The sequence below is a fragment of the Brevibacillus centrosporus genome (genome assembly GCF_003710815.1).
Lineage (GTDB): Bacteria > Bacillota > Bacilli > Brevibacillales > Brevibacillaceae > Brevibacillus > Brevibacillus centrosporus.
Genome location: NZ_RHHP01000008.1, coordinates 57,672 through 173,014 on the forward strand (window position 1 = coordinate 57,672; position 115,343 = coordinate 173,014).

The following is a 115,343-nucleotide window of genomic DNA, read 5'->3' on the forward strand; positions in this document are numbered from 1 at the left end:
AGGTAATTCAGAAATCGAATATCCTTTTAAGTGAGCCAGCCATCCAAGTGTCAGTTGTCTAATATAGAACTCCGAAATTATTTTTGTTGAAACTAGCCATGGCCGATCATGAAGCAGAACTTTGTTGTCAGAATAAACGCTGATTATTTCGGAAAATATGCTTCTCAGCTTCTTCCCTAGCGGTTCTACTTTATATGAAAGCTTATAACCTCCATTTATACGCTCTTTATTAAAGAAATTACGCCAGCTTTCCGGCATTTTCATATAATAAATGGTTTCGTTATAAAACAATGATTCATCAATTTCCAGCATAAACAGCTCCATCATCTTCATTACAATGTACCTCCCGAATCATTTTATTTATTCCCTGGATAAAAGGACCATACAAGCTTTCAAACAAAGGATCGCTTTTGTGCTTCTGCATGATTGAACTCCAGCTATCCAACATGGACATTCCTTCTGGTTTTCCAGCCGGCTTAGCATCAAATTTTGAGTCACAGTAGAACACTCTAGCATTCTTACCGCCGCGCAATAATCGTCCGATCATTTGCCAAATCGGTATGAAAGTAAACCACGCCATGACTTCTCTTTCAGAATCACTCAGAATCGACCAAAAATCAGGCTTTTTGTACATCGTTTCGAACTTGGCACTACTGATTTGACGTAATTTGGACACAGCTTTTTCGTAATACATACTCTGTCCCTCTATTCGTTTCAAATAACTAGGCAAGTAAGCGTGGAGAATTTGAACCATGTATTTCATGTCGTTGGGCATAGGATAAGGTCGTACTAGGAAAAAGACCGATCCGAATAACGCCTCTCCTTGTTGATCTAATATGTTATAACCCCTACCTACTGACATGAGCGGAACAACCAATACTTCCGCCTTTTCTTTACGAAATGATTCAATCATTGATCTTGGAAATTGATCACTCTCATGGCTTTTTTCCCTTGATAGAATCTTATAGCGCCCTTCCCAACTATGATCGCCACGAAATACCCTTCCGACAGTTGCAACATCGTCATAGGAGTTAACTACCAAGAGGATTCTTCTTGCAGTCCCCCTGCTTTTCCAATGATTTAATTCGTATTGAAAGTCGGATTTAAGTTGCTGGACCATCTCATACAGATTGCTGTTTCTAGTCTCTTCATCTCGAATTCCTGATACCTCTAGAAATCCGTCTTGACGAACATTAAGTAATGGCTTGAAAGTCATACTAATTTCCGAAGGTAATCTTTCTGCTTTGAGAATCCATTTTGAGCGTATATTCAAGTGATAATGTGCAGAATCGGGTGCATGGCTTGTACCGGATAAAAAGATAACCGCCGGCCCTTGTTTCTGATCTGAATCCTCATAAACACGGTGCCAGTCATGCAGCAATAATCTGCCTACTCCAGTGTATTCAACTAATTTAAATGCTCCTGTCGAATCCCCATCTTTCAAGTCATATTTGTATCCTATCATTGTGCCTGTCATGGCTTCTTTCATGAATGGTTGATAATCTCTTTGCATCGTAAATAACGGAGAAAAATCTACAGACATTCCAAGCTTTGCTTGTATCATAGTGAAGGAAGTCAGAATGAATTTAATGCATTCTTCCGCTCTACATAAATAGATAAAGAACTCCAACTGAGCATAAAATAACTCTCGGTTTACCCGCGGCTGGATTGTTCCTTTAAGCAGCTTCCCTGTAATTTTGGTAAGCAGCTTTTGTTTCTCTTCGATATTTTCCGTTTCAATTAACTTGTCAACAATATTTGATAGGGTAGGATCTTGAAATGGTTCACTTGCATAATTCATCAGGCATTTTCGTATTTTCTTTTGTTCCTCTGCGTTATCGGAAATCTTATCGCTCAATGAATCTGCTAGCGCTGCTACTCTAATAAGATTACGGCTGATATTTTTACGCAATGTGTGAGAATAATCTAACTTGTTATATATCCTCCAGATCATGTGATCCAATTGACGAAGCTTATCCTTCCACTCATTCACTACAGGATCACCAGCAAACTGGTACTGTCCATTAGTCAGCTGATTGGATTCGTTAAACAACCGTTCGAAGATATCTTCTACATTTCCAAAAATATTATATTCCGATAAAAATGTCTCATCGAATTGCTTTTGCACTTCATCAGCTTCGTCTATGAATACAATATCCATCAAGTCGTACATTGCTTCATAAATTGTTCTCTCAAGAGGATCTATCATGGCCGGTATTCTTGTTTGGAGCACACTTGCAGACGTAGCCACCCAAACATCGGCTTCGGCAAGTCGAGAGAGATCGCAATAAACTCCGCAATGATTCGCCAACGGGCACTTCACTGATTTATTATCTTGCTTTAACCGAGTGCAGGGATAATGACTGTTCCGTTCGTAATTCTCAGATAGGGCCTTAATTACACAAACGTCAGATAGGTGTTTTAAATCTTGAAATTCATCCTTCGACCAATCACTAATTTCAAAAATCTCACTAGAATTTGCAAACAAGAAGTTCTCTTGATGCAACTTCCTAGATGACTTGCCAATGATCGGAGCGGCATTAATACCTAACTCACGGAGAACTCTGACACGCTCTATCACTTGAGAAACACTGCCTTCAATAAATCCTATTCGGGCACCTTCCTGCTTCACAAGTCGATAAGTTTCCATGAGCATGAAAGTTGATTTCCCGGCTCCTAATGCACCGCCAACATGCTGGTTTCCTTTATAAATAAACTCTTTAACCCGATCTAGTGACTCCAGCACAACTGACCTTGCTCTGTTTTCCCATGCCATAGATTTACCAACGATTCCATCCATTTCCCTTGCCAACGAAAGTCCATTAAACGGTAGCTCTAGACTTAGTTTCTTTTTCTCACGATTGGAGGGCAGCAAACGTTTTTCATTCTCAATTAAAGCTTCTGGAATGCTTCCAGAGAAGTTTTGAGCTATTCCTCCTCTTACAATTCTTGAATACTCGAATTTGCCCTGAATGGCAAATGGCATATCATTGATTTGTCTTGGGATTGGTTTATTCAGTATTTGTTCGTAAACAGTATGCCTATTGCTTAGAAATAGCGGAACAAGTTTGTTGGTCTTTCTCTCTTCGTTGATATCAAACAACCGATATTTCTTATCAATAGTTCGATAGGATTCAACTCGCCGGACGAGTATCTTCTTACTCCTTAACTCAGGAAATAAAATTCTAAGACGGGCTACAATATCCATACGCTCGATGTTATTTAAGATCGGTTCATCATAACCGACCAAAACCGACCAAGCTTGATCAATATCAAGTAGCGGGTCAATCAAAAGGCAGCCCGTAATAAATATTTCCATACTTATTATTGTTGATATTTCAGATTTTGGTAACTCCAATGAAAAAAATTCTTTACTTATTTCCTCGGTTAAATCCCAAAACGTTTTTCTCAAAAGAACACCTTCTTTAGCGTTTTTTCCACTTCATTTTCCATAATAATATTTATAAATTTCTTTGCTTCATCATTTAGAAGTGTAAACGCCCTCTTACTATAAAATGGAAATAAATCATTTCGATATTTAGGAATAACTACATAGACGCGTTGACCGTACTTCTCTATATATGCTTGTGATTTTTGGTTAAAGAAATTTGCTAGTGTGCTTGGGTCTTTGAAATCTTTTACATCAAGAAATATCTGGTTGTTATGAAGTGAGACTGCAAGGTCATATTCATCAATGTTAGGGTATAATTCTACTCCATACCCTTTCCGTTTTAAGAAATCAGCAAGTTTCGTTTCAGAGATCCCAGGCAACAGTACGTATCTCTGAATACCGGAAAGTAATCGATAGACACGTTCATTTTTGAAATCGAATTGGTCTACCACTTCAAAGTCAGCCAGTGAATGACATATATTTTCTTTGTTGCAACGCCATCGGTCATGTTTATACTCAAGTGTCCATCCACAATGCGGACATTTACGATAATTAACCAGGAGTGAAGTTACCTCTTCATAGCATTGTCGAACAAGTATACTTAGTTCACGATCACGAAACGATTCAGCGAATTGAGCAAGTTGAAATGATGATAATACAGCATTTTGGGGCTGCGACAAAAATGTACGGATTTGTGTATACTCTGTCTGCAATTTCCGACTTTCATCTCTACAGAATTGTAAGATGGCAAACATATTCCTCTGTTGTGCTTCTTCAGGAGATATATATGTATTTATGAAATCCTCCGCATCCGGAGTGATCCCAACGAATTCCTCAATCAAAGATGCTTCGCCTGGGTAGTATTCTACTAACCCCTGAATCCCCCATTCATTTGATGGTTTATGCAAAATTTGAAGTAGCCTATGCAAATCAGCAGGGACTTCACCTCCTGATCTTGCAGCTTCTTGTATAAACATAAGCATTCCCTTGTGAAGCTCATCCGGGATTTGCGCATAGTTATTAGGCCATTTCTGTAACCCGACGATAATGTAATAAAGCATATTTTGAATTTTATTCAATGGGCCACACTCCTCGAAAGTACTTAACAATAATTGTGACTTAACCTATTGACGCTAGTTTGTCACCGAACATATGTTCCGCGCACGGAAGTATATGTCCATGTTTTATCAAAAGCAGATAAAGAAGCTGCGAAAAAGATTGACCAACTTATTGCCTTTTCTAATTAAAAGGAAACTTAAGAACCCGAATGATTGGATATGCAATCGTTCGGGTTCTTAGTTTACCAATGACTAACAACTATTCTTTTTTACTGAGGAATTACGCTAAGACAGGCGATTTGTTGTTATATTTTAACGCAATTTTTCACCATTCTCACTTATGGCCGCTGTATTAGTCTTACACGCTAAAGTGTTAGAGTCATATTTCCCTTGCTTAAAGACTTGAATCACCTGTATCATTCTGTGCAGACAAAAAATAGTTCTGCTTTTTTCCCCGTCTCAACCGGCATTCTACCGTTGCCGGTCAAAATAAAGTCTTGGTACGGATCCATGATTTTCTCCATTTTTGACTCCATTTTTTCAACCAAAACATTATTTTTGTCATAATAGAGTTTTGGGGCAAAAGCAGGGAAGAGGGCTTGAAGTTATTGGATTTCTCCATTTTCCCTCCACTCTCTCCCCAGGCTGAAATCAAATGTTTATTTTGATTTTTGTCAGGTGTTTATTTTGAATGTCAAAGGTTTATTGCTTAGTTACAAATTGTCTTACGAGTAACGCCACCGACTCAACATGCCCCGTATGCGGGAACATATCCACCGGCTGCACTTCCACGACCTCATACATTTCCGCCAGCACCTTCAAATCCCTAGCCAGCGTTGACGGGTTACAGGAAACGTACACGACCTTCTGCGGCTTCATCTCCAAAATGGTCGTGAGCAGCGCCTCGTCGCAGCCTTTTCTAGGCGGGTCGACCACGATGACATCCGGCTTGATCCCTTTTTCCTTCCACGCTGGAATCACGACCTCGGCCGGGCCTGTCTCAAACGTAGCATTCTTCACGCCGTTCAGCTCCGCATTGCGGTTGGCGTCCTCGATCGCTTCCGGCACGATTTCTACGCCGTAGACGTGCTTGGACTTCTGCGCCAGAAACAGCGAAATGGTCCCGATCCCGCAGTACGCATCGATGACCGTCTCGGTACCAGTCGCTCCTACGTATTCGAGCGTCTTGTTGTACAAGACCTCGGTTTGCGCCGGGTTCACCTGATAGAACGAGCGCGCCGAGATAGCGAATTTGATAGCGCCGATATAATCGTAGATGACATCGCTGCCCCATAGCGTCACGGTCTTCTTCCCGAAAATGACGTTGGTCTTGTCCGGATTGACGTTTTGCACGATGCTGGCCACGCCGGTCACTTGAGTGCGGATCGCCTCTACCAGCTCTTCCACGCGCGGGATTGTCTCCTCGGTCGTTACGAGCACAACCATGACTTCTCCCGTTTTCACACCAACTTTTACCACGACATGGCGCAGCAATCCGCTGTGACGCACTTCGTCGTAGGGCGAAATGTTCAGCGAGGTGGCGATTTTCTTCACAGCAGCTACGGCTTCGTCATTGGCCTGATGCTGGATCAGGCACTCGTCCATGTCAATGATCGAGTGGGATTTCTCCGCGTAAAAGCCGCCTACGAGCGCGCCGTTTTCCTCGCCGATCGGTACCTGGGCTTTGTTGCGATAGCGCCATGGATCGGTCATGCCGAGTGTCGGGTGAACGGTGATCGCTCCATCTCCCTCTACGGAAAAGCCGCCAATGCGACGTAGATTGTCTTTGACGATCTGCTGCTTGTGACGCAGCTGCTCCTCATAGACGAGATGCTGCAAGGAACAGCCTCCGCAACGGTCGTAGACGGGACAGGGCGGCATCGATCTCGCTGTGCTAGCCTCCATGACACTCGCCAGCTTCGCGAATCCGAAATTTTTCTTCACATGATCGACGCGTGCGCGCACTTTCTCTCCCGCAAGTGCACCGTCTACAAAAAGCGTATATCCTTCAATCCGGCCTACACCGGCTCCTTCGTGATTCAGTCCGGTAATCTCCACTTCCACGGTTTGTCCCACACGCACAGGCACATTCAGCTCTGCTTTTGGTGCCTGCTGCGGTCCGCGCCGCTTCTTTGTCATCTTCGCCACAGTTTCTTTGCTCCTTTATTCGGCACTTGCCTGATTCCCATCGGGACAAACGCCAGGGATGCGTCGATGGCATCCCTGAAGTAGTTGCTATTCATTTTACTATCTTCCTACGGCACGAACAACTCGATATGGCCTGGCAATGCTTCCACCACGCAGGGGAGCTGTCCTCCGAGCTCACCATCCAGGTTGAGCTGCACGGTTTCCGTTCCTGGGGAGGTCGCCTTGATGTAGTCTGCCTGGAAATATAAAATGTTCGGGTCCTTCAAGTGCTCGCCGCGCACAGCCGACGTCGCCAAACGAATAAATTCGGCGATGTTCATCTTTTTCACTACGATGACGTCCAGCTTGCCGTCTGAGAGGTCCGCATCTGGGGCGAGCTTGTCGAAGCCGCCGACAGAATGGCTATTGGCAATGAGGAAAATCATGATCTCTTCGTCCAAAAGCACTTCTTTGCGGCTTTCCAGACGAACGCGGATCGGGTGCAGGGAGGGCAGCTTTTCCAGCCCTTTGACGTAATACGCCAACTGACCGATCATCGTTTTCAGCTTGCTCGGAACCTCGTACGTGAGATTCGTCAGCGAGCCTCCACCTGCGATATTGATAAAATAACGGTTATTGATCCGACCGAGGTCGATTTTCTTCTTCTTGCCTTTGGAGATAATCTCGCAAGCCCGGCTGATCGATTTGGGTATGCCGACAGCGCGGGCGAGGTCGTTGCTCGTACCACACGGAATGATTCCTAAGGACGGACGTGATTTCAGCTCGGCCATCCCGTTTACCACTTCATAGATCGTTCCATCTCCACCTGCAGCGATGATCAGGTCGTATCCCCTGGCAACAGCACGTGCTGCCGCCTCGGTCGCATCCCCTTCACCCTTCGTTGCATGGCAGGATGTCTCGTATCCGGCGGATTCCATATAATCAAGGATATCCGGCAATCTCCGACGCACGATCTCCCGGCCGGAGCTCGGATTGTAGATTAATCTGGCTCGTTTCAAGGCAGATCCCCTCTTCCTTCCCTCGCTCACGGATATTATCGTTTCTCTACCCATCATATCCTGTATAGCCATTTTTGGGAATCGCTATGCTGTCTTGGGCGTGATAAGATAGAAAAAGATGGGAATGAAATGGATGGGAGGGGACAGTCGTGCAGCAAATCATCGTAGGTGTAGACGTAGGTGGAACCGCGATTAAAATGGCCTTGATTACCCCGGATGGAGAGCTGGTGGCCAAGACGCAGGAGCCTACTCCCGTCGCACAAGGCGAAGACGGGGTTTTGCAAAAAATCGCAGAGATGGCTGATGCACTTCTCGCGCAGCACGAGTACAGTAAAGCACAGACCCTTGGAATCGGCGTGGGTGTCCCCGGTCCGATCGACGCAAAAAACGGTATCGTCATGCAAGCTGTCAATCTGCATTGGCGAAAGCCTGTCCCCCTCCGTGAGAAACTGAAAGCGCTGTCAGGTCTGCCTGTAGCTGTGGAAAATGACGCCAACATGGCTGCTTTGGGCGAGATGTGGCAAGGTGCCGGGCAAGGTGCGGAAGACCTCGTAGCCATTACGCTCGGAACAGGTGTGGGCGGCGGAATCATCGTCCACGGGAATGTCGTTCACGGCATCAATGGCGTCGGCGGCGAAATTGGGCATATCACCATGACACCAGGCGGCGGCTCGATCTGCAACTGCGGCAAGACCGGCTGTCTGGAGACCTATACCTCTGCTACTGCCATCATCCGCGAAGGCAAGCTGGCTGCCACGAACGGCACGAGTCCCGCACTGGCCGCGGCACTGGCACAGCACGGTGAGCTCAAGGCAAAAAACGTTCTCGATGCTGCCAAAGAGGGCGACACAGCCTCACTTGCCATCGTCGAGCAGGCCACCCTCTACCTTGGTCTAGCCCTGTCCCACCTGGCAATCTTGCTGAATCCCGCCAAGATCGTCATCGGTGGCGGTGTGGCGGCAGCTGGAGAGTTTCTCTTTTCACGAGTCCGTGAGTCTTTCGCCCGCTTCGTCCCCTTCACATACGTGGTAGAATCCACGCAGATTGTAGCCGCCACATTGGGCAACGATGCTGGTGTCTATGGTGCCGGCTGGCTCATCCGCTCCCAAATGACCGAATAAACCGCAGCTTCTGAAAATATAAAAGACGCTCCTGCGATGAACTGCACCCCATTTGTTAGACACATCTAACATTTAGAGGTGCAGTTCACGTTCGCTTGAGCGTCTTTTTTCTGCCGATGCCTAAGTCTATCTAGGAAACGGCTTCCACTTTTTCTGCTGCTTGTCCCTCCGCTTCTTCCTTCCCCGATACGATGAGAACTGCTCCCCCAAGCACGGCCGCGCCTCCCACCAGCTGAAGCCAGGTAAAGGATTCCCCTAACAGCAGGGCCGATGCGACAAAGGTCACGACGGGCTCAAATGTGCTGAGCACCGAGGCTTTGGTTGAGCTGATCAGCTGCAAGGCCCGGAAGAATGTGCTGATGGCGACCACTGTAGAAAAGACAACGATACCCGCCAAGGCAAACCACCCCTGCACGTCAAAGGACAGATCGATCCCGCCATCCTTTTGGGCGACCAAAAACGTGGAGAAGCAGGCAAACAGTGTGATGTAAGCAGAGGTCACATACGGAGACAACCCCTTTACCACCCGATTACCGACAATGATGTACACGGAGTAAAAGATCGCCGCGGCCAGCGCGAGGAATACGCCAAGTGGATGAATCTCCCCAAAGGAAAGCCCCAGTACCATCGCCAGCCCCACAAATGATATGGCCATCGCGATGATCGTTTTTTTGCGCAGCTTCTCCTTCTCTACGAAAAAGCTGAGGATCGCCACAAACGCCGGAAACGTATACAACAGCAGGGCTGCCATCGATGTCGGAATATACTGAACCGCAGAGAAAAAGCTGAGCGACTGCATCGTGTACAGAATGCCGCCCAGAAGAAACAGGCTTAGCAGTTGTTTTTTATTGACGCGTACGGACTCCTTCTTCCAGAGGATCAGGCCGAAGAAAATCGCTGAGGCAAACAAAAACCGCAAAAACAGCAAAGTCGAGACCGATACGCCTGCCCCGTAGGCAAATACGGCGAAAATCGTCATGACACCGAAGGCTGCTGCTGACACAAATACCAGAAGGACACCCAAATAAAGCGGATTCACTCGCACTCACCAGCTTTCAACATTCATACCAGCAACAGGGCAACTCGTTTTAATTTTTTACGACGGCTCCCTCCCTCCGGAATAATCGAGAGCTCCAGGCAATAATGACAACAACGTACAACAAAGAAGTGCCCAGTCCGACCAATCCGTGTACCGGATCGACTCTTCCGTAAAAGACTTCCTTGCAGAGAGCGACGCCATTGAAGACGGGCAGCACGTAATATAAAAAAGGAATATCCACCGGGTTCAGCGGCATCAGCATGTAGGAGGGCACCATCGCTACGAAGATGATTCCGCTCATATACGTCTGCCCTTCCTTAAAAGACTTCGCGATCGTGCTCAGAACCAGCTCCAAACCGGCAAACATCGCGGCAAGCAAAAGAATGGTCAGCACCAAAACCAACAGGGTGGCAGGCGAAAAAAAGCCTAGGGAAAACCCAGCCCCTTCCGTATCCAACGGTCCAAAGCTCAGCACCAGAGACACCGAGACCAAGGAAGCCAGAGCGCTCATCGTACTCATCACCATCACAGCCAGCAGCTTGGCGGTTAAAATATGATTGGCGGCAATCGGGGCCGTCATCAGCGACTCCAGCGTTCCCCGCTCTTTTTCTCCTGCGACCAGATCATTGGCGGCGGCAACTCCCCCAGAGGCCAGAGAAACAACAAGCATCAACGGAATGATACCGGCCAGCATGCCACCGGACAAGCGTTCCTCCGTGGCCACGTTTTGATACGTCGAAGCGATCGGCTCGATGGCCTTTGGAGAAAGCCCCGCATGCTGCAAGCGTTGGGCTACGATCTCCTGACTATACGCTTTCACCGTCTGCTCGATCACATCCCGCGCGTAGACGGATTTTTGATTGGTGGAGTCGTAGGCAACCGTCAGCGCCCCTGTTCTCCCCGCAGCAATCGTCTCGTCAAAGCCGGAAGGGATCGTCACAATAGCCCGCAGCATTCCCCCCTGCAGCGCCTGCTCTGCATTTTCCGGCTGCAGGATCCGTGCACCTGGTATTTTTTCTAGGGCAGCAGTCAGTCCGGATGTTCCATGAATCGCGATCGGTACGTAGGCACGCGCCTCTTTTTCGACATTGCTATAGGACATTCCCAGCAAAAAGAAAACGAACGGAATAATGACCAGAGGCACCAGAAAGGTTCCCAGCAATGTTTTGCGGTCGCGAAACAGGTCGAGAAGCTCCTTTTGAAACACCGTCCAGATGACACGTCTGCCCATCAGTTCTCGCTCCCTTCCACCACGGCCATGAAAATATCGTCCAGGTCATGAATCCCGTACTGCTCCCGCATGCTCTCCAGTGTGCCTGCAAAGCGCATGCTCCCTTTGTGAATCAAAGCCACTCGTTTGCACAGCTTGTTAATTTCCCCCATGTTGTGGCTCGAAAACAGAATCGTTTTTCCTTCCTCCTGCATACGGGCGACCATTCTGCGAAAATTGTTGGCGGCCGTAACATCGAGTCCCGTGGTCGGCTCATCCAGAAGAACTACATCGGGATCGTGTACGAGGGTACGTGCGATCGCCACCTTCTGCTTCATCCCCCGAGAAAAGGAGCCGACCCGCCTGTCGATGAATTCTTCCATATCCAGCATTCGGCTCAGGCTGTCGATCCTCTCCTGCAGCCTGGCCTGCTCCAGACCGTACAAGCTCCCGAAATACGCGATGTTTTCTCTTGCCGTCAACCGATTGTACAGCCCGACATCTCCCCCAAAGAGGATGCCGATCCTGCGCCGTACCTCGACCGGATCCCGCTGGACAGAGAAGCCGCTGATCTCGATATCTCCTGTAGTAGGCTGCAGAATCGTCGCCATCATGCGCATCGTCGTCGTTTTCCCTGCGCCGTTCTCCCCCAGAAGACCGTATACTTCCCCTGCCTCCACACGAAACGACACATCGCGAACGGCAGTAAAATCGCCAAAGCGTTTGCTGACTTGCTTGACTTCAATCATCCGCACTCCTCCTTCCCGATGCATGCGGAAACAGCCCTTGAAGCATTTCTCTCTAAAACTTTGCTTTCACGTAAAAAGCAGCACGCTTGCCATTTTCTCCGGTGAAAGTCACCTGAATGGCGCCCGTTTGCCCAATCAGCAGGCGAGGAATAGCGGCAGAGACCACAAACTTGCGCTGCCTGTCGTCTACTCGCGCCTTTTGGACCGTTCCCGGCGGCGAAAAGATCTGATCCCCCTGTTGTAAAACGTCATCGAGATCTGCCCTGTGCCGCCGTTTGCTTCCCCATCGAAAAGAATAGTAGGAAAGGACGTGGGCCCAGCCGAAACCTTGCTAAGCCGAAACAGCGGGTGGCTTAGCTGAAGCTCTGTTCCTTTTTGCCAGTGCTTGAGATAGACATCGTACTCTTGAGTGGCGAGCTGATGAAAAACCGGGGCGGTAGCTGTTGTTTGGTGTGGGGCAATGAACGGCTCTCCAGTGGCAGCCAGAGAAAGAGACAATAACAGAGAAAGCATGCTGATCAACTCCAATAATTGGATGCCTATAGCATGCCCTACCCCTGCTATGCCGTATGTGAAACTTCTTTACGCAATCGAGTGTACGATAATGCCCGGGTAACGTTCTTTCCATTTCGCGAGCGAGAAATCCTCAAACAGTGCTAGGAAGTCTTCCGTATTGTTGATGTAGTGTCGTTTTTCCGGAAGGTTCGGATATTTATCCGCAAACAAGAGGGCAACCAAATGAGTGACAGGGATCCCCTCCGCCTCTTGATCGTAAATACCGCGTTCAGCCAGGACCTTTACGAAGTAGCGGACATAGGTAACGGTCAATGTCGTTTGCTGTCCGTTTTCCTCCCAGGTGGCTATCGAGCGGTCAAACGTCTCTGCAGGAGAGCCTCCTTTGCTCGGTGGAACGTTTTCGCCCGAAATAGAAATCAGCTTCATATCTGTCCTTCCCCCTCTTCAATCATTCGTGTATGTTCATTATAGGGGAGAGTGGAAAACGTTACAAATAATCCCTTTCGAGAAGGCTAACAAAATTTTTTCTACTCCTTTGTCAGAAATCCCGCATCGCTTAAGTCTATGTATCAAGTCAACAAATTAGCGAGGAGTTTTACGATGGATGCCAAGATCTTGAATCGATATGAAGACCAGGAAGAGGACATGACAGCAGACGACGTTCTGGTGGAACGCGCGAAGGATGGAGACGGGGAGGCGTTTGGAGAGCTGGTCAGACGGCATCGTGCCAAGGTTTATGGATATGCTCGCTCGTATACCCAGGAGCCGTTTCTAGCCGAGGACATCGTGCAGGAAGCGCTGATTCGAGCTTTCTTACACCTGGGGAGCTTGATGGACAGTCGCCGCTTCTTGCCTTGGCTGCATCGGATCGTCCGCAACCAGGCTTACACGCGCCTGCAAAAAGGGCCGCAAAAGCGCGAGCAACCGTTCTCTGGCCTCATCGCAAGCTCTGCCGATCAAGAGAAGACAGACTGGGAGGACTTGGACAGCATCCTGCACCGTTTGGGACGCAGATGGTCACAGCCCGTTGATCCCGCGACCAATCCTGAGGAAATCATGGTCCGCAGAGAGCTGCTCCAAACGATCACCGGCTTGCTCCACTGTCTCAATCCACGGGAGAGAAAAATCGTCGAGTCTCATTTCTTCGATCACCTGTCTCCACTGGAAATCGCCAGACTGTTTCAGATCTCCCAAGCCAACGTGTACCAGGTCCTGTCGCGTTCACGCAAAAAGCTGATTCAGGAAAAAACTCGTGTCGTCGTTGACCAATACGTGCAATCACGAAAGGAAGCGGGAATTATGAAAAAGGTCGTATTGAACACACCGGAAGCATTCACTCTCCACACTTGGGTTACTTGCGTCATGGCTCTTCGAGGTATGCTGGAGGCGGCGAATCGAAAACTGTCTCTTCCAATGGTAATGGGATTGAGCGGCCACGCCTTTCGATTGACTGTAGTGCCTGAGCATGTACACATTGCAGGACCAACCATGTTTGAATTTGGTCCGGTGCTATCCCGCGGCCTTCGCAACCTCGGATTCACTTCTCGTTCCATCAGCGACTTCAAGCAGGCTACCGGAATCGAAATAAATGCCAACCTCGTCGAGCCTTCCCAGCTAGGCGCGAGTGCACGCGAAAAGAGACAGCTCTCTCAAGTGCTCCCGCAAGCGCTGGAGTTGATTCATCGCTCTGTGGATCGTGGTTACCCTGTATTGGCTTGGGATATGTTCATTCCCGAGTTCGCCCTGATCTACGGGTACGATGACGAGCAGAAGCTGCTTCATGCAGGCGATAACTGCGGCCACCAGGGGACGATTCCGTACGATCATTTGGGCCGCGGATTAATCGAGGACTTGTTTGTACTCACGTTGGATGAGTCGTTCGAAACAGACCAAAGGCAAATGCTGATCGGAGCGCTGCAAATGGCAATCTCGCATTATCGTGGTGAGGAGCCTGCGTTTGGAGCAACCCATGGACTTGACGCCTACGCCGATTGGCTGAACGCGTTTGAGAATCGTACCATCGAGCCAAACGGAAATGCTTACACGCTTGCCATCGCCCATGATGCTCGCTGCAATGCCTCTGCCTTTTGGAAGGAGATCGCGGAAACGTGGACTGACACAGCTTTTGATGCGATTCGTCCAGACTGCCTGCAAGCTGCTGATCAGTACGGAGCGATTGCCGACGAATTTGCCCAGCTCTGCCGCCTCTTCCCGTTTCCTGCTGGAGGGGAGCCAAATGAACCTCAGCAAAGTGCGCAGGCTATCGAGCTGCTGACGAGTATTGACGCGAAGGAGCGCCAGGCTTTGGTTTTGATGGAAACCATGCTGCACGCGCTGACTGCGTGATATCCGAGAAAAAGGCTGTCCTGTATGCTGGAATTCCAGCGGCAGGACAGCCTTTTTAGCTCAATCAATCCCCGGAAGAACAGCTTCCGTCCTCTATCGATTATTCTTTGCTGCTTCTTCCCAGTCGGCCAGCCACACCGCTAGGTCCGCACGCGTCAGAGCATCTTGCAGACGCAGGGAATTCCCGGCCTTCCAAAAGCTGCGCGCACTGTTGTCCTGGCCGAGCAGCTTATTGCCCAGCTCGTTTGCTTCCTGCAAGGTAATGGGACGATCGGGATTTAGCCTGTCCGATCCTGCCGCTGGCTGCACCAAGCCAAGGCCCATCGCTTCCCGTACAACCGGGGAAAGAGGATGGCTTTCCTTTACATCAGCGAAGTTCTGCACAGATTCCACTTCTTCCCCAAAGAAGTGCATCGATCCGTAAAAGCGATTCGCAATGAGCAGAATCCGTAGAAACTCCCCTCGGGTAACCAGCTGGTCCGGGTTCAATCTGCCCTCCGAAACAGGGAAGTATCCCCGCTCGACTGCTTGCACGAGTACCGCACGCTGCGGATGATCGGTGATATCACCAGGTAGTTTCGACTGCTTGTACGCAGTAAAGCTGACCCATTGTCCGGAGTGCGCATCCACTATACCCTCGTCACCCGTCATCCTGTACACGAGCTTCGGCTCCCGTCTCACCAGATAGCTTCCTTGCCGCCACTCTGGATGAGGCATGAAATAGGTGAGCTGAAACGTCTTCTTCTCCCCTTCCGTTTGCTTCGCCCGTTTCCTATCGATCCCGGACGTTTGCTTCTCCATATCCTCCAGCCCTTGGTAGGGAGGCAGGGAAATCAATCCTTTCACCTCTCCTGTCTGGGGATTCACCATGACCATGGTTTCCAGACTTTCTACCGGAACTCCCTGCTTCAGCCAGCCAAATACAAGATTGTAGCTGCCACCGTCCTGAAAGTGAAACGATTGGCTGTCCTCTGTCGGTGGAAGCGAGATCGGATAGAGGCTTCCCAGTCGATCGGGCAATAGCTGCTTGATGAAATCTGTCGCGATGGATTGCGCCTTTTCGTAGGAGATCCAACGCGGACTGGCTTGATCTGTGCCTTCTGCGTGGTCTTCTACTAGCGAAAAGGAAGTGACGTTTCCGTATGAATCCATCCCGATCGAGTATCGCTTCTCACCCTTTCCTCCCTCAGCAGGACGGACGTATAAGAATAAGCTGCTATTGATTTGGCTTCCTTCGCCAAACTCGTCCATGCTAACAAAGGTGGATGCTCCCGAGCTACCCTTCTCTGGCTGTGCGGAAAACATCGCTTTGGCGATTTGATCCGCCTTCTCTCTTATCTCATAGTCGGCTAGTTCTTTTTGTACGGAACCTGCTTGAACGGCTTTCCCCAGCGCTACGATCCGCTCAGGCTGGCTGACGATCTCCCCAAGCAGGTTCAACGCTTGACCCGTCTGTGCATCGATCAGAGCAGGATCCTTTTCCGTGTAATAGTAGGAGAGGTGCATTTCTTTTTGCTTCAAACCGTATGGTAAGAGCTTTTCCCCCGCATAAGCGTAACCAAGAGTCGGCTGTGCCGTCTCGTCCCAGCGCCCTCTTGCCTCTTCCTCTGAAAGCTGCGGAACTGGATCGGGCAGCGTGCCATCAAACCAGTTGCGTTTGTAATGCACAATCTCCCCTCGCAAATCGACGGTCACCTGCAAATCATTTTCAAGGAAAGGAATCCCCTTTTCCACACGCGTAAAGAAAAAGGAATAAGCACCCGCCCGTGGTGGATACGGATTCATTTCCTCATACAGATTTGGCCCCTCCGTATGCGATAGCTCCATTGGCGCAACAGCTTTCAAAAACTGCTGTGCCGCTTGCAGCGCTTCCTGCCGGGAGATCAGCTTGGCGTCTGCAGCCATTTGCTTATCCCTTTTCAGCTGCGAATAATTGAGCAGCTTGCCTGTGACAGCATCCACTGTGATCCATTTGTGCTCCGTCTCATCTTCCCCCTTGCTCCAATCGGCAGTCCATGCCGAACGGCCACTCTCAAAGGACTGTTGATGATCCGGAAACAAATCCGCCAGCTCGTATCCCTCCAGAGCGATTGGCAATGGTTTGGCAAATGCAACGGCTTGTGCTTTCGTGAGCTTTGCTGCCTGTTCGGAGGCTGCAAGCACAACATTTCCCCTGAGCCCGTCCATAGCAGGAGTAAGCGCATAAAAACACCCAAGTACCCCCGTCAGTATGGCCGCCGCCCTCAGCTTTGCAAATCTCATAGTCCCCCCTCATTTTATAATCATTTCCTTATTTTCACATTACTCATTATGCTAGAGAAAACGGGGATTGTCATCTTTGGGTCGTGCATGAGCAAAAAAAGCGCCCTCCCATTGAATCAGGAGAACGCTTTGGTAGTTGTCGGTCCAATCCTTACATTTCTTTCAATACTTCCGCAATCAGCTTGTTCACCATCGGCGGGTTCGCTTTGCCTTTGGTTTGCTTCATGACTTGACCAACGAAGAAAGCGGCTGCTTTTTCGTTACCGGACTTGTAGTCAGCAACAGCCTGCGGGTTGGAGTTGATCGCATCGACGACGATTTGACGCAGCGCGCCCTCGTCGCTGATTTGCACCAGGCCTTTTTCCTCTACGATCTTCTTCGGCTCTTTGCCTGTCTCGACCATTTCCTTGAAGACCGTTTTCGCGATCTTGGAGGAAATCGTGCCGTCTGCGATCAGCTTGATCATCTCACCCAGTCCTTGCGGCGTCATTTTCACGTCGGCAAAGACCAGATTGTTGGCGTTCAAGTGAGCCAGGAGATCCACCATCAGCCAGTTCGCTACTGCTTTTGGCTCCGCCCCTGTCTTGACTGTTTCGTCGAAGAAATCAGCCGTTTCCTTGGACATCGTGAGGACACCAGCGTCGTCCTTGGACAGTCCAAAGTCGTTGACGTAGCGCGCTTGGCGAGCATCCGGGAGCTCAGGAATCGTCGCGCGTACCGCTTCGATCCACTCTTCGGAAATTTGCATGCGCACGAGGTCAGGATCTGGAAAGTAGCGATAGTCATGCGCTTCTTCTTTGGAACGCATAGTCAATGTCTTCTTGTTTGCCTCATCCCAACGACGTGTTTCCTGTACGACTTTTCCACCGGAGGAAACCACTTCGGTCTGACGCATCACTTCATACTCCAAGCCCATTTGCACATTGCGGAAGGAGTTCATGTTTTTCAGCTCGGCCTTGGTCCCGAATTCCTCTTGACCATACGGACGGATCGACACGTTGGCATCGCAGCGCAGGGAGCCTTGCTCCATACGCACGTCAGAAACCTCGGTGTACTGAATGATCGCTTTTAGCTTTTCCAAATACGCACGCGCTTCTTCCGGTGTGCGGATATCTGGCTCGGATACGATCTCCACCAGCGGAACACCGACACGGTTGAAGTCTACCAAAGACTCTCCGCCGAAGTCACTGTGCGTCAGCTTCCCTGCATCCTCTTCCAGATGCAGACGAGTGATTCCGATGCGTTTAGTCTCGCCGTTTACTTCGATATCGATCCAGCCGTTGTAGCCGATCGGCTGGTCGAACTGGGAGATTTGGTACGCTTTTGGAGAATCCGGGTAAAAGTAGTTTTTGCGGTCAAACTTCGTCTCACGGGAGATTTCGCAGTTGAGCGCCAGCGCGGCTTTCATCGCGAATTCCACTGCCTGCTTATTGGTCACTGGCAGTACGCCTGGATGCCCCAAGCAAATCGGGCATGTATGGGTATTCGGCTCCGCACCGAATTCGGTTTTGCAGCCGCAGAAAATTTTACTGTTGGTGGACAGCTCGGCATGGACCTCCAAGCCGATGACGGTTTCGTACTTGCTCATGCTCTTACCCCCTCACCCATTCCGGCTTGCGCGTATGGAAGCCTACAGATTGTTCATAGGCATGTGCCACGCGCAGCACGGTGGATTCGTCAAACGCTTTGCCGATGATCTGCAAGCCGATCGGCAGACCTTTCCCGGAGAATCCGCATGGCACGCTGATCGCTGGCAAGCCCGCCAGGTTTACAGGCACGGTGCAGATGTCTTCCAGGTACATTTTGACCGGATCGTCCACGTTTTCCCCGATTTTGAACGCCGTAGATGGCGTAGTCGGATGCAAAATCACGTCAAAATCAGCAAAGATGCTGTTGTAGTCCTGGATGATCAGGGTGCGCACTTGCTGTGCTTTTTTGTAGTACGCATCGTAATAGCCGGACGACAGGGCATACGTACCGAGCATGATGCGCCGTTTTACCTCTGGACCGAAGCCTTGGCTGCGGGACTCTTTGTACAGCTCGATCAGGTTGGACGCATTGTCGGCACGCACACCGTAGCGTACGCCGTCAAAACGAGCCAGGTTGGACGATGCCTCTGAGGAAGACAGCAGGTAGTAAGCAGGCACCGCGTACTCGGTATGCGGCATGGATACCTCGCTCCAGGTCGCTCCCATGCTCTCCAGCTGCTTCAGCGCTGCCAGCACGGCATCGCGCACCTCTGGATCAATTCCTTCCCCGATCAGCTCTTTTGGCACACCAATGCGCAGCCCTTTTACATCTCCCGTCAAAGCAGACAGGAAATCAGGAACTTCTACATTGGCGGAAGTGGAATCGTACGGATCGTGGCCTGCGATCGCTTGCAGGACGTATGCGGAGTCTTCCACGTTTTTCGTTACAGGTCCGATCTGGTCGAGAGAAGAAGCAAAAGCCACGAGACCAAAACGCGATACACGGCCATAGGTCGGCTTCAGACCAACCACGCCGCAAAAAGCTGCTGGCTGACGAATGGAGCCGCCTGTGTCCGAACCGAGCGTAAAGTAAAAATGACGTGCAGCCATTGCTGCCGCCGAGCCACCGCTGGAGCCGCCTGGAACGTACTCGGTGTTCCATGGGTTTTTGGTTGGGTAGAAGCCGGAGTTTTCGTTGGAGCCGCCCATGGCAAACTCGTCCATGTTCAGCTTCGCCACGATGACAGCATCGGCATCCTTCACTTTTTTGGAAACAGTCCCGTCATGGACAGGATCAAAGTTGGCCAAAAATTTGCTGGCGCAGGTGGTGCGTACGTCTTTGGTGATGAGGTTGTCCTTCAAGCCTGCAGGCAGACCATACAGCATGCCCAGCTCCTCGCCACCTTTCGCGAGACGCTCGTCCAGCTGACGGGCATGAGCAAGAGCCCCTTCTTCATCAGCATGCAGAACGGATTTGATTTCGTCGTCGTGCTCCTTGATGCTGGCGATGGATGCCTGCACCAGATCCGTCACGGACAACTCCTTTGCGCGCAGGGCGCTATGTATTTCAGACAATCGCTTGTCGAACAGCGACACAGTAGGTTCCTCCCTTCACTTCTCCAGAAATTTACTCGAATACAGCCGGTACTTTGAACTGTCCTTCTTCGTGGTCCGGTGCGTTTTTCAGCACTTCCTCACGCGGCAGGGACGGACGATTGACGTCTTCACGCATCACGTTTTTCACATCTGTCGCATGGCTGGTAGGCGCTACATTGAACGTATCCAGTTCATTTAACTTCGCTGCGAATTCCAAAATCGCGTTGAGATCCTTTGTATAACGTTCTGCTTCATCTTCTGTCAGTTGCAAGCGAGCCAGGTTGGCTACGTGCTCCACTTCTTTGCGAGTAATGGCACTCATGTTTCCACCTCCGAATCGTATCCATAACTTTGATCTTACTTGAAAACAGCGGGTTCAGTCAATTTTCGACGGTTTCTTCTATGGTAAAAAAAGATTTACCGAAGTTGATTTCGTTCGGGCTGTTGGGGAGGGGCGGAAAAAGCAGAAAACGCTGCAGGTTAGTAGGGCCACCTGCTCGGGGGTCATTCCTGCACGGCTCCATTCCAAAAGCGGAACGGCGTCCAAAAGTAGCATCCTCAAGGCTGCGTCTCAGAGTTGGACGCTCAAGCTTGTTCCGCTTTTTCCACTCCGCCTCGGATGTGTCCCTAATACCTTTCGCTTTTTTCTGCTTTTTCCTGGTCAGCTCATCCTGTCGTTCGATCACTCAAAGATTTTTCAAAGCATAGCCTGTTGGCATTTGCATAGAAGCTCTTTTCAGCGATCATTAATCAGAAAAGCACTCCAAACCAACGAAAAAAGCCCAAGGGCTGAAATCATCAGCAGCCTTGGAGCTCTATTGGCACGCAATTCTTGACGTGAATCCTTTATTCAGCCTTCTCTGCCAGCAGCTGGCCCATGAGCAGGCTTTTGCCGATCTCGATTCCTTTTGCCCACTCCAGCTGGTTGGATTCGAGCAGCAGGATGACCGTAGAGCCAAACTCGAACCAGCCGAGCTCTTCCCCTTTTTGGTAATGCGGGGTGTCCATGATGGGCTCATTGGTTTGGCGGCCATGCTTGATATTGGTAGTCGCGGTATTGTAGGAGACCTTCACACTTCCGACGAAGAGGGCACCTACTTTGACCAGTGCCAAATCGCCCATGTCTTTTGTTTGAATGTACGTGACGAGCCGTTCATTACGTGCAAAAAGGCGATCCACATTTTCAATCCCCAGCTTGTTCACTGGATAGAGACGTCCCGGCAAATAGCTGTACCGGATCAAGTCTCCCTCGACTGGCATATGAATGCGATGGTAATCTCTCGGGCTTAAATAAATGGTGATGAATTTTCCTCCGTAGTAGCGCTTGGCCTCTTCTACGGAACCACCGAGCAGCTCGACGACATCGAACTGTTTTCCTTTCGCTTGAATCAATGTACCTTCGCAAATATCTCCCATTTGAGAAACGGTACCATCCACTGGGCTGACGATGACGTGTTCGCCTGGTGCTATTGGCCTTGCTTCCGGTTTCAGTCGGCGGCAGAAAAATTCCTTCAAGGTACGATATTGACTTACCGGCTTTTCGATCACGGTAGAATCGATGTGATAATGGCGGATATAGCGTTGAATCGCCAATCGGCTAAATCTTGATGCAGTTATTTTCCCCATCGTCCGAGACATCGCGTTTTGTGGCAACCGATGAATCAAGACAGGAAGCAGCTTTTTACGCATAGGACAACTCCTTGTTTTTCCGATAAAGATACTTCGATCGAATTCCCAACCAAGAAGCTGAAAAAAGGATATCCTTACTTTACCACCTCAGCCAATACTCAGTAAACCCCGCACTCCTACCATCGCCTCATCATTTTCTTTCGCAATCTTGCTATACTATAAGATGGTGGACAAGCCTACTTTCAGGAGAAAACAGACATGTCAAAGCTCGACATTGAAACATTAATCAGTCAATACGGGGATATCCTGACCAGCTTTTTTCATCATATGTCAGACATGTTCTTTCTTATGTCTGTAGAGGAGTCTGAAAGTGAGGGACTCCAGTTTCGCTATGTCTTGATGAACCCTGCTGCGATGCAAGTAGCCAAGCTGACCGAAGAGGCTTACGGGAAGCGAATAGAGGACGTCTATCCCGAGGGGAAGGCATCCATTTTGAACCGTATGTACAAAAAAGCCGTTTTGAGTGGAGCACCGATCCATTATACCAGCGAAGGGGAAGTGATCGGCGAGTCGATCCTTTCCCCTATCTATAATAAAGACGGCGTATGCACCCATGTGTTCTCCGTTACTCGTGACATTACGGAACGCAAACAGCTGGAATCCAAGCTGGAGCATATGGCGTATCACGATGTGCTGACCGGCTTGCCAAACCGTCGTCTGCTCTACATCCATCTGCACAATGCACTGGCTGCGGCAAAAACCAATAAGGATATGGTCGCCGTCCTCTTTCTGGACTGTGACCATTTCAAGCAAATCAACGACACTTGGGGCCACAATACAGGCGATCAGTTCCTGCAGCTGCTCGGGGCCAGACTGAGCTCCTGTGTACGGGAGGGAGACACGGTTGCCCGTCTGGGAGGCGATGAATTCGTCATCATCCTCACCTCCATCCAGAACCAGCAGCAGGTCGAAAAGGTTTCGAACCGGATCATCCGCGCACTTCAAGAGCCGTGGATACTGGAAGGACATACGTTTCGCAGCACGACCAGCATCGGGATCGCCCTCTATCCGACGACTTCCAGCGATGCCGATCAGCTCTTGACCCACGCCGATAAGGCCCTCTACTTGGCCAAGGCCTCCGGACGAAACCAGTTTCGTTTTTATCAAGCGGAGTAATCGAGTGACCGGCCCTCAGATCTTCTGAAAATAAAACAGAAACAGCGACAACGCCGAGAACAAAAAGCTGACCACATACAGGACCACAACGGTCTGTTTGGCAGTCAGACCATGAGACATCAGCCGATGATGGACGTGACGACGGTCTGCCTGATACATAGGCGACCCTGCAAGCAATCGGCTGATCATGACCTGCAAGGTATCGATGACTGGCAATCCCAAAGCGAGGACTGTCACCACAAGCGAGATGAGCGTAGCCCCTTTCATCGTTCCCTCGAGAGAAATGATTGCCAGTGCAAATCCCAGGAACATCGACCCCGCATCTCCCATGAAGATTTTGGCCGGATAGAAATTAAAGCGTAAGAAAGCCAATGCCGCCCCCGCCAGTGCCACTGCCAGCAGCGCCGTCAAATCCTGCCCCTTTACCATCGAGAGAAAGAACAACGTCACCGCTGAAAAAATAGTCGCTCCTGCCGCCAATCCGTCTACTCCATCCAAAAAGTTCACCATGTTGACCAATCCAACGATCCAAATCACCGTAGCAAGAAACGAGATCCACAACGGAAAGGTAACAAAAGCACCGTCGTCTCCCCCTAACCAGGTGAGACTGACGCCTCGAAAACGGATGTCGAAGAAAAATACCATCATTCCTACCGAAAGCTGTATCAATAATTTGGGTAACGCAGGAAAATCTTTTTGCTTGGCTTTATACGCATCATCGACCCATCCGATCGCCATTAATATGGCTCCGCCTACTGCCAAAACCGCAACCGTTTTTTGCACCCCTGCAAAAAAAGCTGACACGATGAGCATACCGACAAACATCGCGATTCCGCCCGATAACGGCATCGGTTGGCTATGACCTTTTCTTCCCCGAGGGATATCCAGCAGCTGCGTTTTCCACGCCAGCCAATGAGCCACCGGCATCAACAGATAGACGAGAAAAAAGGCGGATAATCCTGAAACTACATACGTAAACAGCGCTCTCACCTGCCCGCACGTCATTTTGTTAGTAGTGTGGACAAAAGGAGCGTAAAGAAAACTTCCCATTGCACAAGCCTGCTGGCGCAAAGAAAAAAGCCGCCCCAGTTCGAGGCGACTTTTGTAAAGACAAGTCTTACAGTTTTTCGGAAACCAGTTTTGCTTGAGTGAACAGCAAGAGGTAGTCTGGGCCACCTGCTTTGGAGTCTGTACCGGACATGTTGAAGCCGCCGAAAGGATGTACGCCTACCAAAGCGCCTGTGCACTTGCGGTTGAAGTACAGGTTACCTACGTGGAACTCTTCACGAGCGCGCTCCAGGTTTGCACGGTTGCGGCTGATGACAGAACCAGTCAAGCCGTACTCGGTGTTGTTCGCGATTTCCATCGCATGGTCAAAGTCGCTCGCTTTGCAGAATGCCACTACAGGTCCAAAGATTTCTTCCTGCATGATGCGTGCATCTGGAGCTACGTCTGCAAATACAGTTGGCATAATGAAGTAGCCGGAGTCTGGACCCTTTTCGCCACCTGCAACCAGTTTGCCTTCTGTTTTACCGATCTCGATGTATTCCAAAATTTTGTTGTACGCTTTATCATCAACGACTGGACCTGTGTAGAAATCGTTGCTGCGGATATCGCCTACAGTCAGGTTGTTCGTCAGTTCGACTACGCGGTTCAGCACTTGATCGTATACGTCTTGGTGTACGATCGCACGGGAGCACGCCGAGCATTTTTGACCGGAGAAGCCAAATGCAGATGCCACGATGGATTGAGCAGCCAGCTCGATATCGCAATCGCTGTCTACCACGATGGAGTCTTTACCACCCATTTCAGCAACCAGACGCTTCATCCATTTTTGTCCTGGACGATGTTTAGCAGCCAGCTCGTTGATACGCAGACCTACATCGCGGGAACCAGTAAAGCTGATGAAACGAGTTTGGATATGCTCAACGAGGTAGTCACCGATTTCGCTGCCGGAGCCCGGTACGAAGTTTACTACACCTGCAGGTACGCCAGCATCTTCGAGTACTTCCATGAATTTGGCTGCAATTACAGGCGTTGTGGAAGCAGGCTTCAGCACTACTGTGTTACCTGCAACCAGAGCTGCTGTCGTCATACCAACCATGATGGCGAGAGGGAAGTTCCATGGTGGGATTACGATCCCTACACCAAGTGGAACGTAGTACAGCTCATTATCTTCATCCGGGATGCGAGGAAGATCATGGCGCTGGGACAGCTTATCCATTTGGCGAGCATAGTACTCCATGAAGTCGATTGCTTCTGCAGTATCCGCATCCGCCTCTGGCCAGCTTTTTCCTGCTTCTTTTACGAGCCAAGCAGAGAACTCATGCTTACGACGGCGCAGGATTGCTGCTGCTTTAGTCAGGTAGCGGGAACGGGAAGTGCCAGGAACCTTTTTCCAGGTTTCGAATGTGCTTGCTGCTACTTGGATCGCTTTTTCAGCCAGTGCTTGGTCAGCCTGGGAAACAACACCCACTACTTGCTCTTTATTGGAAGGGTTGATGGAACGGGATTTCTTCTCGGTTTTGATACGCTCTCCGCCGATGATCAGATCATATTCACGGCCCAGCTCGCTTTCAACTTTTGCGAGCGCTTCTTCAAACGCCTTTTTATTTTCTGGTAAGCTAAAATTGGTAAACGCCTCGTTTTTGAATTCTACTTGCATTGTGACGCCTCCTTATCGAATTCTTCCATGTTTGGTTTCATTCTCTATACATATGCAAGGATCGTACCAACAAAACCGACTTCGCACACACTCGGATAGTGTTTGCATTTTTCTCGAAAAACAACAAGCGATGTCCACGAACAGACATAGACACTTTTGTATATCTCTGTACACTTTTGCACACATGTGTTAGAAAGGACGATAACCTCTTACACTACTGGTTCATGCGAGAAAAACGCGGGAAGTAAAAAAGGTGCCTAGAAACCACAAAGGCTCGCTGGAGAAGCAGGTTTCCAGGCGGAGCGACTCCGGAACCCTACTTAGCGGAACAACGAATTCACGGGTTCCAGAAGCGGTACCCCTGCGTTCCCTGCCTAGCGGCTACTACTTTGCCGCTTCCCCGTGAATCGTTGTGGAGCGGACAGTCTCATCTTCTACGTAGGGTGTAGGTCGGAGCAAAGAAACGGAAGCCTGCTTTTCCTCACCCCAGCTATGTTGATAAGCTCCTCTTTTTTCATCGTTATAAGTAAAAAAGACTCCTTCCCCATTTCGGTGAAAGAGTCCTTTGCTTTTTTACTGTCGGTATATGTGCATGTACGGCTCACCAGTGGCTGGTCGAATGTAGATCGCAAGCGGCTTGTTCATCGACTGGACATATAGATTGATATGCACGCTCTTGTCGAACAGCTGGTTGATGCTGCCTGCCGCAAATTGCGTAAACTGCAAGACCTCTGTGCGAGAGTCGTACTCCGCCGTAGCGGTGATCGTCAGCTCTGTCATTTTACCGCCCATGAATCTTCCGACACCCGTCATCCCCACATACTCGCCGAAATACGATTGCACCTGACGCATCAGCTTGTCGTACTGCAAAGACTGCTGGGCGTACTTGCTCTCTACGTCCGAGCTTGGGAATAAATAGAACTCCTCGTCAATCGGCTGCCATTTGGAGACCGATGCTTCATTGGCATTGACTGTCCCCGACATAATAAAATGCCCTGGCACCAGCGATGAGTTGGCTTCCGGTACTTGATACAGCAAGACCAGCATCGGCACCGTCGGGGTATTGACCCGGATCGACTGGACGATACGGGCAGCCAGCTGCTGACCCTTCGCCTGCAGCTCCTGCGTCGTGTACATTTTATCCTGTCCGGTCGCATCCTGATACTCAGGAGACAGGGACAGACCCAGGACCATTCCTTCCAATTGCCCCAAGTGATCCTTTTCCTTGCTGAGGTAATCATGCTCGAGTACGTGTACCAAGATCCCTTTTTTCTTTTGTCCGTTTGCCGCGCCTGCCTTCTCCTGCGCGATCCATTCCGTCACCTGCTCCTGTTTGATCTGCTGCCCTTCCTGGAACAGATATTCGGAGGTCGGGAACGTTTCACGGGCAAACTCCATCAGTCCCAGCTCAAGGTGGCTGAAATCGATCCGGTATTTGGTATCACTCAGCATACCGCGAGTCTGGTTTGGTTTATACGGCGGAATACTGCCGTAATAATCTTCGGAAACTTCTACCACCGGCGACAAGGATGGAGTTGCAGGCTCTGGTCCTGTTTCCTGGCCACGCGGCAGCAGCGAGCAACCCGTTGTGGCAATCACGAGAAGTAAAGCTGTCATCAGCTTGCATCCTGTCAAAAACTTCGCATTCATACGTTACTCCTTTTACTCCTAGAAAACTTGGCTAAGGTCTCGCCATAGTTGCAACTTGTACCGGATAGGACTTATCGTTCCTATCTGTGCTGTAAAGCAGGGCACCCTAGTTCCATTTGACCCATCGGTTATCGGAAAGCTTGTAAATCAGTGCAGATTCCCCTACTCCGACCCACTTTGTCTCTCCTTCTCCCGAAGAGATCATGATCAGCTTCTCCGGTGAGCGTGCATCCAGAAGACGCCACTCGCCTTTTATTTTTTCAAAAATGCCCTGCTCGGTTGCCACAGCCAAAATGCCCGTGCGCTTGTCGACAGATAGAGAGTAGATCTGCTGCGCTTGCGGAAGCACCTCTGTCTTCCATTCCCCGTCCTCATTATAGAGCAAGCTGAATTGCGCCGCTACATAGAGACGATTTTCCTCAGGGTTGAAATCCATAGCAAAAACTTCCTGGTCCATCGGCTGCCAGATGCTCCAGTTGTCTCCGCCGTCCGATGATTGGTAGATGCCCTCTCCGGAAACGAAAGCAAACAAGCGAATCTGGTCTCCCTCACGAATCCCTGCAAAGCTGCGGATATCGGCGGGAGAAGGCAAGCCAGACCCGATGGAGGTCCATTCCTTGCCGCCGTCGCTCGAATGCATCACACCCTGATTTCCTGCTGCGTAGATCTGATGTGGGTCTTTGGGATCGACAAACCAGCCGACAATGTCTTGATACTCGAGCTCAGTAGATAAAAGACTCCACAGCCCGCCAGGTGTCGAGCTGTACAGTCCTGAGTGAGTGCCTACCCAGATTCTTTCTGCGTCTGTCGTCATAGCCAGGTTATGTACCGTTTCCCCTTTTTCCAGCACATCCTGGTAGGTCAGGTCACCCTTTAGAGCCGCTGCCGTTACCGTGGGTGGTGGAGCTGGTTTGTTTTGCTCGCTGTCGTTGCAGCCAGACAAAAGTACCAAAACCATTGCTCCATATCCCCATCGTAGGAAGCCCTTCATGCTCTTCACGTCCCTTTCCTTGCTCTTCCGTCTGCCGTCGCCAAGGAATGATTGGCTAGCCGTTGCTTTCTAGGACCTGCAGGAAGCCTGCCTCGTCCATCACAGCCACACCCAGCTTCTCGGCTTTCTCCAGCTTGGAGCCAGCCTTATCACCTGCAATGACCAGATCGGTTTTTTTACTTACGCTGCCCGTTACTTTCCCGCCGAGGCGGGCAATTGCTTCTTCTGCTTCTTGACGCGACATTTGCGTCAGCGTACCGGTAAGCACAATCGTTTTTCCTGCAAATGGCAGATCAGCCCCGCTCTCAACACGCAAGCCTTTGTACTCCATATTGACTCCAGCCGCTTTCAATCGCTCGATGACGGCTTTGGCCTGTGGCTGCTCAAAGTAGTTGACCAGGCTAGCTGCCATCTTCGGACCGATTTCATCGATCTGGGTCAGATCCTCTTCACTAGCTTGCATAATCGCATCCATGGTTCCAAAATGCTCCGCGATGACTTTTGCCGCTTTGGCACCCACCAGTCGAATCCCCAAACCGAACAGGACTCGCTCCAGTGAGTTTTCCTTGCTCGCCTCGATCGCTGCGAGCAGATTGTCCACGGACTTCTCCCCCATGCGCTCCATGCCTAGCAATACATCGCGCTGCTGGTGCAGGTAATAGAGATCCGCCACACTGTGAATGATGCCGTCGTTGAAGAGCTGAGCTACTACTTTCTCGCCCAAGCCATCAATATTCATCGCGGTGCGGGAGACGAAGTGAATCATGCCCTCCCGAATCAGCGCCGGACACATCGGGTTGATGCAGCGCAGCGCTACCTCTTCCTCCAAACGGACCAGATCACTGCCGCATTCCGGGCAATGGGTCGGCATGCTAAACGGCTGCTCTGCCCCTGTACGGCGCTCTGGGAGAACTGCAATGATTTCCGGAATGATGTCTCCCGCTTTTTTCACGACGACGTGGTCGCCAATCATCAAGCCTTTTTCCCGAATGATGTCTTCGTTGTGCAGCGAAGCGCGTTTGACTGTCGTTCCCGCCAAGCTTACCGGCTTGAGCAGTGCAGTCGGCGTCACAGCACCGGTGCGCCCTACAGACACCTCAATGCCCTCAAGCACGGTGACTGCTTCTTCCGCAGGGAATTTGTAAGCGATGGCCCAACGCGGGCTTTTTGCCGTAAATCCAAGCTCCTGCTGCTGAGCGTAGCTGTCCACCTTGATGACCATGCCATCGATTTCGTATGGCAGACTCGGCCGTTTTTCCGTCCAGCTCGCGATAAACGTGATCAAGTCATCGATGTTGTCGAACACTCGACGCTCCGGGTTGACCGCGAAGCCCAATGTCTCCAGCAAATCCAGTCCTTCGCTGTGGGATTCGACGGATTCTCCCTGCAATTCACCGATGCCGTAGATGAACGTATCCAGCTGACGGGAAGCGGCAATCTTGGGATCGAGCTGGCGCAGGGAGCCTGCTGCCGAGTTGCGCGGATTGGCGAAAAGCGCTTCGCCTTTTTCTTCGCGCTCCTTGTTCAGCCGCTCAAAAGCGCCCTTGGACATGTACGCTTCCCCACGCACCTCCAGCGTCAATGGCCGGGTCAGACGCAGCGGAATGGAGCGAATCGTCCTGAGGTTTTGCGTAATGTCTTCACCCGTGGTGCCGTCCCCACGCGTCGCTCCCCGAACGAACTTCCCGTCTTCGTAGTGAAGCGAGACTGCAAGTCCGTCGATTTTGAGCTCACCTACATAGCGTACGGCCTGATTCCCGACTGCTTGGCGGACACGGCGGTCAAAATCCCGCAGGTCCTCTTCGTTAAAGGCGTTGCCGAGGCTTAGCATCGGTGTTCTATGTACCACTTTTTCAAAGAAAGGAAGAGGTTCTCCCCCTACTCGCTGGGTCGGAGAGTCCTCGGATGCCAGATCTGGAAAGCTGCTCTCCAGCTCTCGCAAGTCCCGCACCAATTGATCGTATTCCTGATCGGAAATCTCAGGCTGATCTAGTTCATGGTAAAGACGGTTGTGCCGCTCAATTCGTTTCGTTAATTCCGCAATTTTTGTTTCCGCCGTCAGTCGATCCATCTACTCCACCCTTTACTATACCGATTCCACTACATTAACCCCGTTCGATTGGAGCAAATTTGGCCAGCAGCTTCTTGATTCCGGTCGGGCTTGGGAACGCAATATCCAGCTCTTTGTCGTCTCCGGTTCCTTTTACTTTTACGACTGTCCCTGTGCCCCATTTGCCATGCTTGACCCTGTCGCCAACTTTCCAATCCACGCCAGCCGCAGCACCGTGGCCTGGGAGTTTGTCTCCCGCTTGGGCTGCCGCCGGACGAGCAAACGGCGAGCCTGCTGTCGCTGCAGAGCGCTGTGCCATGCCTACGCGAGGTGCACCTGTTTGGAAGCCTCCGCCACCAAAAGCAGAGCGTCCGGCTTCACGTTGACCGAAGCCTCCGCCCCCACCGCTGCCGTAGCCTCTATCTGCAACGGGACTGCCATCGAGCAGCTCTGCCGGAATCTCCTGCAAAAATCTAGAAGGCGCATTGACATTCGTCCGTCCGAAAAGAGTCCGCATCCGGGCGCAGGTCATAAACAGGCGCTCCTCCGCACGAGTGATTCCTACATACGCGAGGCGGCGCTCCTCCTCCATCTCGGACTCGTCAAAGAGCGAGCGGCTATGCGGGAAGACCCCTTCCTCCAAGCCCACGAGATAGACGACCGGAAACTCCAGACCCTTGGCACTGTGCAGCGTCATCAGAACGACCTGTCCTTCCGCAGAAACTTCCTCCTGCGCACCGTCATCGCCCAGCGAGTCGATGTCTGCCACCAGTGCGAGATCCGTCAGGAAGGCGAGCAGGCTTTTGTCTTCGTTCTTGCGCTCGAACTCTTGCGTAACGGAGAGAAACTCCTCGATGTTCTCCAGACGCGCCTGTGCTTCCAATGTTTTGTCTTCCTTCAGCATTTCGCGGTAACCCGAGCGCTTGAGCACTTCCTCCACCAGCTCTGTGACGCTCAGATAGTCTGTCATTTGCATCAGACTCGTAATGAGGTCGTTAAAGGACAGGATCGCATTGGTCGTGCGCGCAGGCAGCCCCATGTATCCTGCCTCCTGGATCGCCGTGAACAGCGACTGGCCATTTGCATTGGCGTAAGCTTGCAGCTTGTCTACCGTCGTATCCCCGATGTTGCGCTTCGGTACGTTGATCACGCGCTGCAGGCTGATGTCGTCATCCGGATTGGATATCAGGCGCAAGTAAGCAAGGATGTCCTTGATCTCTTTTCTGTCGTAGAACTTCGTACCGCCCACGATCGTATACGGAATGTTCGACTTGATGAACACTTCCTCCACCACACGGGACTGGGCGTTCGTCCGGTACAGGACGGCGAACTTGTCGTAGCTCTTATACTGCGCCATTTGTCTGCGGATCGAGTCCACGATAAAGTAAGCCTCGTCATGCTCGGAATCTCCCTGGAAGCAGCTGATTTTCTCACCGCTTACGTTTTCTGTCCACAGCTTCTTTTCCTTGCGCAGCTTGTTGTTCGCGATGACCTGGTTGGCTGCTTGCAGAATCGTTTTGGTAGAGCGATAGTTTTGCTCCAGTTTAATCATTTTCGCTTCGGGATAGTCTTTTTCAAAGTTTAAAATGATGGAAATATCTGCACCGCGCCATTTGTAAATACTTTGGTCGGCATCCCCTACGCAGCAAACGTTTCGATGCTTATCTGCCAGCATGGAAATCAACAAATACTGGGCACGGTTCGTATCCTGATACTCGTCGACGTGGATGTAGCGGAATTTTTTCTGGTAGAATTCCAGCACTTCCGGCACTTCTTTAAACAGCCGGACAGTCGTCATGATCAAATCGTCAAAGTCCAGAGACTGATTGTTTCTCAGCTTCTTCTGGTATGCCTCGTATACCTTGGCCGCCACCTGGGAGAACGGATCCCCGGCCAGACGTGTGAACGTCTCTGGATCGGTCAGCTCGTTCTTCGCCGTGCTGATCGCCGCCAAAATAGAGCGCGGCTCATACTGCTTCGGATCGATGTTGAGATCCTTCAAGCATTGCTTGACGACGGACAGCTGATCTGACGCATCCAGGATGGAGAAGCTACGGTTGATCCCCAAACGGTCAATATCTCTGCGCAGGATGCGTACGCACAGGGAGTGGAAGGTCGACAGCCAGGCATCCTGTGCCGCTGCCCCTCCGATGATGCTCGCTACGCGATTTTGCATTTCCCGTGCGGCTTTATTCGTAAATGTAATCGCCAAAATACTCCATGGCGCTACTTGCTTGACGCTGATGAGATAAGCGATGCGCTGAGTGAGCACCTTGGTCTTGCCACTACCCGCTCCGGCCAGAATCAATACGGGCCCTTCCGTGGTCAGAACAGCTTCCCGCTGCTCCGGATTTAAACCTGCTGTGATGCGATCAACAGAAGACATATGTATAAGTCCACCTTTCACGTTCCTAAAGACGAAAGCATATGTTCCTATTTTCTCACAGAATGGAGCCAAGTTCCAGTTTGTATACGGAATAGGAAACATCCTCCTCTTATTTTTGTCCGGATTGCCTACAGACAGCCTCTGGCAAGAGGGGCTCATACATCATCATCGCTCGATTTTCCGTTATCCATTCTTCCTGCAGCCACTCTCCGTCCAGTGCGTACACATGGCGGTAAAGTTGGTTGGCACGCTCATATCCTCCCCATAGGGATGGCTGCATGGTGTGTTCTTTTTCTACAATCTCATACTTTCGTGTCGGCGGCATGTCTGAACGCCATTCCCCCATCAAATGCGTATCCGTCACATAAACGTGGAGCTGAAAGGCATGGCTGGTCCGATTGGCGATCTGCAAATCGAGGTAGTTGTAAAAGCAGGTCGCTCCGCTGCCAAACGGCTGCGTGCGATTCGCATCCGGAAAAACATCGTAGCTGTGCCGATGCCGCTCCGTCACGGATAGTGGCGTGTGCAGGGTCATCCAATACAGCAGGTTGGATAACTGGCACAGTCCGCCCCCCACTCCTGCCATCACTCTTCCATGTGACAGCAGCATCCCGTCTAGATAGCCTTTTTGACGAGTCGGCTTGCCAATCAGCCGCCAGTAGGAAAACGTCTCCCCTGGCTGCACCACGATCCCGTTCAGACACTGCGCAGCGAGCCGCAAATTCGTGACTTTGTTGTGCTGCATCCACATCTCGACGTCCTGAAGCTTTCGCAGCAATATCGACTGGTGCTGAAAGTGGACATGCGGCAATAACTCAGTCTGACGTTTGCGCGCGTATTCCTTTTGCCCTAACAGCCATTGCACATGCCGCTTCCACCGATAGTAGCAAACGCCAGCAGCCAGTCTCCATCTGCTGCGATTCATCGGTTTCATCCCGTTCCCTCCCATACTTTTCTCATACAGGAGTAGACGAAAAAACATTCCATTTTGTTACAAATGCACCATCATCCGCAGATATTTTGACCCAGTAACAGACTAGGCTCGCCAAAGCTAAGTGGCGGAGCCGTAGCTACCCTTATGCTGAACAGGAATCTAGTAAACTTCTCTCTGTATAAAAAACCCCCGAACCAGTGGGGAGTGTTGACAAAAGGGTTGGGATTTTTGTCCCAACCCTTTTGTCATCGATTTTTTATCTTAATCTCCTTAATACATTCAAAGTTTTTGCCCAGTCCCCGACTAGGTTCTTGCTTTAATCATTCGTTTTATGTTTTATGTTTAAAGCCAACGCTGAGGAGAGGCAGTGTTCGAGTGTGTTTCGAATGCCTCTCTTGTACGTTTTGGCTAAATTGTGTGCGCGTTTCATGGTAATGTGAAAGAGGACCCTCTTTATTTTTCGAAACGGCCTTGACCCGGTAAAGCACTGACCCCGCAGCGAGCATTCCTTGCAGCCTTTTTGTTTTGGCAGCGTAATTTTTTTGTAGCCTTCCTTACCTCCATCTCCATACATAATTTCACAATTTGGTCGAACCCATCTTGAGAAACGGTGCTTTATTACTTTGTCAACACTCCCTTTAAGCCTATGTGCCTTTTTCTTCTACTTGCTACTTATTCAAATGAAGTGTTCAAAATTTTATCGTTTCATAAATATCTTATTGAGTATATTTTTTCAGATTTTCTTTCTTTAATTTATTGAAGTGTTCAACTTCATCCCCAAGATATTCTCTATCCTGTACGTCCTCGTAAGATCTAAATTTTTTGAGTTCCTTTAATGTACTAGTCTCATTTAAATCATACTTTCCTTGATACAAACCTAAAACAGAATAGTTTCCATCCTTTTTAGTTCTTAAATACAGTAGATATTTCCCTTTTTTATTCATCAAGTTATATCCTTCAATTGAATAAAAACCGTTCTCACTTATGTATGCTGGCTCGTAAACTCCTATTTCCTCTCCTTTAGAAACCTCTCCCTGGTGTACTTTCTTCACCTCAACACTTGTTAATGTATTCGTGTAAGTGTCTCCCTCTTCGTACCCCCAAACCTTGGTCTCACGTTTTCCAGAGAATTTTACTTCTGCAATAATGTCTGCAGCGTTCTCGAGTGCCTTTATATCCGTGAATGATGCATAAGAAGCATCACGTATGTAAACATCTTTTTCTATTGAATTTGTTTCGTTTGCCGCTTTAATACTTGTTGAAGTTGAAAAATAAAGTGAAGAACCTAGTATTAAAGCGATTGCACTAACTGTAAATAAAGTCTTTTTCATTTAACTTAACCTCCTTATAGCTTATTAATATTTATAGTCCAGATTATCTAAATCGAGTTGGGTAAACTCGTCGTAATCAAAGAATATTGGATTACCCCAAAAACTCGTTTCAACTGTTCTCATGACCGAATCAGCTTCTGGGTTGTGCTTTAAGGAGAAAACGTGCCCGGTCTCATGTAAAACTGTCCAATCTCTATTAGCAGCAGTCATACCATCGTTGTCCATTAATTCATAATTTAATTGAATCTTTGCCCTATCCCACTGATCTCCAAATTGGGCCTCTACATAATTATCACTTGAGTTAATTTTATATGGCGTCATTAATCCATACCAATCATCGGTATAGTCGTTAGCATAATATCTCAACTCTGCGTCACCTGAAGAATTTACTCTCCAAAAGTTAAAGTCAGAACCGATTTCATTATTCACTTGATTTTCAAAAACTAATCTTGCATTTGCAGTCTCGTCATCAAGGTTGTATGTATCGATTGTAGAACTCTCCCAATAATCAAAATCTTCTAGTACATTTTCTGAAAACCCCCCTAACCACAATGCATCCCTTCCGTGAAGATCTGCATAGGCAATGCTTGATATTGATGTCAGAGCTGTGAGTAGGGATAGAGTAACAACAATTTTATTCAATTTAATACCTCTATTTACAAAATATGTAATATTTTGTCATTCTAACAGAAATGAATATAATTGGAAATATATTCATTTGAATATTTTCGAAAGCTCAATTATTTTTTCAATAATTTCGGAATCACCTGAAGCTGAGTAGTATTTCTTATTAATTTCAATAATCAGATTGTTGTTTTGTGATGTATCCATCTTTTCAAGTGGAACGATAATTGTTGCATGATCATAAGAACCTATAAGATTCTTTGATTTATAGGGATCATACTCTTGAATTTCACCAGAAATTTTAATTGTAGGAAGTAGATCATCAAAAATTTCATCAATTTCTTTTTTTGTTGATGGCGTCCATTCAGCCACAGCTGAACTGCTCTGGAAATCAACTAAGTCATCTTCATTAACTAAGATCTTTATTTGTTCTTTATACTTGCTGTTATCAACCTCTGAACTGCACCCACTTATTAATAACAAAGAGATAAGATAAAAAGCTCTCATGTTAACCCTCCCAATAAACTTTTTTAAATTATAACCATAAAAAGTAAAAAATGGGTCTATTTTTAAACCCCCCAACCAATCCCAATTATCCTATTAGCAGAACTCAGAAACAAAAAATCTGCACTTATGCACTTACCCCTTTCAAGTAGACAGACATAAAAAAGCATAAGCAACGAGTGTGTTTTTGTACGCAACGGGAGCACACTGGTTTAGTTGCTTGCCATCCTTCTTCGGATGGTAGTTGCCTTCTTTAAGAAGTCGTTGACATTCGTGTAAAAAAAACACTTCGCCTCGCTTCCCAATGTCCGCTAACGTCTCTCCGTCAATCCCAGCCGAGCCCTTATTCGCTCGTACTCTCCGTCATGCCTCCCATAGGATGTCTAACCGGTAGACCTTGTCATACAGTGCGTGAAATCTACGCTTCTTAGCCTTTTGGCATTCACTGACTCGTACCTCCTCAAGGAACTTGAACAAAGCAGGGCTCCTTCCCTTTCACCAATTAGAAGATGCCTCTGGGCACGCCTCAAACCTAAGAAAACCTCTACCGTTGCCATCTCATGGAGGAGCGACGGCGTTTTAGCGGAAAGCTTTACCGAAGTAATGCCAGAAGCGGACGCTGAAGCACTTCGTCATGCGCTCCGGAAATGAAAAGCGTAAATGCTTATAATCTCCTATACGTTAAAAAAACCGTATAGATAAGTTCTACACGGTTCTTGGAAAACCCAATTCTTCATTACTTTGTCAACACTCTCAATGCAATCGGGGGTAATCTGTCTTATTTCTTTGCCAAGTATTTGCGGATGTCAAACGCAACAGCCGCTACGATAATCAACCCTTTAATAATCAGCTGCCAGTACGGATTCACACCGATAAACGTCAGACCGTAGTTAATGACACCAAAGATCAGGACACCTGCCAAGACACCTGGTACGGTACCAATCCCACCCGATGTCGAGACACCACCGACGACGCACGCCGCGATGGCATCCAGCTCGTACATGTTTCCGTAGTTGTTGGTGGCACCGCCCGTACGCGCCGACTCCAGCACGCCGCCCAAGCCGTAGAGACCGCCAGCGATTGCGTAGATAATCATCAGGTTCCAAGCAACGTTGATCCCGGAAACAGTCGCCGCCTGCATGTTGCCTCCGATGGCGTACATGTTCTTTCCGAGCCGTGTCTTGTTGAACACGACCCAGACGAAGAAGGCGACTACGATGGCGATAATGACGATGTACGGGACAGAATAGGGGCCGCTCGGGCCGATGAATCCTGTCCCCAAATGCCCGAAGTCCTGCCGCAGTCCTCCAATCGGCTGCGACTGGTTGGGTTCCATATCAAAGTAAATCGAGTTGACGCCGTAAACGATGACCATCGTACCCAAGGTGGCGATAAACGGCGGCACGCTGAAGCGTGATACGATGATCCCGTTGATCAGCCCAACAAGCAAGCCTGCTGCGATCGCGATCAAGATCGGAATCAGCAGCGGCAAATCAGGCAAGTCAGGGAAAAAGCGCCGCGGATAATCCTGTGATTGCAGCATGGAGGCCGAAATGACAGCCGTCAAGCCGACCACGCGACCTGCGGAAAGGTCTGTACCGCCTGTGATCAATACGAATGCCGCCCCCAAAGCGATGATCGCCCGGGTCGACGATTGCAGCAAAATATCCCGAAGTGTCGTAATTGAAAGGAAATTGGTATCGTAGACAGCGATTCCGGCGATCAGCACGACCAGAACGATGTAGATGGCATTTTGCGTTACGAAGCCTTGTATGCGCTTTTGAGTCAAACTGCTCATGTGAGATCCTCCCTCCCTGGTCAGCCCAAATGCATGGTAGCCAGTCGCATGATTTCTTCTTCTGTCGCATCTGCACCGGCAATGATACCGGAGAGTCGTCCATCGCACATGACCATGATCCGATCTGACATCCCGAGCAGCTCGGGCATTTCAGAGGAAATCATGATAATGCTTTTCCCTTGCCTTGCAAGATCTGCAATGATGGAATAGATTTCGTACTTGGCGCCGACGTCTACACCACGTGTAGGCTCATCGAGCAGCAAAATATCCGGTTCAGTCAAAAGCCACCTCGCCAGCAGTACCTTTTGCTGGTTGCCGCCCGACAGGTTTTTGATCAAAGTCTTCATGGAAGGCGTCTTCACCCTCAGCTTGTCGATGTTCTGACTGACATCCTCCCGGCGCTTGCGTTCGTTGAGCAGCAGGTAGCGGGTCTGGTAGTTGGCCAGATTGGCGATGACGGTGTTTTCCAGAACAGGCAGGACGGGAATGATCCCGGTTACCCTGCGTTCCTCGGTCAAAAGCGCCATTTTGTGCTTCTTCGCTTCTTTCGGAGACTTGATTCGCACCTCTTTGCCATGCAGATGCACCGTCCCCGAGCGGATGGACCGCAAGCCGAACAGTGCTTCGATCAACTCTGTCCGCTGTGCCCCCACGAGTCCCCCTACCCCTAGAATCTCGCCTTTGCGCAGCTCGAAGGAAACGTTTTGGAAAGATTCTGCAAAAGCAGACGTCAACCCCTCAACCTTCAGCACGACATCCCCTGGCGTATTGCTTTTCTGCGGGTATCTCTGGGTCAGATCGCGCCCTACCATTCTGGAGATAATCAGATCGGTCGTCAGCTCCGAGGCAAGCCACGTCCCGATCAGCTTGCCGTCGCGCATGATGGTCACGTCATCGGAGATTCTCAGGATTTCCTCCATCTTGTGAGAAATATAGATGATCGCGACTCCCCTGCTCTTCAGTTCATGGATGATGGTGAACAGCTGCTCCACTTCGTTTCCTGTCAAGGAAGACGTAGGTTCGTCCATCACGATGACTTTGGAATGATAGGAGACCGCCTTGGCGATTTCAAGTGATTGCACCTTGGAAACGGAGAGATTGCGCACGATTTCATGCGGGTGCAAATCCATTCCCAGATCCTCAAACAGCTTTTTGGTGTCGTTCACCATTTTTTTCTCTTCCACAAACGGAAAAGGACCAAGCTTTTTGACTGGAAACCGGCCCAGCCAGATATTCTCCATCACATTTCGAAAAGGAACGGGATGCAGCTCCTGATGGATCATGGAGATTCCCCGCAGCAAGGCATCCTTCGAGCTGCCCAGTGTCACACTCTCGCCGTTCAGTACAATTTCGCCGCCGTCCGGCTTGTATATTCCAAACAGGCATTTCATCAAGGTTGACTTGCCTGCCCCATTTTCCCCCATCAAGGCGTGCACCGTTCCTGGCCGTACACGCAGCGTAACGTCGTCGAGTGCCTTCACACCTGGGAACTCTTTCGATATATTTTTCATCTCGAGCAAATAAGCGTTTTGAGCCATGCCGATGCCTCCTCGCTGTGAAAGTCTACGTCATGAAGTATGCGTCTGGTGTGTTCCCCACCAGTATGTGTCTGGTGTGTTCCCCACCAGTATGTGTCTGGTGTGTTCCCCCACCAGTTTGAATCTGGTGTGTCCCCCACCCATGCAGGAAAAAAGGCAAGGGAGACAGATCGATTCTTCCATCAACCGACTCCCTCGCCTTATCCTCTTCCCCTGTCAGCCCACTGCCAGCAAGAGGCTTTTATTTCGCGTCCGCCATGTTTTCTTTCGTGATTTTTTTATAAGGAACCCAGACATATTTGCCGTCTGTGATGTCAAAGCCAGTGGTATCCTTGTTTGGCGTTTCTCCTTTTGCCAGAGCTGCCGCGATGTTCAGTGTCGCTTTTCCTTGGTTGTTTGCGTCGTTGAGCACCGTACCGAGCAGAGTGCCAGACTCCAGCTCTTTGAGCGCTGGCGCTGTCGCGTCTACCCCGACGACTGGCATGTATTTTCCGTTTGTAAAGTAACCCGCTGCCTTCAACGCTTCGATCGCACCCAGTGCCATGTCATCATTGTTGGCAAGCACGGCTTCGATCTTGTCGCCGGATGCAGCGAGGAATGCCGCCATTTTCTCCTGTCCTTTTACGCGATCCCACATCGCTGTATCCTCGGCCACTTTTTCCACCTTGATACCAGCGTCTTCGATAGCTTTGACGGAGAACTTCGTGCGCAGCTCGGCGTCCTGGTGACCCGGCTCGCCTTTGAGCATGACGTACTGCAGTACGCCGTCTTTGTTTTTATCCGCTTCCGGATGAGCCTTCCAGTAGTCGACGAGCAGCTGGCCGGAGATCGTACCGGACTCTTCTGCTTTCGCGCCTACGTAGTAGACTTTGTCCCACTTCTGCATATCCTCTGGCATCGGCTCGCGGTTGAAGAATACGACTGGGATGTTCGCTTGCTTGGCTTTGTCGATGATGACACCAGCCGCCGTACGGTCAACCGGGTTGATGGCGAGAGCGTTTACTTTTTTGTTGATGAACAAATCTACTTTGTCATTTTGCGTTGGCTGAGCATTTTGGCTATCAACGATGTCTACCTCTGCCTTGCCTTCAGCCGCTTTGGAAATCGCGTTGCGTACACCCGTCATGAACGTGTCGTCAAATTTGTAGATCGCCACACCGATTTTCGGGTTGGCTGCCGGTGCTGCTGCAGGAGCTGGTGCTGGCGTGGAAGACGCAGGTGCTGCGGCTGGTGCCGGCGTGCTGCCACCCCCTGATGCGGCGGGCTGCGAACCTCCAGAAGATTGGGAACAACCGACCACCGAAAGAGTGACCGCTGCAACCAGCGTAGTTGCCATTAGCTTTCTCATGAAAACTTCCCCCTTTATCCCCTATGTGTACATCTGATATATAAAAAATGTAAGCGTTTTCCATCGCGGTTACCATCGAAAATCCTACGCTTTTTTATCAAAATTCTCATCAGTTTTTCTTTGTTATTTGACGAAGGGGAACAGCAGCTTCTGATTTTCCGACCAAAACATGTTTTCCCGATCGATCACCTTGGTTCCGGTGTCTACCCTTCCCGGCACCTGCTTGCCCTCGCTCGCATCCAAAGCGTATTTGATGCCGAGATAGCCCATCGAAAACGGCTTCTGGATGATCGTCGCAGAGATGACGCCTTCCTGCAAATACTCCAGTACCTCCGGCGGGCTGTCGATCGCCACGATTTTGACTTCGGACTGCATGCCCATTTTCTCGATTTCCTCGGCAGCTCCGATGGCTGTATTGGCGTCCAGCGCAATCATTCCTTGGACACCTGGATTGTGATGAATCAGCTCGCGGGTCAGCTCTCCTACCAGCTTTTTGTCCAGCTGGACGTAGTCGACAGGCACGAGCTCTACCTGCCGATCCTGCTGCAGGACGTCACGGACGCCTACTTCTCTGCTCATGACATTCGCTGTACTTCTGCTTGTGCCGAGCAGAGCGATTTGCCCTTTCTTGCCGATCAGCTGGATCATCTTTTCGGCTGCCTTTTTGCCCATATCGTAGTTGTCCGTCCCGATATAGCTTTTTACCTTTTCCGCCTGGCCCTCGGTATCGAGTGTGAGGATCGGGACCCTCTCCCCGCTCAGCTTCATCGCCTCTTCCAGGACACGGTCTTCGCTCGGCGCGACCACGAGCGCGTCATACCCGTCGAGCGTCGCCTGCTGGACAAGCTCCATCTGGCTCTGCGAATCCTCTTCGTAGTCGGGCGCGTAAAAGTTGAGATTGAGGTCGTATTCCCTCGCCGCCATTTCCGCTCCCAGCTTCACCGTACGCCAGTAGTCACCATGCTTCATACGCACGATCAGAGCAATCGTCTTTTTCTTGTCCGGCCGCGGCGCATCCAGCCGAGATTCACAGGCGTACAAAACACCTACCGCCACCAAAAGCACCACAATGAATAACGCGTATCGTTTCATGGATCCCATATGGTCAACCCTCTTGTCCGTAGCCCTGCAAGCAGGGAATCCACACCTTGACCACGGTCCCTACCTCCAGCTCGCTCTCGATTTCTAGCCCGTACTCATCGCCAAAGGTTAAACGGATTCGCTCGTGAACGTTATGAATACCGACGCCCGATCCCCCCTCGCTCTTGTACGAGCCTGTCAGGACTTGCTCACGCACCACTGGCAACATCCCGAGGCCATTGTCCCTTACCTGAAGCAGGACTTTTCCCTCTGACAGCGAGGCGGATATGTGGATCTCGCCTGGGTCTGCCATGTGCTCAATGCCGTGGTAGATCGCATTCTCCACGATCGGCTGCAGCAGCAGCTTCACCGTTTTGCAGGCGAGCACCGCATCCTCGGCTTCGATCTCGTACTCAAATTTTTGCTTGTAACGCATTTTTTGAATGATCAGATAATGCCGAACATGCTCCAGCTCTTCCTGAACCGTAATCATATTCTTCCCTCTGCTTAAGCTGATACGGAACAGCTTGGACAGCGATGTGATCGTCGTAATCACGTCTTCGTTTTTCCCGATGCCGACCATCCGGACGACAGAATTGAGCGTATTGTAGAGAAAATGCGGGTGAATCTGCGCCTGCAGCACTTCCAGCTCGCTCTTGCGCTTGGCCTCCTGCTCCTGGATGATTTGGCTCATCAGCTCCCTGACCTTCGCCATCATCAGGTGAAAGCGCAAAGACAGCTGCTCGACCTCCTGGCTCCCTCGTATCGGTTCATTGACCGTAAAATCACCCTGCTCCACCCGCTCCATCGATCGCTCCAGCATCTTGATCGGCTTTGAGATTTTTGCCGAGATATAGGAGAGCACAAACAGCACCATCACGATGACAAAGATCAACAGCCAAATAATAAACCTGCTGATCTCGCTTTTCGTGGTGGCGATCTCATCCATGTAGGAGACTCCGATGATCTTCCAGCCGAGCTGATCGACCGTCTTGATGGTGATGAGGCGCTTGTCACCCTCTGCCTCGTCCACGTAGCTGCCGTACGAATACTTCAGCGGCAGCGAGCGGTTTTCGTTTTTGAGGCCCACGTAAATGAGCTGCTGCTGTGGATGGTAGACGATATTTCCGACCAGATCAATGATGTAGGCATACCCTCGCTTACCCAATCCGACTCGCTGGCAAAGCTCGTCGATTTCCTTGAAATTCACATCGACCAAGAGTACTGCCGGAATATCTCCCCGATCTCCTTTGATCGTGATTCCCCTACTCATGGATACGACCCATGTATACTCGCCTTTGAACAGATTTTGAATATGCGGCAAGGAAAAGGACAGATTGTTCGGATCATCGATGGCAGATTGAAACCAGCTCTGCTCCGTCAGCTTGCTGTTTTTGCGCATCGGCTTTGACGGCGTCCCCATCAAAAGCTCTCCCTTTCGGCTGAAAACGGCGATGGAAACAATATCCTTCCGTGTTTCCACGATAGCCTCCAGCTGCTCGTTCAGCTTTTCCGAGGTGATGCTCTGGCTTCGTCTGATCTTGTCGTCCACCAGCTCAAAAATCTGCGTCGTCCCGTTGAGGTAGCTGTCCAGATTGTATTTGACCTGCTCGAGAATTTGCTGGGTATTGAGGAACGCATTCTGTTCGGCGGTCTCCGAGAACTTGCTGTACAGCATCACTCCCACAAACAGCACGACGAGCACCGTGACGAGCGTAAAGGAGGTGGTAATGATAAACTGAATGCTCTTGGCCTTGATTGCGTCCACCACGCCAAACAGGAGCTTTTTCATCGCCTACTCCTCTTTGCCGCTGCTGTTGCGATATTCTTTGGCGGACAAGCCCACGTGCTTGCGGAAGCAAAAGCTGAAGTAGTTCGCGTCGCTGTAGCCGACCTGCTCCGCGATCTCAAACGTTTTCAAATCGGTTGTTCGCAGCAGCTCCTTTGCTCTTTCCATGCGCAGCTGCAACAGATAGGTCACAAACGTCGTTTTGGTTTCCCGCTTGAAAATACTGCTGAAGTAGCCCGGACTGATATGCAGATCCGCACACACCTTGTGGATGGAGATGTCTGGGGATTGGAAATTTCGATGGGTATAGGCAATCGCCTGATCGACGAGCCGCTTATAAGTATAATGCCGTCCGCTCGCGATGCTGCTCATGATTTTCTCACAAATGTCGATGACCCGATTTTTGGCTTCCTGCACATTGTTAAAGGTGGCGATCTCTGCAAGCAGATGCGAATGACCACCGAAAAGCTGATCCATATCCAGCTCCGCTCTCTGGGCTGTTTTCAAAATCGTGGTGATCATTTCCAGTAAATAGATGCGGTAGTCCTGAATAGAGATGTTGCCTTCCTCGACCTCGAAAAACAGCTCGTTTACGACGATATGCAGCTCTGGCAGCGTTCCCATTTTAATACAGCGGACCAGCTCGTGCTCTTTGCGCTCATCAAAACGCACGCTTTCTCTCGGCTGCTTTTCCACGTCATCGATAAAAATGAGGCGGTTGTTTCCGAGGATGCCTTTGTAGTCAAGGGCCACTGCGGCGTCTTGATAGGAATAGGAGAGCTGCGTCACATCGCGGATCACCGTTCCGATCCCAACCGTTACAGTCACGCTCAAATACTTCTCGACTGTTCGCCGGATTTCTTCGGCCAGCATCTGCATCTGATGCTCCAGTTGGTCCTCCGTTTCCGTTTCCTTGCGCAGCAGGAGCACGACCAGATCGTTGTGCAAAAAAACGAGGCATGCATAAGCTCCCAGCTTCACCTGCTCCTGGGCAATATTTTTCACGGCAAACAAAAGAATCTGCTGCTCGTCCTTTTTCTTCCGATCGAGGCAAAGGACCGACACGAGAAACTCACTTCCTTGCAGCTGAACACTGTACTCACTGGCTTTGGCGAAAATGTCTGCCCTCGTCAGCTGGCGGGTCAAAAGAGAGGACAAAAAAACTTCCCGCAATACCGGCAAGCTTTTTCGATAGCTCTCACGCAGCAATTGATTGTTTTCCCGGTGGGCAGCTTCCTCATCCATCCGGTTTTTCACCTTCAGCAGTGCATCGATCAGCTCGATCGCAGAAAAGGGTTTAAGCACGTATTCGTCAATGTGGAGCTTGACTGCCTTTTGGGCATATTCAAACTCGTCAAAGCCTGTGAGAATGATAATACGGGTCGCGGGAAACTGTCGACGTACGGCCTCTGCGAGCTGCAAACCGTCCATGAACGGCATCTTGATATCGGTCACGACTACATCCGGTCGCAGACGCTCCACCAAATCCAGCGCTTCTTTGCCATTCTCCGCTTTTGCCAGCACCTCGAAACCATGCTCGTGCCAATCAATTTCCTGACTGACCCCTTCTCTCACGTCTTCTTCGTCATCTACCAAGATTAATTTGTACATAGGCACCCCCCGCTGATTTACATGTACAACGGGGGGCGTGCGAACTCCTGCCTACCAGGTTTTATCGAGATCGTTTGCGTAGAACAGCAGCGCTTTTTTGTAGGCGAAAATGGTCGGATCACTCGTCGTCTCCGCAAGGTTTTGCAAAAGCAGTGTCATCGCCTCGTGATGCCTGCCGAGGTTGTAGTACGCCATAGACAGAAATACGGGAAAGGAACGATCGTCCGGGAACTGCTGCATGCCTTTGGCTAGCGTCTCTGCTGCCTCTTCATAGCGCCCCAGTGTGCGGTAGGTGCTGCCCAGCCCAAGCAGGGCACCTGCCAGATCGTCCTCGGGGGAAAGTCCCCGCTCAATCGCCTTTTTGTAGTACGGGACGGCTTCTTTCTCCAGCCCAGCGGAATCGTGGCACCAAGCGCATTGATACTGGGCGACCGGGTTTTCCGACTCTGTTTGAACCAGCTCTTTGGCAAGCGCAAGCGCTTCGTCCAGCTTGCCTTCTTTTCGCAGCGTCGTAATTTGCTCGATGGCAAGGTTCATCCGTGACCTCCTTTGCTAAGTAAAAAGTCAGTCGTGTCTCTTTCCCCAATCATATCAGCACGAACCGCCTTTTTCGCCCCGCAAATTAGAAAACTTGGCTCCGCCAAGCTTTGCGGTGGAGCCTTAGCTGCACTTATACTGGCTAAGAATCTTATAAATCTTACTGTACAAAAAAAGAGACCCTGGAAAAGGTCTCTACTCACGGCTCTACCCTTTTACCGCCGCGACGGTGCTTAAGGCTGCCTGCAAATCCTCATAAATCACATTTCCGACAACGATCGTATCCGCAATCGCAGCCATTTCAGCCGCTTGCTCCGGTGTACGAATTCCTCCGCCATAGAAGAGATGCGCTTCATCGGCACCTGCACGGCAAGCTCGAACAATCGACGTATCTCCATAGGCACCGCTATACTCGACGTACACGATGGGAAGCCTGCAGATCTTCGTCGCTACCTGCGCATAAGCTTTGGCCTCTGCGGTACTCTCGATGGAGCGAGCTTTCGTCAGGTGGGCTACACCCGCATCCGGGTTGGCGATCAGATAGCCCTCCGTAATGATGTCATCCCAATGAATGTAGGAGCCGTACGTTTTTAGACCAGACACATGAGGCGTAAAGATCCACTCCGGGTCACCCGCATTGATGACAAGCGGAATCAAATACGAATCAAAGCCCGGTACAACGGCATCGAGGGAAGAAATCTCCAGAACAGCTGGAACTGCATAGCGGCGAATGCGGGACATGAGCTCGAGCGTATTGTCAAAGGTGACACCGTACGTGCCGCCGACGATAATCCCATCTGTGCCCGACTCGCAGATCGCCTCCAAAGCTTCCTCGTCGATGGATTTGTCCGGGTCTAATTTAAACGTATGGCGCCAGCCACGATAGTCAATCAACGATGCCTGCCTCCTACTCTATTTGCCGATCCGCTCCAGCGCCATCTGATACCCGTCATTGCCGTAGTTCAAGCAGCGCTTCACACGGGAAATGGTAGCAGTGCTGGCACCCGTCTCTCCCTCGATCTGGTTGTAGGTAAATCCTTTACGCAGCATGCGAGCTACTTCCAGACGCTGAGCGAGTGACTGCATTTCGTTTACCGTGCAAAGGTCGTCAAAAAATTGATAGCATTCTTCGATCGTTTCCAAGGACAAAACCGCTTCAAACAGCTGCTCAATACCCTTGCCCTTCAGTTTTTCCAATTGCATATTATTCACCCCGTTATCTGATCCGTTTCCGGTTTCCCACTTTACAATTTTTAAGCACTAAAGCCTTTTTATCATTATCTTAGAAGAAACCGGCGTGGTCTGCAACCCTTATCTTCCTACTGGAACTTCAAGGATTGCGCCAGCCCGGGGGATGTAGGCAAAATTTCTACCCAGGTATTCCCTGGCAAAAGAGGAAGCTCCTCGGTGAGAGCCGCATCTGCATAAGCGCGAATTACGCCGCCCGAGCGTTTCCATTTGATCTTTTTCGCCCTACCTTGCTGGAGCAGATAACCGTCTCCTGGTCCTACGACATCGACTTGACGTCTGCCTTCGCTGTCCAGCACACGGTGCTTGGTGGAAATCACCAGCAGGTTGGTCACCGCGATCTGTTTGTTGTCCGTAAGATCTACATGCGGTTTGCCCGCTGTGAATCGCATATATTTCTTTTCCTTTTCGTCATAGACAAAGCCCGCTTTGTTCAGGGAGTGAAAGGTCAGATCCACCTTAGTCGCAGGTTCGCCCTCTGTAATAACGGCATCCTGCGGCAGAAACGTAAAATGGGGAAGCTCTGCTGTCGCCCTCATATTTTTATCCTGCATGGCCTGCTCTAGCAGCTCCGGCTTGGTGTACAGATTGTGCGGAGCTTTACGGAAGCTCTCTCTCCAGAAATAGCGGCTGTTTTGAATCTCGTCGAGGTGGCTGTAATCAGAGCGTGCGAGCGCAGTCAGCGCCTCCTGACTTCCTCCGGCGTGGACGAGCATCGCGTCGAAACCGATTCCGATTTGGATAAAATAGGGACGTATACTTCTGACGGGACCGATCACCTCGGGCTTCTGGCTTTGGAAAATGGAAAGAAAACGAGTCATTTCACCTTCCGCCAGCACTTCGTAAACGATGTCTGCCTTGCTGATACCGCTTTGCGGACGGGCAGGAGGAGCGTTGTTGATCATCACCATGAGCGGCCTTTTGTTGTTTAAGTCCTCCTGGCTCCCAAGACCTGTGAGAGGTGCCGTATATGGGTATTGCGGCGGCTGTTCGACTGGCGGAGGGGTTTGGACGGTCGGAGCGGGTGGCTCTGGAGCCGGTTTGGGCTGTGTTTCAACGGGTTGACCGGTACAAGCCGTGAGCAGGAGTAGGGATAGCAGCACGAGAGACGTTTGCATGCGCTGTTTCATGTGGTCGCTCCTTTCCAGATGTCTGGGATAGCTTTCCTAAATGCTTTCGCGAGGGCGACAGGGAATCCTGCTTCCACACGTTTTCCACGATTCTCTTACGGGACTGCCACACAACCCCATTTTTCCTATGCTACAATACACTTAAAGTTATCAATAACAGATGCAAAGCGAGGGCGAACATGATGAATACCCCTTACCTCGTCTATCTGGTGGACGATGAAACCAATCTCTTAGAATTGCTGCAATCCTATTTAGCCAGCGCGGGCTTCCAAGTCAAAGCGTTTTCCAGCGGGAATGATGTACTCCCATATCTCGACGAGTCACAGCAGCAGCCCCACCTCTGGATTTTGGATATTATGATGCCGGACATCGATGGCTACGAGCTGCTCAGACTGATCCGCGAGAAGTCAAATGTTCCGATCATCTTCATCTCAGCACGTGATCAGGACGTCGATAAAATCATCGGGCTCGAGCTGGGCAGCGACGATTATTTAGCCAAGCCGTTTCTCCCGCGAGAGCTGGTAATCCGTGCGAAAAAGCTGCTGCAGCGGACCTACGAAAAGCCAGGCAGTGCAGCTGCACAGCCCCAGACCTTTCAGGATTGGGTAAATGTGGGTCCTTATATGATCTCAGAAAAAGGACGCCAAGTAAAAGAGAACGACGAACTGATCGATCTGACGACCAAGGAATTCGAGCTGATCGTCTACCTGCTCCACAACCAGGGGCTTGCTTTGAACCGCGAGCAGATCCTCACCTCGATCTGGGGGGAGGACTATATCGGCTCCGACCGTGCCGTAGACGATCTGGTGAAACGCATCCGTAAAAAAATGCCGAAGTTCCCCTTGGAGACGGTCTATGGATTCGGCTATCGGATGACGCGTATATGAGGAAATTCCGTCTGAAAGACCTGCCGCTCTCCCGGCAGATTCTCATTTTGTTCATGATCCTGACCAGCGTGCTGGGCATTGGACTTGGGGTAGGCTATCCGCTCGCGGTGAAGCAATACCTGGTTTCCAATACCTACGCGCTGCTTGAGGACGAGTTTTACACGCTGTCTGAGCATATTACCTTCAATGAAAACAACGAGCTGCTTCCCGTTCCCGCGGCAGCCCCCTACTTTTTGCAGCTGCTTTTGTCTCGCTACGAGTACTCGTTTGACATGATCGTGTACGCCGAAAACGGGAAAGAGCTGGGCAGCCGCAGTACGGAGCGGATTCCTTTCAGCGACAGCCGGGAGCTGTTCGCCCGGGCTGCTGCTCATCCGAACAGCCAGCTACAGCACGGAACGTTGGAGCGTGGCGATGAAAACTATTTGTTCGTCAGCAAACGGATGGACTATCACGGCTTCCCGTACTACATGGTGCTGTTTTCCAAGGAACAGGAGCTCAACCAGATCAACTCGATCCTGACCCGCCAGTTTTTGCTGGTTTTTAGCCTGCTGCTGTTGGTCAGCTGGCTGTTGGCGATTTGGTTCAGCGGCTATTTGAGCAAACCGCTGCGAAGTCTGGAAGAGCTGTGCAAAAAAATCGCACGCCGCCAGTTTGATATCTCCCTCACGATGGACCGTGGCGATGAGATCGGACAGCTGGCTCGTTCATTCGATTCGATGAAAAATCAATTGAAGGAGTACGACGAGTCCCAAGGCTATTTCATCCAAAACATTTCCCATGAGCTGAAAACCCCGATCATGGCGATCCAAGGCTACACCCAAGGCCTCTTGGAAGGCGTGTTCACAGGCCCTCAAGCTGAGAAGGGGCTTGCGATCATCATGGAAGAGAGCAAGCGTCTGGAAAAGGTCGTGGGGCAACTCTTGTACTTAACGAAGATCGAGTCTTTCTCGCAGATGGTACAGATCGATAAGGTCGATCTGGCAGAAATGATGCACCTCTTGAAGCAAAGACTCTCTGTCCTCAATCAAAATGTCGAGTGGGAGCTGAACCTGCCCTCGGAGCTGATAGTCGAGGCTGATGGAGAACAGCTGAGCACAGCCTTTGTGAACATCATGGAAAATCAGTTGCGATATGCGAAAAGCCGCCTGATGATCACCGGCAGAATGATTGGTCAAAATGCCGTCATCAGTATCGCCAACGACGGCCCACCCATCGAGGAGGCGTTGCTTCCCAACCTGTTCCAGCGTTTCCGAAAAGGAAAATCTGGCAAGCACGGTCTGGGTCTGGCAATCGCCCGCGCTGTGTTCGAAGCGCATAAAGGAACGATCGTCGCACGCAACGATCCGGATGGTCCTTGCTTCTCCATGACGATCCCCATTGATTTCAAAGGGTAGCAAAATTAGGCTCCGCCAAGCTTTGCGGTGGAGCCTTAGTACCCAAAGGGCACAAATCTTGCTATCTCACTTCGTTCGAAGTCTCGCTATGTTGCACTTATACTGGCTAAGAATCTTATAAATTCTTACTGTACGAGAAATCCCCTTCCCATTCGGTAGGGGATTTTCATTTAGTCTTTTGGAGAAATCAGCTGCTTGCCGATCACATTTGCTGACACCGGCTTTTTGCCCACCTCACGTGCCCAGATGGACAACTGCCCCAGATGATGAATTTGATGAGCAATCACGTGGCGAACGACTTCTCCCCAAGCGTCTGTGACCATGCTTCCACCAGCTCTTGGATCGCAAAAGGGCCTGCTTTCCATGCTGTCCTCCCACGCCATAACAAACTCCTCTACTTCTGGACGGTAATTTGCATCCAGCATGCGAACTTTTGCCAAGCTTCGGAACTGCATAAAGTCGTCCTGGATATCGGGCTTTCCCTGCAAGACACGAATCCAGCTACACTCGACGTCGATGATATGATACAGCGTATAGAGAATAGATCCCGCTCCCCCGATCCTCTCTCGAAGTAGCTCTTCCTCCGGCACGTCCTCGCACCATTGATACCATTGTTCCCGTACCATCCAGTTGTATTGAAAAAAGGTTTTCATCGGTTTTTCCTCCTTTTTACTACCACAGAAATGTGACGAATGCATACCGTTCTACAGTCGTAAACCCGAGCCGCTCATAGACGCGAATCGCCGCTTCATTATCGGCAAAGACAAACAGATACACATTCGGTGATTTTTGCAGGCCGATCCGACAAATGTCCGAAGTGATTTGCATGCCTAGCCCTCTTTTGCGATACTCCGCTGACGTTCCGATATTGCCGATTTCGACGAAGTCATCCTCATAGACATGGAAGCCGGCCATGGCGGTCAGTTCACCCGATTGGGAGGATAGCGCGATGTGCGGCATTTCCCTCACTTCCTCGGCTCGAAAGCTCAGCATGCCCACCTTATTCGCCAGCTGTTCCACTGCTCCTCCTCTATCCTCCTCCACCAGGAAAGACTCACCTCGGGGCAAAAGCCTGTCGGCAGAGGTCAGCTTCATCAGCAGCATGGTTTTACACTCAAGTGCATGTGGGATCTCCAAACGAGCAACGCACGATTCCACAGCCGTGAGAACCCCTTCCCGCTGCTCGCCTTCTCCCACTTTGAGCCTTTTGCGAAATTGTTCCAGCATTCCTTTCACCGAATACGAGCCTGTTTCTTCTATTAGACAAAACGTGAAAGCGTGAAAGGGCATCCCCTGCAAGTACGCGCCTGCCGCCCTCCACCCCTTTTCATTTGCTTCTGCCAGACAAAGAGTCCGGTTCGCTCTCAGCCGTAAGTTGCCATAGAATATGTATGATTTTTCCAGATCTAATCGTTGCAATAATTCGATTTCTTCCGTAAGATTGAGAGATTTAAACAAAAAACACTCCACCTTTCGATTCCCTATTGACGTTATTACGTTTTCACGGTTAACATGATAAAAATTCTCTAATAAAAAGAATTCATAGGAGGAGAGAGTAGTGGCTTATTATTACACAGAACCATCTCGGACGTTCAACGAGTTTTTGTTGCTTCCTAACCTCACCACAAAGGAATGCACGCCTCAAAACGTTGACCTATCCACCCCCATCACCAAATTTAAAAAGGGCGAAAAGCCAGCCATTTCACTAAACATACCGTTCTCATCTGCAGTCATGCAAGCTGTATCCGACCATCACATGGCGGTGGCTTTGGCTCAATGTGGCGGTATTTCATTTATTTTCGGCTCCCAGTCGATTGAAAGCCAAGCGACTATGGTACGCAAAGCAAAAGCGTACAAGGCAGGCTTCGTTGTCAGCCGCTCCAATCTGACTCCAAGCCATACGCTTAAAGATATCCTGGAGCTAAAAGAGCAAACCGGTCACTCCACAGTAGCCATCACAGAAGATGGTTCGGCAAAAGGCAAGCTGCTCGGGATCGTAACGGGCCGCGATTATCGGATCAGCCGCGACTCGCTGGATAAGCCAGTCAGCGAAATCATGACGCCATTCTCCTCCTTGATCGTCGGCAAATCGGGTCTGTCCCTCTCGGAAGCAAACGACCTGATCTGGGAACACAAGCTGAACTGTCTGCCAATCGTAGACGAGAACCAAAACCTGGACTTCCTCGTATTCCGCAAAGACTACGATTCGCGCAAAAACAACCCGCTTTCTCTTCTCGACGCAAACAAGAGCTACATCGTCGGAGCCGGGATCAATACGAAGGACTACAAAGAACGGGTACCTGCTTTGGTGGAAGCAGGAGTGGATGTCCTCGTAATCGACTCTTCCGATGGCTTTAGCGAGTGGCAGAAAGATACGGTTCAATATGTAAAAGAAAACTTCGACAACGTCTACATCGGTGCAGGTAACGTCGTCGATAAAGAAGGCTTCCGCTATCTGGTAGAAGCTGGCGCGGACTTTATCAAGGTCGGGATCGGTGGTGGTTCCATTTGTATCACTCGTGAGCAAAAAGGAATTGGCCGCGGTCAAGCATCCGCAGTGATCGAAGTGGCAGCAGCTCGTGACGAGTATTTCAAAGAGACCGGCATTTACGTACCGATTTGCTCCGATGGCGGTATCGTTCACGACTATCACGTGACGCTCGCTCTGGCAATGGGTGCAGACTTTGTCATGCTGGGCCGCTACTTCGCACGCTTTGACGAGTCTCCAACCAAAAAAGTGAAGATCGGAAACAACTTCGTAAAAGAATATTGGGGGGAAGGCTCCAACCGTGCCCGCAACTGGCAGCGTTACGACACCGGCGGCAAGCAAAGCCTGGTGTTTGAAGAAGGCGTAGACTCCTATGTTCCTTACGCGGGCAGCCTGCGTGAAAACATGGACCGCACTCTCCACAAAATCAAATCGACCATGTGCAACTGTGGTTCGCTCTCCATCACTGAGCTGCAGCAAAAAGCACGCATTACGCTCGTATCGGCAACCAGTCTCGTCGAGGGCGGCGCACATGACGTCATCCTGAAAGAAAGCAGCATGGCTGCAGAATAAGGCATAAGAAAAGCGATCCCGCACTGAGGATCGCTTTTTTCCTTTCACGAATCAGGACAGTCGATAGACGGCAAATGGCTCCCCACGGCGATACGGCTCACTTAGCTGGTCCAGCTGGGCAAGAGCCGCTTCATCCAGCTTGATGGAGGTGCTCAGCGCATTATCCACTAGCTGTTCTACACGTGATGCTCCTACGATCACAGACGACACAACGGGCTGGTGCATCAGCCACGCTAGCGAAATCGCGCTCGCAGAATGTCCCAGCTCTTGAGCAAGGCCGTTTACGCGCTGTCCGAAGGCGATTTTATCCTCGTTCAAGAAGCGGGTAAAGCGTGGTTCCTTTTCCGCACGCGAGCCTTCAGGGGCTTTTTCTGTCGATGTGTATTTTCCTGTCAGGATGCCGCCTGCCAAAGGAAAATACGGAATGATCCCGACCCCTTGATCCAGGCAAGCAGGTACGAGCTCAATCTCCGGCGTACGATCGGCCAGGGAATAGCTGACCTGTGTGGACACAAATCGGTTCAGTCCCTTATTTTCACTGATCCCTAAAGCTTTGACCAGCTCCCATGCTGCGTAATTGGACGCTCCGATATAGCGCACCTTGCCTGAGCGAACCATGTCGTCTAGCGCACGTAGCGTCTCCTCCAGAGGTGTTTCTGGATCAAAGGTATGAATCTGGTACAAATCCACGTAATCCGTCCGCAAACGTCGCAAGCTGTTCTCCAGCTCCATCTGCAAATGGTACCGGGATGAACCCCTCTGGTTAGGACCTTCTCCCCGTACCAGTCCCGCTTTGGTCGCGAGGACCACCTCGTGCCGTCTTCCCTCCAGCGCTGCTCCGATGATTCGCTCTGATTCCGTATTCGTGTAAATATTCGCTGTATCGATGAACGTAATACCAGACTCAATCGCCTGGTGGAGAATTCGTGTGGAGGTAGCTTCGTCTGCTCTTCCTCCAAAAGAATTCGTTCCGAGCCCCAATGCCGAAACCTTCAAGCCGCTGTTGCCGAGACGACGATATTGCAATCGTTTCACCCTCTTTTCTTCTCTCACAAATTGTAGGTAGGTTCTTCTGTTATCCTTCCATAAACGCTAGCTGTCTCCCTGCACAAATCGCGTACTTTTTGGAAAACATACCCTTAGACGTGAACATTTCACATTACAAAACTATTACGTTTACGTTAATGTTATCGTTGTTGTTTGAGACTCGTGATAAGACTTAATGCGAATGGAGGGAACGCGTTGTACAAAATCGATGAAGTCGCACAAAAAACCAAATTGACCAAGAGGGCCCTCCGTTATTACGAAGAACTGGGACTGGTTTCTCCATCGGGGAGAACCGAGGGCGGCTATCGCATGTATACGGATGCGGACGTCGAGCAGATTCTTCACATCATCGACATGCGTGATTTGCTCGGAGCTTCCTTGGCCGAAATAAAGGAAATGGTCGAGCTCGGCCGACTGTATGAGGAGCAAAGAGAATTTTACAATAAGCATTACAAAAACCGCGATCTGGATGGGCCTGAGCTGCTCGAACGGATCGAGATGCTGCAAAAGCTGGAGGATACCCTCACTCCTCAGCGCGATTTTTTACAAACCAAAATCGCACGGATGCAAGAGCTGCTCGCAGACTTCGATAACAAGCTCGAGAGGATTGTCAGCAAGCGAACCGAGCTGACTGAGGAATTCAAGGGGGTGAATAACTGTTAATCAAAACCATAAACATCTTTGTATATAAATACCGATAGTCTACAATATGTTTAGGTGGTGATAAACATGTTTTCTATCGGAAAGTTCGCCAAGATGATAGGTGTAACGCCAAAAACTTTGAGGGAATGGGACAAAAGCGGAAAGTTTGTTCCTGCCCTCGTCAAAGAAAATGGATATCGCTATTACACAGAAGAGCAGCTTTATGCTTACTTAAGAAAGCCTGCGATCCAACAAGAACGTATCACAATCGGGTATTGCAGGGTATCTAGCGGCAAGCAAAAGGGCGATTTAGAGCGCCAGATCGAGAACGTAAAGGCGTTCATGACTGCCAGGGGCTACTCATTCGATGTCATTACCGACATCGGAAGTGGCATCAACTATGAAAGGCGAGGTCTGCTTTCCCTTGTCGATCTAGTCATTCAAGGGAAAGTCGAGCGAGTGGTCATTCTGTACAAAGATAGGTTGGTTCCATTCGGTTTTGAATGGTTGTCCCACCTTTTTAAACGTTTTGGCACCGAGATCGAAATCATAGACAACGCAGAAAAAACAGAGGAGCAAGAATTGGTTGAGGATTTAGTTCAGATCGTCATGGTGTTCAGTCACAGGTTGCAAGGTAAGCGTGCGTACAAGGCGCGGAAGTTGGTAAAGGAGCTGCTGGCTGATGATCTTAGCGAATAAGGTCAGGTTGAAGCCAACTCCCGAACAAGAAAGCCAACTGTGGAAGTCAGCAGATACTGCGCGCTGGGCTTACAACTGGACACTGGCTAGACAGGAAGAAAGCTACCGAAATGGTAAAAAATTCATTCCGGACAGATCGCTACGCAAGGAACTGACGCAACTCAAACAAACAGCTGAGTATTCGTGGCTGTATGACGTGTCCAACAATGTGACAAAGCAAGCGGTCAAAGATGCCTGTGACGCATACAAACAGTATTTCAAAAAACTATCTGACAAGCCGTGTTTCAAAAGTCGTAAACGTTCCAAACCAACGTTCTACAACGATAACGTAAAACTGAAAGCAGCCGAATACCTACCAGACGCTGCAAAGCATATCAATCCCAGAGTGTCGTTCGACGGAAAGTATTGGTATCTGTCGGTAGGTGTCGAGAGAGAAGACGAAAAAACCAACTGGACTGGGGAAGTTATCGGTGTAGACGTAGGTGTAAAGGAACTAGCTGTATGTTCAAATGGAATGGTATTCCACAACGTTAACAAAACAAAAGTTGTAAAGAAAACCGAGAAACGCTTGCGCAGGTTGCAGCGTAAAGTTTCTCGTCAATATGAAATGAACAAGGAGGGAAGCCGTTTTGTCAAAACATGCAACATTGTAAAGGTCGAAAATCGCATACGTTTGCTTCATCGGAGACTAACGAATATCCGCAAAAATCACATTCACCAAGCCACTGCTGCTATCGCGAAAACCAAGCCTAGCGCGGTTGTTATGGAAACGTTGAATATAAAAGGCATGATGAAGAACCGACACTTGTCAAAAGCTGTAGCGCAACAAAAATTGTACGAGTTAAAAAGACAGTTACAGTACAAATGTGAGAAATACGGCATCCGATTCACAGAAGCAGACAAGTGGTTTCCATCATCGAAGACCTGTTCTGATTGCGGTCAATTCAAAAAAGATTTGAAGCTATCCGATCGAATATTCAAATGTGATTGTGGGCTAAAGATGGACAGAGATGTAAACGCTGCTCTCAATTTAGCCAAACTGGCAAACTAACACCAAAACGTTACTGCTGGTATGTAGGATTCGTTGTATCCGAATTTACGCCTGTGGAGTGTTACACCAAATGTGAGTAGCTACGGCAAAAGCAGACACGTTGAAGCAGGAAGCAAACAAAAGATGTGTAGACTTTTACAGTCTTTTGGCAACGGAAACAACTAAGATGTCTTCAGATGCCCATTCACTCCGTACCATTTTCAAGCAGACCAAATCTGCTTATGCCGTTGCTTTTGCCTGCGTCGTCGCGTTCATGGGGATCGGTCTCGTCGACCCGATCCTCCCGGCTATTGCCAGCAAGCTGAACGCCACACCCAGTCAGGTTTCTCTCTTGTTCACCAGCTACATGCTGATGACCGGGATTACCATGCTGGCTACCGGTTGGCTGTCCAGCCGTATCGGTCCTAAACGCACCATGCTGTTCGGATTGCTCGCGATCATCCTCTTCTCCTTTTTAGGCGGGATGGCGAATTCCGTAAACGGGATTGTGTGGTTCCGCGCAGGCTGGGGATTCGGGAATGCCTTTTTTATTTCCACGGCGCTCGCGGTTATTGTCAGCGTAGCCAGCGGTGGTACTGCTTCTGCCATCGTTCTGTATGAGGCCGCTATTGGTCTTGGGATGTCAGTCGGTCCTTTGCTGGGTGGTCTGCTCGGCGGAATCAGCTGGCGCGGTCCATTTTTTGGTGTAGCCGTCCTGATGGCAATTGCTTTTTTGGCCGTATTTGTTTTGCTGAAGGACATACCCAAGCCTGCGAAACGCACCTCGCTGCTGGATCCGTTCCGTGCGCTGCGCTACCCTGGTCTCTTTACCATGGCTGTCACTGCCCTTTTATATAACTTCGGTTTCTTTACCCTGCTCGCCTATTCCCCATTTGTTTTGAATATGGACGAGCATAGCTTGGGACTCGTCTTCTTTTTCTGGGGTGTCCTCTTGGCGATCACTTCTGTGATTGTCGCTCCGAAATTGCAGGATCGCTTTGGATCGGTACCGACTCTGTTTGGAATGCTTTTGCTGCTGGCTATTGACCTTGCCTACATGGGCTTCGGCGTCACTTCCCCGACAGCCCTGGTCATCGCGATCGTCATTCATCAACACCGTCCTGACCGCTTCCGTCATGGACGTAGCCCCTGTGGAAAGGGCTGTCGCTTCTTCTGCCTACAGCTTTGTGCGATTCGTAGGCGGTGCCATTGCTCCCTGGCTTGCCGGCAAGCTTTCAGAGGTATTTACCGCCAGCATTCCCTTTTACGCTGGTGCGATTGCTGTCCTGATTAGTATGCTCGCCCTCTTTATTGGGCGCCGTCATCTGGCTGAACTCAAATAAAGGCCATACAAAAGGCACCTGCCTCGATGTGACTGTCAGTCGCTCACATCCTGCAGGTGCCTTTTTCTCTATTTATTCTCTCTCTATACTTCTTCGATCAAACGCGCCAGCAGCGCAGCGCGGACCGCTATTTCACCCAGTTCGATCCATTCATCCGGCGAGTGAGCCAATCCTCCCTTGGAGCCGAGACCATCCAGAGTGGGGGAGCCGCATGCAGCAGCGAAGTTCCCGTCACTTACCCCGCCTGTCCCCGCTTCCTCGAGAGCGAGCCCTAATTCGTTTTGACCAATGGTTTTGGCCAACTCAAACAAAGCTCCGGTCTCTTCCGTTCTCTCCATCGGAGGACGCCTGATGCCTCCTGTGACGTGCACGCTCGTTCCCGCAAGAGTCGGCTTAAGCTCGCGAATCACCCGTTCGATCCGCTTGGCCTCCTCCATGGAAACGATGCGCACATCGACTTGTGCCTCTGCGTAATCAGCGACCACATTCGATCCGATCCCGCCGCTGACCGTGCCGACATTGATCGTCGTTCCCAGGTCATAATCGGTTAACGAATGCAGGTACTGAATCTGACGAGACATTTCTTCAATAGCGGAAATTCCTTTCTGATGATCGACCCCGGCATGAGCGGACACCCCGTGAACCTGTACGGTAAAATGAGCGCTGCCCTTGCGCCAGGTCTTCAAGGCTCCGATCGGCTCGGTCGGCGGCTCCAGCACAAAGCTGGCGATCGACTTCGACGCCTCCTCCTCGACCAATGCACGAGAAGTGGGACTCCCGATTTCTTCGTCGCTGTTTAACAGCAGAACGATTTTTGTATCCTTTGGCAAACGGTCAAGCTGGACCAGGGCCCTCATCGCAAACATCGCTTGCAATACGCCTGCCTTCATGTCGTAAACGCCAGGACCGTATGCTTTTCCATCCTGAATGGTGAAAGGCCGGCGAGCGGCTTCCCCTTTTAGCCACACGGTATCGTAGTGACCGATGATCAGCACTTGTCGATCTCCGCTGCCCAATGTACAACGGACTTGATCTCCGTAGAGCAAGTTCGGTATCAGCTCCGCTGCACCACCGGTCAAGCGCTGGAATTGCAGGGCGAACCATCCCGCCATCCGATCACCCAACACTTTATCCCGCGATGGGGAATCCATGTTGACCGCTTCTTCGAGCAGCTTCAGAAAGGTTGTCATGTTGTCTTCTATATACGTGTGAATTGACATAGTGCCTCTTCTTCCTTAGTGGGATTGAGAATTGAGTCCGAATAGGCGCTCCAGTCCGTACACCTTTTCCAGCAGGATGATAAACACCAGACTCAGCAAAATGACAACGGACGAGATGGAAGCCACCAGCGGGTCCAAAGTCTCCTGCATGTAAGTGAAAATCGCCAGCGGCAGTGTCGTCGTGTCCGGTGCCACCAAAAACAGCGATACCGTCACGTTATCAAACGACGTCAGGAACGAGAAAATCATTCCAGACACAATCGCAGGTCTCAAGAGCGGCAAGGTAATATCCCAGAACACCCGAAGCGGATGCGCCCCCAGCATGTACCCTGCTTTCTCCAGTGTGTAGTCAAACGAGCTTAGCCCTGTCAATACGAGCCGCACCACATACGGAATGGAAATCAGGATGTGAGCGAGCAAGAGCCCGGTAAACGTTCCGGCAATCCCGATTCTCGTAAAGAACAGCAGTGCCGAGATCCCGATGATAAGCGATGGGACTGTCAGGGGGGAGAGCATCAACGCATTGAGCACGCCGCTCCCACGAAACTTGTATTTGGACAAGGCAAATGCCGCAAGCGTCCCCAAAAAGGTCGCCAAGACAGCCGTGATCGCTGCCAGCTTGAGGCTCGTCCAAAGCGAGTCAATAAACTCCGGTCTGTCCAAAATCATCTTGTACCACTGCCAGGAAAAGCCCTCCGGCGGAAAAGCCAGGTAGCCTGCAGCCGTAAACGAGCTTGGAATGATGACCAGAAACGGCAGATTGACCAGAACCAGCACCAAAAAGGTAATAAGCCCAAGTATGTTTATCTTTTTCATGACGCAAACACCTCTTTGTACCTCTTGGTTTCAATCAGCTTGGTGTACAGGGTAACGAGAACGATCGTGCTGCCGAGCAGCAGGAAGGCAAGCGCTGCCCCCAACGGCCAGTTTAGCGTCGCCATGATTTGCTCATAAGCGATGACTGGCATGACCTTTACCGAGGTTCCCCCCATCAGCGCAGGTGTGACGAAAGCACTCATCGACAAGCTGAAAACCAGCGTCGTTCCTGCAATGATTCCAGGCAGGGACAGCGGCAGCGTCACGCTGAAAAACGTACGGACGCGCGAAGCACCGAGAATCGATGCCGCTTTGTTCAACGATGGGTCGATCGCGTACATGCTCGTCGCAAGTGCCAGCACCATGTAGGCGATAAACGAGTCGGTCAGACCGATCACCACGCCCAGCTCATTGTACAAAAGCCGCAGCGGCTGCTCGATGATTCCCAGAGCGATCAAGGACTCGTTAACCCAGCCCTTTTCCCCCAGCACGACCACCCAGCCGAAGTTGCGGATGACCACACTGATCAGATGCGGGGCCAGGATCAGCATCGTTACGATCCCGCGCATTTTACCAGTCGCCTGCGCCATGTACATCGCCACCGGGTAGCCGAGCACCAGTGTGGCGAGTACGGTCCAAATACTGACGCGAATCGTCCGCCACAGGATTTGCACATAAAACGGATCCTGCACAAACAAGGCATAATTTTTTAGCGAAAAGGCTTCGTTTTCATCCTGAAAGCTGAGCAAGAGCATCAGGAGCATGGGAATCAGGAAGACTCCTAAAAGGACAATCATGGCTGGAGCCGTAAGCAGTGTAATCGAGAGACGCTTGCTCATCCGTCATCCCCTCTCTGCCGGCATGACCAGCACGTCTTCCGGATTCCATTGGCAAAATACCTGTGTACCTGGCTCACGTTCTGCAGATCGGTCGCTCATCTGCACTTTCACCGACAAGGTATGCCCGCCAGCACGCACCTCGCATTCGGTGTACGACCCGAGGAACGATGCCAGCTGCAGCTGTCCTTCCACCTGGTTGATCCCCGGCCCTGCCGTATCCGTAAGCAAGATTTTCTCCGGTCGTACGAAGACAACCACCTTCTGACCATGGGCAAACGGTCGCTCCTGTTTGCCTGCATGGATCGTCATTCCTTCTTTGGTGCGAAGGGTGAGCCTCTCTCCTTCGACACCGCTTACCTCGCCTTCCATTCGGTTTGTTTTTCCGATAAACGTATGGACGAACTCCGAAGCCGGCTGATTGTAAATCTCCAGAGGGGTACCGATCTGCTCCACGAAGCCGTGATTCAAAACCACGATGCGGTCAGACAAGGACAGCGCTTCCTCCTGATCATGCGTAACAAAAATCGTCGTCACGCCGATCTCCTGATGCAGACGCTTCAGCTCGTCGCGAAGTTCCTCGCGCAGCTTGGCGTCCAGGTTGCTGAGCGGCTCATCCAGCAGTAACAGAGATGGCTCGATAACCAGAGCTCGGGCGATCGCAATCCGCTGGCGCTGACCACCGGAAAGCTGTTTCGGGTAGCGGTCTGCGACGTTCGGCAGCTTCACCAGCTCCAGCACACGTTTTACCCGCTCCTGCATTTCGGCCTTTCCGACTTTTCTCAGCTTCAAGCCATAGGCGATGTTCTCTGCTACCGTCATGTGCGGGAAGAGGGAGTAGGTCTGGAACACCATCCCCAGCTCCCGTTTGTATGGAGGCACGCCGTTCATGCGCTGTCCCTTGATCAAGAGATCACCGCCATCCGGGTCGAGAAAACCCGCGATCATATTCAGGGTCGTGGTTTTACCGCAACCAGATGGACCGAGGAAAGAAACAAACTCGCCTTGCTCCACCTGCAGGTTGAAGTCTTGAACCACGACATTGTTTTGAAATTTTTTCATGATGCCGCGTAGTTCGACGTCAATCACCTTGGTCACGAAAGACACCTACTTTCCTGTGTTGGGTGCGATCTCTTTGTTGAAGCGATCCAGCCAGTTGGATGTTTCTTTGCTGAGCACCTCGTAGTCGAAGTTCACTACCTTGGAGCGGTCAAATTCCAGTGTTTTCGCTACATCGTCCGGAAGCTTCACTGGAGTTGCCGGGTTGTAGTACAGCTTGGTTGCATACGCGGTTTGAACTTCATCAGTCAGCAGGAAGTCGATGAACGCTTTGGCTGCTTGCGGATGCTTTGCTCCTTTAACCATGGTCGCTACGTTTGGCACGATGTTTCCGCCCTCTTCTGGGAAGACGAATTCAACCGGCAGCCCTGTTCCTTTTTGCGTCAGGCTGCGTGCCATCGTCCATGTGGTGTACGCTGCGCTCTTGTTTTGCAGGTTTTGCTGCAGCTGTGCGGCACTTTTTGCAAAAGTCGGCATGTAACCCGCGATGGTCGCCATCTTTTGGAAGCCAGGCTCGATGTTCTTTTCCGACCCACCGTTGGCATAAGCCAGCATGATCATCGTCGAGCGTCCGAAGTTGCTCGCTACATCTGTCATTGTGATATTGCCCTTCACTTCCGGCTTCGTCAGGTCGTTCCAGGACGTCGGTACTGGCAGGTTCTTTTCTTTCACCAGCTCGGTGTTATAGGTGATTCCCATCGGTGTGAAGTTGACCACGACTCCGCTGTCATCCTTGATCTTCAGGTCTGCCGGCACGTTCTTCATATTCGGAATGTCGGTCGCAGACACAGTCTCCCACAGGCCTTCCTGACGGCCTTTTTCCTGCTCGCCGCCCTCTACGATTGTCAGGTCAATTTGCGGAGAGTTCTTTTGCGCTTTGACTTTCGCTACGATCTCCGTGGAAACACCGGAAACGTACGTCAGCTTCACATTCGGGTATTTTTCATTGAACTTTTTGAAGAACTCGTCCTTCATCAGCTTTTCAACCGTCGCGCCGTTACCTGCTACGACCAAGGTATCTTCCAGCTGTACCTGCGCGGAAGCTCCTTCTTTTGAACCAGATGGCTGTGCTGGCGCTGCGGCTTGCGGCGCTGGCGAGCCACATCCCGCGAGCAGAGATCCTGTCAGTGCAAAAATAGAGAGTACAGATAATGCCTTTTTCTTCACAGTGTTCAACCCCCGATTTTTTCTAAGTTGTTCACGAATAGAGAACGATGTTTGCTATTCAAGAACGATAGTAGTATACTACCATACAAGAAACTGACTATTCAAGGTAGTCCAATAAAAAAAACCATTGGCTCAATTCTTGGAGTAAGCGTTTTCGTTTCATGGTAGAATAAAACCAATGAGCTTCTAAGGAGACGGTTTCATGGATCAAGTGCTCTCATCAGTCCGCAATAGCTGCCGGCTGTTAAAAATTTTTCTGGATTCACCGAAAGAGATTGGTGTTACCGAGCTAAGCAAAATGCTTGAAATGTCCAAGGGGGCGGTTCACAAGCTGCTTTCCACCTTGGAATCCGAAGGCTTTATACGCCAAAATGAAAAAACCAAGCAGTACACGCTTGGCTACACCCTTCTGGAGCTTGGGACCAAAGTCTTGAAGAACCACGACATCGTCGATTTTTCGATGCCGTATCTGAACCGCCTCGTTTCCCGCACGAACGAGCTGGTCGTCCTGTGTGTAAAGGATGCGCGTGACGCGATCTACGTGGCAAAAGTGGACTCGCCCCATCCGATTCGCTTTACAGTCGAATCGTTCCGGCGCTTCCCGCTGTACTCTACGACTGCTGCACGTGTGCTGCTCGCCTACCAGCCAGCCGAGTTCCAAGAGGATATTCTCGAGGAAGCGACGCTCAAGATGTACACCCCGCACTCCTATACCTCGATCGAATCGATCAAGGACGATCTGCTGGTGATCAAAGCGCGTGGGTACGAAATAAGCTCCAACCGCCGCAACAACGGTGTAACGGGGATCGCCGCACCGATCTTCGATACATCTGGTCAGGTAACCGCTTCGATCAGTGTCATCGGCCCTTCGGATCGTGTGCTCCCGCAGCAAGAGGACATCCTGCATGAAACACTGGCAACCGTCCAGGAAATGTCCGCCCATCTCGGATATCGTTCTTGAAGACATTCGTAGTAAAAATGAAAAAGAGGCAGCCTCGAACATTTCCCGTCCCAAGCTGCCTCTTTTCACTTACATCCATTGAACCAGCTGACGCCAGAGCGCAATTACAACGACACCTGCCAGCAAAGCCCACACAATCTGCTTTTTCCAAAGGCCTACCGACAGCGAGACGATTCCCGCCACGAGATACTCCGGGCTCCATGTCCCTTTTGGCGCGTGAAACAAGATCGGCGGAATAGTCATAGAGCTGAACACCCCTACGGGCACCATCGCCAAACCGCGTTTCAGCCACGCGGGGATTTCCCAACGCGAGCTGATCAAAAGCATCGGAAAGCGTGTCAAGTAGGTGATCAAGGCCATCCCTACGATATACAAGAGCACGTTACGCTCATCGCTCACCACTCACCGCCCCAATCGCCACGGCCGTCAAGGTTCCGGCAATGATGGCAACAGTCGCGCCACCCAGCCAGTAGCCGACACATGCCACGACGGCTGCGCATCCCGCCACTTTGACATGAAAGGTCGACACCAGATTGACAGCCAGAAACCCGAGAAAGGTCGCCACAAAAGCAAAGTCCAGTCCGTACGCCTCGGTCTGTGTAAACACGGTACCAAACCAGGCTCCCGCAAATGTGCTGATATTCCAAATCAAGTAATCCGCCGCACTCGCTCCTGCGAAATAAGAAAGGCTCGGTTTGGCTCCGTTCGCCAAGTAAGTCGCTTTCAGGGCATAGGTCTCGTCGTTGAGCCAGCCTCCCATCAGTGCCAGCTTCCACGGCGATGTCCCCCGAAATTTTGGGCCTAGCGAGAGCCCGTACAGCAGATGTCTTGCATTCAGCAAAAGAGTCGATACCAAAATCGGCCATCCAACGATCCCTTGTGAAATCAAGCCAACGGCCGCAAATTGCGACGATCCTGCATTGACCAGCAAGGAAAACAGCATGGCTTCGGTCACCCCAAGACCCGCTTGCCTCGCCAGAATGCCGAATACCAAGCCATCGACGATTCCTGCTGCCGCGACAGGAAAGATCTGCTTCATTCCCTTTACAAATAGGGAGGATGACAAGCTGCGTGCCTCTCCCTTTTCTTCGTACCCTGTCTCGATATTCTCCCTTATCCCTTCTTTATCAAATAGGGCTGCCACACGCCTGCCAAGAGCCGAATCCCTGCCTCGATGTCCTCAATCGATTGCCCGCCAAAGCCAAACTGGAAGGAAGGCAGACTGTTTTCTAGCGGCTTGATCCATTTGTGACAAGCCGGGTGTACGCGAATTCCTGCTTTTTCGGCGATGTCAGACAGCTCTTTGGAACTGTACACACTCTGAACCTCCACGGTGACCGACATCCCAGCATCCTGGCCCGTGATCCGAATGGATGGCCCCATCTCTTCTTGCAAGACACGCAGCAGCGCTTCATGCTTTTTGCGGTACAGCGTCCTCATCTTTCGGATGTGTCTCACCCAATCGCCGTGCTTCATAAAGAGCGCCAATGTCTCTTGATGAATGCGCGACGCGGTCTGATCAAATTCGATCAATCTCTCATGGAAAATCGGCAGCAGCGAATTGGGAAGAACCATGTAGCTGATACGTATGGTCGGCAGCAATGCTTTGGAAAACGTTCCTAAATAAATGACTCGTCCCCCTGTATCCAGCCCTTGCAGGGAAGGAATCGGCCTTCCGCTGTAGCGAAATTCGCCATCGTAGTCATCCTCCATGATGTAGCCCCCGGTCCGGTCTGCCCATTGCAGAAGCCTAAGCCGCTTGGCATACGGCATCACGATCCCTGTCGGATCCTGATGGGAGGGCGTGATGTAAACCAGCCTTGCCCCGCTTTTCTCCAATAACTCCACATCGATGCCATCCTCCTCCAATGAAATCGGCAGGACATCAAAGCCTAGTTGCTGAAAAACCGCACGAACACCGTTATATCCGGGATTCTCCATCGCGACAGCTTGTCCGTGAAGACCAAACATAAGGCCGAGCAGCGTGATCATGACCTGCGTCCCTGCTCCAAGCACGACCTGTTCGGCTGTGGCCTGCACACCACGGGCTTGTCCGAGATAGCGGGCGATTTCTTCGCGCAGCGCCAGCTCTCCCTGACGATCCCCATAATAGAGCACACTGTGGTTTTCCCGCTGCATGCATTGATTCGCATACCGCCGCCACAACTCAAACGGGAAATGCTCTGCATCGACCTGTGCCTGATGAAAATCATAGCGTATGGCAGCGTGCTCCCCGCGTACCGTTGTTAAGGGAACAGGCTCCTCCGTCTGCACAGGCTGACGGCTGCTCTGGCGCCCGGCAGACACAGAGCCATCCCACCCCACATCCACCACGTAAAAACCGCTCCGCTCCCGGCTTTCCAAATAGCCTTCCGCGAGCAGCTGATGATAGGCAGTTTCCACGGTTGTCTTGCTCACGCGCAAATGATGGCTGAGTACCCTCACCGAGGGAAGTCTCGTTCCGGACGGCAACCGCCTGGACTGAATTTCTCCACAAAAATATCGATACAGCTGCAAATACAGCGCTTCGCTTCCTTCTACCAAATGAGGACTGATATCCAGCACAGCTCCCCCTCCTCTTTCCCCAGACTGACCCTTCTATCATTTGTAAAATGGCAAAAGTAAAGAATGCCAATAGTGAATAAATTCATCATAGCAGAAACAAAGAACAGATGGATCGACAAATCAAGAAAAAGAAAAAAGACGCAGAACAAGGCTCTACATCCCTTTTACCTGGCTTGGCAGGTTTTTACATGCTATTCGTCAGCTTTCCTTCTCCCCATAAAAATGGCAGGCTACCACATGGCCCTTTGCCGCTTCTGCTCTCGTCAAGGCTTCCGTTTTGCATACGCCCATCACATACGGGCACCTCGTATGAAAGATGCATCCGGACGGCGGATACATGGGTGACGGGATTTCTCCACGCAGGATGATCCGCTCCTTCTTTTTATACGGATTGGGGAGCGGAACGGCTGACAGCAGCGCTTGCGTATACGGATGAAGCGGATTGGCGAACAGGCTGTCTGTCGGAGCATACTCGACCATCTGCCCCAAATACATCAAGCCAATGCGATCTGAATGCCCCTCCGTGGGATCGGTAAGCCGCAGGATGGTTCGTCCCATCGTACTTTTGCCGCAGCCGGATTCTCCTACCACGCCAAGGGTTGCATGGAAAACTTTATTCGCTAAGAGAGCGGTTACTCCTTTACAGACGGCAAAAACTCGACGCGAAGCAGCGCTGCTCTGAGGATCCATGGATTTTCGAGCAGCGCTACCTTCATCCGTCCACCTTACACACTCGTTCGCGAGGCGCATCCTATTCGTATTCCCGTATTTCCACTCCTGACCCTCCTCATTTGTCCAAGCAAACGGGATGCCTTGTTCATATCCTGAGAGCAGTCCGAAAATAAAGGGGGGAAAGATCATGGGATTGTTCGGTGGAGATGATTTCGCCTTGATTTTGGTGCTCTTTATTTTGCTGGTAATCGTAGCTTGTGAATGCTAATTCATTCTTAGAAACAGCAGCCCAGTAAAGAGGGAGACGGTGCTCTTCCTCTTTTTGCTGTCGGGAAAGAATCTAATGAACTTATTGTTGATTAATGATCATGCTGTTAACTATAATGTTTGGTACATACACCACGCCTAGGGAAAGGGGAGGTTCTATGTCTGAACAGAGCGTTGATCCACGGATCGTCCGTACAAAGAAAATGTTAAAAGAAGCACTCGCTGAGCTGATCGAGGAAAAAGGCTTCGATGCCATTACAGTCAAAGATTTGACGACAAGGGCCGGCCTGAATAGAGGGACCTTCTATCTCAACTACGTCGATAAATACGACTTGCTCGAGAAGTCCGAAGAGGAAGCACTTCAAGGACTCAGTGAAATTACCAGGCATGCCAATCCTTCAGAGGTAAGGCAATACCTCGCGAGGAAGGAAGTCTATCCCCCATTGATACGCGTGTTTGAGTACTTGAGCGAGCACAAAGCCTTTTTCAAGGCGATCCTTGGCCCAAAAGGGAATCCCACCTTCCAGAAAAAGCTGCGGGATTTTATGGAAACGAATTTCTATGAAAAGCTGATCCCCCTACATACCCATGATGCCGCGAAAGTCGTTCCCATCGATTATTTGATTTCCTATTTCACTTCTGCCAATCTCGGAGTCATCCAGCATTGGTTTGAGTCTGGCATGAAATACACACCGCGAGAGATGGCCACCATGATGGCTTCCCTCTCACTCAACGGCCCGACCGGACTGCTTTTTTCCACAATCGCGCACCCTGCGAAAGAGCCTCCTGATCATCCATAGGCGCCGGTCGGACAAGGCTGCATTTTCTCCCGAACAAAAGAAAGGGCAGTCTTTTTTCCTTTTTCCAAAAACTTGCTGAACACCTGCGTATCCCGCTGTTGATTTATGAACAGAACAAGCCCATGTTGATTATTGAACTCCTTTTTCCAGTGGATATAATGGAAATGCACTCCATGATTATTAATGAACAAGGTGTTGCTTTTCTATCTATTCGATCCAAAGGAGAGGAAAATCGGTGGCGAATAAAAAGCGAATCATCCCTTACCTCCTCGTGCTCGCCGCCCTCGGTACAGGCGGAACACTCATGGCCATGAACGGCACCGACACAGTGACGATGGCATCCACCGAAAAAAACACCCTGTTGACCGCAGACACGGTGAATGCAGCTTTTCAAGGAGTGGGCGGCAAGATCACGTCCATCTCTGTCGTAGAAGAGCAGCCCGTCAAAAAGGGCGACATCCTCATGAAGCTCGATACGGCAGACATCGACCTGCAAATCCGCAAAGTACGCGCAGATATGGAGCAGCAGGATGTACGGATTAAGCAAGCAAAGGAAGCTCTCCAAAACGGGTATGCCAAAATTAGCACGCAGGAAGAACAGGCACGCATCGGAATTGCAGCCGCTCAAGCTTCCGAAAGCTTATTGAATCAAGGAACGCGCGCCGAGGATCTCGAACGGCAGAAGCTCGCTTTGGAAGCAGCCCGCCAAGCATTGGATTTAGCGACTGTCAATTACGAGCGGACCAAAGCCCTCTTCGATAGCGGTGCTGTCTCTTCGGCTGCTCTCGATACGGCGAGCAATCAGCTACAGTCGACGCAAAACAGCGTAGCCCAGCAGCAAGCACTCCTGGAAAAGCTGCAGTCCGGCGCAACCAGCCAAGAGCGCCAGCAAGCACGCCTCCAGACCGAGAAAGCCAAAACCTCCATGACACAAACCTCGCAAGCCCGGCTCGATCTGCAAAACAGCGCCTACAACATCGATCTGCTCGTCGCACAAAAGGAAGCATACGCCATTCAACTGCAAACGCTAGAGCTGCAAAAGCAGCGCATGGTCCTTCCTTCTCCTGCTGATGGCAAAGTAACACGCATCGTTCCCAAAGTCGGCGAGATCGTTGCGGCGGGAGCCCCTGTCGTCGTCGTGGAATCCGATCAGCTTTACTACAATCTGTATGTAGACGAATCCCAGATCCATCACTATCAAGTCAACGGCCAAGTCGTTGGGCGTATTGTCGCCTTGAATCAGGATATCAGTGGAAAAGTACGCTACATAACTTCTGCTCCCCAATACGCCAGCATGCGCATGAGCCGGGAGAAGGGCCAATCGGATGTAAGCTCCTTCCTGGTTCGCGTCGATGTGCCACGCTCCCCGTCGCTACTGCCAGGAATGACCGTGGAGGTGAATACGGGTGCGAACCATCCTTGATGAGTGGACACACATCCTCCGCGGCAAATTCGTCATCCTGATCCTGATTGTCCCGCTCGTGGTTGCCGCGGTATTTGGTTACATTTTTCAAAATGGCACCGTGAACGAAGCTTCTTTAGCGGTCGTCGATCAGGATCACAGCCTATACAGCCGCCAGCTGTTGAGCAAGCTCGATGCCTCTCAATATCTTCAGGTTAACGGTGTCTTTGACAACTACATCGAGGCAGACCAGCTCCTCTACAACGAAAAGTATTCCGGCGTCCTTTACCTTCCCGCGGGACTGGAGGCTGCCTATCTGCAAGGAAAGCCGATCAACGTCGGCCTGTATCTCGATATGACATTGACCGCCAGCGCCAGCAGCATACGAACGGGAGTAAGCGAGGTCATCGGGATGGAAAACGGCACGAAAACCGGTCCGTCTCCACTCACTCTGGAACAGCGCTCTCTCTATAATCCGACCAGTCAAACCGTCATGAGCTCTGTCATGATGTTCGTCAATGTCGTCCTGCTCGTTCTGCTCGGCATCAACACCATCACGATCGTTCCACGCTTGCGGGAACAGGGCAAGCTGGAAGAGGAGCTGAAACACCCGGTAGGCATTGTTTTACGTGTCGTTCCTTACGCTCTATTAGGCTGCATCTCCTGCTACTTGGTCATCGGAGTCCTGAAACAAGTGGGCGGCCTGCGCTTTGAGGCACATGTGCTGCAAATCTTCCTGCCCTTCTTTTTGTACACCCTATGCACCTGCCTCTTGGCTATGCTGATCGGCTGGACAGCTCCTGTCCCTGCGAAGGCCGCCGGACGCATCGTGATGCTCATCATGCCTTCCTTTTTGCTCAGCGGTGGTCAGGTGCCCGTCGCCTTGCTTCCTGAACTGCTTCAATGGGTAAACAAAGCGATTCCGCTATCCCTTCATTTCCAGATTTTACGCGGTCTCGGCTATAAAGGCGGCGACATCCGCTACTTTATCCCCGAGCTCGGCCATTACTTGATCCTGATCAGCGTCATTCTGCTTGGCATCTTCCTCCTGGTGGTAAAGGAGTGGAACAGACAGTCCAGTGAGCAAGCCGAGACTTCCTCGCCCATTGCAGAACCTGCCGGAAATAGCTGAGTGCCCTTATCCGCAAAAAAGCCTCGTGTCCACTCTCGGAACACGAGGCTTTCTCTGTTTTCATCTCTCGTTACGCCAAGTACGCCTCGCGAACCTGCGGATTTGCCAGCAGAGTCTGCGCATCGTCCTTCAAAATAATCTCACCCGTCTGGATCACATAGCCGCGATGGGCTACGGACAAGGCCTGATTCGCGTTTTGTTCTACCAAGAGGATCGTCATGCCCTCTTTGTTCAGCTCGGTAACGATGTCAAAAATCTGCTCAACCAGAATGGGCGCCAATCCCATCGACGGCTCATCCAGCATCAAGATTTTTGGTTTCATCATCAAACCGCGAGCGATCGCCAGCATCTGCTGCTCCCCGCCGGACATCGTTCCGCCCTTTTGATTGATCCGCTCTTTCAGACGAGGGAAGTACGCAAAAGCGCGCTCCACTCCTTCGTCGATCACCTTTTTGTCTGTGACGGAGAATGCCCCCATCTCCAGATTTTCCCGTACTGTCAGCTTAGGAAAAATGCGACGTCCTTCCGGGACATGCGCGATTCCCATCAGAGCAACATCGTGGGTACGCTGTGCTGTAATATCCTTGCCATCAAAAATGATTTTGCCTTCACGGGCACGCGTCTGGCCGCAGATCGTCTTCAGTGTGGTCGATTTCCCCGCACCGTTCGAACCAATCAACGTCACGACTTCACCCTGTTCAACTGAAATGGTCAAGCCCTTCAACGCGTGGATTCCGCCGTAATAGGTGTGAATGTTATGCAATTCCAACAATGCCATACTCGTTTCCTCCTCCTACGACACTTCCGACGCGCTTTTTCCGAGATACGCCTCGATCACATTCGGGTTGTTGCGGATTTGCTCCGGTGTTCCCTCGGCGATTTTGCGTCCGTAGTCCAACACGTGAATATATTCGCTAAGGCCCATGACCAGCTTCATATCGTGCTCAATCAGGATGATCGTCAGGTCCAGTTCGCGCTTCAAACGGCGAATGAACTCGGTCATCTCTACCGTCTCGCGGGGGTTCATCCCGGCTGCTGGCTCATCCAGCAAAATGATGCTCGGGTTGGTTGCCATCGCGCGGGCAATCTCCAGACGCCGTTGGAGACCGTATGGCAGGCTGCCTGCTGCCTCATTGGCAACATGCGCGATTCCGACGTACTCCATCAGCTGATACGCTTCTACGCGAGCCTTTTCTTCCTCTTCCCGCACACGCTTCGTATTGAACAAGATTCCAAGCAGCCCAGCGGACAACCGGCTGTGCACACCGACCATGACGTTTTCCAATGCCGTCATTTCCTTGAACAGACGAATGTTTTGAAACGTCCTCGTAATTCCGCGGCTTGCGATTTGGTCTGGGCGAAGTCCCTTGATGCTTTTTCCGTTCAGCAGGATTTCGCCTTCATCGGGCTCGTAAAAGCCTGTGATCATGTTAAAAAAGGTCGTTTTGCCGGCACCGTTCGGGCCGATAACAGCCGTAATGCTACCTGTTTCAATCGAAATCGAAACGTCCTGGTTGGCAACCAGTCCACCAAAGCGCTTCGTCAAGTTTTTCGCTTCTAACAATGCCATGTTATTCCCTCCTTGTCCCTACGACTGTTTGCCCGAAGAAATTTGGGAAATCTTGCTGAGAATCCCTAGCTTCACTTGGCCAAACTTGCTCGCTTTGATTGCATCCAGATCGTTTTTCTTCCGTTTCGCCGGGATCAGACCGTTCGGACGATACAAGGCCACGAGAATCAACATGATCCCAAAGACGAGACGCTGGAACTTGGATGGGTCCAACTGGTTCGGCAAATTGATGATGCCTGCCTGCTGCAGCGAATGCAGGAAGTTGGAGAATTCCTTCAAGAGCTGTACTTGCAAGATGGTTACGAAAGCTGCCCCCAGTACGACACCTGGGATGCTGCCGCTGCCACCCAGAATGACCATCACGAGAATTCCGATCGACTCCATCAGCGTAAAGGATGTAGGGTCGATAAAGGTTTGCTTCGCTGCGAAGATGACACCGACGACACCTGCAAAGGATGCCCCTGTCGCAAAGGCAGCGAGCTTCGTGTTCAAAAGAGAAATCCCCATAGATTGGGCTGCCAGTTCGTCTTCGCGAACCGCAATCCATGCACGCCCCAGACGGGAATGCTCAAAGCGGATATTAGCCAGTACGATAAAGGCAATGACGAACAATACGATAAAGTAAAAGTAGAACGGCGTACCCATCTTGAAGCCGAACAGCTCCGGTGACGGAATTGGCGTGATCCCTTGAGGACCATTCGTGATGTTGATCGGTTTGTCCAGGTTATTGAAAATAATCCGAATAATCTCCCCAAAGCCCAGTGTAACGATAGCCAGATAGTCACCTTTTACACGGAGTACGGGCAAACCGAGCAAGACCCCAAATACGGCTGCGACAATCAAGCCGACAATCAGGAACGGCCAGAACCACTCCCCTGACAGCGGGAACAGGTTGCCTGCAATGAACTCATTGGCTTGCGAAGTAGAGAAGATCGCGTAAGCATAGGCACCTGCGGCAAAGAACGCCACATAGCCCAGGTCAAGCAAACCAGCAAAGCCTACTACGATGTTCAGACCGAGCGCCATCGCCACGTAGATCCCTACCTGCGAAGCTACCTCCATGTAGTAGCGGTTGTCACCCGCGACCAACGGAATGACGATCAGCAGCACCAAGGCACCGATCACCATTTTGATTGCTTTGGATGTATTCGTGTAATAAACCAGAACGATCGAGGAGAGAATCCCCAGGAATGCGATAACGGACTTATCCAGGAAGTGCAGGGATGCTGCAAATGCCGCGATCCAAATCAGCGTGACGAAAAGTGGTATGCCTTTGAATGATTTCCATTTCATGTTTGCCATCCTGATCACCTACACTTTCTCTTTCACAGCTTCGCCAAACAGCCCTTCCGGCTTGAAGAGAAGCACGAGGATTAGAATACTGAATGCAAACACGTCTTTGTACTCGGCACCAAAAGCCCCGTTCGTCAATGGTCCCATGTACGCTCCCGAGAGAGACTCCAGCAAGCCGAGCAGCACTCCCCCTACCATGGCACCGCGAAGATTACCGATACCACCCAAGACCGCTGCAGTAAATGCCTTCAAACCAAGAATGAAGCCAATATACGGGTCGATCGTTCCGTAGTTTTGGGCAAACAGAACACCTGTCGCTCCCCCAAGACCCGAGCCGATCAAGAATGTCAGCATGATAACCTTGTCTACATTTATAGTCATCAGCGATGCCGTGCTTCTATCCTGTGCTACGGCGCGCATGGCGATTCCCCACTTTGTTTTGTTCACAAACAGAGTCAAAGCCACCATCATTACAATCGCAATTACAATTACAACCAAGCCTTTTGCCGGTATCGTGGCGATGCCACCCAAAGAGATCGGAGTAGTGAAAAGAGTAGGAGTGTTCAGATAAAACTCGTTACGAGCCAACGCTTCTGTAAAACGAACCAGGTCCTGCAGCAAAAACGATACGCCAATAGCAGAAATCAATGGAACCAGACGAGGAGCTCCCCGAAGTGGTCGATAAGCCACTCTCTCAATTAGAACACCCAGTGCCCCTGTAACAGCCGTAGCAATCACTAAGGTAATAAATAAGGCAACAAACGGATTCATACCTTCAAGTGCTCCCAGTGCGTCCGTGATCAGCAATACCTCTGTCCCCACGAAAGCACCCACCATGAAAATTTCCCCATGAGCAAAGTTGATAAATTCCAAAATACCGTAAACCATGGTGTAACCAAGTGCTACAACAGCGTACATGAAGCCAAGCGTTAAACCGTCAACCAGCACCTGAGGCAAAATGTTGAGCAGCATGCTTTTCCATCCCTCATTTCTTCGTAAACTGTAGAAATTTTCTGCATTCAATATGGCAAGTGACGAATGCCCATAAAATTTGTCGAGGTCTGCCCAAACGGTGCGACCCGGTGTCAGAGGATGGCAACTCTCTCTGGATCAGGTAGTTCTCCCACACAGCACATCCTTTTTAAGTAAAATAAGGGGCGCACATCATGTGTCGCCCCTTATTTCGATGAGGCTGAAGGTCTACGATGTCAGGTGCTTACTGTGCCTTACCTACAAAGTTGGATTTTTCTTTGTCGTACTTATAAATAAATACGTCAGCGTTGGTGTTGTCACCTTTGTCGTCAAAGGTAACTTTTGTAAATTGACCTTGGAAATCTTTTGTTTTGTGCACGGAATCGAGGACTTGCTCACGAGTAGGCTTATTGCCGCCATTCGCTTTGATTGCTTCCAGCACACCGTTCAGGATGACGTTCATGGAGTCATAGCCGTAAACGGAATAGGTTTCAAGAGGTTTGTTCGTGGTTTTTTTGTACTCGTCTGCCCACTTCTTGCCCTCTTCGGTTTGCGTCACGTCACCGGCAACAGACGTGAATACTACACCTTCAACGGCAGGACCAGCGATTTTAATCATATCAGAAGAGTCCAAGCCATCGCCACCCATAAAATATCCCTTGTAGCCTTTTTCACGGGCTTGTTTTATTAAGATACCACCTTCTGGATACAATCCGCCAAAAAAGATGATATCTGGGTTTTTCGCCGTTACTTGGTTCAGTACCGCACTGTAATCTTTTTCGCCTTGTGTGATTCCTTCGTAGCCGAGCAGCTGCACGCCATCTTTTTCAAATTGCATTTTCACTTGATCGCCCAGACCTTGGCCGTAAGCAGTCTTGTCATGGATGATGAATGCTGTTTTTACGCCCAACGTGTTTTTCGCGTACATCGCAGCTTTTGGTCCTTGTGCGTCATCACGCGCACAAATGCGGTGTACGGTTTTCTTTCCTTCTTCCGTCAGCTTGACCGCGGTATTCGCGGGAGACACCATGACCAGCTTGCCTTCTTCGTACTTCACGGACGAAGGAATGGCAACACCGGAGTTCAAGTGCCCAACTACACCGTATACATCAGGGTCGGAAATCAGCATTTCCGCATTCGATACCCCGATTTTCGGGTCAGCCTGGTCATCCTGAGGGAAAAGCTGGATGTCAAAGCCCAATGCCTTGAATTCTTCCTTCCGCTTGTTCAGAGCGTACTCTGCACCCGTCTTGATTGCGTCCCCCAGGGAGGACTGGTTCCCGGAGAGAGGGGTTTGCGTTGCAATTTTGATGACTCCACCATTTGCAGGAGCTGCTGTACCACCACTACTTCCGGAAGTGCTTGGCTGTGTCTGTGCCGGCGGTGTGCTGTTGCCGCCGCTTGCATTGTTTCCTCCTGCTGAGCTGTTACCACCTGCGCAACCTGTCAACGCAACGCTTGCTACCAATACCGCAGATAGAATGCTGATGTGAGAGCGCTTTTTCATGCGGAATTGAATCCCCCTTTAATATTTCTTTATTTTTGGTTTTTCCCAGCCCAGCTCTTTCCTTTACCAGGTTGCGACTTTGTAAGCACTTCTTCTAATAGGTATAAAGATAGATATGGCCTGGTTCTTCTTTATTGTAAAATAAATCAAAAAATTTACAAGAGAAAAAATATAATTTTAAGATACATGGTTAACCAATACATACTCATCGATTTTGGAATCGGATTGAACTTAAAATGGTATATCATTGCTTTGACGTGGCAAAGCATTAACTTACGAATAAAAAAATTCCACTCAAGGGAGTGGAATTGATGGAATCACGATTCGACTGCTTTTGACATCGACTATGCCGTCTGCTGTCAAACGCGCGTACGGCAAGTGGGTCGCGGTGAAAAATAACAGGGAGTAGATTGGATCGAAATGCCTATACCCTTTTTCCTGCAGCAGCTCTGTAAACGCCACTGCCATATCTATAACCTCTGGCATAGGGGCGTCTGAAAACTTCCCTGCCAAAGGCAGCGGGCATTCGCAGGCGGTTGCTCCTCGATCTATGAGCACAATCCCCCCGCCCATTTCCCGGACTCGTTTTAGCGCTGCCGCCATGGCAATCGGATCGCGCCCGATGACGATCCATTCGCCTGATGCCGTATAGCTGCTCGCCAGTCCCTCTAGATCCCGTCCGTATCCCCGCAGCACCGCAGCGCTCCGCCTTTGTCCAACAGGGTCAATAAGAACGAGAAAGGCAAGATCCGGATCATCCTGGATGGAAACATCTCCGTGCTCGTCTGTGGGCAGTTCTTCCATTTCCAAACGCGTGATGACAGCATTGAGCATTTGGATAACAGGCGCTTTGCCCTCTGTCGGCTGCAGACGGAACCACTCTGTGCTAGTCTGCTTCTCTAAAGGGTCAAATGCCGGGAACGAGCAGTCTTGCCACCTTTGCTCGACAGTCGGCACGAGAATCTCACCGCCTTCTGCCGCTCGTACCCCATTGGCAAAGACGACGGCAGGTGTCGGATCATGTTTATCCGATAAAAGCAGCATATCGGCGATTCTTCCCGGTGCAATACCGCCTATTTCAGCGTCGAGCCCGTAGTAAACGGCCGGATTCAGCGTTGCCATGACGTACGCTTCTTCCGCTGGCATGCCCGCTTCGATCGCCACCCGAATCGTTCCGTCCATCAATCCGTTTCGATGCATCGGAGGCGTGCTGCCGTCTGAAGTCAGCATCATTCGCGAGGACCACGGAAGTCCCAACTCGAGCCATCCTTTGACTAGATCAGGCAAGTCCGGGCGAATCGAGGAGTGCCGCAGCGTTGCATACATCCCGAGCTGCAGGCGAGACAAAAGGTCTTGTGCCGTGATCCCCTCGTGACAAGCAGTGATGCCTGCGGCTCCCGCTGTATTCAGCGTCTCCACCGAGGCACCCGGATGATGGCCCTCCATGCGTTTGCCCAAGTCGCGTGCGTGCTTGAGTCCAAACAGGATTTTCTCGTCCTCCCCCAGAACCCCTTGCCAGTCTGTCAACTCTCCGCCTTGCACAACAAGCGGGTGCTCCAGCATCCGTGTCAGGCCTTCCCGTGTAAACTTCCGATGTTCTTTTCCTGTCTGCGGGTCTAGTCTCGCCCAATAGTATTGCTTCACAGGATGAACAGAGAGCGATTCCATGATCGACGACACCTGGCTAAAGGGCAGGTTCATCAGCATCAGCGTATCGGAAACCAGTGTAGTCGTCCCTCTTTGCAGCGCAAAATCAGCGAGTGTATACGGGTTGTACCATTGAAAAGGGTGGGCGTGCGGCTCGAAGTATCCCGGCACCAGGTATTGCCCGCTTGCATCCACAATTTGCGTATGCTCATCGACCAGCGGCTCTTTTTCCCCTACATAAGCGATTCGATCACCGGAAGTGACTACATGGACGTTTTGCCACGATTTTGTATAGACATTCAAAACTTGCGCACCACGAATCCATATTGTGGCCGGCGAAAGCCTTCTGCTGACGCGGATCAGTTGCAAATGGGCCTCTGCAGATATCGGTCTTACACGCATTTTCTCTCTCCTCCTCGTCTTTTTCTCCACCAACTGAATGCTCATTCATTACGACCACTTACTCCTTCGCCGCTAAAAGACAGGAGTCCTGCTCGCCTCCTAGCAACAATTTCCGGGGGTGTATCCCTTCCGAACAACAAAAACTAGCCCTAGAAAAAAGGATTCGCATAGGAGGCAGATTGCGATGCATAAGAACGTCGGAACAACAGACGCCATCATCCGAATTACCGGAGGACTCTTGGGACTGGCTTACGGCATAGGCAAAATGAGCCGACGCCCCTACAATGCCCCTTGGCTTCTCATGGCTTTTTCCGCAATGAAAGTGGCTGAGGGTGTGACCAGACATTGCATGATGTACCGCGCTCTGGGCATTAGCACTGGCTCGGAAAAAGGAATGCGGGGAATGCAGGACATGATCGCCCAAGCGAAAGGCAAAGGCTTTCAAATGGTGATGGGTCAGGTAGCTCGTACCTTGAACGCCCGAAAGAATGTAGAGACGAAGGCAAGCAGCACAGAGAACAGCAAAGCGAGCTCTGCTCCTTCTATGAAACAAAATCATGATGGTTCCAATGGCCCTCACCTGTCCCCTGAGGATGAGCTTATGGAAAAAGCAGCGAGGGAATTCGTATCGTTTCGCTCAGAGGACAAGGAATCCAAGGCTACATCAGCCTCCGCTTCGAACACGTCCTCCTCTACAGAATCGACAACCGAGAAAAGTCAATCCGAACACTACAGTCACGACGAGCATCGATATCCAACCTATTCCTAGGAGGAGAAGGGCATGCTGAACGGACCTCCGCTTTACGAATGGCTTTCCCACAACCTGTTTGTCATCGCTGCCATAGTCGGGGTAATCGCTGTGATGGGCTATTTCGTCTATGCGAGCTCCAAAAGAAAAGGAAGATACCGCCAATAATTTTTGGCGGTACTTTTTCTTTGCAAAATTACTTGTTTAGCATATAATTGTCACAGCAAGTATTTTTAATGAAAGAAGGATCTACCCTTGAACGACTACTGGCAGGATGAATCCATTGGTTTTCTGATGGGCAAGACGTATCGGAAAATCGTCATGCATGTCACCACCTATCTGCGGGAATTTGATTTGACGCCGGAGCAGTTTTCTGTTCTTTTTTGCTTGAGCAAGCAAGAGGGCATCAATCAAAAAGAGCTGGCAATCCGCACCACCAAGGACCAGCCTACCATTACACGAATTCTTGACGCCTTGGCAAAAAAAGGCTTCATCGAGAAAAAGCTCAGCGAGACGGATCGGCGTGCTTATTTGCTCATGCTCTCTGACAAAGGACGGGAATGGATTGAGCTCGCGACACCTGCTGAAGCAAAGGCCATTTCGGAGGTAGTCGACGGGATGAGCGAAGAGGAGCTGCAGATACTAAGGCAAGCCTTGATCCGAATTGCTGAGAACGTAAACAGACATACAAAAGAATAGGAGTGTCATCTGTGGGAGAACAGCGAGAGAAACTGTGGTCTAAGGATTTTATCCTGATCACACTGAGTAACTTCTTTTTATTTCTGATCATTCAAATGCAGTTACCTACCTTTCCTACTTACGCAAAGGAAACTTACTTAGCTAATGACTTTACGGCAGGTTTAACTGCCAGCTTTTTCGCTTTAGGGGCAGTCGTCGCCAGGGTATTTACGGGCGAGTGGTTGAAGAGTAAAAGCAGTAAGAGGATTCTGATCGTTGGCTTGTGTATAGTCGGTCTTACAACCGCCGGGTATTATTGGACCAGCTCCATGACTCTTCTGCTCATCATGCGCGCCCTGTTTGGTTTCGGATTCGGGATCAGCAGTACTACTCTCCCAACGGTCGTGACGAATGCGATCCCTTCCAAACGGTTAGGAGAAGGGATGGGCTACTACGGTCTGTCGCAAAGCCTTGCGCAAGCTTTGGGTCCGATGATCGGACTTGGCGTTCTGTCCGCGTTTGGTTTTGGGTCCATGCTGTCCTTTGGCGTGGCTGCTATCGTGTTGATTTTCCCGATCGTCTCCATTATTCGCGCTTATAGACAGCCTACTTTGGGCGCACATGCGCAGGAAAAGGGACTGAAACGGTTTTACGACAGAAAAATTCTGCTGCCCGCTTTCCTGAATTTTTGCATGTCCGTCACATACGGCGGGTTGGTTAGCTTTCTCGCCCTTTATGGCAGAGAAGCAAATATCGAGCACATCAGCTGGTTTTTCCTCTGCAACGCGGTCGCAATCGTCCTCGTTCGCCCCATTTCTGGCAAGCTTTTTGATAAAAAGGGGCATATCGCCGTCTTTCCTCCGGGAGCCATCTTCATTATTCTCGGCTTGATCGGTCTATCCTATGTAAAGAGCGATGTGATCCTCATTATCTCCGCCCTCTTGTACGGTGCTGGCTATGGATGCATCCAGCCGTCTACCCAAGCCTGGATGGTAAAAGAAGTGAAGCCGGAGCAACGCGGTATGGCCAATGGCTTCTTTTTAAACTCCATCGACTGCGGGATCGCTGTCGGCTCCATCCTGCTCGGCACCATCGCTGCACAAACCAGCTACGCGATGATGTACCGTTTGTCGGCGCTTTTAATGGTGTTGTTTTTGATCGTTTATTTTCTGGCGAGACTGTCTGCTGTCAAGCAGCGCAAACGTGCCTCTGTCCCTGTCAGCGTAAGCCAGAACATCGAAGCATAGTCTCATTTAGCGAATACGACAGCAGCCCAGGCGCGAAAATGCCTGGGCTGCTGCTTTTGTTATCGGCTGTTATTTTGATGACGCATTGCTTTTGCGGCAATGTCTGTCCGATACTGCGCTCCCTCAAACGAGATGGCCTGCACCGTTTCATAGGCGGCTGCGCGCGCTTTCTCCAGATCTTCTCCCGTTGCGGTCACACCCAACACGCGTCCGCCACTGGTGACGATGCCCTCTTCGGCAGCCTTCGTTCCTGCATGGAAAACGGTAACGTTCTCTCCTGTGCGATCCAAGCCTTCAATCAGCTGACCTTTTGGATAGTCCCCCGGATAACCCGGAGCTGCCATCACAACACATACAGCGCTGCCTTTTTTCCACTTCACATCAACGGCATCCAGCTCACCCTTGATGGTAGCGACTACGATCTCCAGCAGGTCTGTCTCGAGCAAAGGCAGTATCACCTGCGTCTCGGGATCTCCAAAGCGCGCGTTGAATTCCACCACTTTCGGACCTTGCTCCGTAATCATTAAGCCGGTGTAGAGAATGCCTTTGAACGGAATTCCGTCTTGCGCCATTCCTTTTGCCATCGGTTTGACGATCGTCTCCACGATCTGGTCAACCAGCTCCTCAGACATTTGCGGAACCGGAGCGTACGTCCCCATGCCCCCTGTGTTCGGGCCGCGGTCATCGTTGAAAATTCGCTTGTGATCCTGAGAAGTGATCATCGGCTTGACAGTTTCTCCGTCGACGAAGGACAGCAAGGAAAGCTCCTCGCCAAACATGCACTCCTCGACGACCACACGCGTGCCTGCTTCCCCGAAAATACTCTCCTCCATGATCTGGCGAAGGGCTTCCTCTGCCTCTTCCAGCGTTTCGGCTACGACGACGCCTTTTCCGGCTGCCAGGCCATCGGCTTTGATGACGATTGGTGCACCTTGCTCACGCACGTAGGCGATTGCCGATTCGTAGTCAATAAAAGATTCATACGCCGAGGTCGGGATGTTGTAGCGCATCATCAGGCGTTTGGCAAACGATTTGCTGCCTTCGATCATAGCCGCTCTGCCATTTGGACCAAAGATCGGCAGGTTGCGTTCCTCGAAAAAGTCTACGATGCCTCCCAAGAGAGGATCTTCTGGGCCGACAACCGTCAAGTCGATCCCTTCGTCTTTGACAAACTGGGCCAGTGCCGCGAAGTCATTGACACCAATCGGTACATTTTGAGCGATTTGCGCAGTCCCGCCATTTCCCGGCGCGCAATACACCTTTTTCACCTGCGGGCTTTGCAGCAGCTTCCATGCAATCGTGTGCTCACGACCGCCACTGCCGATTACCAGAACATTCATCGTATTTCCTCCTGTGCTAGAGGTCATGCGCTCTATTAGTGTTTGAAGTGACGAGTACCTGTGAAGATCATGGCAATCCCAAAGCGATTGCAAGCGTCGATAGACTCTTGGTCACGTACCGAGCCGCCTGGCTGAATAATCGCTGTAATCCCGGCTGCTGCCGCTGCTTCAACCGTATCAGACATCGGGAAGAAGGCATCAGAAGCCAATACAGAGCCTATTGCCAGATCGTTGGCCTGCTCGATTGCGATCTTTGCGGAGCCGACGCGGTTCATTTGACCTGCCCCTACACCGACAGTCATGTTGTCTTTCGCCAGCAAAATGGCGTTGGACTTCACATGCTTGACTACTTTCCAAGCAAATTTCAGCTGTTCCATCTCTTCCGCAGTTGGCTCGCGATCCGTCACGACACGAACTTCGGATTCCTCCAGCTGTTTCAGATCGTAATCCTGAACCAAGGCGCCGCCAGCAACAGGTGCTACGCGGAAATGGTTCGCTTTTACCGAAGCCTCGTTCAAGGTAGGGATGCGCAGGAGACGCAGGTTCTTTTTCTCGGTCAATACAGCCAGCGCTTCTTCTGTAAAGTCTGGTGCGAGGATGATTTCCAGGAAGATCTCTTTCATTGCAAGTGCCGTGTCACGGTCAATCGTGCGGTTAGCTGCGACGATACCGCCAAAGATCGAAACGGCATCTGCTTCGTATGCTTTCTGATAAGCTTCGCGAATGGTTGTCCCGATTCCTACTCCACATGGGTTGGAATGCTTGATCGCTACAACAGCCGGCTCCGAAAACTCACGGACAATCGCAAGTGCTGCATCTGCGTCGTTAATATTATTGTAAGAAAGCTCTTTGCCATGCAGCTGCTCCGCGTAGGCGATACTTGCAGTGCCCGCCAGCGGCTCGCGGTAAAAGGCTGCACGTTGGTGCGGATTTTCGCCGTAGCGCAGGTCTTGTGCCTTCTCATAGGTCACTGTGAAGCTCTCTGGCAAGAGCTCTCCCACCTGATCGCTCAAGTAACGGGAAATGAGGGCATCGTACGCTGCTGTGTGACGGAAAACTTTCGCAGCCAGTTTGCGGCGAGTCTCAAGCGTCGTGTCCTGGTTCGCTTCAATCTCGGATGCCACTGTCTCGTAATCAGCCGCATCGACGACGACACTGACAAACGCGTGGTTTTTCGCAGCGGAACGCAGCATAGTCGGTCCGCCAATATCAATATTTTCAATTGCCTCTTCAAATGTAACATCTGGCTTGGCAATGGTTTCTTTAAATGGATACAGGTTCACGACAACCAGATCAATGGTCTCGATCGCAAGTTCTTTCAACTGCTTTTGATGAGCTTCATTGTCGCGCACAGCCAGAAGACCGCTATGGATATTCGGATGCAGCGTTTTGACGCGGCCGTCCAGAATTTCTGGAAACCCGGTTACTTCGGAAATGCCGATGACAGGAACACCCGCTTCCTTCAAGAGAGAAGCTGTACCTCCGGTTGAAATGATCTCTACTCCGGCAGCAGCCAGACGACGAGCAAACGGTATCAATCCTGTCTTGTCAGAAACGCTGATCAACGCTTTTTTCACACTCACGGATAGAACCTCCTGGACTTTTGGATAGTTTACCTCAGAAAACCACTACGAGGCTGTTCTTCGATGCTTGGTTGCGTATTTTTCAAACAAAACACGAACATTCCATTCCTATTAAAACATAAATGTACGTTTTCATCAAGGTTTTCGTCAGGCAAAACAAATGCAGCCGCCTGTGCTTGTTCTGCACTCGCGACTGCTTTTTTCTATCCATATGCACCTATTTACCGGTTTTTCTTTTTCTTGGCCGACAACTTTTTCACACGTTGCGCGAGTGAAAGCGGCTTGCCTCTTCCTGCTGCCAGCTTCGGTTTTTTGACCTTGCTCCGCTTCCCTTTGACGTCCTTGCGCATCAGGCTTCCCAGCTCATCCATCGTCAGGGATTTTCCGCTTTTCATCCGTTCCTTCACTTTTTCCTTTGTTTCTTCCGGAACATTCAGCCCCATATCGGACAGCTCACTCATGACCGCGTCTATGTCCTGGGAGCCGCCTTTCGGGAATTTTTCGGCAAGCTTCATAATGTCGGCCAGTGTCCATTCCCGCCCTGTCTTCTTGCTTAGCTTGCCCAGCAAATCGGCAACAAAATCTCCGCTCAAATGGGCCCCTCCTCGATTACGGCTTTGCTCTTCTATTCACCATATGTCGAGAGACTCCATTTGGTTTGCTATCTCCACGCTTGTCATGGTTTCACGAAAACGAAAAAAGCGCTTGTTCCAAGAACGTAAGCGCCTTTCCTACCTATTGAATTACACCAGCTGGACATGGCGTCCTTCCAGCTTCACTCGTCCTTCTACCAACCAGCCGATCACGTCTACCAAAAGACCATGCTCGACCTCATGGATGCGCGCCGCCAATGTTTCCGCTGTATCGTTTTCCTGCACGGCTACGGGAATCTGTGCGATGATCGGCCCGGTATCCAGTCCGGCGTCCACCACATGTACCGTTACCCCCGTAATCTTTACCCCGTATGCCAGTGCCTGACCAACCGCATCCTTGCCCGTAAATGCTGGCAAAAGGGACGGATGCAGGTTGATAATGCGGCCTTCATAGGCAGCAAGCAGCGTCTCTCCGACCAAGCGCATGTAACCAGCCAGGACGACGAGAGAAACACCGCGCTTTTGCAGCTCTGCCACGATCTCGGTCTCAAATGCCGTTTTATCCGCATACGCTTTTGGCTGAAACACAAACGCCTCAATACCGAGACGCTCTGCGCGCTCCAACACTTTTGCTCCCGGCTTGTCGCAGATGAGCAGCGAGACCTCCACACCCTTCAGTCGTCCGCTTTGTACGGCTTGCACGATCGCTTCAAAGTTCGAGCCGCTGCCCGAGGCGAAAATGGCTACCTTTTTCACCATTCCACCCCGTTGTATACGACCTTGCGTTCACCCGCCTGAATATTTCCAATCAGGTATGGCTTTTCTCCGAGCTCCTGCAGTTTTTCGATCACTGGGACAGCATCCTCTTGTTTGACAACCAGCATCATGCCAATCCCCATATTAAACGTTTTGTACATGTCCGGATAGGAAATGCCGCCCGCTTCCTGAACGAGAGAGAAGATCGGCAGTACAGGCCAGGAACCGACATCGATCACAGCTTGCGTACCTTCTGGAAGGACACGCGGGATGTTTTCGGTGAAGCCGCCGCCTGTAATATGCGCCAGCGCTTTGACTTCAAACGATTCCAGGACGGAGAGAACCTGCTTCACGTAAATGCGGGTAGGGGTCAACAGCTCTTCGCCCAGCTTTTTCCCCAGCACATCTACATGATCGTGCAAGGACATGCCTTTGTCCGCCAGAAGCACCTTGCGCACGAGAGAAAAACCGTTGCTGTGCACGCCGCTGGACGCCAGGCCAATCAACACATCACCTGCTGCGACAGTAGAACCGGTGATCATCTTGCTCTCGTCTACAACACCTACGGTAAAGCCAGCGATATCATACTCGCCTTCCGCATACATGCCCGGCATTTCCGCCGTTTCCCCACCGATCAGGGAACAGCCTGCCTGGGAGCAGCCATCTGCAATCCCTTTAACGATCGCTTCGATCTTTTCCGGAATCACTTTATCGACAGCCAGGTAGTCGAGGAAAAAGAGCGGCTCTGCCCCTTGCACAACCACGTCGTTCACGCACATTGCTACAGCGTCAATGCCAATGGTATCGTGCTTATCCATCGCAAATGCCAGCTTCAGCTTTGTGCCGACACCGTCTGTACCCGATACGAGTACCGGCTTTTCGTATTTCTTTGTATCCATGCGGAACAGCGCACCGAAGCCGCCCAAATCGGTCAGCACCTCGGGACGGAATGTCCGTTTTACGTGTTTTTTCATGCGCTCGACAGCTTCGTTCCCCGCGTCGATATCTACGCCTGCTTGTTTGTATGCTTCACTCATCGTTTCTCCCCCTTGGACGAGGTGCTAGCCTGCCTTAGCACTTGAGCGCTGGCAACGCTTCTTCAAAATCGATTTCAGTCGGGTATTGTCCGGTAAAGCAAGCGAGACAATGGCCTCTATTCGGAGCCGAGTCTTCGCGGCCGATCGCTTCGAGCATTCCTTCTACAGACAGGAACGAAAGCGAATCTGCCTCGATAGCCAGGCGGATTTCCTCAACGGATTTGGTAGCCGCGATCAACTCTTCACGAGACGAGGTGTCAATGCCGTAGAAGCACGGATTCATGACAGGCGGAGAGCTGATGCGTACATGGACTTCTTTTGCACCTGCTTCACGCAGCATACGGACGATGCGGTTGCTCGTAGTACCACGAACGATGGAATCGTCAATCATCACGACGCGTTTGCCTTCCACTACCTTGCGTACAGCAGACAGCTTCAGATGAACCGCGCGTTCACGCAGCTCCTGGCTCGGTTGAATAAACGTACGGCCTACATAGCGATTTTTGATCAAACCGATCTCATAAGGAATACCTGTCGCTTCCGCAAAGCCGATAGCAGCGGAAGTACTTGAATCGGGTACCCCGATGATGACATCTGCATCAATGGAAGCTTCTTTGGCAAGCTGCTTGCCGAGGCGTTTGCGCGCCATGTGCACGTTGATCCCGTCGATATCGCTGTCGGGACGTGCGAAGTAAATGTATTCAAAGATGCACATCGAGCGCTGTGTCTTTTCAGTGTGCGAGGTTTCTACAATGCCGTTTTCATCCACGATAATGAGCTCGCCTGGTTGAACATCGCGCCAGTACTCGGCACCGATGATGTCAAACGCACAGGTTTCAGAAGCGACACAGATGGCGTCTCCCAATCGACCAAGAGACAGCGGGCGCAGCCCGTTTGGATCGAGAGCGATCACCAGCTGATTTTGGTTCATGACACACAGCGCATAGGCACCTTTAATGTGCTGCAGGGCATCTTTTACCGCGCCCGGAAGATCAGGACGCTCCGAGCGTGCAATCAGATGGGCGATGACTTCTGTGTCACTGGTTGTTTGGAAAATGGAGCCTTTTGCTTCCAGCTCTTTGCGGAGTACAGCCGCATTCACTAGGTTTCCGTTGTGCGCGACGGCCATGCTGCCCTGTGCGTAGCGGAAAAAGAGCGGCTGCGCGTTTTCGATTTTGCTGGAGCCTGCTGTGGTATAGCGTGTGTGTCCAATAGCGATGTGACCTTTGAACTTCTCCAGATCGCCTTTGCCAAACGCTTCCGATACGAGGCCCATTCCACGGTGCTTATACCACTTCTCGCCGTCGGAGGCGCAGATACCTGCGCTCTCCTGACCGCGATGCTGCAGAGCATGCAGCCCCAAGTAAGTCAGCTGGGGAGCTTCCTTGTGGTTGTAGATGCCAAAGACGCCGCATTCTTCATTCAGTTCGTCCCAGATTACCCGATCAAACATGGAATCGCATCCTTCCAGGCTGCTTTCACCTCTTGAATCGAAGCGTTGACCGCTTCTGTACCGTTCACGTTGATCACCAGTTTATCTCCGCCTGTCGTTCCGATTTGCTTCGCTGGCACACCATGCTGCGCTGCCAAAGCAAGCAGAGCCTGCGCCTTGCCCTCGGATGTACTGAGCAAGATACGGGATTGCGACTCACTAAACAAGAGAACGTCTGGACGCAGTTCGGATTCCAGAGACACCTTCGCACCGAAGCCCTCTCCGAAGCAGGATTCTGCCAGGGCTACACCCAGACCGCCTTCAGACAGGTCGTGAGCAGACTTGACGAGGCCTTGACGGATCGCAGCCAGCGTCGCCTTTTGAACAGCTGCTTCTTTCGCCAGATCGATTTGCGGCGGACGGCCCGAGATAGCGCCTGTCGCCAGCTTTTGATATTCGGAGCCGCCCAGCTCCGCGAATGTCTCACCCAACAGGATGATCGCGTCGCCTTCGTGCTTGAAGTTTTGCGTAGTGATGTGATCCACATCCGTGATTAAACCAACCATACCGACAGTAGGAGTCGGGTAGATCGCGTCGCCGCTGCGCTCGTTGTAGAAGGATACGTTCCCGCCGATGACAGGAGAATCCAGCGCTACGCACGCTTCGCTCATCCCTTCGCACGCTTGTTCAAACTGCCAGAACACCTCAGGCTTTTCCGGGCTGCCGAAGTTCAGGCAGTCTGTGATCGCCAGTGGCTCTGCACCGGAGCAAACGACGTTACGAGCCGATTCGGCTACCGCAATCGCACCGCCTACTTTTGGATCGAGGTACACATAGCGTCCGTTGCAATCCGTGCTCATCGCCAGCGCCTTGCGCGTGCCGCGAACCATCACGACCGCTGCGTCAGAGCCAGGCTTGACTGCGGTGTTTGCACGTACGATGTGATCGTACTGCTCATACACCCACGATTTGTTCGCTACAGTAGGCTGAGCGAGCAAGCTTTTCAGCGTTTCGTTCAGGTCAGCAGGCTGGCTGATAGCCGCTACTGCATCCACATTGGCGTTTGCTTCATAGTAAGCAGGTACTGCCGATGGACGGTGGTACACAGGCGCTTCATCTGCCAGGCTGTTTACAGGTACTTCAGCAACGACCTCGCCTTTTTGCAGCAGGCGCAGCATGCTGTCTTCCGTTACTTTACCCACGACCGCAGATGCCAAGCCCCATTTATCGAAAATCGCAATCGCTTCTGCTTCCTTGCCTTTTTCTACGACAACGAGCATGCGCTCTTGGGATTCGGAGAGCATCATTTCGTAAGCAGACATGCCTGCTTCACGCTGTGGAACGAGGTCCAGGTTCATTTCGATACCGTTGCCCGCTTTGGAGGCCATCTCGGAGCTGGAGCTGGTAAGACCCGCTGCACCCATGTCCTGAATCCCTACGACGATCCCAGTGTCGATCAGCTCCAGGCATGCTTCGAGCAACAGCTTTTCCATGAACGGGTCGCCCACTTGTACAGCTGGACGCTTTTTCTCCGATTCTTCGGTGAGCTCTTCGGAAGCAAAGGTCGCTCCGTGAATACCGTCGCGTCCCGTGCTGGAGCCTACGTAGATGACGGGGTTGCCAATACCGGAAGCCACACCCTTTTGAATCTTGTCATGGTCGATGAGGCCGACGCACATCGCGTTTACCAGCGGGTTGCCTTCATAGGTCGGGTCGAAGTTCACTTCGCCGCCTACTGTTGGGATCCCGATGCAGTTGCCGTAGCCAGCGATACCAGCAACCACGTGTTCAAACAAATATTTCACGCGAGGAGTTTTCAGCTCCCCGAAACGAAGCGAGTTCAATACCGCAATCGGACGAGCACCCATGGAGAACACGTCACGGATAATACCGCCCACCCCTGTCGCTGCACCTTGGTAAGGCTCGATCGCAGATGGGTGGTTATGGCTTTCGATTTTGAATACAACCGCTTGCTTGTCGCCGATGTCTACGATACCGGCACCTTCCCCTGGACCTTGCAGAACGCGTGGACCCTTGGTAGGGAAACGGCGCAAGACAGGCTTGGAGTTTTTGTAAGAGCAGTGCTCCGACCACATAACGCTGTAAAGACCAGTCTCTGTCCAGTTCGGCTTGCGGCCGATGATGTCTACAACGCGTTGGTATTCTTCATCCGTCAGACCAATCTCGCGGTAGAGCTTCTGATCGGCAATTTGTTCGGCTGTCGGTTCTTTATGCGTGAGTTGTGACACTGCTTTTTTCCCTCCACGTCTTCAGGATCGAGGTAAACATACGGCGTCCGTCATCGGAAGTCATCCAAGTGTGGACAGCACGCTCTGGGTGAGGCATCATACCGAGCACGTTGCCACGCTCGTTGCAAATGCCCGCGATATCTTCAAGAGAGCCATTCGGGTTTTCACCGTGATAGCGGAAGACGATCTGGCCATTGGCTTTGAGCTTTGCCAGTGTCTCTTCATCACAGTAGTAGTTTCCTTCGCCATGAGCGATTGGAATATGAATTTCTTCCCCAACCGCATAGTCGCGGGTAAACGGGGTATCGTTGTTTTCCACGCGCAGCGCAGACAGCTTGCAGCGGAACTTGAGGGAACGGTTGCGCAGAAGAGCTCCTGGCAACAGTCCGACTTCGGTCAGGATCTGGAAACCGTTGCAGATCCCCATAACCAGCTTGCCTTCCTCTGCTGCTTTCACTACTTGTTCCATGACCGGCGAAAAGCGGGCGACGGCGCCACAGCGCAGGTAATCTCCATAGGAGAAGCCGCCTGGCAACAGGATCGCGTCATATTGAGAAAGCTCTGTATCCGAGTGCCATACGTAATCTACCGGCACTCCCATGACGTCTTCAACCGCGTTGTACAAATCGATGTCGGCATTGGAGCCGGGAAAGACGATAACCGCTACTCGCATGACGTTAGCCCTCCACGATCTCAAAGCGATAGTCTTCAACCACCGTATTGGCCAGAAGCTTTTCAGCCATTTCACGAACGCGCTCTTCTGCTTGTGCACGATCGTTCGTACCCAGCTCAAGCTCCATGTACTTACCGATGCGTACGTTGTTCACTTCATCAAAACCAAGGGAATGCAGGGCACCTTTCACTGCGTGGCCTTGCGGGTCCAAAACGCTCTCGCGCAAAGTTACGTATACGATTGCTTTAAACATGTACGTCTCCTCCCAGTCTCTTCAGCATTTCCTGATAAGCTTCTTCTACGTTGCCCAAATCACGACGGAAGCGGTCTTTATCCAGCTTTTCGTTTGTTTCGGAGTCCCAGAACCGGCATGTATCCGGCGATATTTCATCGGCGAGGAGAATCTCTCCGTCCGCTGTTTTCCCAAATTCCAATTTAAAATCGACAAGTGTAATATTGCGCTCCCGCAAGTATGGACGCAGCACTTCATTAACTGCGAGACCCATTTTCTCCAGAGTCGCTTGATCGCTTTCGCTCGCGATCCCCAACACTTTGATGTGAGAGGCATTCACCAGCGGATCTCCCAATGCGTCGTCTTTGTAGTAAAACTCGACAACAGGCTGCGGAAGAGGGGTTCCTTCCTCCATACCCAGCCGCTTCGCCAGAGAACCTGCTGCGATATTGCGGACGACTACTTCCAAAGGGATGATTTCCACTTTGCGAACGACTTGCTCAGTGGCTGACAACAGACGAACAAAATGGTTGTCGATCCCACGCTCTTTTAGCATCGTAAAAAAGATTGCCGTAATCCGGTTGTTGAGCTCGCCTTTGCCCGTGATTTGCGCTCTTTTTTCTCCGTTAAATGCTGTTGCGTCGTCTTTATACTCCACCCAGTATTGATCAGGCGTCGATGTCCGATAAATACGTTTCGCCTTACCTTCGTAGAGTTGTTCCTGTTTTTCCACTGTAGGAGCCACCTTCCCAGCTAAAAAGGTTGAGTTACTGTTAATTCACGAACGATTCAACTACATTAAAACACAATCATACGCATTTATCAACGAAAAATGCGTGAACTACGTTCGACAATAGTTCGGAAATTGCTAGTAAATCAGGTGAACACCCTATGTAAATATTCGTTTACAAACCCTCCATACCAGCTTTACATTTTCTCCTTACAATAGATGGATGAGTAGGTCATTTTGACTAGGAGAAACATCTGTGAAAGTCAACGCAATCATTGCAGCTTTGATCGCACCATTTTATCGTCTACATCGCCATACTCGATTACGCACCAAGATGATCGTTCCATTGCTCGGGATTTTGCTCATCTCTTCTTCTGTGATCGGTTTCACCTTCTATATGAGGGACTAAACGTCAGCAATACCTCGTAAAAGCAGGGGAAATTCATCCCATTGATAACGTAACCAGTGGGCCAATCGATATTCCTCAGGATGTGGCTCGCCAAATGATGACGGAACGTTTTGGCGTCATGCATGTCAACGTAAACGGCACCGTACATACGCTTGCTTTTACTCATTCCCCGGATGAAAATTTCATCTACGTCATCGATATTCTCCAGGATGAGTATCTGGGTCCCTTGCATCAAACCACTCGGCTGATCTCGTCTACCGTGGCGATCAGCCTGCTGGTATCCGCCCTTTTATCCTGGTTCATTACCAAGGGGATTACCGCCCCTTTTCAAAGCATGATAAAAGGCATACAGCAAGTAAGCCTCGGCGATCTCAACGGTTGCAGCTACTTCCGCCTATCACCATATGAAAAATGACATGGACGAGCTGTTCAGCCAAATCGGAGCTATGCTGCATGCAGGGAGTCAAATGGAACAAGTGACTCAGACCGGGTATCAGCACATCGACGATCTGAACGCCTTGATAACTCGCTTTGCCACTACTTATACCGGTTTGGACCAGCGAATGACGGGCCTGCGCGACCAATCCAACTCCATCGGCAGAGCGGTAATGCTGATCCAATCGATCGCGAAGCAGACCAAGCTTCTCGCCATGAATGCCGCGATCGAGGCAGCCCGAGCAGGCGCCTCTGGCCGTGGATTCGCGGTTGTAGCCGACGAGGTCACCAAGCTCGCTACCGAATCCGAACAGGCGACAATCGAAATCACTAAAATGATGGAGGGCGTCCAAAAAGAAACGCTCCAGGTCACAGAGGAACGAGCCAAGCGCGGGAACAGCTCCAGCAAAGCCTGAAAAAGCTGTCAGAAGCAGAAGCGGCCTTTACCCAGCTGCGCACTGCTGTGGGCCGGACTTCTGGAGAGCTTCAAGCAGCCAACACGCGACTGGACGGCATATCCTCTGGCCTGCAGGAAGTAGATCATACCCTTACTACCTTTGTGGCTATCTCCCAGGAGACTTCGAGCAGTACAGAAGAAATGGGAGCCGCTTCCCGCGATCAGACTGCCTCCATTGATAAACCGCGACAGCTGGCAAAGCATTTGCTGCTGCTATCCGAACGCCTGCGCGATATCAGTGAAACATTCAAGATCGCTTGATGCCCAACGCCGCATGAATGCCAAAAGGAGCCCTAAAAATGGGCTCCTTTTCTAAGCATGTGATAAACTGTTTTTGGTGCAACCTATACGGAAAGAAGGAAGGTATTCAGATGTTTCCCTTTGAGGTATCGTTTCCTACCCACATTTACTTTGGCCTTGGTGAGTTGAAGCGTTTGGGCGAGGCTGCAAAGAGTTTGGGCAAAAAGGCGTTGCTCGTCACCGGCGGCAATGCTGCAAAGCGCACGGGGCTATTGGACCGGGTACATGCGCTATTGCAGGAAGCGGATGTAGACAGCATCCTGTTTGACAAGATCGAACCAAACCCACGGACGGCTACTGTCGATGCCGGAGCAGCCCTCGCTCGACAAAACGGATGCGACTTCATTCTCGCAGTCGGTGGCGGCTCTGTCATGGACGCGTCCAAGGCGATTGCTGCTGCAGCCCGCTCTGGACGTCCGATCTACGACTATATGCGCGGCGCGGCAACCCAAGCGGCACGGGGAAAGAGCTCGTCCCCGTCCAGGACGCTTTGCCCATCCTGACTGTCCCGACTGTAGCAGCTACAGGCTCGGAAGCCAATAACATCAGTGTTCTGACACATTGGGATACTCATGAGAAATCGTCCATTAACGGTCCTGCTCTCTATCCGAGGATTGCCATATTGGATCCCTCTATTACGTACACCGTTCCTGCTCGCGTCACAGCAGAAGCGTGCGCGGACATTTTCTCGCATCTGTTTGAAAGCTATTTGATCAGCGCAGCGGGCACCCATGTGCAGGACGGATTATCAGAGACACTGATCAGACTTGTAGTCGAGCATTCCCTCACCGCCATCGAGCAGCCAGACAATGCAGAAGCTCGTTCCACCCTGCTCTGGGTAAGCACGCTAGGGATCAGCCCGTTTGCCAATGCCGGTCGAAATGCAGGTATGCCCTTGCACGGCGTGGAGCATCCACTGAGTGGCATCTACGATATGGCACACGGTCGGGGACTTGCGATCCTATCTCTTCCTTATTTTAAGCAGGTGATTCTCGCAGACCGCCCAGAGCGTCTGGCACGCATGGGACGCCACTGCTTCGGCGTCACTGCAGAGGATGAGCTGGCAGCAGCTGAGGCCACGATTGACGCTGTCCAGCATTGGTATGAGCGCATGGGAATTACCGAGCGTCTGTCTGATTTCGGGGTGACACGAGATGCCTTGAAGCGGATGGCTGACGAGGCTGTAACCATCGGTGGACGAGGCGTAGGATACTTGCCCAGCTCCCGCAGGCTGAACGCGGAGGACATCGTAAAGATCTACGAAGCGTGCTTATAAGCTTTTGCATATACACTGGCAAGCAATCGTGAATTTTGCGATAATACTTTTAGTAAAATAATTTTTATTATGGAGGTTGCGAAAATGGCAGATCCACGGATTAATGAACTCGCAAGCCGTCTTGTCCGCTACTCGCTCAATCTGCAAAAAGGGGAAAAGGTCCTGATCGAAAACACAGGCCTGCAGCCCGAACTGGTACGTGCTCTTGTTCGTGAAGCTTTTGCGGTAGGCGCTTTGCCTCTGGTAACCCTGAAGGATCAGGAAGTAAACCGCGCCCTCTACCAGGGAACAAGCGAAGAGCATATGGCATTGATGGCAAAATACGAATACGACCGGATGAAAGACATGGATGCGTACATCGCCGTGCGCGCCTATGACAACATCAATGAATATGCCGATGTTTCCGAAGATAAAATGGGCATCTATTCCCGCGTTCTCTATCAGCCTGTACATACAAACGAGCGGGTACCAAACAAACGCTGGGTCGTCCTGCGCTATCCGAACAAGTCGATGGCACAGCTGTCCAGCATGAGCTTGGAAGGCTTCGAAGACTTTTATTTCTCCGTCTGCAATCTGGACTACGCAAAAATGTCCAATGCCATGACGCCGCTCAAGGAACTGATGGAACGCACCGACCGCGTCCGCATCGTTGGACCGAAAACCGACCTGCGCTTCTCCATCAAAGGCATCAATGCCATCAAATGCGATGGCAAACGCAACATTCCTGATGGAGAAGTATATACCGCACCTGTACGCGATTCTGTAGAAGGCACCATCTTCTACAACGCTGCGACCAACTACAACGGCATTTCCTTCACCGATGTGCAGTTCACCTTTAAAGAAGGAAAGATCGTGGAAGCCACCAGCTCCAACACCAAGGCCTTAAACGACATCCTCGACACAGACGAAGGTGCACGCTACATCGGAGAATTCGCGATCGGCTTCAACCCGCACATCCTGCATCCGATGCTCGATATCCTGTTCGATGAGAAAATCGCCGGCAGCTTCCACTTCACGCCAGGCAATGCGTATACCGTGGCAGACAACGGCAACCGTTCCTCCGTTCACTGGGATCTGGTGCAAATCCAGCGTCCCGAATACGGCGGCGGCGAAATCTGGTTCGATGACGTCCTGATCCGCAAAGACGGCCGTTTTGTCCTGCCAGAGCTGGAAGGCTTGAATCCGGAAAATCTGGTGTAATCCACGAATGACATCAAGGACAGTCTCCATCGTCATAAACAAGCGATAGAGGCTGTCCGTGCCTGACAACAGCTTTTAGAAAACAAAGCCAGCGATTCTCGGTCCCACCGAAACAGCTGGCTTTTTCGTTTTCCTAGGAAGTAAGCTCTTTTTCCTTGCCTTCTCCGAACATACCAGCGAGCTTCTGATAGGTCGGCGGAAACTCGGCCTGGTAACGCAGAAACGATGGTATCGGATACCGTACGCCACCTTTTTGCGTCCCGGCTAGTCCCTCTACCAGCTCCTGTGCGTCGCGGAAATGGAAGCTGAACGCCATCTCATGGTCCTGTGTCTGCGCAAACAGCCTGTCGCCGTAACAGGGAACAATCACTTGCGGCTCTCCTGTCTGCAGCGGTTTGATCGCGATATCGGCACAGTCAGCGCGACTGGAAAAGGTTGACGGAATAGAGCCGCCACGCTTGTAAAGCATGCCGGCTACCAGTCGCATCACCTGCGCCGAGTTTCCGTATATGACGACTACATCCGGGTCTATTTCCGCCCTCTCCAGCGGATAGGACACATAGTATCCGGTCTCTTGTGCGGAGAGCTTGGGTACATCCTGCTCGCTTTTTGCTCCTGTCTCCAAGGAGTCGGTGTACATGCCACAGGCAAGATTTCCTTCCGAGTAAAACGGCAGCTGCTCTTCGTAGCCAAAAGCTACTTGAGCGATCGGACAGGACAGATCCGCGCCGTTCATCGCGATGCTCCATCCATAACGGCGAGAAAATCCAACTGCTTGGCAGATGGTGATTTGGTAGCCCAGGTCTCGCGTCGGCCGCTTCGCCTTCCGTGGAAGGTTCGCTTCCTCCTTCACCAAGGAAACACCTACCGGAAATGTTTCCGTTCTCACATAGGTTTGAATGGCGTCACTTAGCTCTTTTGCATTCATGCCCGTTCCCCCCTTACGTTAATAGATGTACTCCGAATATTTCGTCTTTTCACTCGACAATTCCTTTGTTTCCCACAAATACGCAGGTCATGCAAAGCTTACAACTTCGTAAGGTACTGGAAAGGAAAATCGATTTCGGGCTGGCTCAAACCCTGCTACTATAGAACGTGACTTCAAGGAACATACGGAGGATCCGAATGAAAACGTCTATGAGGATCATGCTTCTGCTGGTTGTCGTTTTAAGCGGCTGTACCCCTATCGCTTCCCCCGAGCAAGTACAGGGCTTAACCAAAGAAGAGGCCGCTCAGATCGCATCTGCTGCTGTCAGACAATACTATCGTGTCGACGTCGACACCATGGATCGGGATATCACGCTGGAGGACCCAGCCAAGCTGGTGGAATCGACGACTGGCGAACCTATTTTTAGAGGCATTCCCGTCCACGTTGTTCTAAAGCGTGACCCAGCCCCAGGCGAAATCACTGCCTACCACGCCATCATCGACCCGAATTCCAAACAGGCACTGTCCGTCTCCATCGATGTCGCCGAGCCCGATGACAAACCGTCTCCTGCAAGCAAGGAAACCGATCTGGAGCAGGCTGCGGCTGAGTTTATCCGCAATCAAAAGCTGCTCACCCCTACAGCCTTTCAGCTGGTCAAATCATCCTTTGCCAACCCGGATGATCTGAAGCGATATTTTTACTACACCGATGGACTCAAGGCGATCGCGATTGGAGTTGATACGCAGTTGCAGCAAGTAGTTACCTTCACCTATATCTAGGAACGAACAAAACAGCGGGGCATCAATTCCCGCTGTATTTTTGTTCGATATCGCTTTTCATTTCCTGATAGGTCTTGTTGGTGAGATGGACCAGATAATCTGTCAGCTCATCCTTGGCAGCTGTCGCCAAGGCCTCCCTCCCCGCTCTTTGCGAAAGAAGAAATTCCTTGGCCTGGCTGCCGATCTTCCCCGTCGCCTCCAAATAGTCAAGGGCTGCTCCGATATTCAGACTCTCTCGCCAATTTTTCTCATACCAGTCGCGATCGTACGCATCGATCCATTTCCGCCTGTCGATGAGCACTGCATCCATCTCTGTCATCGCATCCTTTTTCCACTGCTCCCACTTCTGAGCGATTTCCTTGGCTCTCTCCAGCTCCTGCCGAAATTGATCGCGATTGGTTACGTTGGCGTACAGCCCTTCCGAGGCCTGAGCGATTTCCTTCAGCTGCTTTTGCCCTTGGGCATCTACGTCAAAGCCAATGACGTTGAGCAGGGGCATAACATCGGATTGGGACAGGTCTTTGGCTACCGCGACCGGGTCTCCCCCGCACGTCTCGATGCCATCGCTGACCAGGTAAATGACGTTCGTATTTTTGTCAGCCGGGAATGCAGCTAAATCTTCCCGGGCTTTTTGCAAGGAATACGCGATCGACGTCCAACCAGCCGGCTCAAACAAACCGAGTGCTTCGTCCAGCCGCTGGGCATCGTAGGACTGGAGCGGATAGACGATATCGCTGCTGCTGCAGGATCGCTGTTTGTCCGCATCGGAGCCGGTTCCCTGATGACCGTATACGCGCAAAGAAATCTTGGCCTCTTCCGGAAGGGCTTCGGCAAACTCCTTGATCGCTTCTTTTGCCAGCTCCATCTTGGTTTTCTCTCCGATTTTCTCGCGCATGCTTCCACTGGCATCCAGGATGATTTCTACGTTGAAATGCTCCCGGAACAAAAAGCGCGCATCGCCGATATCCGGGCTGCCGAACGATGCCATCTTCCACCGATCTACTACCATCTGCGGGCTCAAATAGTCCTCGGAAAACAGCCTGAGCAAGTCTGACCAGTAGAGTCTCAGCAGCGATTCATCCATGCCGTCCAGGAGGGGAGGTAATCCATCGAGGATCTGCTGAATTTTTTCACGCTGAGGAAGCTGCGGCAGGTAAAAGGAAATGCCGGACAGCGGTCCTGGTGCAGCCATGATCAGCTCCTGTGCAGTCTGGGGAAGCTGTACTTCAGGAGCGGAAAATACGGAGCCTGCTGCGCCGACTGAGCAGCCTGCCAGCAAGAGCGTCACGAGTATGCCTCCAAGGATACGCTGCCATCTGCGCTTTTCTCTCACGTATACCGCCTCCTTAGAGCGTCTTTCCCTCTGTAAACACCTGGGGGGGCTGCTTCCATCCTGTCACCTTGATAAAGCCAATGCTCCTGCTCTCCCCTGTCTGATAGATTTGCTCGTTATGCAGAGGCATGAAATCCAGCCCGAATGATTGGCTCTCATAACGGACCGATGTCCTCACCTCGATCCGGTCTTCTCCGTTAAAAAGCTTGAGGGAGGAGCCGCCGAGAGTGCTTTTGTTGCTGGCCAGAATATCCCTTACGACGCCTGGAATCTTGGTCGAGGCATCATGCAACCCCTTTAGCACATGTGCCTCAAGCGTTGGATAAGTCGGAATGGCAGCGAGCAATACGCGATCGATCGCTTCCGCCCTCACTTCACTCGAAGACCAGTCGGGATGGGAAGCTTGGATGGTATCCATCTGCGCCTCTACCAGCTCCCAGATAAAGACCGGGTCCACCCAGCTCTCAATGGAAAGATCGTACACTTTGATGGCCTCCTCCACCTCATCGTAAAGGATATCCGTCGCCGCCAGGCTGGCCAGCTGGGCGCTGTTTGCCGCTGCCTCCTTGTCGACGAAGATGGTGGAGATGTTAAACAAGACGGAAAAGACCACCAAGAGCAGGAAGAAAAAAATGGTCAGCACCAGGATCGTGACATTTCCTCGTTCATTGCGTACGTGCATGATCGCCTGTCTCATTTTAATGAATCACCCGTCCCCGCAGCTCTCTCGAGAAGGAGATCACCCTGTCTTCCTCGCTTATATTATCTTTGATGAAGTCCGGCAGAAAAAACAAATCCAGGTTCACGCCGACCCTCGCCGTAAAGTAACTGCCGTCACCGGAAATGCTCGACTCACCGCCATTATAGGCAATGCCCCCACCTGCACTTCCCACAATGTGCTGCGCAGCATCCAGTGCCTCGCCAGAATTTCCGGTGATGGCGTACACCTTTGCCGCTTCATTAGCAGCCGACTGCGCGATGATGACCGCGTACACGCCGGTCAAAAACTGCCACAAGATCAGCAGAATCAAAAATACAAAGGGCAGGATGCCGATGAACTCCACCGTTACGGAGCCCCGTTCATCCTTCAGCTTCGCACGTAATTTTCGCATGGTATCATCCTTCCAGTGCCAGTACGTCCTCCACCCGTTCCCGCTCTGTACTCCATTTGTAGGTATACATCGTAAACAGGATCGCTACAAAGGGAAAGAGAATCACGTTCAACAGCATTTGCGTGAAAAATACAGCCCCGAAGCTGGTCGTGATGAAAGTCACCGAATAAAGCCCGATCAAACTGATCACCCATTCGATTGCACTTGCCAGCAATAGCAGACCAAGAATTTGGACAAAATGCTTTTTCCCCATATCCAAAGCCGTTCGCAGGCACTGCCATGGCGATTTTCCTTTCATCACGACCAAATAGGGCGTGAGGTAAAACAGCAAAAGCAGGATCAGCCCCGGAATGACAAAGAGCAGCATCCCTGTACATACTGCCAGTACGTAAACGACACCAAACAGGAAGACGGCAAAGCCATGCTCGGCGAATGCCCGGAATGCCTTGCGCAGCGGACGCTCCTCGCCTTCCAGGTCACAGAGTACGAACTGGGCAAACGGGATTTGCACGATCATCAAAAACAACAGCAGCAGGAACAGGTTCAGAAAGCTGGAGACGACCTTGGCTCCCGTGATGGCAGCCAGGAAATTCACGTAGTTGAGGGTCATGTTGTGTACGATCAAGAAAGGCATTACGATGACGGCGGACAGCAAAAGCAGCGATTCAATATTTCGTGTATAAAAATGGATGCTTGCTCTCATCGGATTCATGGCTTCTTCCTCCCTGCCTCATCCAATTTTACGTATTTCGAATAATGGGAACGATCTTGGTCTGGAAATGAAATTCCTGCTTCTTCTCAAACGCATCCACCAGCTGCTGCTTGGACGAAAAGGGAACGGGCTGCCCTGACGCAACAGCCTCGAATCCTTTGATGGAGTCGTCATTGGTGGCCCTCAGCTTTTTATCTCTGTAGGAGTCCAGCAAATCGAGCAATTTTTGGCGCTTGGACTTCAACTCGCCAGGAAGCGGCACCTCAACCTTTTGCAGGAATGCAGCCAATCGATCGACAGATTCCCTGATTTCTGCCTGGCTGCGCAAACCCACGTAGAGCTTGTAATTCGCCTCGTGAAACAAATCGTCCAGATCCTTTTTGTCTTCGGAAGTGACATAGCCTACCCTCAGCACATGATTCAGCGAGTCGACCCCTTTGTCATAGAGAGCCTGGAGCTGATCCCGTGTTTCTATCACGTACTGGCACACGTCGATAAGACTTTTCATGTCCCGGCGAATGGCAACTTCCATTTGCTCCTCGTAATGGGGCTGCAGGGCTTGCAGGCAATCCCGCTTCTCCGTGTACATCCAGATCGGTTTGTCTTTAGCTGGGGCCAGTTCCTTGTTCAGTTCGTGCGCAGCCACATTGTGAAGCATGAACAATCGCAATACCGGCACCGCTTCTTCCCGCGGCACTACGTCTCCGTCCGGACTCAGAATGAGGTAACCGGATGCCTCGCTCTTGCCCCACTTCCAATACTGCACGTTGTAGTAAAGCCGATCATTGATTTTGGCCGCATGGTTAAACAGCTGCGGTTTTTCCAGGAAGCGCTTGTTTTTGTCGATCTGCGCTCGGATCGGTGCTGTTTCTGTCACTTTCATCGGACGAAACCTCCGTTATAAACTGAGAATCAGGTTATCACTAGCTCGAAAATATCGACTTCATCCAGCCTACCGCTTTGCCGATTCCATCTCGAATGCCTCGGGAAACCGCGCCCTTCGAAAGCTTGTCGCTCCACTTGACCAGCTTGCTCACGCCCCAGAGAATGCCTCCGGTAATGACCAATACGCCGGCTACTGTCTGTCCTCCCGGTATGACAGAAGCGATCACTCCTGCATCCATTAGCGTGCTGCCCAAAGCGCCTACGCCATCTACGAACTTTTCGTTTTGCTTATCCTCGCTAAGACTGCTGTCAAACGCCTGACCAAATTTGCTGAACGTCTCATACGTGTCAAAGGGAAGACTGATCGCGGCGACCCCCACGTTCAGTCCTGCAACTAGTCCAGGAACTCTTACTTGATTTGCGGCATTGGCAGCATTTGCTGCATTGGAAAAAGAACCGAGCGTGTTGATGTTTGCCCCTGTATTCAACGGGTTTTGCTGCAGGACAAAACGGTAGCTGTCATAGGCGGCTTTCCCGTCCAGGCCATCGAGGGTCAGGCTCGTCACATTGCCCAAGGGTGTATCCTTCGCAGCGATATCTACGCCTTTCAGCCCTACCTGCAGCAAGAAGAATCCGTATTTTCCTGCGCCAGTACGCAGGTCCACTTCTCCCTGCTGGATCAGGTCAGCTGAATACGACATGGTCCCTCCCATCATGTCTTTGATGGAAAGTTTCATGATGTCGTACTCTTTCTTTTCACTGAATGGCTCCGGTGCTTTTGGGTCCGTTGACAAATCCGTAGGCTGATGCGGCTCCACGTTTCTATCTGGCGCCTGCAGATCCGGTACCTGTACATTCGGATTTTTGAAATGGGGTGCCTGCAGGTCGGGAATGTTCCAATCCGGCCCGTCCAGCTCAGGTATCCCTTGATTCGGCGCCTGCAGATTGGGCACGCCCTGATTTGGTGCCTGCAATTTTGGCGTATCCCACTGCGGGGACTCCAGCATCGGCGTTTCCCACTGTGGCGGCTCCAGGTTTGGCGTATCCCAGTCCGGTGCTTGCAAATCAGGAGGCTGATAGCCCGGTGCCTGCAGATCCGGGACGGGTAATCTGCTGCTTGCTGCCATGACAACTACAGGGAAGCACTGCAACAGAAGAAGGAAAAATGCAAAGGTCCCTGCCAAAACGGGACGAATAAACCTGCTCTTCACAATCGCAACCTCCCGGCCAAGAATTCACGGCATAAAAGTGGTGTAGCTGGCGTGTCAATTGGTCTTCACATTTGCGTGAAACTGCTTGTCGATCGTCTCTTTTGCTTCCTTGTACGACTTGTCGTTCAACGTATCCAGAAACTTCTCCAATTCGTCTGCCCGCGCAAGCGCTGCGTCCAGCTGCTTCTCTTTGATTTGATCGAGTGCATCTGTAATCGGATCAGGCAGGATTTTTAAATACCGAAGCGATATAATCGCAGAATTCAAATTGTAGCTTTCGTTTCTGGCGATCGCTTTCCAGTCCAAGGCAAAGTCTGAAATATCAACCGACTGCGAGATATGCTTGGTAAGTGCGTCATGGGAAACGTCACTCTTCCAGGCATTCCACCTGTCCGCCATTTCCCTTGCCCGGTTCAATTCTTTTTCCAGCTCACTCTGGTCCTGGATCAATACATAGCGCCCACCTGCCGCCTTGGCCACTTCCTTCAGCTGCTTCTGGCCTTCTCCGTCCACACCAAAGCCGACCACATTGACGATAGGGGTGATATCGGAGCTGCCCAGCTGCTTCGCCACCGCGACAGGATCCCCGCCGCATGTCTCAATTCCATCGCTCACCAGATAGATGATGTTCGTGTTTTTCTCGCCTCTGAACTTGCCAAGATCGTCTTGTGCCTGCTGCATGGCCAAAGCGAGCGGAGTCCACCCGGTAGGCTTGAACTGGTTCATGGCAGCTGAAAGTCCCTGTGCCTGATAGGGCTGCAGTTGGTAGACCAGCTCACTGCTCTTGCAGGATCGGGCTTTATCCGAATCCTTGCCGCTGCCTTCATGGCCGTACACCCTCAGGGCAACATTCGCTTTTTCCGGCAAGGATTCGGCAAAAGCTTGAATCGCCTTCTTGGCTGCTTCCATTTTTGTCTGCCCGTTCACGTTTGCCGCCATGCTGCCGCTCGCATCGAGCAGGATTTCCACATTGTACTGCTCCTTGAACTGGAAGCGAGGGTCATCGATTTCCGGGCTGCCAAAGGAAGCAAGCTTCATCTGCTCCATAATATCCTGCGGGTCTGGATAGTCCTCCCCAAACAAACCTAGCAAGGCGCGGTAATACAGCTCGATCGTTTCCTGGTCCGGGTTATCAATCGCCGGAAGCTGCTTCAAAACCTCTTCGATTTCTTCACTCTTTTCCCCGTAGAGGATACCCGCGTAACGTCCAGGCGATTGCGTGTAGAATTCTTCTGTCGTTTCCGGGATTTTGGATACGCTGTCCGGAATCAAAGCCTTCAAGGCGTCCAGCTTTTGCTCTCTGCTCGGCTCATGGGGGGGCTCTGACTGCTGCTGTGCAGCACTACTGTCTACTGATCCCGCTGGCTGTGCGGGTTCCGTGGTTGCTGCAGGTGGGGGCGGTGCTGTCGTCTCGGAAGAGCAAGCATGCAGAAGCAAGAAGCTGGGAATCAGGACAGCCAGTACGAATGGCTTGATACGTTTCAAGCGGATAACCCTCCCTGCTGGTGATTTCAACCGTTATGTATGTGTAGCAGAGGTGCCGGCGACTGGGGCATCCCCTTTTCACCGGCACCGTCCAGATGGATCAGTCAAGTTTTCCGATAATATTGGAGAGTGTTTCGGATACCGCTTTTCCGACTGCCGTATCGCCATCGAATACCGTTTGAATGGCCGCAAATACAGCCAGAATAACTCCTGCCAATGCAATCCATTCAATGGCTTGTGCTCCCCTCTGGTTGCGTAAGGAATGGGTTACCTTTGCATACAGGCTTTGCATTATGTTTGTCATCATCATTTCTTCCCCTCATTCTCGTCAATTATTTTGCAAGTAACTACAATTCCAGATATATCCTTCCTTCCGAGGGGCATCACCTCCTTCACAGTTCTACCTTTATTTTCCAAACAAATTCGAAAACAGGCTTACGTTCTCCATGATGTTGAGCACCATCAACCCACCTATGAGCATGATTGCTGTCGGCGCTACGACAAAAGTCGTGATCAGCGTCACCTTGGGCGAAGCCTTCGCTGCTTTTTCCTTGATTAGCTCCTTGCGAATGCGGCGCATATTTTCTGATTGGATTTTAAAGGTGACAGCGATCGGAACCCCGAGCCGCATCCCTTGGATCAGCGCCTTGATCAGCATTTGAAACTCCGGATTGTCGTTTCGCCGCAGCAGCTGTTCATACGCTTTTTCACGCGGGACCCCCAGATCCAGCTCCTGATTGAACCGGGAGAATTCCTCCCGCAATGGTCCCTGGAAAAACTGGATGACGTCGCGCAGTGCTTGATCGAGGCTGACCCCAGCCTGAAGGGTGACGCTTACCGTGTCGAGAAATTCCGGAAGGTCGTAGCGCAGCTGGTTTTGCCTCTCGCGCGCTTTCCTTTTCAGCAAAAGTATCGGCAGGAAGTACCCGGCTAACGGCCAGATGATCAAGCCAAACTGTGCGAACGGGAATCCCAATAGGAAAAACGCTATTCCCGCGATAAAGCCGAACAAGGCAAGCAGGATTTTAGCCCCCTGGAACCGTGCCACTGTCAAATCGAGCGGACGTCCCGCCTTCAGCAGCCACTCCTCCACCTCGTGAGACTCACTGAAAAAATTGACGCGCTGTCCCAGTGCCGCGTAGTCATCACTGTAGGTGAGTAACCGTTTGATCCACTTTTGTGAGGAGGTCTGCCGCTTTCGCACATCGTAAACCTTGTTGCCCGTGGTTTCATGGACGTGAGCAATCAGCTTTTCCTTTTCGATAGAGTATTTAAACGCTTCTTTCAAAAAGATCACAAAAAATAACAGAAACAAGAACAGGCTCGTGATGATCAGGGCGTCCATTTTTTCACACCTTTATGTTGGTGACTTTTTTAACCAGGACGTAGGAAAGTACAGTGCCAACAATGAAAAAGCCCAACAGGACAAGGCCAAAGCCTGAAAACAGCGGATCGATGAAGCCTTTGTTCATCGCGTTCATCATGAGTACGAGAGCGATCGGCATGATGGGGACGAGGATGGACACGTATCGCTGCTCAGCCGTCATGGTCTTGATCTCCTGATTGACGATGCGGCGATCCTCCAATGTCTCTGCCATCTCCTGAAGCACCTCGCTCAGGTTTCCCCCCGCTCGCCGCTGGATGAACAGCGTAGCGGCGAAGATGCGGAAATCCCTTGTTGGAATACGCTTTTCCATTTCTGACAGCGCTCTGTCAAAGCTGACACCCAGCTGCAGCTCACGCGCCATGCGGCTGAATTCCTGCCCAGCCGGCTGCGGAATCTCTTTTGCCACCAGCTCAATTCCCTGTGAGAGCGTCATACCTGCCCGCAAGGAATTGGCGAGCAAGCGGCATACCTCTGACAGCTGGTCGTTCAGTCTCTCCTGGTATTTGTTCCGCCGCATAATAAACATCAGGTTTTGGGCGATGTACATGCAAGCCGCGCCACCCACCAGGTTGATTGGAGCGTGCAGACCTACGACATTGTTCAGGAAGAACGCTATACCCATCGCACCAATAAGCAGAATGCCATAATATTCGGACGGAGCCAGCGCAATATTGGCGCGCACCAGCTTTTGCTGGACTTCTTTTGCGTGAGGGGTGCGGTCAAAACGATCGCCCCACACGATAATGAAGCTCTTCCGTTTGGCTTTGATGTCGTACCATTCCTCCGTGCGCTTTTTCCACTCTGTCTTTTTCGCACGGTAGCCGAGGTATTCGTACATCCCCCAGATCGCGAACAGCACCGAGAAACTAAACAGGATAGAGATGCTCACGCTTGTTCACCTCGCCCATCGTAAACATGGATTCTTCCAGTTCGATTCCAAACATCCGCAGCCGCTCCAGACTCTGGGGAACCTTGCCCGTAGGAGTGAAATACCCCAGTACTTCCCCCTTTTTGCCCATCCCGATCCGCTGGAAGCGAAATATCTCGTTTACCACCACTTGTTTGTCTGGTCCTGTGAATACTTCCGAGATGGACATCATTTTTCGCGTCCCGTCCGAGAGCCGCGTGACCTGTACGATAAAGTCCAGAGCACTCACGATGTACTCGCGGATAATGGAAGAAGGCAGATCCATTCCCGCCATCACGACCATCCCTTCCAGCCTAGTAAAAGCGTCTTGCGGGGAGTTGGCGTGGACCGTCGTAAGCGACCCTTCGTGACCGGTATTCATCGCCTGCAGCATGTCAAATGCCTCTGCACCGCGAACCTCCCCGACGATAATGCGATCCGGACGCATCCGCAGCGAGTTCTTCACCAAATGCCGGATCGTGATTTCCCCTCTTCCTTCCATGTTGGGCGGACGTGCCTCCAGCCCGATGCAGTTGGGGCGATCCAGCCTGAGCTCGGCCGAATCTTCAATCGTGATGACCCTTTCATAGGTAGGAATGGACCGCGAGACCGCATTGAGCAGCGTCGTCTTCCCGCTCCCCGTCCCTCCAGAGATGAGCACATTCATTTTGGCTTCTACGATCGCCTGCAAAAAGCGGCACATCGCTTCATCGAATGATCCGAACTTCATGAGATCCTCCATGGAATACGGGTCCTTGCGAAATTTTCGGATCGAGACGAGCGTCCCGTTGAGGCTGATCGGCGGTATAACCGCATTCACACGGCTGCCGTCCTTCAATCTCGCGTCCACCATCGGCGAGCTCTCGTCAATCCTGCGGCCGAGGGGGGCAACGATCCGGTCGACGATATGGCGTAGGTGCTCCTCATCACGAAACTTCAGATCGGTCAGCTCCAGCCTGCCTTTTTTCTCGATGTACACCTCCTGATGACCATTGATCGAAATCTCGGTAATTTCCGGATCAGCGAGCAGCGGCTCCAGAGGTCCCAGCCCCACCGATTCGTTGATCAGCCGCGTCAAGAGCACTTCCTTTTCATTGCGCGGGATAACGACTTTCTCTTCCGACATGTACTGGGATACCATGCGTTCGATCGCGAGACGCATCTCTTTCGGGGCGAGACTCGTCAATCTCTCGAGATTGGTTTCTCGCAAAAGCTTTGATTTGTAATGCTCCGCCAGCTCGTCGATGTACGGATTGTGATACGCAGGAGCCGCTACCGGGCGCGGGGCTTCTTCTGTCAAAACGTGCTTTTCCTCTTTTCGCCTGAACAACGCCATGGCCATCCCCCTCCTACGACAGCTTGGTCAGAACCCATTTTCGAATTTCCTTCGCTGCAGGAATCAGCTTTTTTTCGTTGGCTTCCCGTTGCAAGGGCTGACCTAGGTTCACCGCAGCCTGAATACCTTTGTGATCACGGCTGATTTCCGCAGCAATCGGAGCCTGTATTAGCCCTTTCAGATCTGATACCGTCAGTTCGTTATCCCTTCCGACTTGATTGACCACGACCTCAAGTCGCCCCTCTGTATCAATTCGCAGCCTTCTGAACAGTTCTTCGGTCAGCCGATAGATTTGGACAGATGGCGTATCCAGATTCATCACGTAATAAATGAAGTCTGATTCCTCCAGAGCCGTATATGTCAGCTCATTCATATGGGTCGGCAGATCGATAATCACAAAGTCGTAGCTGCGACGGCTTGCTCGAATCAGTCTGGTGATGAACTCCTCGGACATGTTTTCAGCCGTTTCGGCATCGCGCGGACTTGCGAGCACTTCCAGCTTGGAATGCGTCTCGCGCAAAGACACGTTGCGAATATGATTTTCGTTCATCTCGTTCATGACTGGGACCAGGTCGGCCAGTGTCCTACTCGAATCGAGCGAGAAAAACGTTTCCACCCCGCCATACTGGAGATTCAAATCGATTAACAGAACGCGTGCGGTCGATTCCAGCTTGAGCGCCTGCGCAAACCCGGTCGCCAGCTGCGTGCGTCCACTTCCGCCTTTTCCACTGTAAAAGGAGTACACTTTTCCTCTTCCGCGCACAAACGCTTTGCCGGAGCTAGCCGTCCCTTTTTTTCGCTGCTGCTGCTCCCCCAGCTCGGCGATTTTCTCCAGACGATCCGTAAGCAGCGCCAGCTCATCCGGCATGACAATATACTCAATGGCCCCTGCTCGGACGATATCGCGGAGCAAGCCAAAGTCTTGCCTTTCCGTCAAAAAAATGACGAGCCCTTCGGGAATCTCTCCCTGTATGTATTGCACCAGCTCGACCCCGGAGCCGTCCTCTGGCTGGACGATCAGAACAACATCAGGAGCGATTCGGTCGATTTCTTTTTTCACTTCACGCGACGAGGTAAATTGGACATTGCCATATTGGCTGAGAGCCTCGCTCAGCATGCTCTTGATCGAGTCGTAATCAGCGACGACTAAAATTTTGGTATCTGGATTCATGACTTGCCCTCCGGTTTGACGACAGATGTCGGTTGAGCAGGTTTCGCAGGCGTCTGCTTCACAGATGCTGGCTGACCATTAGCGGGCTTTGGCTGGTTCTTGTCCCCAGCAGCCGGTGCCGTGGTTTGCTTTGGCTGTTGATCCTGGAACGGCTGCGGGATGCCCAGCTCGCCTTTGCCTACATTCGCCTTCAAAATCCGCATGACCTCAGCATAGTGCTGCTGGTGAATAAAGGCGGGAACCTGCTCAAACGGCATTTCCAAGGCGACTCCTTTAAACTGATCGTCCGTCTTCGCGACCATGGCGACCGGCACATCCTTCATAAATACTTCCGTTGCACTCTTCCCATTCACCTCGTGTGAGACAATAATATCGACACGATCCAATGCCTCGAGCTGCTGATCAAATACGATATTGCCGGAAGCATACACCGTCACGAGCCGATTGTTCTGGTCTCTGACTGTTGCAGCGGGCTTAATGATGTTTTTCGTAATGATGTCTCCTTCCGACAAGGGAACAACGGTTACCTGATTCTTCAAACTGAGCTTATCCGTCACATACGAGTGATCTGCATACTTTTTAGGTATTTGCATGGTCTTGATTTGGTCAGGCGCTATGAGCGACCGGGAGGCGATATCTGTGCTTGCCACGTAAATGTCCACCATTTCTCCGAGCTGTGAATTCAGGTCCTTGATTTTTTTCAAGAACAAAAAGCCTGCTGTCGCCGCCAGGATCAGAGACAGCGCCAAAAAGATGATTGCTCTTCGCTTCGATTCCAACATCGAGTGACTCCCTCTCCCTCTTCAACATCAGATAAACGCTACAGCCATGAGCAAGAGGCTCGTTCCACCTGCAATAAAAGGAGCCAGAGGAATTTCCCGTCCTGCCGCCTGCCTCCCTGACACTTTGGCTGCCAGCCAGATCGGGATAACGATGAGTCCTGCGAGCAGGTAAGTGAAGCACAAGATATACAACCCAGCTTCCCACCCAACTGCCGCTCCTACCAGCGTAAACAGCTTGATGTCTCCTCCTCCCAATTGCCCATTGCTCACGACCGCCATCAGCAAGGTGACTCCTCCGATCAATATGACCCCCAGTCCATACGTAGTCCATTGGTCCGGATGGGTAAATGCATGGTAAATGAGAAAATAGGCGATTCCTGGCAGAGTAAGCCAGTCATAAATGAGGCGGCTGCGAAGATCGGTATACACCGCAATGGTCATGACGAGAACTACCGGAATGACGACGAAATTGGACAGCACCCCTTGCCCTCCTTCCATCTTTTAGGAAACCCTATCGCACTCACAGACGGGAATTCGGGAAATTTTGTTGCACGTACAGGAGAAAAACTTGGGATTTTTTTCTTAAAAAAGGGGGAGGCATCCAAAACTGTGTCGAAATGTAACAGGAAAGGGGGCTTATTTTCCATACTTACGGCATGTGTATTCATTCCCATTTTGTGAAAAAATAACCAGTAGGTAGAGGAGGTGAGAAAATGTCAGATATCAAGGTGCTAGATAATGGTCCACTGCTCGTGACGGGAGAGTTCACCCTGCTGGATGGTGAGGGAAATCCCATGGAAAGAAAGGAAAAGGTGCATCTCTGTAGATGCGGCTTGTCCTCGAACAAGCCTTACTGTAACGGGGCCCATAAAGGGCAGTTTGAGAGTGTCGTAAGAGCGGAGTAGTAGATAAGACGCAGAGCCCTCTGTATCATCAGAGGGCTTTTTGCTATCATGGTGGGGTAAATTCATCATGCTTGGAGAAGGGGGAATAGACAGATGCGCGAATACAACGATCTATCCGAGCTTACCGTGGACATTGCCAAACACCCGATGAGTTTGCTGTTCGTAAAAATGCCGAACTGCGGCGTATGTGACGCGACTTTTGAGAAAACCAAGGAGCTGCTGCAGTCCTACCCGCAGGTTCCTTTTATGGTCGCCTCGATCGAAAAGCTCCCCAGCCTGTCCGGAGAGTTTCTCCTCTTTACCGCTCCGACTATTCTATTGTTTCGTGAAGGGAAAGAAGTCTTTCGGCAATCGCGGATCGTGGTGTTTGGGGAATTGGAGAGGTCTATCCAACTATGGAGTGAGTCGCTGTGAGCACTTGATTGTCAGTCTTTCCATAGATTTGCTATCAACGGCAGTACCCTCGCTTCTACCGCCTCGACATCGAGAGCGTCTACCGGGAGCACCGTCGTCGCAGGCAGCCTGGAAAACCATTCTTTTTCGTATGGAAGCATGCGCATCGCTTGGGCAAAAGAGCCGCGGCTTCGGGTCACGTCACCTTCTTTTCTGGCGGACAGTGTTTTTGTCTGGGCATCCAAATAGATGATGGTATCCGAGCGGCATGAGCGCAGCTCTTTTAGCTCTGCCTTCAATTGTCCCTCGATATCCCACTCCTTCCCGATGCTCAACGGATAATGCAGCGTGTAGCACTCGATGTCCTCCGGTCCGCGATCGTAGATGATGTTTGCATCTGGCAGCCGCCGAAAACGCTCTACCTCGTGCTCGATGAACATCCTCTGATTGATGATAAAGTCTTTTTCTTTTTGCAGATCGAGGGCAAGCTCTTTCCTTTTTTGCACAAGTGCTGACGGATCTTCATAGATAACCCAAGCATCGCTGATGGCCCTCTCCAATCGTTTTGCCAGCGTCGTCTTCCCGGCAGCCATACCGCCTTGGAGGGAAATAACCCGCTTCATCTAACTTCCCCCCTTTATCGGAAGAATGGTTGTTCTTTTGCTTCATGCGAACGTCTCTATCACATAGTTGCGAAACAATTCCGCCGCTGGTGATAACGTATGCCCTGAAATGCAGGAATAATCGTCACCCCGAGCCTGGAGGAAACAAGAGCCGCTATGGTAGGAATATCTTCTCCCTCGAATTTGATCTGTGGTGTAAAGCCAGCCTCCCGACAAAAGCCGTCTATGGCCTCCCTCATCCCCAAACCTTTCCTGATCCCGATAAAGCCATCCTCGGACAGCTGCTTCAATGCGATGGAAGTCCTCCCCGCATAACCGTGTTTCGCCGGAACATACAAAAAAAGCTCCTCGTCGAGCAAAGGATGCCAATGTATCTGTGGGTGAGGATCAAAGGTACTGATCAAACAGATATCGACCTCTCTGTTGAGAAGCTGCTGAATACTAAACGATGTTTTGTTCTGAAATAGCCGAAATTCTACCTGCGGGTAAAATTTCGGGCAGGATCGTGATTTCCAGCGTCTGCAGAAATCTCAGCGCCACCGTTCCCGTATAGGGATTTTTCAAATGCTGAATCTCCTGTACGCCCATTGCAAGCTCTTTTGCCGCCTGTCCAAAGTGCTCAAGCCTTGCCACTACGCGAAAATACTCTAGCTGCTGCCATTCCATGAGTAGCGAACCGATAACAAAAAGGTATCATTTTTATAGAAATAATACATTAGACGCTATCGGTATACAAGGATTACACTCGATAAAGATAAGTAGAACGAGGAGAGGTTTTTCATGTCTTACATCAGGATCGGCAGCACCGTTACTTTTGCCATCCTCTATGGCCCGCAAACATTGATCCATACCTTTTCGGAGTCCTTTGGCATTTCTCCATCTACGGCAAGCTTTACAGTCTCTTTGGCCTTGCATCGGACCCTTCGTTTGGCAAAGCTTGCAAGCCGAGGAAAGCCTGAGCAGATCACCCCTGTCTCTAGTCCATAGATGATCAAACAGGTGAGAAACGTTAGAAAACTTGGCTCCGCTAAGCCTTTTGGCGGGGCCTTAGTTGCACTTATACTGGCTAAGAATCTTATAAATTCTTACTGTACAAAAAAACCGTACGGATTTGATTCCCGTACGGTTTTTCTTATTCGTCTCTCTGCTCTTACCAAGCCGCGATGCTGCTGTCTGTACGCATGTCGGTACCACCGGAGAGCACGCCATTTTCATCGCGCCAGATGATCTGGCCGCGACCGAAGTAGTTGCCCAGCGACGCCCATTTGATCTGGTGGCCTTTGCGCTCGAGTGCCAGCGCCAAATGCTCAGGGAAGTGACGCTCGAGCTCGACGACCTTACCTTCTGTCCACTGCCAGCGAGGCGCATCGAGAGAAGCTTGTGGATTCAGATGGAAGTCGATGGTGTTCATGACAACCTGTACGTGTCCTTGCGGCTGCATGAAGCCACCCATGACGCCAAATGGTCCGACTGCCTTGCCGTCTTTCGTCAGGAAGCCTGGGATGATGGTATGGAACGTTCTTTTTCCTGGCTCCAAGCGGTTGTCATGAGCAGGGTCCAGCGAGAAGTTGTGTCCACGGTTTTGCATGGCAATACCGGTTCCCGGAATAACGACGCCAGAGCCGAAGCCCATGTAGTTGCTTTGAATGAAGGACACCATGTTGCCTTCCCCGTCAGCCGTAGCCAAGTAAACGGTACCGCTTGCGCGAGGATTTCCTGGCTCAGGAGTCAGCGCTTTGGAACCGATCAGTGCACGGCGAGTGTCCGCATATTCATCGGCGAGCAGCTCTTCTGCCGTCACGCTCATCTGGCCGGATTCGGTGATGTATTTCAAACCATCGGTAAATGCCAGCTTCATGGCTTCGATCTGTTTGTGGTAGGTTTCTGTCGTGTCTTTGGCATCGAAGTCGAAGCCCTTGAGGATATTCAACGCCATCAGGGCGATCATGCCTTGACCGTTCGGCGGAATTTCCCAGACATCATAGCCGCGGTAGTTGACGCTCAAAGGTTTTACCCACTCCGGTTCAAATGCAGCCAAATCCTCTTTCGTCAGGAAGCCGCCGCACTCTTTGGAGAACGCATCGATTTTCTCCGCCAGCTCACCACGGTAGAAGCTTTCCGCGTTCGTCTCCGCGATTTGGCGCAAAGTAGCGGCATGACCCGGTGATTTCCAGATGTCGCCTGCTTTCGGCAGTTTTCCGCCTGGAATGAAGGTTTCGAACCAATGCGCAAATTCTGGTCCTGTGCACAGCTTGGAAAACTTCTTGTAAGCCACGCTCCAGTAGTGAGCGAGGGTCGGGGAAAGCGGATAGCCGTTTTCTGCGTAATCGATAGCCGGTTGCAAAACTTCTGTCAAAGGAAGCTTGCCAAAACGTTTCGACAGCGTTGCCCAGGCAGCAGGTGCACCCGGAACCGTCACAGGCGTCCAGCCGTATGTCGGAATTTCCTCGTGGCCTTTTGCTTTTACGGCTTCGATCGAAATGCTCTGTGGAGCAGGTCCACTCGAGTTGAGACCATACAGCTCATCCTTTACCCATACCAACGCGAACGCGTCACCGCCGATGCCGTTGGACGTCGGTTCTACGACCGTCAGGCATGCCGCCGTTGCAATAGCAGCGTCGATGGCGTTTCCGCCTTTTTTCAGGATATCCAAGCCCGCCTGTGCTGCGAGAGGCTGGGAGGTTGCTACCATCCCGTTTTTCGCAAAAGTGGTCATGCGCCGTGATGCATACGGGTATTCCATTGCGTCATAATTAACCATGTAGTTTGCCTCCTTATTAACAGTTGATCCTAGCCAATGAAGATGTACCCGTACACCATGGCTGCTACGATGACAATCGCCGGATGTACTTTCCAAGTCTCCAGGAGCAAATACGAAGCAACGGACAGAATAATCGTTTGCATCCACCCGATTCCTTCCACAGCTCCCATGATAAATTGGTATGTCATGGTTCCCAATAGTACAGTGACGATTGGACGAACCGATTGAGTCATGGCCTTTACTTGTGGAGCACTACGGAAAATATTGATGAATTGCAAAAGCAGGATCATGGCGATCGCGGTAGGAGCTACTGTCGCAAAAAGCGCTACTGTCGCGCCGGGTACGCCTGCTACCTGATAGCCGACATAGCCCGCGAGCTTGGTCGCAATCGGACTTGGGAGCGCGTTCCCCACCGCCAGCATTTCCCCGAATTCTTTCACCGACATCCATTTGTAGTGATCGACGACTTCGTTCTGAATCAGCGGAATGCTGGGAGGGCCACCGCCATACCCCAAAATGTTGGAAATGAAAAACGCCCAGAATAACTGAAAGTAAATCATGCTGCGCCCTCCTTGCCGTCCTTTTTCTTACGCTTTCGGACCGACCAGGTGGAATAAGCAAAGGAAATCACCAAAGCGATTCCCACGACAATTCCCGGATGCCAGTCAAGAAACAGCAAAGCGACCAAGGATAAGGCGAGAGAAACACTTACACCGGTTTTGCTCGGAGCGCCTTGCCAAGCCTTTTGCAAAAACTCCCAGGTGAGCACACCTGTCATCACTGCGATTACAGGGCCAATCGCCTGAATCATGCCGTAAACCCCCGGTGCATCCTTCCACTTGTAGATGACTTCCAAGAGAGCGATCATCACGATGACAATCGGCAGTACGACACCGATGTTTGCCACCAGTGCGCCCTTCCAGCCTTTTACCCGGTAGCCGA

Annotated in this window: 110 protein-coding genes and 4 pseudogenes (2 of these 114 cut by a window edge); 29 read left to right on the top strand and 85 right to left on the bottom strand. The window is 51.1% G+C overall.

The window, feature by feature from the left end:
- From EDM55_RS09295 to EDM55_RS09315, 5 genes are all read right to left on the bottom strand, one after another.
- Positions 1-333, bottom strand: partial view of a pPIWI_RE module domain-containing protein gene (locus EDM55_RS09295; RefSeq protein WP_122960168.1) — the beginning only. It extends 2,145 nt beyond the left edge of the window; 333 of the gene's 2,478 nt are visible here — the first part of the coding sequence; the start codon lies at positions 331-333; its stop codon lies beyond the left edge, outside the window.
- Positions 299-3,412 carry a pPIWI_RE_Z domain-containing protein gene (locus EDM55_RS09300; RefSeq protein ID WP_122960169.1) on the bottom strand — a complete coding sequence of 1,038 codons (3,114 nt, stop codon included), beginning with the start codon at positions 3,410-3,412 and terminating at the stop codon, positions 299-301. Before EDM55_RS09300 ends, EDM55_RS09295 begins: the two co-directional genes overlap by 35 nt.
- Positions 3,409-4,470 (bottom strand): restriction endonuclease-related protein, encoded by a 1,062-nt coding sequence (locus EDM55_RS09305; RefSeq protein ID WP_122960170.1) that lies wholly within the window; start codon positions 4,468-4,470, stop codon positions 3,409-3,411. Before EDM55_RS09305 ends, EDM55_RS09300 begins: the two co-directional genes overlap by 4 nt.
- Before the next feature lie 681 nt (positions 4,471-5,151).
- A complete protein-coding gene (gene rlmD, locus EDM55_RS09310) occupies positions 5,152-6,597 on the bottom strand; it encodes a 23S rRNA (uracil(1939)-C(5))-methyltransferase RlmD (protein ID WP_122960171.1) in 1,446 nt (481 codons plus the stop codon).
- 107 nt (positions 6,598-6,704) lie between these two features.
- A complete protein-coding gene (locus EDM55_RS09315) occupies positions 6,705-7,595 on the bottom strand; it encodes a diacylglycerol kinase (protein WP_092267347.1) in 891 nt (296 codons plus the stop codon).
- A gap of 149 nt (positions 7,596-7,744) precedes the next feature.
- On the opposite strand from EDM55_RS09315, the gene EDM55_RS09320 reads away from it, so the two are divergent.
- On the top strand, positions 7,745-8,716 hold the full coding sequence (locus EDM55_RS09320; RefSeq protein ID WP_122960172.1) for an ROK family glucokinase: 972 nt from the start codon (positions 7,745-7,747) through the stop codon (positions 8,714-8,716).
- A gap of 130 nt (positions 8,717-8,846) precedes the next feature.
- Here EDM55_RS09320 and EDM55_RS09325 read toward each other — a convergent pair whose 3' ends face one another.
- The 5 genes from EDM55_RS09325 to EDM55_RS09345 all read right to left on the bottom strand — a co-directional run bounded on the left by EDM55_RS09325 (position 8,847) and on the right by EDM55_RS09345 (position 12,656).
- Entirely contained in the window at positions 8,847-9,755 is a 909-nt protein-coding gene (locus EDM55_RS09325; protein WP_122960173.1) for an EamA family transporter, read from the bottom strand.
- 49 nt (positions 9,756-9,804) lie between these two features.
- Positions 9,805-10,986 (bottom strand): ABC transporter permease, encoded by a 1,182-nt coding sequence (locus EDM55_RS09330; protein ID WP_092267352.1) that lies wholly within the window; start codon positions 10,984-10,986, stop codon positions 9,805-9,807.
- A complete protein-coding gene (locus EDM55_RS09335) occupies positions 10,986-11,714 on the bottom strand; it encodes an ABC transporter ATP-binding protein (RefSeq protein ID WP_092267353.1) in 729 nt (242 codons plus the stop codon). Before EDM55_RS09335 ends, EDM55_RS09330 begins: the two co-directional genes overlap by 1 nt.
- 186 nt (positions 11,715-11,900) lie before the next feature.
- Positions 11,901-12,227, bottom strand: coding sequence for a hypothetical protein (locus EDM55_RS09340; RefSeq protein WP_122960174.1), 327 nt, complete (start codon positions 12,225-12,227; stop codon positions 11,901-11,903).
- Positions 12,228-12,296: 69 nt separating this feature from the next.
- Positions 12,297-12,656, bottom strand: coding sequence for a hypothetical protein (locus EDM55_RS09345; protein ID WP_092267355.1), 360 nt, complete (start codon positions 12,654-12,656; stop codon positions 12,297-12,299).
- Positions 12,657-12,830: 174 nt separating this feature from the next.
- Here EDM55_RS09345 and EDM55_RS09350 point away from each other — a divergent pair, with 174 nt between their 5' ends.
- Positions 12,831-14,576 carry an RNA polymerase sigma factor gene (locus tag EDM55_RS09350; protein WP_122960175.1) on the top strand — a complete coding sequence of 582 codons (1,746 nt, stop codon included), beginning with the start codon at positions 12,831-12,833 and terminating at the stop codon, positions 14,574-14,576.
- A 93-nt stretch (positions 14,577-14,669) separates the two neighbouring features.
- Here the strand turns inward: EDM55_RS09350 and EDM55_RS09355 are convergent, their stop codons facing one another.
- The 5 genes from EDM55_RS09355 to asd form a co-directional block, all read right to left on the bottom strand.
- Positions 14,670-16,838, bottom strand: coding sequence for a YcdB/YcdC domain-containing protein (locus EDM55_RS09355; protein ID WP_122960176.1), 2,169 nt, complete (start codon positions 16,836-16,838; stop codon positions 14,670-14,672).
- A 151-nt stretch (positions 16,839-16,989) separates the two neighbouring features.
- Positions 16,990-18,426 (bottom strand): Asp-tRNA(Asn)/Glu-tRNA(Gln) amidotransferase subunit GatB, encoded by a 1,437-nt coding sequence (gene gatB, locus EDM55_RS09360; protein ID WP_122960177.1) that lies wholly within the window; start codon positions 18,424-18,426, stop codon positions 16,990-16,992.
- A 4-nt stretch (positions 18,427-18,430) separates the two neighbouring features.
- Positions 18,431-19,903, bottom strand: a complete 1,473-nt coding sequence (gatA, locus tag EDM55_RS09365; protein WP_122960178.1) for an Asp-tRNA(Asn)/Glu-tRNA(Gln) amidotransferase subunit GatA — start codon at positions 19,901-19,903, stop codon at positions 18,431-18,433.
- A 31-nt stretch (positions 19,904-19,934) separates the two neighbouring features.
- Positions 19,935-20,225 (bottom strand): Asp-tRNA(Asn)/Glu-tRNA(Gln) amidotransferase subunit GatC, encoded by a 291-nt coding sequence (gene gatC / locus EDM55_RS09370; RefSeq protein ID WP_122960179.1) that lies wholly within the window; start codon positions 20,223-20,225, stop codon positions 19,935-19,937.
- Positions 20,226-20,749: 524 nt separating this feature from the next.
- Positions 20,750-21,592, bottom strand: a complete 843-nt coding sequence (gene asd / locus EDM55_RS09380) for an archaetidylserine decarboxylase (protein WP_092267362.1) — start codon at positions 21,590-21,592, stop codon at positions 20,750-20,752.
- Between the two features lie 198 nt (positions 21,593-21,790).
- Here asd and EDM55_RS09385 point away from each other — a divergent pair, with 198 nt between their 5' ends.
- Complete coding sequence (locus EDM55_RS09385) at positions 21,791-22,708, top strand: diguanylate cyclase domain-containing protein (RefSeq protein WP_122960181.1); 918 nt, start codon at positions 21,791-21,793, stop codon at positions 22,706-22,708.
- Between the two features lie 15 nt (positions 22,709-22,723).
- On the opposite strand, the gene EDM55_RS09390 is transcribed toward EDM55_RS09385, so the two are convergent.
- From EDM55_RS09390 to EDM55_RS09500, 20 genes are all read right to left on the bottom strand, one after another.
- On the bottom strand, positions 22,724-23,758 hold the full coding sequence (locus EDM55_RS09390) for an MraY family glycosyltransferase (RefSeq protein ID WP_246070855.1): 1,035 nt from the start codon (positions 23,756-23,758) through the stop codon (positions 22,724-22,726).
- Between the two features lie 67 nt (positions 23,759-23,825).
- The gene (gene pruA / locus EDM55_RS09395) at positions 23,826-25,373 is read right to left on the bottom strand and encodes an L-glutamate gamma-semialdehyde dehydrogenase (protein WP_122960182.1); all 1,548 of its coding nucleotides are present in this window, start codon (positions 25,371-25,373) and stop codon (positions 23,826-23,828) included.
- A gap of 573 nt (positions 25,374-25,946) precedes the next feature.
- Entirely contained in the window at positions 25,947-27,023 is a 1,077-nt protein-coding gene (locus EDM55_RS09400; protein WP_092267365.1) for a CamS family sex pheromone protein, read from the bottom strand.
- A gap of 106 nt (positions 27,024-27,129) precedes the next feature.
- A complete protein-coding gene (locus EDM55_RS09405; RefSeq protein WP_246011125.1) occupies positions 27,130-27,981 on the bottom strand; it encodes a WD40/YVTN/BNR-like repeat-containing protein in 852 nt (283 codons plus the stop codon).
- Between the two features lie 88 nt (positions 27,982-28,069).
- Positions 28,070-30,085: an NAD-dependent DNA ligase LigA gene (ligA, locus tag EDM55_RS09410; RefSeq protein ID WP_122960183.1), complete on the bottom strand. Its 2,016-nt coding sequence runs from the start codon at positions 30,083-30,085 to the stop codon at positions 28,070-28,072.
- A gap of 34 nt (positions 30,086-30,119) precedes the next feature.
- Positions 30,120-32,450, bottom strand: coding sequence for a DNA helicase PcrA (gene pcrA / locus EDM55_RS09415; RefSeq protein WP_092267368.1), 2,331 nt, complete (start codon positions 32,448-32,450; stop codon positions 30,120-30,122).
- A 109-nt stretch (positions 32,451-32,559) separates the two neighbouring features.
- A complete protein-coding gene (locus EDM55_RS09420) occupies positions 32,560-33,384 on the bottom strand; it encodes a VanW family protein (protein ID WP_122960184.1) in 825 nt (274 codons plus the stop codon).
- Between the two features lie 716 nt (positions 33,385-34,100).
- The gene (locus EDM55_RS09430; RefSeq protein ID WP_122960186.1) at positions 34,101-34,715 is read right to left on the bottom strand and encodes a hypothetical protein; all 615 of its coding nucleotides are present in this window, start codon (positions 34,713-34,715) and stop codon (positions 34,101-34,103) included.
- Between the two features lie 24 nt (positions 34,716-34,739).
- Complete coding sequence (locus EDM55_RS09435; RefSeq protein ID WP_122960187.1) at positions 34,740-35,357, bottom strand: hypothetical protein; 618 nt, start codon at positions 35,355-35,357, stop codon at positions 34,740-34,742.
- Between the two features lie 72 nt (positions 35,358-35,429).
- Positions 35,430-35,846, bottom strand: coding sequence for a hypothetical protein (locus EDM55_RS09440; RefSeq protein WP_122960188.1), 417 nt, complete (start codon positions 35,844-35,846; stop codon positions 35,430-35,432).
- Positions 35,847-36,621: 775 nt separating this feature from the next.
- A complete protein-coding gene (gene mglC, locus EDM55_RS09450) occupies positions 36,622-37,641 on the bottom strand; it encodes a galactose/methyl galactoside ABC transporter permease MglC (protein WP_092267373.1) in 1,020 nt (339 codons plus the stop codon).
- Positions 37,642-37,661: 20 nt separating this feature from the next.
- Positions 37,662-39,179, bottom strand: a complete 1,518-nt coding sequence (locus tag EDM55_RS09455) for a sugar ABC transporter ATP-binding protein (protein WP_122960189.1) — start codon at positions 39,177-39,179, stop codon at positions 37,662-37,664.
- Between the two features lie 241 nt (positions 39,180-39,420).
- Positions 39,421-40,527: a galactose ABC transporter substrate-binding protein gene (locus EDM55_RS09460; protein ID WP_092267375.1), complete on the bottom strand. Its 1,107-nt coding sequence runs from the start codon at positions 40,525-40,527 to the stop codon at positions 39,421-39,423.
- 123 nt (positions 40,528-40,650) lie between these two features.
- On the bottom strand, positions 40,651-41,628 hold the full coding sequence (locus EDM55_RS09465) for a substrate-binding domain-containing protein (protein ID WP_122960190.1): 978 nt from the start codon (positions 41,626-41,628) through the stop codon (positions 40,651-40,653).
- A 4-nt stretch (positions 41,629-41,632) separates the two neighbouring features.
- Entirely contained in the window at positions 41,633-43,399 is a 1,767-nt protein-coding gene (locus EDM55_RS09470) for a sensor histidine kinase (RefSeq protein WP_092267377.1), read from the bottom strand.
- Between the two features lie 3 nt (positions 43,400-43,402).
- The gene (locus EDM55_RS09475; protein WP_092267378.1) at positions 43,403-45,007 is read right to left on the bottom strand and encodes a response regulator; all 1,605 of its coding nucleotides are present in this window, start codon (positions 45,005-45,007) and stop codon (positions 43,403-43,405) included.
- A gap of 51 nt (positions 45,008-45,058) precedes the next feature.
- Positions 45,059-45,544 (bottom strand): tetratricopeptide repeat protein, encoded by a 486-nt coding sequence (locus EDM55_RS09480; RefSeq protein ID WP_122960191.1) that lies wholly within the window; start codon positions 45,542-45,544, stop codon positions 45,059-45,061.
- A 207-nt stretch (positions 45,545-45,751) separates the two neighbouring features.
- Complete coding sequence (gene pcrB, locus EDM55_RS09490) at positions 45,752-46,438, bottom strand: heptaprenylglyceryl phosphate synthase (RefSeq protein WP_092267380.1); 687 nt, start codon at positions 46,436-46,438, stop codon at positions 45,752-45,754.
- Between the two features lie 18 nt (positions 46,439-46,456).
- Positions 46,457-46,747, bottom strand: coding sequence for a YerC/YecD family TrpR-related protein (locus EDM55_RS09495; protein ID WP_092267381.1), 291 nt, complete (start codon positions 46,745-46,747; stop codon positions 46,457-46,459).
- Positions 46,748-46,863: 116 nt separating this feature from the next.
- Positions 46,864-47,922, bottom strand: a complete 1,059-nt coding sequence (locus EDM55_RS09500) for a DUF3048 domain-containing protein (protein WP_092267382.1) — start codon at positions 47,920-47,922, stop codon at positions 46,864-46,866.
- 182 nt (positions 47,923-48,104) lie between these two features.
- Between EDM55_RS09500 and EDM55_RS09505 the strand changes: the two genes are divergently transcribed.
- Both EDM55_RS09505 and EDM55_RS09510 read left to right on the top strand, forming a co-directional pair.
- Positions 48,105-48,809 (top strand): response regulator transcription factor, encoded by a 705-nt coding sequence (locus tag EDM55_RS09505; RefSeq protein WP_092267502.1) that lies wholly within the window; start codon positions 48,105-48,107, stop codon positions 48,807-48,809.
- Entirely contained in the window at positions 48,806-50,206 is a 1,401-nt protein-coding gene (locus EDM55_RS09510) for a HAMP domain-containing sensor histidine kinase (RefSeq protein ID WP_092267383.1), read from the top strand. The genes EDM55_RS09505 and EDM55_RS09510 overlap by 4 nt, the downstream gene beginning before the upstream one ends.
- A 170-nt stretch (positions 50,207-50,376) precedes the next feature.
- Here the strand turns inward: EDM55_RS09510 and EDM55_RS09515 are convergent, their stop codons facing one another.
- Together EDM55_RS09515 and EDM55_RS09520 are read right to left on the bottom strand one after the other, a co-directional pair.
- Positions 50,377-50,859 carry a DinB family protein gene (locus EDM55_RS09515; protein ID WP_122960193.1) on the bottom strand — a complete coding sequence of 161 codons (483 nt, stop codon included), beginning with the start codon at positions 50,857-50,859 and terminating at the stop codon, positions 50,377-50,379.
- 19 nt (positions 50,860-50,878) lie between these two features.
- Positions 50,879-51,664, bottom strand: a complete 786-nt coding sequence (locus EDM55_RS09520; protein WP_092267385.1) for a GNAT family N-acetyltransferase — start codon at positions 51,662-51,664, stop codon at positions 50,879-50,881.
- A gap of 100 nt (positions 51,665-51,764) precedes the next feature.
- Here EDM55_RS09520 and EDM55_RS09525 point away from each other — a divergent pair, with 100 nt between their 5' ends.
- Positions 51,765-53,267: an IMP dehydrogenase gene (locus tag EDM55_RS09525; protein WP_122960194.1), complete on the top strand. Its 1,503-nt coding sequence runs from the start codon at positions 51,765-51,767 to the stop codon at positions 53,265-53,267.
- Between the two features lie 51 nt (positions 53,268-53,318).
- Here the strand turns inward: EDM55_RS09525 and EDM55_RS09530 are convergent, their stop codons facing one another.
- Complete coding sequence (locus EDM55_RS09530; protein WP_122960195.1) at positions 53,319-54,293, bottom strand: aldo/keto reductase; 975 nt, start codon at positions 54,291-54,293, stop codon at positions 53,319-53,321.
- A 216-nt stretch (positions 54,294-54,509) separates the two neighbouring features.
- On the opposite strand from EDM55_RS09530, the gene EDM55_RS09535 reads away from it, so the two are divergent.
- The 4 genes and pseudogenes from EDM55_RS09535 (at position 54,510) to EDM55_RS09550 (ending at position 58,028) form a co-directional block, all read left to right on the top strand.
- A complete protein-coding gene (locus tag EDM55_RS09535; protein ID WP_170184342.1) occupies positions 54,510-54,977 on the top strand; it encodes a helix-turn-helix domain-containing protein in 468 nt (155 codons plus the stop codon).
- A gap of 60 nt (positions 54,978-55,037) precedes the next feature.
- Positions 55,038-55,655 (top strand): IS607 family transposase, encoded by a 618-nt coding sequence (locus EDM55_RS09540; RefSeq protein WP_122960234.1) that lies wholly within the window; start codon positions 55,038-55,040, stop codon positions 55,653-55,655.
- Positions 55,639-56,706, top strand: a complete 1,068-nt coding sequence (locus EDM55_RS09545; protein ID WP_122960196.1) for an RNA-guided endonuclease InsQ/TnpB family protein — start codon at positions 55,639-55,641, stop codon at positions 56,704-56,706. Before EDM55_RS09540 ends, EDM55_RS09545 begins: the two co-directional genes overlap by 17 nt.
- A gap of 166 nt (positions 56,707-56,872) precedes the next feature.
- Positions 56,873-58,028: pseudogene (locus tag EDM55_RS09550) on the top strand (MFS transporter).
- 83 nt (positions 58,029-58,111) lie between these two features.
- Here the strand turns inward: EDM55_RS09550 and EDM55_RS09555 are convergent.
- Genes EDM55_RS09555 through EDM55_RS09575 form a run of 5 tightly spaced genes read right to left on the bottom strand, consistent with a single transcriptional unit; the run spans position 58,112 to position 63,126 of the window.
- Positions 58,112-59,248, bottom strand: a complete 1,137-nt coding sequence (locus EDM55_RS09555; RefSeq protein ID WP_122960197.1) for a M20 family metallopeptidase — start codon at positions 59,246-59,248, stop codon at positions 58,112-58,114.
- Between the two features lie 15 nt (positions 59,249-59,263).
- Complete coding sequence (locus EDM55_RS09560; protein WP_092267393.1) at positions 59,264-60,064, bottom strand: ABC transporter permease; 801 nt, start codon at positions 60,062-60,064, stop codon at positions 59,264-59,266.
- Complete coding sequence (locus EDM55_RS09565) at positions 60,061-60,903, bottom strand: ABC transporter permease (RefSeq protein ID WP_122960198.1); 843 nt, start codon at positions 60,901-60,903, stop codon at positions 60,061-60,063. Before EDM55_RS09565 ends, EDM55_RS09560 begins: the two co-directional genes overlap by 4 nt.
- A gap of 3 nt (positions 60,904-60,906) precedes the next feature.
- Positions 60,907-61,998, bottom strand: coding sequence for an ABC transporter ATP-binding protein (locus tag EDM55_RS09570; protein ID WP_122960235.1), 1,092 nt, complete (start codon positions 61,996-61,998; stop codon positions 60,907-60,909).
- A 9-nt stretch (positions 61,999-62,007) separates the two neighbouring features.
- Positions 62,008-63,126 (bottom strand): ABC transporter substrate-binding protein, encoded by a 1,119-nt coding sequence (locus EDM55_RS09575; protein ID WP_092267395.1) that lies wholly within the window; start codon positions 63,124-63,126, stop codon positions 62,008-62,010.
- Between the two features lie 202 nt (positions 63,127-63,328).
- Here EDM55_RS09575 and EDM55_RS09580 point away from each other — a divergent pair, with 202 nt between their 5' ends.
- Positions 63,329-64,087, top strand: a complete 759-nt coding sequence (locus EDM55_RS09580; protein WP_122960199.1) for an IclR family transcriptional regulator — start codon at positions 63,329-63,331, stop codon at positions 64,085-64,087.
- 69 nt (positions 64,088-64,156) lie between these two features.
- Here EDM55_RS09580 and EDM55_RS09585 read toward each other — a convergent pair whose 3' ends face one another.
- The 5 genes and pseudogenes from EDM55_RS09585 to EDM55_RS31295 form a co-directional block, all read right to left on the bottom strand.
- Positions 64,157-64,486: a branched-chain amino acid transport AzlD family protein gene (locus tag EDM55_RS09585; protein ID WP_246070856.1), complete on the bottom strand. Its 330-nt coding sequence runs from the start codon at positions 64,484-64,486 to the stop codon at positions 64,157-64,159.
- Complete coding sequence (locus tag EDM55_RS30860; RefSeq protein WP_246070857.1) at positions 64,476-65,153, bottom strand: AzlC family ABC transporter permease; 678 nt, start codon at positions 65,151-65,153, stop codon at positions 64,476-64,478. Before EDM55_RS30860 ends, EDM55_RS09585 begins: the two co-directional genes overlap by 11 nt.
- Positions 65,154-65,200: 47 nt before the next feature.
- Positions 65,201-66,652: a MocR-like pyridoxine biosynthesis transcription factor PdxR gene (pdxR, locus tag EDM55_RS09595; RefSeq protein WP_122960200.1), complete on the bottom strand. Its 1,452-nt coding sequence runs from the start codon at positions 66,650-66,652 to the stop codon at positions 65,201-65,203.
- Positions 66,653-66,850: 198 nt separating this feature from the next.
- Positions 66,851-67,165 (bottom strand): annotated as a pseudogene (locus tag EDM55_RS30865) (oligopeptide/dipeptide ABC transporter ATP-binding protein); the annotation flags it as partial.
- A gap of 12 nt (positions 67,166-67,177) precedes the next feature.
- Positions 67,178-67,513, bottom strand: a pseudogene (locus tag EDM55_RS31295) (hypothetical protein); the annotation flags it as partial.
- On the opposite strand from EDM55_RS31295, the gene EDM55_RS09605 reads away from it, so the two are divergent.
- From EDM55_RS09605 to EDM55_RS09625, 4 genes are all read left to right on the top strand, one after another.
- Positions 67,512-67,592 carry a YjcZ family sporulation protein gene (locus tag EDM55_RS09605; protein WP_122960202.1) on the top strand — a complete coding sequence of 27 codons (81 nt, stop codon included), beginning with the start codon at positions 67,512-67,514 and terminating at the stop codon, positions 67,590-67,592. The pseudogene EDM55_RS31295 and the gene EDM55_RS09605 overlap by 2 nt on opposite strands.
- Before the next feature lie 157 nt (positions 67,593-67,749).
- Positions 67,750-68,391 (top strand): TetR/AcrR family transcriptional regulator, encoded by a 642-nt coding sequence (locus EDM55_RS09610; RefSeq protein ID WP_092267399.1) that lies wholly within the window; start codon positions 67,750-67,752, stop codon positions 68,389-68,391.
- 235 nt (positions 68,392-68,626) lie between these two features.
- Positions 68,627-69,814 (top strand): HlyD family secretion protein, encoded by a 1,188-nt coding sequence (locus tag EDM55_RS09620; RefSeq protein ID WP_246070858.1) that lies wholly within the window; start codon positions 68,627-68,629, stop codon positions 69,812-69,814.
- The gene (locus tag EDM55_RS09625) at positions 69,798-70,925 is read left to right on the top strand and encodes an ABC transporter permease (protein WP_092267401.1); all 1,128 of its coding nucleotides are present in this window, start codon (positions 69,798-69,800) and stop codon (positions 70,923-70,925) included. Before EDM55_RS09620 ends, EDM55_RS09625 begins: the two co-directional genes overlap by 17 nt.
- A 70-nt stretch (positions 70,926-70,995) precedes the next feature.
- On the opposite strand, the gene EDM55_RS09630 is transcribed toward EDM55_RS09625, so the two are convergent.
- The 6 genes from EDM55_RS09630 to EDM55_RS09655 all read right to left on the bottom strand — a co-directional run bounded on the left by EDM55_RS09630 (position 70,996) and on the right by EDM55_RS09655 (position 78,316).
- Positions 70,996-71,703 carry an ABC transporter ATP-binding protein gene (locus EDM55_RS09630; protein WP_092267402.1) on the bottom strand — a complete coding sequence of 236 codons (708 nt, stop codon included), beginning with the start codon at positions 71,701-71,703 and terminating at the stop codon, positions 70,996-70,998.
- 15 nt (positions 71,704-71,718) lie between these two features.
- Entirely contained in the window at positions 71,719-72,495 is a 777-nt protein-coding gene (locus tag EDM55_RS09635) for an ABC transporter ATP-binding protein (protein WP_092267403.1), read from the bottom strand.
- An 18-nt stretch (positions 72,496-72,513) separates the two neighbouring features.
- Positions 72,514-73,797 (bottom strand): branched-chain amino acid ABC transporter permease, encoded by a 1,284-nt coding sequence (locus EDM55_RS09640; RefSeq protein WP_092267508.1) that lies wholly within the window; start codon positions 73,795-73,797, stop codon positions 72,514-72,516.
- A 9-nt stretch (positions 73,798-73,806) separates the two neighbouring features.
- Complete coding sequence (locus tag EDM55_RS09645; protein WP_122926792.1) at positions 73,807-74,760, bottom strand: branched-chain amino acid ABC transporter permease; 954 nt, start codon at positions 74,758-74,760, stop codon at positions 73,807-73,809.
- 244 nt (positions 74,761-75,004) lie between these two features.
- Positions 75,005-76,267 carry a branched-chain amino acid ABC transporter substrate-binding protein gene (locus EDM55_RS09650; protein ID WP_122960203.1) on the bottom strand — a complete coding sequence of 421 codons (1,263 nt, stop codon included), beginning with the start codon at positions 76,265-76,267 and terminating at the stop codon, positions 75,005-75,007.
- A gap of 294 nt (positions 76,268-76,561) precedes the next feature.
- Positions 76,562-78,316, bottom strand: a complete 1,755-nt coding sequence (locus EDM55_RS09655) for an adenine deaminase C-terminal domain-containing protein (RefSeq protein ID WP_122960204.1) — start codon at positions 78,314-78,316, stop codon at positions 76,562-76,564.
- A 184-nt stretch (positions 78,317-78,500) separates the two neighbouring features.
- On the opposite strand from EDM55_RS09655, the gene EDM55_RS09660 reads away from it, so the two are divergent.
- The 4 genes from EDM55_RS09660 to EDM55_RS09670 all read left to right on the top strand — a co-directional run bounded on the left by EDM55_RS09660 (position 78,501) and on the right by EDM55_RS09670 (position 80,989).
- Positions 78,501-79,085, top strand: a complete 585-nt coding sequence (locus EDM55_RS09660) for a YgaP family membrane protein (protein WP_092267407.1) — start codon at positions 78,501-78,503, stop codon at positions 79,083-79,085.
- Between the two features lie 12 nt (positions 79,086-79,097).
- Positions 79,098-79,232 (top strand): EYxxD motif small membrane protein, encoded by a 135-nt coding sequence (locus EDM55_RS30875; protein ID WP_258957623.1) that lies wholly within the window; start codon positions 79,098-79,100, stop codon positions 79,230-79,232.
- 87 nt (positions 79,233-79,319) lie between these two features.
- The gene (locus EDM55_RS09665; RefSeq protein ID WP_092267408.1) at positions 79,320-79,763 is read left to right on the top strand and encodes a MarR family winged helix-turn-helix transcriptional regulator; all 444 of its coding nucleotides are present in this window, start codon (positions 79,320-79,322) and stop codon (positions 79,761-79,763) included.
- Positions 79,764-79,774: 11 nt separating this feature from the next.
- Positions 79,775-80,989, top strand: a complete 1,215-nt coding sequence (locus EDM55_RS09670; protein WP_092267409.1) for an MFS transporter — start codon at positions 79,775-79,777, stop codon at positions 80,987-80,989.
- 59 nt (positions 80,990-81,048) lie between these two features.
- Here the strand turns inward: EDM55_RS09670 and purD are convergent, their stop codons facing one another.
- The 10 genes from purD to purC all read right to left on the bottom strand — a co-directional run bounded on the left by purD (position 81,049) and on the right by purC (position 91,617).
- Entirely contained in the window at positions 81,049-82,329 is a 1,281-nt protein-coding gene (gene purD, locus EDM55_RS09675) for a phosphoribosylamine--glycine ligase (RefSeq protein ID WP_092267410.1), read from the bottom strand.
- Between the two features lie 35 nt (positions 82,330-82,364).
- Positions 82,365-83,912 carry a bifunctional phosphoribosylaminoimidazolecarboxamide formyltransferase/IMP cyclohydrolase gene (gene purH / locus EDM55_RS09680; protein WP_122960205.1) on the bottom strand — a complete coding sequence of 516 codons (1,548 nt, stop codon included), beginning with the start codon at positions 83,910-83,912 and terminating at the stop codon, positions 82,365-82,367.
- A 221-nt stretch (positions 83,913-84,133) separates the two neighbouring features.
- A complete protein-coding gene (locus EDM55_RS09685; RefSeq protein WP_092267412.1) occupies positions 84,134-84,505 on the bottom strand; it encodes a hypothetical protein in 372 nt (123 codons plus the stop codon).
- Positions 84,506-84,655: 150 nt separating this feature from the next.
- Positions 84,656-85,264, bottom strand: coding sequence for a phosphoribosylglycinamide formyltransferase (purN, locus tag EDM55_RS09690; protein ID WP_092267413.1), 609 nt, complete (start codon positions 85,262-85,264; stop codon positions 84,656-84,658).
- Positions 85,258-86,298 (bottom strand): phosphoribosylformylglycinamidine cyclo-ligase, encoded by a 1,041-nt coding sequence (purM, locus tag EDM55_RS09695; RefSeq protein ID WP_092267414.1) that lies wholly within the window; start codon positions 86,296-86,298, stop codon positions 85,258-85,260. The genes purN and purM overlap by 7 nt, the downstream gene beginning before the upstream one ends.
- A 34-nt stretch (positions 86,299-86,332) precedes the next feature.
- Complete coding sequence (gene purF / locus EDM55_RS09700) at positions 86,333-87,751, bottom strand: amidophosphoribosyltransferase (protein ID WP_122960206.1); 1,419 nt, start codon at positions 87,749-87,751, stop codon at positions 86,333-86,335.
- Positions 87,736-89,979 (bottom strand): phosphoribosylformylglycinamidine synthase subunit PurL, encoded by a 2,244-nt coding sequence (gene purL, locus EDM55_RS09705; RefSeq protein ID WP_092267416.1) that lies wholly within the window; start codon positions 89,977-89,979, stop codon positions 87,736-87,738. The genes purF and purL overlap by 16 nt, the downstream gene beginning before the upstream one ends.
- Positions 89,960-90,652, bottom strand: coding sequence for a phosphoribosylformylglycinamidine synthase subunit PurQ (purQ, locus tag EDM55_RS09710; protein ID WP_092267417.1), 693 nt, complete (start codon positions 90,650-90,652; stop codon positions 89,960-89,962). The genes purL and purQ overlap by 20 nt, the downstream gene beginning before the upstream one ends.
- A 4-nt stretch (positions 90,653-90,656) precedes the next feature.
- The gene (gene purS / locus EDM55_RS09715) at positions 90,657-90,905 is read right to left on the bottom strand and encodes a phosphoribosylformylglycinamidine synthase subunit PurS (RefSeq protein WP_092267418.1); all 249 of its coding nucleotides are present in this window, start codon (positions 90,903-90,905) and stop codon (positions 90,657-90,659) included.
- Positions 90,898-91,617: a phosphoribosylaminoimidazolesuccinocarboxamide synthase gene (gene purC, locus EDM55_RS09720; RefSeq protein WP_122960207.1), complete on the bottom strand. Its 720-nt coding sequence runs from the start codon at positions 91,615-91,617 to the stop codon at positions 90,898-90,900. The genes purS and purC overlap by 8 nt, the downstream gene beginning before the upstream one ends.
- 253 nt (positions 91,618-91,870) lie before the next feature.
- Here purC and EDM55_RS30880 point away from each other — a divergent pair, with 253 nt between their 5' ends.
- The 6 genes and pseudogenes from EDM55_RS30880 to EDM55_RS09745 all read left to right on the top strand — a co-directional run bounded on the left by EDM55_RS30880 (position 91,871) and on the right by EDM55_RS09745 (position 95,691).
- Positions 91,871-92,023 (top strand): hypothetical protein, encoded by a 153-nt coding sequence (locus EDM55_RS30880; RefSeq protein ID WP_246070859.1) that lies wholly within the window; start codon positions 91,871-91,873, stop codon positions 92,021-92,023.
- 94 nt (positions 92,024-92,117) lie between these two features.
- The gene (locus EDM55_RS30885; protein WP_122960208.1) at positions 92,118-92,438 is read left to right on the top strand and encodes a HAMP domain-containing protein; all 321 of its coding nucleotides are present in this window, start codon (positions 92,118-92,120) and stop codon (positions 92,436-92,438) included.
- Positions 92,439-92,490: 52 nt separating this feature from the next.
- On the top strand, positions 92,491-92,874 hold the full coding sequence (locus EDM55_RS31585; protein WP_246070860.1) for a methyl-accepting chemotaxis protein: 384 nt from the start codon (positions 92,491-92,493) through the stop codon (positions 92,872-92,874).
- A 47-nt stretch (positions 92,875-92,921) separates the two neighbouring features.
- On the top strand, positions 92,922-93,176 hold the full coding sequence (locus tag EDM55_RS30895) for a hypothetical protein (RefSeq protein ID WP_122960210.1): 255 nt from the start codon (positions 92,922-92,924) through the stop codon (positions 93,174-93,176).
- Positions 93,177-93,286: 110 nt separating this feature from the next.
- A pseudogene (locus EDM55_RS09740) lies at positions 93,287-94,491 on the top strand (iron-containing alcohol dehydrogenase).
- 84 nt (positions 94,492-94,575) lie between these two features.
- Positions 94,576-95,691 (top strand): aminopeptidase, encoded by a 1,116-nt coding sequence (locus EDM55_RS09745; RefSeq protein WP_092267421.1) that lies wholly within the window; start codon positions 94,576-94,578, stop codon positions 95,689-95,691.
- Positions 95,692-95,824: 133 nt separating this feature from the next.
- Here the strand turns inward: EDM55_RS09745 and EDM55_RS09750 are convergent, their stop codons facing one another.
- Complete coding sequence (locus tag EDM55_RS09750) at positions 95,825-96,619, bottom strand: DUF169 domain-containing protein (protein ID WP_092267422.1); 795 nt, start codon at positions 96,617-96,619, stop codon at positions 95,825-95,827.
- Positions 96,620-96,816: 197 nt separating this feature from the next.
- On the opposite strand from EDM55_RS09750, the gene EDM55_RS09755 reads away from it, so the two are divergent.
- A complete protein-coding gene (locus tag EDM55_RS09755) occupies positions 96,817-97,398 on the top strand; it encodes a hypothetical protein (protein ID WP_122960211.1) in 582 nt (193 codons plus the stop codon).
- 22 nt (positions 97,399-97,420) lie between these two features.
- Here EDM55_RS09755 and EDM55_RS09760 read toward each other — a convergent pair whose 3' ends face one another.
- The 14 genes from EDM55_RS09760 to EDM55_RS09825 form a co-directional block, all read right to left on the bottom strand.
- On the bottom strand, positions 97,421-98,731 hold the full coding sequence (locus EDM55_RS09760; protein WP_122960212.1) for a VWA domain-containing protein: 1,311 nt from the start codon (positions 98,729-98,731) through the stop codon (positions 97,421-97,423).
- A gap of 13 nt (positions 98,732-98,744) precedes the next feature.
- Complete coding sequence (locus EDM55_RS09765; protein ID WP_122960213.1) at positions 98,745-99,428, bottom strand: pilus assembly protein TadG-related protein; 684 nt, start codon at positions 99,426-99,428, stop codon at positions 98,745-98,747.
- Between the two features lies 1 nt (position 99,429).
- Entirely contained in the window at positions 99,430-99,843 is a 414-nt protein-coding gene (locus EDM55_RS09770) for a TadE/TadG family type IV pilus assembly protein (RefSeq protein ID WP_122960214.1), read from the bottom strand.
- A gap of 4 nt (positions 99,844-99,847) precedes the next feature.
- A complete protein-coding gene (locus tag EDM55_RS09775) occupies positions 99,848-100,555 on the bottom strand; it encodes a hypothetical protein (RefSeq protein ID WP_092267427.1) in 708 nt (235 codons plus the stop codon).
- 28 nt (positions 100,556-100,583) lie between these two features.
- Positions 100,584-101,438 carry a hypothetical protein gene (locus EDM55_RS09780; protein ID WP_092267428.1) on the bottom strand — a complete coding sequence of 285 codons (855 nt, stop codon included), beginning with the start codon at positions 101,436-101,438 and terminating at the stop codon, positions 100,584-100,586.
- A gap of 40 nt (positions 101,439-101,478) precedes the next feature.
- Entirely contained in the window at positions 101,479-102,651 is a 1,173-nt protein-coding gene (locus EDM55_RS09785; RefSeq protein ID WP_092267429.1) for a hypothetical protein, read from the bottom strand.
- A 54-nt stretch (positions 102,652-102,705) separates the two neighbouring features.
- Complete coding sequence (locus tag EDM55_RS09790; protein ID WP_122960215.1) at positions 102,706-104,136, bottom strand: VWA domain-containing protein; 1,431 nt, start codon at positions 104,134-104,136, stop codon at positions 102,706-102,708.
- 100 nt (positions 104,137-104,236) lie between these two features.
- Positions 104,237-104,443, bottom strand: coding sequence for a hypothetical protein (locus EDM55_RS09795; RefSeq protein ID WP_092267509.1), 207 nt, complete (start codon positions 104,441-104,443; stop codon positions 104,237-104,239).
- Between the two features lie 99 nt (positions 104,444-104,542).
- Entirely contained in the window at positions 104,543-105,481 is a 939-nt protein-coding gene (locus EDM55_RS09800; protein WP_122960216.1) for a type II secretion system F family protein, read from the bottom strand.
- Positions 105,482-105,485: 4 nt separating this feature from the next.
- The gene (locus EDM55_RS09805) at positions 105,486-106,412 is read right to left on the bottom strand and encodes a type II secretion system F family protein (protein ID WP_122960217.1); all 927 of its coding nucleotides are present in this window, start codon (positions 106,410-106,412) and stop codon (positions 105,486-105,488) included.
- Positions 106,390-107,766 (bottom strand): TadA family conjugal transfer-associated ATPase, encoded by a 1,377-nt coding sequence (locus EDM55_RS09810; protein WP_122960218.1) that lies wholly within the window; start codon positions 107,764-107,766, stop codon positions 106,390-106,392. Before EDM55_RS09810 ends, EDM55_RS09805 begins: the two co-directional genes overlap by 23 nt.
- Before the next feature lie 13 nt (positions 107,767-107,779).
- Positions 107,780-108,937, bottom strand: a complete 1,158-nt coding sequence (locus tag EDM55_RS09815) for a CpaE/TadZ family protein (RefSeq protein WP_122960219.1) — start codon at positions 108,935-108,937, stop codon at positions 107,780-107,782.
- Complete coding sequence (locus EDM55_RS09820) at positions 108,934-109,719, bottom strand: CpaB family protein (RefSeq protein ID WP_122960220.1); 786 nt, start codon at positions 109,717-109,719, stop codon at positions 108,934-108,936. The genes EDM55_RS09815 and EDM55_RS09820 overlap by 4 nt, the downstream gene beginning before the upstream one ends.
- A 27-nt stretch (positions 109,720-109,746) precedes the next feature.
- Positions 109,747-110,199: a prepilin peptidase gene (locus EDM55_RS09825; protein ID WP_246070861.1), complete on the bottom strand. Its 453-nt coding sequence runs from the start codon at positions 110,197-110,199 to the stop codon at positions 109,747-109,749.
- A 233-nt stretch (positions 110,200-110,432) separates the two neighbouring features.
- On the opposite strand from EDM55_RS09825, the gene EDM55_RS09830 reads away from it, so the two are divergent.
- Positions 110,433-110,624 carry a CDGSH iron-sulfur domain-containing protein gene (locus EDM55_RS09830; RefSeq protein ID WP_092267437.1) on the top strand — a complete coding sequence of 64 codons (192 nt, stop codon included), beginning with the start codon at positions 110,433-110,435 and terminating at the stop codon, positions 110,622-110,624.
- Between the two features lie 93 nt (positions 110,625-110,717).
- Positions 110,718-111,038 carry a thioredoxin family protein gene (locus EDM55_RS09835; RefSeq protein ID WP_122960221.1) on the top strand — a complete coding sequence of 107 codons (321 nt, stop codon included), beginning with the start codon at positions 110,718-110,720 and terminating at the stop codon, positions 111,036-111,038.
- An 11-nt stretch (positions 111,039-111,049) separates the two neighbouring features.
- On the opposite strand, the gene EDM55_RS09840 is transcribed toward EDM55_RS09835, so the two are convergent.
- The 3 genes from EDM55_RS09840 to EDM55_RS09850 are packed head-to-tail and all read right to left on the bottom strand — an operon-like array spanning position 111,050 to position 112,306.
- Entirely contained in the window at positions 111,050-111,640 is a 591-nt protein-coding gene (locus tag EDM55_RS09840) for an AAA family ATPase (RefSeq protein WP_122960222.1), read from the bottom strand.
- Positions 111,641-111,699: 59 nt separating this feature from the next.
- Entirely contained in the window at positions 111,700-112,080 is a 381-nt protein-coding gene (locus EDM55_RS31410) for a LysR substrate-binding domain-containing protein (protein WP_246070862.1), read from the bottom strand.
- A gap of 1 nt (position 112,081) precedes the next feature.
- A complete protein-coding gene (locus EDM55_RS09850) occupies positions 112,082-112,306 on the bottom strand; it encodes a LysR family transcriptional regulator (RefSeq protein WP_092267441.1) in 225 nt (74 codons plus the stop codon).
- 114 nt (positions 112,307-112,420) lie between these two features.
- Between EDM55_RS09850 and EDM55_RS09855 the strand changes: the two genes are divergently transcribed.
- Positions 112,421-112,627 carry a hypothetical protein gene (locus EDM55_RS09855; RefSeq protein ID WP_092267442.1) on the top strand — a complete coding sequence of 69 codons (207 nt, stop codon included), beginning with the start codon at positions 112,421-112,423 and terminating at the stop codon, positions 112,625-112,627.
- A gap of 163 nt (positions 112,628-112,790) precedes the next feature.
- Here the strand turns inward: EDM55_RS09855 and ggt are convergent, their stop codons facing one another.
- The 3 genes in view from ggt to EDM55_RS09870 are tightly spaced (at most 29 nt apart) and all read right to left on the bottom strand, a layout consistent with a single transcriptional unit that may run on beyond the window.
- The gene (gene ggt / locus EDM55_RS09860) at positions 112,791-114,401 is read right to left on the bottom strand and encodes a gamma-glutamyltransferase (protein WP_092267443.1); all 1,611 of its coding nucleotides are present in this window, start codon (positions 114,399-114,401) and stop codon (positions 112,791-112,793) included.
- 29 nt (positions 114,402-114,430) lie between these two features.
- The gene (locus EDM55_RS09865) at positions 114,431-114,961 is read right to left on the bottom strand and encodes a chromate transporter (protein WP_092267444.1); all 531 of its coding nucleotides are present in this window, start codon (positions 114,959-114,961) and stop codon (positions 114,431-114,433) included.
- Positions 114,958-115,343: the 3' portion of a chromate transporter gene (locus EDM55_RS09870; RefSeq protein ID WP_092267445.1), read on the bottom strand. The gene runs 196 nt beyond the window's last position; 386 of the gene's 582 nt are visible here — the last part of the coding sequence; its start codon lies beyond the right edge, outside the window; the stop codon is at positions 114,958-114,960. Before EDM55_RS09870 ends, EDM55_RS09865 begins: the two co-directional genes overlap by 4 nt.

Coding starts and splice junctions, on each gene's coding strand:
- EDM55_RS09330 (WP_092267352.1), bottom strand. CDS start 10,986: ATGGGCAGACGTGTCATCTGGACGGTGTTTCAAAAGGAGCTTCTCGAC.
- EDM55_RS09335 (WP_092267353.1), bottom strand. CDS start 11,714: ATGATTGAAGTCAAGCAAGTCAGCAAACGCTTTGGCGATTTTACTGCC.
- EDM55_RS09340 (WP_122960174.1), bottom strand. CDS start 12,227: ATGCTTTCTCTGTTATTGTCTCTTTCTCTGGCTGCCACTGGAGAGCCG.
- EDM55_RS09345 (WP_092267355.1), bottom strand. CDS start 12,656: ATGAAGCTGATTTCTATTTCGGGCGAAAACGTTCCACCGAGCAAAGGA.
- EDM55_RS09350 (WP_122960175.1), top strand. CDS start 12,831: ATGGATGCCAAGATCTTGAATCGATATGAAGACCAGGAAGAGGACATG.
- EDM55_RS09355 (WP_122960176.1), bottom strand. CDS start 16,838: ATGAGATTTGCAAAGCTGAGGGCGGCGGCCATACTGACGGGGGTACTT.
- gatB (WP_122960177.1), bottom strand. CDS start 18,426: ATGAGCAAGTACGAAACCGTCATCGGCTTGGAGGTCCATGCCGAGCTG.
- gatC (WP_122960179.1), bottom strand. CDS start 20,225: ATGAGTGCCATTACTCGCAAAGAAGTGGAGCACGTAGCCAACCTGGCT.
- asd (WP_092267362.1), bottom strand. CDS start 21,592: ATGCGTAAAAAGCTGCTTCCTGTCTTGATTCATCGGTTGCCACAAAAC.
- EDM55_RS09385 (WP_122960181.1), top strand. CDS start 21,791: ATGTCAAAGCTCGACATTGAAACATTAATCAGTCAATACGGGGATATC.
- EDM55_RS09390 (WP_246070855.1), bottom strand. CDS start 23,758: ATGGGAAGTTTTCTTTACGCTCCTTTTGTCCACACTACTAACAAAATG.
- pruA (WP_122960182.1), bottom strand. CDS start 25,373: ATGCAAGTAGAATTCAAAAACGAGGCGTTTACCAATTTTAGCTTACCA.
- EDM55_RS09400 (WP_092267365.1), bottom strand. CDS start 27,023: ATGAATGCGAAGTTTTTGACAGGATGCAAGCTGATGACAGCTTTACTT.
- EDM55_RS09405 (WP_246011125.1), bottom strand. CDS start 27,981: ATGGTTTTGGTACTTTTGTCTGGCTGCAACGACAGCGAGCAAAACAAA.
- ligA (WP_122960183.1), bottom strand. CDS start 30,085: ATGGATCGACTGACGGCGGAAACAAAAATTGCGGAATTAACGAAACGA.
- pcrA (WP_092267368.1), bottom strand. CDS start 32,450: ATGTCTTCTGTTGATCGCATCACAGCAGGTTTAAATCCGGAGCAGCGG.
- EDM55_RS09420 (WP_122960184.1), bottom strand. CDS start 33,384: ATGAAACCGATGAATCGCAGCAGATGGAGACTGGCTGCTGGCGTTTGC.
- EDM55_RS09430 (WP_122960186.1), bottom strand. CDS start 34,715: ATGAAAAAGACTTTATTTACAGTTAGTGCAATCGCTTTAATACTAGGT.
- EDM55_RS09440 (WP_122960188.1), bottom strand. CDS start 35,846: ATGAGAGCTTTTTATCTTATCTCTTTGTTATTAATAAGTGGGTGCAGT.
- mglC (WP_092267373.1), bottom strand. CDS start 37,641: ATGAGCAGTTTGACTCAAAAGCGCATACAAGGCTTCGTAACGCAAAAT.
- EDM55_RS09455 (WP_122960189.1), bottom strand. CDS start 39,179: ATGGCTCAAAACGCTTATTTGCTCGAGATGAAAAATATATCGAAAGAG.
- EDM55_RS09460 (WP_092267375.1), bottom strand. CDS start 40,527: ATGAGAAAGCTAATGGCAACTACGCTGGTTGCAGCGGTCACTCTTTCG.
- EDM55_RS09465 (WP_122960190.1), bottom strand. CDS start 41,628: ATGGGATCCATGAAACGATACGCGTTATTCATTGTGGTGCTTTTGGTG.
- EDM55_RS09470 (WP_092267377.1), bottom strand. CDS start 43,399: ATGAAAAAGCTCCTGTTTGGCGTGGTGGACGCAATCAAGGCCAAGAGC.
- EDM55_RS09475 (WP_092267378.1), bottom strand. CDS start 45,007: ATGTACAAATTAATCTTGGTAGATGACGAAGAAGACGTGAGAGAAGGG.
- EDM55_RS09480 (WP_122960191.1), bottom strand. CDS start 45,544: ATGAACCTTGCCATCGAGCAAATTACGACGCTGCGAAAAGAAGGCAAG.
- EDM55_RS09495 (WP_092267381.1), bottom strand. CDS start 46,747: ATGCAATTGGAAAAACTGAAGGGCAAGGGTATTGAGCAGCTGTTTGAA.
- EDM55_RS09500 (WP_092267382.1), bottom strand. CDS start 47,922: ATGAAACAGCGCATGCAAACGTCTCTCGTGCTGCTATCCCTACTCCTG.
- EDM55_RS09505 (WP_092267502.1), top strand. CDS start 48,105: ATGAATACCCCTTACCTCGTCTATCTGGTGGACGATGAAACCAATCTC.
- EDM55_RS09510 (WP_092267383.1), top strand. CDS start 48,806: ATGAGGAAATTCCGTCTGAAAGACCTGCCGCTCTCCCGGCAGATTCTC.
- EDM55_RS09515 (WP_122960193.1), bottom strand. CDS start 50,859: ATGAAAACCTTTTTTCAATACAACTGGATGGTACGGGAACAATGGTAT.
- EDM55_RS09545 (WP_122960196.1), top strand. CDS start 55,639: ATGATCTTAGCGAATAAGGTCAGGTTGAAGCCAACTCCCGAACAAGAA.
- EDM55_RS09555 (WP_122960197.1), bottom strand. CDS start 59,248: ATGTCAATTCACACGTATATAGAAGACAACATGACAACCTTTCTGAAG.
- EDM55_RS09560 (WP_092267393.1), bottom strand. CDS start 60,064: ATGAAAAAGATAAACATACTTGGGCTTATTACCTTTTTGGTGCTGGTT.
- EDM55_RS09565 (WP_122960198.1), bottom strand. CDS start 60,903: ATGAGCAAGCGTCTCTCGATTACACTGCTTACGGCTCCAGCCATGATT.
- EDM55_RS09580 (WP_122960199.1), top strand. CDS start 63,329: ATGGATCAAGTGCTCTCATCAGTCCGCAATAGCTGCCGGCTGTTAAAA.
- EDM55_RS09605 (WP_122960202.1), top strand. CDS start 67,512: ATGGGATTGTTCGGTGGAGATGATTTCGCCTTGATTTTGGTGCTCTTT.
- EDM55_RS09610 (WP_092267399.1), top strand. CDS start 67,750: ATGTCTGAACAGAGCGTTGATCCACGGATCGTCCGTACAAAGAAAATG.
- EDM55_RS09630 (WP_092267402.1), bottom strand. CDS start 71,703: ATGGCATTGTTGGAATTGCATAACATTCACACCTATTACGGCGGAATC.
- EDM55_RS09635 (WP_092267403.1), bottom strand. CDS start 72,495: ATGGCATTGTTAGAAGCGAAAAACTTGACGAAGCGCTTTGGTGGACTG.
- EDM55_RS09640 (WP_092267508.1), bottom strand. CDS start 73,797: ATGGCAAACATGAAATGGAAATCATTCAAAGGCATACCACTTTTCGTC.
- EDM55_RS09645 (WP_122926792.1), bottom strand. CDS start 74,760: ATGCTGCTCAACATTTTGCCTCAGGTGCTGGTTGACGGTTTAACGCTT.
- EDM55_RS09650 (WP_122960203.1), bottom strand. CDS start 76,267: ATGAAAAAGCGCTCTCACATCAGCATTCTATCTGCGGTATTGGTAGCA.
- EDM55_RS09655 (WP_122960204.1), bottom strand. CDS start 78,316: ATGCGTGTAAGACCGATATCTGCAGAGGCCCATTTGCAACTGATCCGC.
- EDM55_RS09660 (WP_092267407.1), top strand. CDS start 78,501: ATGCATAAGAACGTCGGAACAACAGACGCCATCATCCGAATTACCGGA.
- EDM55_RS30875 (WP_258957623.1), top strand. CDS start 79,098: ATGCTGAACGGACCTCCGCTTTACGAATGGCTTTCCCACAACCTGTTT.
- purD (WP_092267410.1), bottom strand. CDS start 82,329: ATGAATGTTCTGGTAATCGGCAGTGGCGGTCGTGAGCACACGATTGCA.
- purN (WP_092267413.1), bottom strand. CDS start 85,264: ATGGTGAAAAAGGTAGCCATTTTCGCCTCGGGCAGCGGCTCGAACTTT.
- purM (WP_092267414.1), bottom strand. CDS start 86,298: ATGAGTGAAGCATACAAACAAGCAGGCGTAGATATCGACGCGGGGAAC.
- purF (WP_122960206.1), bottom strand. CDS start 87,751: ATGTTTGATCGGGTAATCTGGGACGAACTGAATGAAGAATGCGGCGTC.
- purQ (WP_092267417.1), bottom strand. CDS start 90,652: ATGCGAGTAGCGGTTATCGTCTTTCCCGGCTCCAATGCCGACATCGAT.
- purS (WP_092267418.1), bottom strand. CDS start 90,905: ATGTTTAAAGCAATCGTATACGTAACTTTGCGCGAGAGCGTTTTGGAC.
- EDM55_RS30885 (WP_122960208.1), top strand. CDS start 92,118: ATGATGACGGAACGTTTTGGCGTCATGCATGTCAACGTAAACGGCACC.
- EDM55_RS31585 (WP_246070860.1), top strand. CDS start 92,491: ATGGAACAAGTGACTCAGACCGGGTATCAGCACATCGACGATCTGAAC.
- EDM55_RS09745 (WP_092267421.1), top strand. CDS start 94,576: ATGGCAGATCCACGGATTAATGAACTCGCAAGCCGTCTTGTCCGCTAC.
- EDM55_RS09750 (WP_092267422.1), bottom strand. CDS start 96,619: ATGAATGCAAAAGAGCTAAGTGACGCCATTCAAACCTATGTGAGAACG.
- EDM55_RS09755 (WP_122960211.1), top strand. CDS start 96,817: ATGAAAACGTCTATGAGGATCATGCTTCTGCTGGTTGTCGTTTTAAGC.
- EDM55_RS09765 (WP_122960213.1), bottom strand. CDS start 99,428: ATGAGACAGGCGATCATGCACGTACGCAATGAACGAGGAAATGTCACG.
- EDM55_RS09770 (WP_122960214.1), bottom strand. CDS start 99,843: ATGCGAAAATTACGTGCGAAGCTGAAGGATGAACGGGGCTCCGTAACG.
- EDM55_RS09775 (WP_092267427.1), bottom strand. CDS start 100,555: ATGAATCCGATGAGAGCAAGCATCCATTTTTATACACGAAATATTGAA.
- EDM55_RS09780 (WP_092267428.1), bottom strand. CDS start 101,438: ATGAAAGTGACAGAAACAGCACCGATCCGAGCGCAGATCGACAAAAAC.
- EDM55_RS09795 (WP_092267509.1), bottom strand. CDS start 104,443: ATGATGACAAACATAATGCAAAGCCTGTATGCAAAGGTAACCCATTCC.
- EDM55_RS09800 (WP_122960216.1), bottom strand. CDS start 105,481: ATGGACGCCCTGATCATCACGAGCCTGTTCTTGTTTCTGTTATTTTTT.
- EDM55_RS09810 (WP_122960218.1), bottom strand. CDS start 107,766: ATGGCGTTGTTCAGGCGAAAAGAGGAAAAGCACGTTTTGACAGAAGAA.
- EDM55_RS09815 (WP_122960219.1), bottom strand. CDS start 108,937: ATGAATCCAGATACCAAAATTTTAGTCGTCGCTGATTACGACTCGATC.
- EDM55_RS09820 (WP_122960220.1), bottom strand. CDS start 109,719: ATGTTGGAATCGAAGCGAAGAGCAATCATCTTTTTGGCGCTGTCTCTG.
- EDM55_RS09830 (WP_092267437.1), top strand. CDS start 110,433: ATGTCAGATATCAAGGTGCTAGATAATGGTCCACTGCTCGTGACGGGA.
- EDM55_RS09835 (WP_122960221.1), top strand. CDS start 110,718: ATGCGCGAATACAACGATCTATCCGAGCTTACCGTGGACATTGCCAAA.
- EDM55_RS09840 (WP_122960222.1), bottom strand. CDS start 111,640: ATGAAGCGGGTTATTTCCCTCCAAGGCGGTATGGCTGCCGGGAAGACG.
- EDM55_RS09850 (WP_092267441.1), bottom strand. CDS start 112,306: ATGGAATGGCAGCAGCTAGAGTATTTTCGCGTAGTGGCAAGGCTTGAG.
- EDM55_RS09855 (WP_092267442.1), top strand. CDS start 112,421: ATGTCTTACATCAGGATCGGCAGCACCGTTACTTTTGCCATCCTCTAT.
- ggt (WP_092267443.1), bottom strand. CDS start 114,401: ATGGTTAATTATGACGCAATGGAATACCCGTATGCATCACGGCGCATG.
- EDM55_RS09865 (WP_092267444.1), bottom strand. CDS start 114,961: ATGATTTACTTTCAGTTATTCTGGGCGTTTTTCATTTCCAACATTTTG.